The following is a 112452-nucleotide window of genomic DNA, read 5'->3' on the forward strand; positions in this document are numbered from 1 at the left end:
CGGCCGCTTCGGCCCCTATGTGAAGCACGGCTCTCGATACGCCAACCTGGCGGATGTGGACGAGGTCTTCACCATCGGCATGAACCGCGCCGTCGAGGTTCTGGCCGCCAAGCAGACCCGCGGCCGGGCCGCCGCCGCCGCCCCCTGCGTGAACTGGGCGACCACCCCGAGGGCGGCGCCATCCAGGTGCTGAACGGCCGTTACGGCCCCTATGTGAAATGGGGCAAGGTGAACGCGACCCTGCCGCGCGACGTGGCGCCCGAGGATCTGACGGTCGAGCAGGCGCTTGAGCTGATCGCCGCCAAGGCGGGCAAGTCGCCCGCGAAGAAGAAGGCGGCGCCCAAGGCCAAGGCCAAGACAGCCGCCAAGAAGCCCGCGGCCGGCAAGGCCGCCCCCGCAAGGCCGCGCCGAAGGCTGCCGGCAAGGGGTGATCGCGGGGCGCGCGGGGCGGATAGGGCGTTCCCCGACGGGGGTCAGGCCGCGCCCCCGCGCCCGCGTCCAGCAGCCGGCCCACCAGTTCGGAACTGTTGCGCACGCCCATCTTGCGGATCATGTTGGCGCGATGCACCTCGATCGTACGGGGCGAACAGTCCAGCGACTTGGCGATCTCCTTGCTGGTGAAGCCGTTGACCAGATAGCGGGCGATGCGCTTTTCGGTGGGCGTCAGCAGCCCGCCGCCCGCGACCCGGCCCTCCAGCGGGCGATAGGTCCAGACGGCAAGGCGGTGCGGATCGTCCTGGTCCAGGGTCCGGCCCCGGCCCTCCATCCAGACGATCTGTTCGTTCTTGCGCCGCATGAAGCGTTCGTCCTGGTAGAAGGGGCGCTCCTGCATGGCCTTGCGCGCCCGTTCGCCCACCAGCCGGAAGTCGGTCTGGCCCGGATAGAGGATGCGCATGGACTGGCCTTCCAGTTCCTGCGGCGTCCAGCCGAAGACGGTCTGGACCATCAGGCTGGCCCTGACGATCACCCGCTCGGCCAGGATCAGCGTGGCGTCGGGGGCGTTCTGGAAGGCCAGCGAGTCGTAGTCCCTGGCCGTGGCGGGGGTCCGGAGCTTCGGCATGATCGCACCGCTACTTAACTGCCTACGTATTTTTACGGATAGAGCATTCCGCCCTCATGCGACAGGATTTCGCCTGACGCGGCGGCACCGGGGATCGGGGCCGCCCGGCCATCACTTCCATCGGGGCGGATGAATGACAGGATCGAAAAAGGTTTACGCCGACGCGGACGCGGCGCTCGAGGGGCTGCTGCATGACGGGATGCTGATCGCGGCCGGAGGATTCGGCCTTTGCGGCATCCCGGAACTGCTGATCGACGCCCTGGTGCGAAGCGGGGTCAGGGACCTGACCATCGCCTCGAACAACTGCGGCGTGGACGGCTTCGGGCTGGGCAAGCTTCTGGACACGCGCCAGATCCGCAAGATGATCTCCTCGTATGTGGGCGAGAACGCCGAGTTCATGCGCCAGTACCTGTCCGGAGAACTGGAGCTGGAGTTCAATCCCCAGGGCACCCTGGCCGAGCGGATGCGCGCGGGCGGCAGCGGCATCCCCGGCTTCTACACCAAGACCGGCGTGGGCACCGTCATCGCCGAGGGCAAGGAGGTCAAGACCTTCGACGGCCAGGACTATATCCTGGAGCGCGCGATCGTGGCGGATCTGGCGATCGTGAAGGCCTGGAAGGCCGACGACACCGGCAACCTGGTGTTCCGCAAGACCGCGCGCAACTTCAACCCGCCCGCCGCGATGTGCGGCCGCGTCTGCGTGGCCGAGGTCGAGCAGATCGTGCCGCGCGGCAGCCTGGATCCGGACCACATCCACCTGCCCGGCATCTATGTGCATCGCATCGTGCAGGGCCAGCACGAGAAACGCATCGAACAGCGCACGGTTCGCAAGAGGGAGAACGCATGATGCCCTGGGATCGCAACCAGATGGCCGCGCGGGCGGCGCAGGAACTGGAAGACGGCATGTATGTCAACCTGGGCATCGGCATCCCGACGCTGGTTGCCAACTACGTGGGCGACAAGGACATCACCCTGCAGTCGGAGAACGGGATGCTGGGCATGGGCCCCTTCCCCTACGAGGGCGAGGAGGATCCCGACCTTATCAACGCCGGCAAGCAGACCATCACCGAACTGGACCGCACCGCCTATTTCGACAGCGCAACCAGCTTTGGCATGATCCGCGGCGGCAAGATCGCGGCCGCGATCCTGGGCGCCATGGAGGTGGCCGAGAACGGCGATCTCGCCAACTGGATGATCCCTGGCAAGCTGGTCAAGGGGATGGGCGGCGCCATGGATCTGGTGGCCGGCGTCGGCCGGGTGATCGTGGTCATGGACCACACCAACAAGGCGGGCGAATCGAAGGTGCTGCGCGAATGCACCCTGCCGCTGACCGGCAAGGGGGTGGTGGACCGCATCATCACCAACCTGGGCGTTCTGGACGTGGTGCCGGGCGGCCTGCGCATCGTCGAGACCGCCGATGGCGTCACCGAAGAAGAACTGCGTGCCGCGACCGAGGCCACCATCGTCGATTGATGCGCGGCCGCGGCCGGACAGTGTGGCGGGGGGCCTTGCCCCCGTCGCCGTTTCGGCGACTCCCCCAGGGTATTTGGACAAAGGTGAAGGGGCAGGCCATGACGCCAGATCAGATCGCGGCGCTGTTCACCCGCAGGGACGGGACCTTCCTGTGCGCCCGCTGGGGGCGGCCCGTGGCCCCGGTGATCTTCGGCCTGGCCGACGAAAGCCTGGACATCTTTCGCGGCGCGATCCGCGCGGGCTTTGCCCATGCGCGCCACCCTCTGGCCGAGACCGACCCCGAGATGGGCGCGAACCTGATGCTGTTCTTCGTGCGCGACTGGGCGGAGCTGGGCGATGTTCCCGACCTGGACCGGCTGACCGACGCGCCCGGGCTGCCCGGCCGGCTGGCGGATGCGGATGCGGACCAGTACCGGATGTTCCGCTTCGATGCCGATGGCAGCGTCCGCGCCTGCCTGGGCTTCCTGCGCATGTCGGGCGCCCTGGCCGACAGCCATCCCGCGCATCTGGCCGAGGCGGTGTTCATGCGCTGCGCGCTGACCTTCGCGCGCGACATCGCCCCCTCGCCCGCGATCGCGGCGCTGATCCGGGCGGCCTATGATCCGGTGCTGCCGGGCGCGGCCACCGATCCGGCCCATGCCCTGCGCCTGTCTGCGCGGACCGGGGCTGCATGATGCACACGATGCCCGTCCGGGTCTATTACGAGGATACCGATCTGGCCGGGATTGTGTACTATGCCAACTATCTGAAGTTCATCGAGCGTGGCCGGTCCGAGTGGCTGCGCGAACTGGGCATCGATCAGGGGGCGATGAAGGCCTCCGGCTTGGTCTTCGCCGTCCGCCGGCTCGAGGCCGATTACCTGCGCCCCGCCCGCTTCGACGACCTGCTGGCGGTCCAGACGCGCCTGGTCCGGCTGACCCCCGCGCGGATCCTGCTGGATCAGGCCGTCCGGCGCGCAGAGGAGACGCTGTTTGCCGCCCGGGTCACGCTGGCCTGCCTGGACCGGCGGGGCCGGCCCGCGCGGCTGCCCAACGCCCTGGGGACCGCGCTGGCGACACGGTGTGGCCCGGGGGACGCCACTGCCGGACAGTGACGCCATTGTGTTGCGGCAAGGGGCTGCAACCTGTGCCAGGAAGGCGCTAGAAGGCCCGCAAGCCGACCGGGATGCCGGTCGGGTCAGCGACGGATCACGACGAAAAGGCAGTGAAGATGGAACCGATCCAGGCCACGCAGGCCCTTGATTTCTCGCTGATGGCGCTGTTCGCGCGCGCTTCGCTGACGGTTCAGGTGGTGATGGTGCTGCTGATCGTCGCCTCGGTCTGGGCCTGGGCGATCATCATCCAGAAGTTCCTGGCCTTCGCCAAGGCCCGCAAGGAGGCCGCCCGCTTCGATCGCGCCTTCTGGTCGGGCGAGCCGCTGGACGATCTTTACGACCGGCTGGGGGACCGGCCCTCGGGCGCGTCGGAACGCATCTTCGCCGCCGGCATGACCGAATGGCGCCGCAGCCACCGCGACGACGGCAGGCTGATCCCCGGCGGCCCCGCGCGGATCGACCGCGCCATGAACGTGGCCATCCAGCGCGAGGAAGCGCGCCTGTTCCGTGGCCTGTCCTTCCTGGCCACGGTCGGATCGACCGCCCCCTTCATCGGCCTGTTCGGCACCGTCTGGGGCATCAAGACCGCCTTCGAGGGCATCGCCATGTCCCAGGACACCAGCCTGGCCGTCGTGGCCCCCGGCATCGCCGAGGCGCTGCTGGCCACCGCGCTTGGCCTGCTGGCGGCGATCCCGGCTGTCGTCTTCTACAACAAGCTGTCGGGCGATGCCGAGCGCGTCACCGGCACCTGGGAGGCCTTCGCCGACGAGTTCTCGACCCTGCTCTCGCGCCAGATGGACGAGGCCTGAGGGATGTCGGGCGCCGTCGTCAAGCGGGTCAGCCGCAAGGGCCGGGGCCGGCGCCGCAACGCGCCGATGTCGGAAATCAACGTCACGCCCTTCGTGGACGTGATGCTGGTGCTGCTGGTGATCTTCATGGTGGCCGCGCCGCTGATGACGGCGGGCGTGCCGCTGAACCTGCCGCAGACCGCCGCCACCGCCGTGCCGACGGAACCGGAAGAACCTTTGGTCATCTCGATCCCGGCCAGCGGCGACGTGATGGTGATGGATGCGCCGGTGGCGCAGGACCAGATCGTGACCCGGCTGCGCGACCTGCTGGCCAGCCGCGAAAGCCAGCGGGTGTTCCTGCGCGCCGACGGGTCCATCCCCTATGCCCGGGTGGTGCAGGTCATGGGCGCGCTGAACGCGGCAGGGCTTTCCGACATCGTGCTGGTGACCGATACCGGCGGGCCCCGGATGGACGGCTGACATCATGGAGGACCGCGAGGGTCGCATTGGCTGGTGGGTTTCGGGAACGGCGCATGGCGCGCTGATCCTGTGGGCCGTGCTGGGCGGGGTGTTCCTGCGCCCGCAGCCCTCGGCCCCCCTGCGCACCACCGAGGTGGCGACCATGAGCGGCGCCGAGTTCGAGGCCTTGGCCGCGGCCTCGCGCGGTGCGGGTCCGGTAGGCCCCGAGGCGACCGCCGTCGCCACCCTGCCCGCCCCCTCAGCCGAGGAGAATGCCGGGCAGATGCCCGCCGATGCCGGCGCCCCCGAGGCCGAGGCGGCGGTCCAGGAACTGGCCAGTCCCGACGCCCCCGAGGCGCGGCCCGATCTGTCCGATTTCCGGCGTCCCGGCCCGGTTGCCGTCGTGACCGACCTGGGTGCCCCGGCCGGAAACCAGACGGCCGAGGAGGCCGCGCCCGTCAGGCCCGCGGCCAGCGACGACGCCCCGGTGGCCGACGCCCGCCCGTCCCGCCCCGATGCACCCGGCGCCGACCAGGCCGCGCCTGCGCCGCCGCAGTCCGAACTGGCTCTGGCCCGGTCCGCCCTGCCGCGACCGCGCCCCGAGGGCCTGGTGGAACAGCGCAACGTCCGGCTGGCCCGGCAGGAGGCCGAACGTCGCGCCGCCGCCGAGGCCGCCCGCGCCGCTGAGGCCGAGGAGCGCCGCCTGACCGCCGAGCGCGAGGCCGCCGAACAGGCCCGCCGCGCCGAACAGGCCGCGGAAGCGGAACGTCAGGCGGAAGCGGAACGTCAGGCGGAAGCGGAACGGCAGGCCGAGGCCGAGGAAGCCGAACGCCAGCGCGCCGAAGCCGAGGCGCGCGCCGAAGCCGAACGTCAGGCGGAAGCAGAGCGTCAGGCGGAAGCGGAGCGTCAGGCGGAAGCGGAGCGGCAGGCCGAGGCCGAGGCCGAGGAAGCCGAACGCCAACGCGCCGAAGCCGAGGCGCGCGCCGAAGCCGAACGACAAGCCGAGGCAGAGCGGCAGGCGGAAGCAGAGCGGCAGGCGGAAGCGGAACGTCGTGCCGAGGCAGAGCGTCAGGCCGAAGCCGAGCGCCAGGCCGAGGCCGAGCGCCGGGCGGCGGCTGCCGAACGCGAGGCCGAAGCGCGCCGCGCCGCCGAGGCCGAGGCACGGGCCGAGGCGGAACGGCAGGCAGCCGCCGAGGCCGCCGAGCGCGAGGCCGCCGAACGCGCCGCAGCCGAGGCCGCCCGTCAGCAGGCGCTTCAGGACGCGCTGCGCGAAGCCCAGGAAGGGCGGGCCGGGGCCGAGGGAACCGACACGGCCTCGACCGGGGATGCGACCGGCGGCCGCAGCCAGACGATCGAAGGCGGCTCGGGCGCCTCGGCCGCGCAGGATCCGCTGGCGGCGGCCCTGGCCGGGGCGATGGCGGGCGGCGGCGGTGCCGGGGGCACGGCCGCCAGCCAGGGCGGGTTCGCCGAACCGCTGCAGCTTGCCCCCTCGGCCACCCGGCCGGCGCCGCTGGACGGCATCGACATCTCCGGCCTGTCGCGCGCCCAGCCGCTGTCGCTTGCCGAGGAGGACGCCTTCCGCGCCGCCATCCGGCAATGCTGGAACGAGGGGGCGCTGTCGCTCGAGGCGCAGCGGATGTCGGTCTCGGTGGCCTTCAGCATGACCGCCGACGGCAGGCCGATCGAAAGCAGCCTGCGGATCGCGGATTACCGGGGCGGCAGCGACGCCGCCGCCCGGCACGCCTTCCAGGTCGCCCGGCGGGCGATCATGATGTGCGGCGGCGCGGGCTTCCCGCTGCCCTTCGACAAATACAGCCGCTGGCGCGATGTGGTGGTCGAGTTCCGCCCCGGCGGCATCGGGATTGACTGACGCGGGGATGTTTCCCTCCCCGCCGCAAGGAAGATGAGGATATGATGCTTCGGACGCTGACCGTGACCCTGTCGATGGCGCTGGCCGCCGTCTCGGTGCCTGCCCTGCCCGCCCTGGCGCAGGACGGGCCGCTGAAGATCGAGATCACCGACGGTGTGACCGAACCCATGACCATCGCCATCCCCGCCTTCCACGGCGATGCCGAGGCCGCGCAGCGGATCCGCGATGTCGTGGCGGCGGATCTGACGGGCACCGGGCTGTTCCGCGAAATCCCCCGCGACGCCCAGGCCCCCCGGCCCGGCAGCTTCGGCGAGGCCGTCGCCTATGACGACTGGCGCGCGCTCAGCGCCCAGGCGCTTGTTTCGGCCGAGGTGACGCGGTCGGGCGACGCGATCAGCGTCAAGTTCCGGCTGTTCGATGTCTATGCCGGCCAGCCGCAGGGCGAGGGGATGCAGTTCGACGCCCGCGCCTCGGACTGGCGGCGCGCGGCGCACAAGATCGCCGACCAGATCTATGCGCGGCTGACGGGCGAACAGCCCTATTTCGACAGCCGCGTGGCCTTCGTGCAGGAAACCGGGCCGAAGGATGCGCGCATCAAGCGCATCGGCGTGATGGACTATGACGGGCAGAACATCCTGTGGATGACCGACAGCTCGTCCCTGGTGCTGGCGCCGCAGTTCTCGCGCGATGGGCGGCGGCTGGCCTATACCAGCTTCGACAGCGGATTTCCCCAGATCCGCGTCCTGGACATCGCCAGCGTGTCGTCGCGCCCGTTGACCCAAGACGCCAACAGCATGGCGTTCTCGCCGCGGTTCAGCCCGGACGGGCGCTGGATCGCCTATTCGCGCGAACAGGGCGGCAACACCGACATCTGGCTGATGGACGCGGCCTCGGGCGCGCAGCGGCCGCTGGTGCAGTCGCCCGCCATCGACACCGCGCCCAGCTTCAGCCCGGACGGGCAGCGGATCGTGTTCGAATCCGACCGCTCGGGCAGCCCGCAACTGTATGTGGCGGGCCTGGACGGGGGCGAGCCGACCCGCATCAGCTTCGGCGAGGGGCGCTATGGATCGCCGGCCTGGTCGCCCCGGGGCGACCTGATCGCCTTTGCCAAGCAGGTGGGCGACCGGTTCCACATCGCCACCATGCGCACCGACGGGTCGGCCGAGCGGACCCTGACCGAATCTTTCCTTGACGAGTCCCCCACCTGGGCCCCCAATGGCCGCGTGGTGATGTTCACGCGGGTGGCGCCCGGCGGGAATGGCCAGCCGCGCCTGCATTCGGTGGACATCACCGGGCGCAACATGCGACCGCTGAGCCTTGACTTTGCCGCCTCGGATCCCTCTTGGGGTCCGTTGATGCCCTGAGCCACCGCGCCGGAAGGATAGCCCGATGACCCGCTGGAAAAAGCCCGCTGCCGCCGCCCTGCTGCTGACCCTTGCCGCCTGCGCGCAGCCCGCGCCGCCGGGCATCCAGGCGCCGGTGGTCGATCCCTACGCCAATGCCGCAGGCGGGGCGCTGTATCAGGGCAGCCTTCCGGGCGGCACGCTGGGGGCCACCGCGACCGCCGAATACTTCAATAGCACCGTCGGCAACACCGTCCTGTTCCCGGCCAACCAGACGACGCTGACGGCCGAAGCCCGCGCGATCCTGGCGCGGCAGGCAGAATGGCTGAAGACGCACACGAACTTCAACGCCGTCATCCAGGGCCATGCGGAAGAAACCGGCACCCGCGAATACAATCTTGCCCTGGGCGCCCGCCGCGCCAGCGCGGTGCAGGAATACCTGATCGCGCAGGGCGTCGCGTCCGACCGGATCCGCACGCTGAGCTTCGGCAAGGAACGCCCGCGCGAGGTCTGTTCGGACGAGGCCTGCTATGCCAACAACCGCCGGGCCGTGACCGTGGTCAGCGCCACGGGGGCGGCGTCGTGATCCACCGCCTTGTCGCCGCGGCCGCCCTGGCCCTGACGGTGGCCCTGCCCCTTGCGGCCGAGGAACCCAGCCTGGCCGACCTGCGCGCCGAGCTGAGCGAGGTGCGCGCCCGGCTGCAGACGCTGCGATCCGAACTGGTGGCCTCGGGGGCGACGGGCTTCCAGGCCGCCGGGGGCGATGCCGCCATCGACCGGATGAACGCGATGGAGCAACGCCTGGCGCGGCTGACCGACCGCACCGAACAGTTGCAGAACCGCATCGAGCGGATCATCGACGACAGCAACCGCCGGATTGCCGACCTCGAATTCCGCCTCTGCGAGATGGACGAGACCTGCGATCTGTCCGCGCTGACCATGCCGCCGCCCTTGGCGGGCGGGCCCACGGCGCCCTCTCTGCCCGCAGCGTCGCAGCCCGCGGGCACGGCGGCCTCGGCCGGCGAACAGGCCGATTTCGACGCCGCCCGGCAGGCCCTGGCGGGCGGCGAGTTCCGCAGGGCGGCCGACATGTTCGGCGCCGTGGCGCGGACCCATGCCGGCGGCCCGCTGACCGCCGAGGCGCTGTTCCTGCGCGGCGCCGCGCTTGACAGCGCGGGCGATCCGCGCGGCGCGGCGGCCGCCTGGCTGGAGGGGTTCTCGGCCGATCCCGACGGCCCGCGCGCGGCCGAAAGCCTGCTGGGCATCGCCCGCGTGATCGAGGCCGAAGGCGATGCCACCGCGGCCTGCCTGTATCTGGCGGAAATCCCGGCGCGCTTTCCCGGATCGCCCTTCGCGTCCGAGGCCGAGACCCGGATGAGCCGCCTTGCCTGCGGCAGCAACGACCTGGGCACCCTGCCCCCCGAAGCCGAGGCCGACGTCGAGGCCGAAGCGGACATGGCCGAACACCAGTAGCCGCGCCATGACCCTTGCCGCCGCCGATCCAGCCTTTCCTGTCCATGCGGCCCTGGACCGGCTGGCGGGCGACATGCCGGCAATCGGCGTGGCGGTGTCGGGCGGTGGCGATTCGGTCGCCTTGATGCACCTGATGGCCGACTGGGGCCGCGGCCGCCGGATCATGGTCGCCACCGTCGATCACGGCCTGCGTCCCGAAAGCGCGGCCGAGGCGCGGCAGGTCGGCCGGGCCGCCCGCGCCCTGGGCCTGCCCCATGCGACGCTGCTGTGGCAGCGGGGGACCGAGGCCGGCAACCTGATGGCCAGTGCCCGCGACGCCCGGCTGCGGCTGCTGGCGGCCTGGGCGCAGCGCAACGGGCTGTCGGCGGTGGCGCTGGGCCATACCCTGGACGACCAGGCCGAGACGCTGATGATGCGGCTGGCGCGCGGTTCGGGCATCGACGGGCTGGCCTCGATGGCGGAATGGCGCGACGCCTTCGGCACCCGGTGGCTGCGCCCCATGCTGAACGCCGGCCGCCACGACCTGCGCGCCTGGCTGCGGGCGCGGGGGATCGGCTGGATCGACGATCCCAGCAACGACAACACCGACTTCGAGCGAATCCGCATCCGCCGCGCGATCGAGGCGACGGGTCTTGACGTCTCCGCCCTGGCCCGCGCCGCGACCCACATCAACGAAGCGCGGGACGCGCTGTCCCACTACGCCGCCTTCGCCGCGCAGGACGCCGTCGCCCGCAACGGTAGCCTCGGCCTGCCGCGCCGGGCCTATCAGGATGCCCCGGCCGAAATCCGCCGCCGGCTGATCGTGGCCGCCTGCCGCTGGATCACCGGCGCCGACTATCCGCCGCGCCGCAACACCGTGCTGCATGCGCTGAACGCGATTTCCTCGGGCCACCGGGTCACGCTGGACGGGGCGCTGATCGAGCCTTCGGGCGACCGCATCCGGCTGTTCCGCGAGCCCGCGGCGGCGCTGCGCGCGCCCGACATGCAGGCCGGCGCCTGGGACAACCGCTGGCAGATCAGCGGCCTGGGCCCGGGCCAGCACGTCGCCGCCCTGGGCCTGGCCGAGGTCGCCCGCGTGCGGTGGCGCCTGGCGGGCCTGACCCGGGACGAGGCGGCGGCCAGCCCCGCCATCTGGGAGGGCGGCCGGCTGGTGGCCGCGCCGCTGATCCGTCCGCAGGCCCCGTACCGGATTTTCCCGCTTCGGGGTGCATCAGATTTTCGCAGGCTGGTAATGGCGCATTGAACCCGCGCGGATAATCCCTATTTTCAAGCCAAACCGCTTTCCGCCGGAGGTCCGCTTTGGGCAATGCACGCAACCTGGCCTTCTGGGTCGTCCTCTTCCTGATGATCCTGGCCCTGTTCAACCTGTTCAGCGACGGCGCGACGACGATGAACAGCCGGCAGATCAGCTATTCCGAGTTCATCCAGCGGGTTGACAACGACCAGATCGCCGCCGTGACGATCGACGGCGAGGAACTGGCGATCACCGGCACCGATGGCAACCAGTATGTCGCCATCCGGCCCCAGGGCGAGGAAATCGCCGACCGCCTGATCGCCAGGAACGTGGATGTGAAGGTGGTCCCCCAGCAGCAGTCGGGCTTCATGTCGCTGCTGGGCGTCTGGCTGCCCTTCATCCTGCTGATCGGCGTCTGGATCTTCTTCATGAACCGGATGCAGGGCGGCGGCAAGGGCGGGGCGATGGGCTTCGGCAAGTCGCGCGCCAAGCTGCTGACCGAAAAGCACGGCCGCGTCACCTTCGACGACGTGGCCGGCATCGACGAGGCCAAGGAGGAACTGGAGGAGATCGTCGAGTTCCTGCGCAACCCGCAGAAGTTCAGCCGCCTGGGCGGCAAGATCCCGAAAGGCGCGCTGCTGGTCGGCCCTCCGGGCACCGGCAAGACGCTGCTGGCCCGCGCCATCGCCGGCGAGGCGGGCGTGCCCTTCTTCACCATCTCGGGTTCCGACTTCGTGGAAATGTTCGTGGGCGTTGGTGCGTCCCGTGTGCGCGACATGTTCGAACAGGCCAAGAAATCCGCCCCCTGCATCGTCTTCATCGACGAGATCGATGCCGTGGGCCGCGCCCGCGGCGTGGGCATCGGCGGCGGCAACGACGAACGCGAACAGACGCTGAACCAGCTTCTGGTCGAGATGGACGGCTTCGAGGCCAACGAGGGCATCATCATCGTCGCCGCCACCAACCGCCGCGACGTGCTGGACCCGGCCCTGCTGCGCCCCGGCCGCTTCGACCGCCAGATCCACGTCCCCAACCCCGACATCAAGGGCCGCGAGAAGATCCTGTCCGTCCATGCCCGCAAGGTGCCGGTCGGCCCCGACGTGGACCTGCGCATCATCGCCCGCGGCACGCCCGGCTTCTCGGGCGCGGACCTGATGAACCTGGTGAACGAGGCCGCGCTGATGGCCGCGCGCATCGGTCGCCGCTTCGTCAGCATGGAGGACTTCGAGAACGCCAAGGACAAGGTGATGCTGGGCGTCGAACGCCGCAGCATGGTCCTGACCCCCGAGCAGAAGGAAAAGACCGCCTATCACGAAGCCGGTCACGCCATCGTCGGCCTGTCGCTGCCCAAATGCGATCCGGTCTACAAGGCCACGATCATCCCGCGCGGTGGCGCCCTGGGCATGGTGGTGTCCCTGCCCGAAATGGACCGGTTGAACTTCCACAAGGACGAGGCCAAGCAGAAGCTGGCCATGACCATGGCCGGCAAGGCCGCCGAGATCATCAAGTATGGCGCGGAAGGCGTGTCGAACGGCCCCGCCGGCGACATCCAGCAGGCCAGCCAACTGGCCCGCGCGATGGTGATGCGCTGGGGCATGTCCGACAAGGTCGGCAACATCGACTATGCCGAGGCGCACGAGGGCTACAACGGCTCCACCGGGGGCTTCTCGATCTCGGCCGCGACCAAGGAGCTGATCGAACAAGAGGTCCGCGACCTGATCGAAGAAGGCTATCAGACGGCGCGCCGCATCCTGATCGAGAAGGAAGCCGAGTTCGAGCGCCTGGCCCAAGGCCTGCTGGAATACGAGACCCTGACCGGTGAGGAAATCGGCAAGGTCCTGCGCGGCGAGCCCCTGGGGGGCGACGACGACACCCCGGGCAGCCTGATCCCGACGGTCACGGCCATCCCCCGGGCGGGCAAGCCCGCCCCTGGCGGCGACCCCGCCCCGGCCTGAGACGACAGACTCCGGCCCCCGCGCCGGGGTTTTTCATGCGGCTCGCGTCCAACGGCGGCCGGCGAACCGCCTTTCCCGCAAGCAGCGGGTATGCCGCATATGGGGAAGCCGATCGCCCCCGCGCCCCTTGAACCGTGCGTCCATCCGGTGCATGTCGGGGCGGGAACAGCAAGGGGCCCGCGATGAGCGACATCGCCGACATCGAGGACATGGCCACGCTGCGCGCGCGGATCGACGCGCTGGACGAACGGCTGGTCGCGCTTCTGGCGCAGCGCCACGCGCTGATCGCGCAGGCGGCGCGGATCAAGCAGAAGGCCGGGCTTCCCGCCCGGATCGAGGCGCGGGTCGAGGAGGTGGTCGCGAACGCTGTCCGTCACGCCCAGGCGCGCGGCCTGGATCCCCGCCTGATCGAGGCGATCTGGCGGCAACTGGTCGAGGCCGCCATCGCCCAGGAAGACCGCCATCTGAACGGAGACGCCCCATGATCCCAACGCCTCGCTCCAGGGCGACGCTCATCGACGGCAAGGCCTTCGCGGCCCGGCTGCGCAGCCGAATCGCCGCGGAGGTGGCGTCCCTGGCGGCGCGGGGGATCACGCCCGGGCTGGCGGTGGTCCTGGTGGGCGAGGATCCGGCAAGCCAGGTCTATGTCCGCTCGAAGGGGCGGATGACCCGCGAGGTGGGCATGACCTCGCACGAGCACCGGCTGCCCGCCGATACCGCCGAGGCCGACCTGCTGGCCCTGATCGAGCGGCTGAACCGCGATCCCTCGGTCAACGGCATCCTGGTGCAGCTTCCCCTGCCCCGGCACCTGAACGAGGCGGCCGTCATCAACAGCATCGATCCGCTGAAGGACGTTGACGGCTTCCACATCCTGAATGTCGGGCGGCTGGCGACCGGGCAGAAGGCCATGGTGCCCTGCACGCCGCTGGGCTGCCTGATGCTGCTGCGCGACTGCCTGGGCGACCTTGCGGGCAAGAACGCCCTGGTGATCGGCCGCAGCAATATCGTCGGCAAGCCGATGGCGCAGCTTCTGCTGCAGGACAGCGCGACGGTCACGATCGCCCATTCCCGGACGGCGGACCTGCCGGACCTGTGCCGGCGGGCAGACATCGTCGTTGCAGCCGTGGGGCGGGCCAACTTCGTCCAGGGCGACTGGATCAGACCCGGCGCCGCGGTGATCGACGTGGGCATCAACCGCACCGAGGACGGCCTGGTCGGGGATGTCGATTTCGCCGCGGCAAGCCAGGTGGCGGGCGCCATCACCCCCGTTCCGGGAGGCGTGGGCCCCATGACGATCGCCTGCCTGCTGGCCAACACCCTGACGGCCGCCGCCCGCGCCCACGGCCTGCCCGACCCCGAGGGCCTGACACCCTGAGGCGCGGCCCGGGGGTTTCACACCCCCGGACCCCCGTGGGATATTTCCCGTCCAAAGCGGGCCGCTTCACGCTTTCTCAAGCTTTCCGGGAGATCATCAGATCACGGTACAGGCGGGGACGCCGATGACCGTGTCCGAAGCAGGCGCCTCATCCTCTGGCAGGATGGGGCGTTCTTCGGTCCTGTATTGGACCGGAAATATCCCGGGGAGTCGCGCCCTGCGCGACGGGGGCAGCGCCCCCTGCGGCATCAGCCGTCGAACAGCGTGCCCTGTGACGGCACGGCGGGCGCCGACAGGCCCAGATGTCTCCAGGCGCCGGCCGTCAGCTGCCGCCCGCGCGGGGTCCGGGCGATCAGGCCCTGTTGCAGCAGATAGGGCTCGATCACCTCCTCGATGGCGTCGCGGCTTTCCGACAGGGCGGCAGACAAGGTCTCCACCCCGACCGGACCGCCGCCATAATGTTCGGCCATCTGCATCAGGTATCGCCGGTCCGCCCCGTCCAGGCCCCTGTCGTCCACCCCCAGGCGGGTCAGCGCGGCATCGGCGATCTGGCGGGTCAGCCGTCCGTCACCTTCCACCAGCGCGAAGTCCACCACGCGGCGCAGCAGCCGGCCGGCGATCCGGGGGTGCCGCGGGCGCGGCGGGCGATCTCGCGCGTGCCTTCGGGATCAGCGTCGATGCCCATCAGCCGCGCGCCGCGCTGCACGATCAGGTCAAGTTCCGCGTCCGTGTAGAACTCCAGGCGCGTGGGAATGCCGAAACGGTCGCGCAGCGGCGTGGTCAGCAGGCCCAGGCGCGTGGTCGCGCCCACCAGCGTGAAGGGTTGCAATTCGATTCTGCACGGTGCGCGCCGCCGGGCCTTCGCCGATGACCAGATCCAGTTCGAAATCCTCCATCGCGGGATAGAGGATTTCCTCGACCGCGGGGTTCATGCGGTGGATCTCGTCGATGAACAGCACGTCGCGGGCTTCCAGATCCGTCAGGATCGCCGCCAGATCGCCCGCCCGCGCCAGCACCGGACCCGAGGTCATGCGGAAGTTCACGCCCAGTTCCCGGGCCATGATCTGGGCCAGGGTGGTCTTGCCAAGCCCAGGAGGGCCGAAGAACAGCGTGTGGTCCATCGCCTTGCCGCGCATCCGGGCGCTTTCGATGAAGACCCGCAGGTTCGCGCGCGCCTCGGCCTGCCCGACGAATTCGGACAGCATCTGCGGCCGCAGGGCGCGATCCTCGGAGTCGCTGTCCATCGGCTGGGGACGAAGGGTCGGGTCGGGCTGGATCATCCCCGACCCCAGGGGCCGGCCCCGCGGCCGCTGCGCGGGATGGGCGAGACCCGTTCGGGGGTGGCGGGGCGCTCCTCCAGGGTCATCAGCCGGGCGATCCGGTCCTCGGTCGCGGGATGGGTGGCGAACAGGCGGTCCATGCGAAGCCCGTTCAGCGGGTTGACGATGAACATCGCCGCCGCCGCCGGGTTCTTTTCCGCAGGGACGTTCAGCACCCGCCCCGCCATCCGGGAAATCTTCGCCAGCGCCGAGGCAAGCGCGCGGGGCTGGCCGCAGATCCGGGCGCCGGTGGAGTCGGCCTCGAACTCTCGGGTGCGGGAAATCGCCATCTGCACCATCATCGCGGCCAGGGGCGCGAAGATCATCGCCAGGATCGCCCCCAGGCCGCCGCCGCGGTCGTCGCGCCCGCCGGTGAACAGCATCATGTTGCCCATCATGGCGATGGCCCCGGCCATCGTCGCCGTGATCGTCATCACCAGCGCGTCGCGGTGCTTGATGTGGGCGAGTTCATGGGCGATCACGCCCGCGATCTCGTCGCGCGACAGGCTGCGGACCAGGCCCTGCGTCACCGCCACGGCCGCGTTTTCCGGGTTGCGCCCGGTGGCGAAGGCGTTGGGCTGGTCCGTGGGCAGCAGATACAGCCTGGGCATCGGCAGATCGGCGCGGCGCGCCAGTTCGGCGGTCAGGGCATGAAGATCGCCGCCCTGCTGGGGCGACAGTTCGACCGCGCCCTGCTGGCGCAGCACCATCTTGTCGCTGTTCCACCAGGCGAAGAAGTTCATGCCGCCCGCCAGCAGCAGCGCCATGACGGCCCCGCCCCGTCCCCCCAGCATCCAGCCAAGCGCCATGACCAGCGCCGTCATGGCGGCCATCAGGATGAACACCCTGGCGTTTGCGTGCATCAGAACCCCCTATTCCCTAGGCGCCAGAAGACGCAGCGCCGCGCGGATCAACGCCGGGGTTTGGGCCGTCGGTTCCCTCGCCTGCGCCTCGGCCACGGCCTGCGCGGCTTCGCTGGAAGCATAGCCCAGATTGGACAGCGCCGACAGGGCGTCGGACGTGGCCCGGGCGGCCAGCATGGCGTCCGAGGGCGCGGCAGGCGGGGCAGCGGGCGCGGCGGTATCCAGGACGGCATCGGCATCGACCATCGGAACGCCCATGTCCACCGTCAGCGTCGCGCCAAGCGCCATGACCGACGGCGCCTTGTCCTTTAGTTCCAGCACCACCCGCTGCGCCAGCTTCGGGCCCACGCCCTGCGCCTTGCGGACCGATGCCCAGTCGCCCAGCGCGATGGCGCGGCCCAGTCCTTCCGGCCCCAAGGTGCCCAGGATCGCCAGCGAGACCTTGGCGCCCACCCCCTGCACGCCGGTCAGCAGCCGATGCCATTCCTTTTCCAGCATCGAGGTGAAGCCGAACAGTTGCAGCAGATCCTCGCGCACCATCAGGTCGGTATAAAGCGCCGCGGCCTGGCCCACGGGCGGCAGGCCCGCGGCGGTGCGTTCGCTGACATGGACGATATAGCCCACGCCGCGCACGTCGATCAGCACATGGTCGCGGGCGCGGTGCAGGATGATCCCGGCGATGCGGCCGATCATGCCGATCGTTCCGCGATGCGCAGGCTGCGGCCCTGCAGGTGGCGGGCGTGGCAGATGGCGATGGCCAGGGCGTCGGCGGCGTCGGCGCTGTCGAAGGTGACGCCGGGAAGCTGGACCCTGACCATGTGCTGCACCTGCTCTTTGCCGGCATGGCCCACGCCCACCACCGTCTTCTTGACCGCGTTCGGGGCGTATTCGCCGACGCTGATGCCTGCCTCGGCCGGCGCCAGCAGGGCGATGCCGCGCGCCTGGCCCAGCTTCAGGGTGCCCACCGCATCCTTGTTGACAAAGGTCTGTTCGACCGCGGCCGCGTCGGGCGCATGGGCGGCGATCACCGCGCACAAACCGCGATAGAGTTGCGACAGCCGCGTGCCCAGGTCGCCCTCGGTCGTCTGGATCACGCCGTTGGCGATGTGGCGCAGGCGCGATCCCTCGACCAGGATCATGCCCCAGCCCATGTTCCGCAACCCCGGGTCGATGCCCAGAACCCTCATGCCCGCCTCGCTGCCGTTTTCCCAGGACTAGCACGAAAGGCGAACATTTGCCTAGGGGCCTATTCCTCGATCACGTCCAGGACGCCCGGCACCGCGCGCAGGGCCTGCCGGGCGGGGGTGGTCAGCGGGGCGTCGTGGGCGACCTCGATCTCGATCACCTCGTCGCCCTCGCGGAGGCGCAGCAGGACCGGTCCGCGGGACCGCGCGGGGACGGTCATCTCGGTGCGAAGGCGGGCCAGCGTCTCGGCCAGGCGGGGGATGGTGTCGCCGCCCTGCAGTTCCACCGCAAGGCAGCCCGCCCCCGCGTCGGCCACCATGCTGTCCAGGGCCTCGACGCTGTTGGCCAGCATCTTCACCCCATCGCCCGAGGGTTCGACCTTGACCTGCAACACCACGTTCTGCCCGGGTTCCAGCCTGTCGCGCGACGCGCTCAGCAGGTCGGAAAACACCGTCACCTCGTAGAGCCCGGTGGGGTCGGACAGGCTGACGAAGGCGTAGGGCGTGCCTTTGGCCGACTTGCGCTCCATCCGCGCGGCGACCGTGCCGGCGATGCTGGCGACCAGGGGGCCGCCCAGGGCTTCCTGGCTGATCTGGGCCAGGGTCATGACCTTCTTGCGTTTAAGCGCGGGCAGGTAGTCGTCCAGCGGATGGCCGGACAGATAGAAGCCCACGGCCTTATGTTCCTCGGCCAGCTTCTCGGTGGGCAGCCAGATGCCGGTGATGGGCGGGCGGGGCGGCGGCAGATCCTCGCCCCCGCCGAACAGCGAGGTCTGGCTGGATGCGGCCTGGTCCTGCACCGCCGCCGACCAGGCGCAGAGCGCGTCCAGCCCCTTGACCACCCGGGCGCGGTTGTCGTCCAGCACGTCGAAGGCGCCGGCGCGGGCCAGCATCTCCAGCGGGCGCTTGCCCACGCGCTTCATGTCCACGCGGCGGGCGAAGTCGTTCATGTCGCGGAAGGGCGTGTCGCCGCGGGCCTGGTGGATCAGACCCATCGCGTCCACGCCCACGCCCTTCAGCGCGCCCAGCGCGTAATGGATGCGGCCTTCGCGGACGCTGAAGGTGGGGGCCGAGCGGTTGACGCAGGGGGGCACCACGGCGATTCCCATGCGGTCGCATTCGCGCTTGTAGATCGCCAGTTTGTCGGTCAGGTGGATGTCGCAGTTCATCACCGCGGCCATGAATTCGACCGGGTGGTTCGCCTTCAGCCAGGCGGTCTGATAGCTGACCACGGCATAGGCCGCCGCGTGCGACTTGTTGAAGCCGTAATTGGCGAATTTCTCGAGCAGGTCGAAGACCTCGCCGGCCTTCTTGGCGTCCACGCCGTTGGCCACCGCGCCATCGACGAACTTCGGGCGCTCCTTGGCCATTTCCGAGGCGATCTTCTTGCCCATCGCCCGGCGCAGCAGGTCGGCGCCGCCCAGGCTGTAGCCTGCCATCACCTGCGCGATCTGCATCACCTGTTCCTGATAGACGATGATGCCCTGGGTTTCGGCCAGGATCGGGTCGATGGAGGGGTGCAGCGATTCCAGTTCCCGCAGCCCGTTCTTGACCTCGCAATAGGTCGGGATGTTCTCCATCGGGCCGGGCCGGTACAGCGCCACAAGCGCCACGATGTCCTCGATGCAGGTAGGGCGCATCCGGCGCAGCGCGTCCATCATGCCGGAACTTTCGACCTGGAACACCGCCACCGTCCTGGCGCTGGCGAACAGGTCGTAGGTGGCCTTGTCGTCCAGGGGGATCAGGTTGATCTGGTTTTCGGTGCCCGGCGCCGGGTCGTAGAGCCTCCGCCCGTCCGCCGCGACATGCAGCGGACGGCCGCCGCCGTTGATCAGGTCCACGGCGTTCTGGATCACCGTCAGCGTCTTGAGGCCGAGGAAGTCGAACTTCACCAGCCCGGCCTGTTCGACCCATTTCATGTTGAACTGCGTGGCCGGCATGTCTGATGCCGGATCGCGATACAGCGGCACCAGCCGGTCCAGCGGCCGGTCGCCGATCACCACGCCCGCCGCATGGGTCGAGGCGTTGCGGTAAAGCCCCTCGAGCTTCTCGGCATAGTCCAGCAGCCGCCTGACGACTTCCTCCTTGGCGGCCTCGCGCAGGCGAGGCTCCTCGGCGCGGGCCTTGGCGATGCTGACCGGCTTGACGCCTTCCAGCGGGATCATCTTGGACAGGCGGTCCACCTGGCCGAAGGGCATCTGCAGGACCCGGCCCACGTCGCGCACGGCGGCCTTGGACAGCAGCGCGCCGAAGGTGATGATCTGGCCCACCTTGTCCTTGCCGTAGCGGTCCTGGACATAGCGGATCACCTCCTCGCGCCGGTCCATGCAGAAGTCGATGTCGAAATCCGGCATGGAGACGCGTTCGGGGTTCAGGAAACGCTCGAACAGCAGGTTGTAGCGCAGCGGATCCAGGTCGGTGATGGTCAGCGCATAGGCCACCAGCGATCCCGCGCCCGACCCCCGCCCCGGCCCCACGGGAATGTCGCGGTCCTTGGCCCATTTGATGAAATCGGCCACGATCAGGAAGTAGCCGGGAAAGCCCATCTGCTCGATGATGCCCAGCTCGAACTCGAGCCGCTGGCGGTATTCCTCGACCGGGACGGCGTGAGGGATGACCCGCAGCCGCGATTCCAGCCCGGAGCGGGCCTGCCGGCGCAGTTCCTCGACCTCGTCATCGGCGAAGCGCGGCAGGATCGGCTTGTGCCGGCTGACGGCGAAGGCGCAGCGGCGGGCGATCTCGACGGTGTTTTCCAGCGCCTCGGGCAGGTCGGCGAACAGCACCGCCATTTCCTCGGCCGACTTGAAGTAATGCTGCGGCGTCAGGCGGCGGCGGGGCTGGGACTGGTCCACATAGGCCTTTTCGGCGATGCAGATCAGCGCGTCATGGGCCTCGAACATGTCGGCCTTGGGGAAATAGACGTCGTTGGTGGCGACCAGCGGCAGGCCCTTGGCATAGGCCAGGTCGATCAGCCCGGCCTCGGACGCGGCCTCGGCGGGCATCAGGGCGCCGTTCTCGCCGGGGTGGCGCTGCAGTTCGACGTAAAGCCGCGTCGGAAAGGCCGCCGCCAGCCGGTCGGCCAGGGCATCGGCCTTGTCGCGCTGGCCCTGCGCGATCAGGCAGCCCAGCGGGCCGGTTGCGCCGCCGGTGAGGCAGATCAGCCCCTCGGCATGGGCAACAAGCTCATCGACCGTCACATGCAGCGGCGCGCCGCCCTCGCGCAGATAGAGGCACGACGACAGCGCCATCAGGTTCAGCCAGCCCGCCTGGTTCTGCGCCAGCAGGACCACCGGCCCGGTGGCGCCGTCCTGCAGGGTGATCTGGCAGCCGATGATGGGCTGCACGCCCTTCTCCATCGCCTTCACGCTGAACTCCAGCGCGGCGAACAGCGCATTGGTGTCCGTCAGCGCCACGGCCGGCATCCCGGCATCCGCGGCAAGACCGGGCAGCTTGCCCACCGGAACGGCACCTTCCAGCAACGAGTGTTCGGAATGTGTGCGAAGGTGGATGAATCGGGGGATTTTCGCGGCCATGTCCAAATCTCTATCGCAACCTGCCGAAACAGCGCAATTGCCCCCGGCGTCGATTGCGCGCTAAGAGATCGGGGAACGACCAAGGGGACGACGTTGACCGACGCGGCAGTTTTCCGGGCCAGGGGGATCGGCAAGTCCTATCCCGGCGTCCGCGCCAATGACGACGTGTCCTTCGCCGTGGAACCGGGCGAGATTCACGCCCTGCTGGGCGAGAACGGCGCCGGCAAGTCCACCCTCGTGAAGATGATCTATGGCCTGGTGCGCCCGGATCAAGGGCAGATGATCCTGAACGGCCAGCCGCACCGGCCTGCCGACCCCCGTGCCGCGCGGGCGGCCGGCGTGGCGATGGTGTTCCAGCACTTCTCGCTGTTCGATGCCATGACGGTGGCCGAGAACATCGCCCTGGGGATGGAGAACCCGCCGCCGCGGCGCGACCTCTCGGCGCGCATCGCGCAGGTCAGCCGCGACTTCGGCCTGCCGCTGAACCCCGCGCGCCGCGTCGTCACGCTGTCGGCGGGCGAACGCCAGCGGGTCGAGATCATCCGCTGCCTGCTCCAGAACCCGCGCCTGCTCATCATGGACGAACCCACCAGCGTGCTGACCCCGCAAGAGGCGGAGCTGCTGTTTTCCACCCTGCGCAAGCTGGCGGATCAGGGCACCGCGATCCTCTATATCAGCCACAAGCTTCAGGAAATCCGCGCCCATTGCGACCGCGCCACGATCCTGCGCGGCGGCCGCGTCGTGGACAGTTGCGACCCGCGCGCCCATTCCGCCCGGCAGTTGGCCGCGATGATGGTCGGCGGCGAGATGCGCCCGATCGACCGCAGCGGCCGGCAGGCGGGCGAGGTGCTGTTGCAGGTCCGCGGCCTGACGCAGCCCGCGCCCACGGCCGAGGGGACGGCGCTGAAGGGTGCCAGCCTGACGCTGCGCGCGGGCGAGATCCTGGGGATCGGCGGCGTCGCGGGCAACGGCCAGGACGAATTGCTGGCCGCGCTGTCGGGCGAGATCCGCAGCGCCCCCGGGACGATCCTGCTGGACGGCACCGACCTGTCGCGGCTTGGCCCCGACGCCCGCCGCGCGGCCGGGCTGCTGGCCGCCCCCGAGGATCGGCTGGGCCATGCCGCGGTCCCCGATTTCAGCCTGGCCGACAACACGCTGCTGACGGCGGGGCCGCGCAAGGGGCTGGTCCGCAGGGGGCTGATCGACCAGGCCGCGGCCCGCGCCTTCGCCCAGGACGTGATCCGCGCGTTCGACGTGCGCACCCCCGGCCCCGGCACGGCCGCCAGGGCGCTGTCGGGGGGCAACCTGCAGAAGTTCGTCATCGGCCGCGAGGTCATGCAGGCCCCTCGGGTGCTGGTGGTGAACCAGCCCACCTGGGGCGTCGATGCCGGCGCGGCCGCCGCCGTGCGCCAGTCGCTGCTGGATCTGGCGCGGTCCGGGGCGGGGGTCGTGGTGATCTCTCAGGACCTGGACGAGCTTCTGGAACTGTCCGACCGGTTCTGCGCGCTGAACGAGGGCCGCCTGTCCGATCCCCGGCCCACCCGCGATCTGACGCTGGACCAGATCGGCCTGATGCTGGGCGGCGCGCACGGGATGGAGACGGCCCAGCCATGATCCGCCTGGTTCCACGCGCCGACGCCCCGGCCCTGCTGCAGGTTGCCACCCCCGTCCTGGCGGTGCTGGCCACCATGATCGCGGGCGGCATCCTGTTCGCGATCATGGGCTATGACCCGGTGGCGGCGATCCGCACGATCTTCTGGGATCCGCTGTTCGGCCCCGCGGCCGGCTATTCCCGCCCGCAACTGCTGGTCAAGGCCGCGCCGCTGATCCTGATCGCCTCGGGGCTGGCGGTGGGCTTCCGCGCCGGGATCTGGAACATCGGCGCCGAGGGGCAGTACATCATCGGCGCCATCACCGGCGCCGCGGTGGCGCTTGCCGCCTATCCCGCCGAGGGGGCGTGGATCTTTCCCGCGATGTTCGCGGCCGGCGCCCTGGGCGGCTGGGCCTGGGGGATGATCCCGGCGCTGCTGCGCAACTGGTTCGGCGCCTCGGAAATCCTGGTGTCGCTGATGCTGGTCTATGTCGCGCAGCGCGTCGCCGCCTGGATGGCCTTCGGCCCGATGCGGAACCCGGACGGCTTCGGGATGCCGGGATCGCGCAACCTGCAACAGTATCCGGCGGCTGCGAACCCGGAACTGATCCCGGGGACCGGGGCGCATTGGGGCGTGGTCGCCGCAGCCGCCGCGGTGCTGGCCACCTGGTTCCTGATGTCACGCCACATCCGCGGCTTTCACATCCGCACGGCCGGCATCGCCCCCCGCGCCGCCCGCTTCGCCGGCGTGAGGCCGCAGACGCTGGTGGCCTTCTGCCTGGGCCTGTCGGGCGCCCTGGCCGGCATGGCCGGGCTGTTCGAGGTGGCGGGCCCCGCGGGCCAGGTCACCGACAACCTGGGCGTGGGCTACGGCTTCACCGCGATCATTGTGGCCTTCCTGGGACGGCTGCACCCCTTGGGCATCCTGCTGGCGGGGCTGCTGCTGGCGCTGACCTATATCGGCGGCGAGTTGGCGCAGCTGACGCTGAACCTGCCCGCGGCGACGGTGCAGGTGTTCCAGGGGATGCTGCTGTTCTTCCTGCTGGGCTTCGACCTGCTGACCCGCTACCGCGTCACCCGGAGGATCACGGCATGAGCATCGATCCCGCAGCCCTGTTCCTGCTGCTGCTGTCGGCGTCCACCCCGATCCTGTTCGCCGCGCTGGGCGAACTGGTGGTGGAACGGGCGGGCGTGCTGAACCTGGGGGTCGAGGGGATGATGATCGTGGGCGCGCTGTCGGGCTTTGCCGCCGCCCATTACAGCGGCAGCGCCGCCCTGGGCTTTGCGGCCGCGGCCCTGGCGGGCGCGCTGATCGCCCTGCCCTTCGCCGTCCTGACGCAGTTCCTGATGACGAACCAGGTGGCCTCGGGGCTGGCGCTGACGCTGTTCGGGCTGGGGCTGGCCGCGCTGTTCGGAAAGCCGGTCGAGGGGGTCAAGGCCCCGGCGATGGCTCCCGGGCCGCTGGGGCTGAACTGGATCGTCTGGCTGGGCCTGGCGATGGTGCCCGCGATCTGGTGGTTCCTGAACCGGTCCCGCGCCGGCCTGATCCTGCGCGGCGTGGGCGAGAACCACGACGCGGCCCATGCGCTGGGCCACGACGTGCGGCGGGTGCGGCTGGCCGCCATCGCCTTCGGCGGGGCCATGGCGGGCATCGGCGGGGCCTTCATCTCGATCGCCACGGTGCTGCAATGGACCGAGGGCATGACGGCGGGCGCGGGCTGGATCGCGCTGGCCATCGTGGTCTTTTCCAACTGGACGGCGGTGGGAGTGCTGGCCGGGGCCTGGCTGTTCGGCGGCGTGACGGTGCTGCAACTGCGCCTTCAGGCCGCGGGCGTGCGGGTGCCGGTGCAGCTTCTGTCGATGGCGCCCTATCTGGCGACGATCGTCGTTCTGGTGGCGATCTCGGCCCGGCAGAGGTTCAGCCGCCGCGCGGGCACCGCCGCGCCCGGCTCTCTGGGACAGGATTTTCACGCCCTGCGCTGACCGCAAGGGGCTTATCAAGAGAGGGAAGAATGAACCGCAGACAGCTTATCGCCAGCGTCGCCGCCCTGACCACGGTCGGGCTTGCCGCGCCGATCCGGGCGCAGGACGCGGCACAGGAAGGGCCGCTGAAGGTCGGCTTCATCTATGTCGGCCCGGTGGGCGACGGCGGCTGGACCTACCAGCACGACCAGGGCCGCCTGGCGGTCGAGAAGGAATTCGGCGACCGCGTGGAGACCACCTTCATCGAAAGCGTTCCCGAAGGCGCCGATGCCGAACGCGCCATCACCCAGCTGGTCCTGGCCGGCAACAAGCTGATCTTCACCACCAGCTTCGGCTTCATGGACGCCACGATCAACGTCGCCGCCAAGTTCCCGGACGTGAAGTTCGAACACGCCACCGGCTACAAGCGGGCCGACAACGTCGCCACCTACGACGCGCGCTTCTATGAAGGCCGCGCGGTGATCGGCACCATTGCCGGCCGGATGACCAAGTCGAACAAGATCGGCTATATCGGCAGCTTCCCGATCCCCGAAGTGGTCCAGGGCATCAACAGCAGCTTCATCCACGCCCGCAAGGTGAACCCGGACGTCGAGATGCGGGTCGTCTGGGCCTATAGCTGGTTCGACCCCGCCAAGGAGGCCGACGCTGCCGCCGCCCTGCTGGCCGAAGGGGTGGACGTGATCCTGCAGCACACCGATTCGACCGCGCCGCTGGCCAAGGCGCAAGAGGCCGGCGCCATCGGCTTCGGACAGGCCAGCGACATGGCGGCCTTTGCCCCCACCCCCCGCGTGTCCTCGATCATCGACAACTGGGCGCCCTATTACATCAAGCGCGTGGGACAGGTTCTGGACGGCACCTGGACCTCGGAGGCCACCTGGGCCGGCATCGGCGATGGCGAGGTCGTGATCGGCGAGATCACCGAGGCCGTTCCCGCCGAGGTGAAGGACGAGGCCCTGGCCCTGCGCGACCGGATCGCCTCGGGGGAATACCACCCCTTCACGGGTCCGCTGAACAAGGCCGACGGCTCTGCCTGGCTGGCCGAAGGGCAGACCGCCACCGACGAGGAACTGGCCGGCATGAACTTCTTCGTCGAGGGCATCACGGCAGAACTGCCGCAATGACGCGCGGCGCCCCGGCCCCCGGCCGGGGCGTCCCTCCTGATCCTGCCTGAAAGGTTGCCCGTTGCAGATCCCGAACCCCTTCCCCGCCGCGCGCCCGATGCGCGCCGGCGCGGCTTCAACCCCGGCTGCGGGTATCCATGCCGCTGCCTGATGCCCGCCGCGTGGCAAGACGCCTCTATCGCCGCCTTCCCAGCCCCTGGACCAGCGGCGTCCAGGCCTATGAGGGCTGGCGCCACGGCGGCGCCCGGCCGCCGGCGCGGCTTGATGTGATGACCTCGATCGGCGGCAGGGATCTGGACGTGCTTCAGGTCCTGCTGCAGTCGCTGTCCGACGCCCACCCGAACGACCGGATCGAGTTCCGGGTGTTCTATCTGGCGCTGCCACAGCGCGCCCTGGAAAATCTGGTCCGGTTTGCCCGCAGCTTGCCCAACCTTGCCCTTCACCCCGTCCTGGTGCAGGAACGAAGCGATTTCGGCCTCCTGAGCAAGCTGGGCAAGAAGCCCTTCGGCGCGCGCTTCCTGTGGTTCGTGGCGCATCAATACCTGCCCGAAGACCTCGACCGGATCATCTATCTGGATCCGCTGGATACCATCGTCACCGACGACCTGATCCCCTTCCTCAGGCAGCCGTTGCTGGGAAAATACGTGGCGGCCTGCCGCGAGGCGCCGCTGGCCCCGCCGCTGATCTGCGGCCCGGCCCTGCGGGCGACAGGGCGGGCGGCATCGCCGGGGCGGATCCTCAGGATCTCGAAGGGCGTCCTGAACAGCGGGGCCATGGTCATCAACCTGGACAGGCTGCGGCGGGACGGCGTCGGGATCCAGGCCTATCTCGAGACGGCGCGATGGGCGCAGGACCGGGGCCTGACCTTCGGGGACCAGGGGCTGTTCTCGCTGACCCACGGCAGCAACTATGTGCGTGCCCATGACCGCTACAACTTCCGCTTCCACGACGGCCCGGCCCTGGGCGCGACGGTCAGGCCCGCCGTCGTCCACTTCGCCGGCCGGATCGCCAAGCCCTTCCATCTGCGGCTGACCCCCGAACAGGAAGCGCAGATCATCGCGCATCTGGACCGCCTGGGGACCAGGGCCCTGGCCCTCAACCCGGCGCAGACGATCGGGCGCCGCCATCTTGCCTATTACCGCCAGTGGTGGCAGATCTGCGCCCGCACGCCCGTCTATGACCGCATTGCCCCGATCGCGGGCGCCCTGGCCACGCGGTTCCTGTCGGAACAGCTTTCAGCCGCCCCCGAGGAAACTTCCTAGCCCATCCGCTCGCTGGCGTAGCTGCCGGGGGACGGCGGAAAGACCACGGTCTTTTCGCCGTTCAGGAACACCCGGCCGTGGATATGGGCGTGGACGGCGCGGGCCAGAACCTGCGCCTCGACGTCGCGGCCAAGCGACACATAGTCCCCGGGCGACTGGGCATGGGTCACGCGGACCGTGTCCTGTTCGATGATCGGGCCCTCGTCCAGATCGGCGGTGACGTAATGGCTGGTCGCGCCGATCAGCTTGACGCCGCGCTCGTAGGCCTGCTTGTAGGGGTTGGCGCCCTTGAAGGACGGCAGGAAGCTGTGATGGATGTTGATGATCCGGCCCGACATGGTCTGGCACATCTCGTCCGACAGCACCTGCATGTAGCGTGCCAGCACGATCAGTTCCGCGCCGGCCTCGCGCACGATCCGCATCTGTTCGGCCTCGGCCTGGGCCTTCGTCTCGGGCGTGACCTTGACGCAGTAATAGGGCAGGTCATGGTTCACCACGACCTTCTGGTAATCCATGTGGTTCGAGATCACCGCGACGATGTCGATGGGCAGCGCGCCGATCCGCCAGCGATAGAGCAGGTCGTTCAGGCAGTGGCCGAAGCGGCTGACCATGATGACGACCTTCTTCTTCACGGCGTCGTCGCTGAACTCGGCCTCCATGCCGAAGCGCTGGGCGATGGGGGCCACGCCCTGCTGCAACTGCTCCAGCGTCGCCCCGCCTTCGGACCGGAAGCTGACGCGCATGAAGAAGCGGCCGGTTTCGGCGTCGTCGAACTGCGCGCTGTCGGTGATGTTGCATTCATGCCCCGCCAGATAGCCCGAGATCGCGGCGACGATCCCCCGGGTCGAGGCACAGGTCACGCGCAGGGTATAGCTTTTCATCGGGCTCTGCTTTCTTGGCTGTCCGGCTGACAGCATTTCGGACGATCGCAGCCCCACGACTACCGCATTTGCGACGCCGCCGGGGGCTGGCGCGACATCCCCCGGCGGCCGGGGCGATCAGGCAGCAGGCATCCGCGCTTCCACCATCCCGGCATACCAGCTGGACCCCGCCGGGATGGCGTCGTCGTTGAAGTTGTAGGCCGGGTGATGGACCATCGCCGTGTCGCCGTTGCCGACCCAGATATAGGCGCCGGGTCGTTCGTTCAGCATATAGCTGAAATCCTCGCCGCCCATCATCGGCTGCATCGACAGGTCCACGTCGCCCGCGATGTCGCGCGCGACCTCGGCCGCCCAGAGGGTGGCCTGTTCGTCGTTGACCGTGACCGGATAGCCCCGCTGGTAATCGACCTGCGCGGTGGCGCCCATCGCGGCGGCGATGTTGGTGGCGACGCGGGTGATGCCGTCCTCCAACTGGTCGCGCACCTCGGCGTCGAGGCTGCGGGCGGTCCCCTTCAGCTTCACGACCTGCGGGATCACGTTATGCGCCGTCGAATCCGTGCTGACCACGCAGACCGAGACCACGGCGTTCTTCAGCGGGTCGATGTTGCGCGACACGACCGACTGCAGCGCGACGATGATCTGGGCCGCGGTCAGGGTGGTGTCGATGCATTCGTGCGGCTTGGCGGCGTGGCCGCCCTTGCCGGTCACGATGATCTCGAACTGGTCGGCGGCGGCCATCATCGCCCCGGGCTTGATGGCGAAGCTGCCCACCGGAAGGCCCGGCATGTTGTGCATCCCGTAGAATTCCTGGATGTTCCAGCGCTGCACCAGGCCATCCAGCACCATCGCCTCGCCCCCCGCGCCGCCTTCCTCGGCCGGCTGGAAGATCACCACGGCGGTGCCGTCGAAATTGCGCGTCTCGGCCAGATAGCGGGTCGCGCCCAGCAGCATCGCGGTATGGCCGTCATGGCCGCAGGCGTGCATCTTGCCCGGGGTCTTCGAGGCATAGTCCAGCCCGGTCTGCTCGACGATGGGCAGCGCGTCCATGTCGGCGCGCAGCCCGATCACGCGCCCCTTGCTGTCGGTGCGGCCCTTGATGACGCCGACCACCCCGGTCCTGCCGACGCCCTCGACCACCTCGTCGCAGCCGAAGTCCCGAAGAAGCTGGGCGACCCGCCCCGCCGTGCGGTGGACGTCGTAGAGCAGTTCGGGATGTTCGTGGAAATCGCGCCGCCAAGCGGCGATCTCGGGCAGAAGTTCGGCAAAGCGGTTCTTGACTGGCATCTTCGGTCTCCTTCCGGGGCAGATTAGGACCGCCCCGGCCCATCCGAAAGAGGAGTCTTGCGCAAGCCTCGGGTTTTCGGCCGCTGCCCGGCGCCCCGCGCGCAGGAAAAGGCCCTGCCGCCGGATGGCAGCAGGGCCTTCGCCGGTGCAAGCCCGGCAAATCAGTTCGGAAGCGCCACCGGCTGATCGTCCTCAAGCGCCGCGTTCTCGTCATACTCGAAGTCGCGCGCCCGCTCGATGTCCTGCTGGGTCAGGGTGCCCAGCATCAACCGATCGTCGGCCATCGAGACGGCGGTGAGGGGAACCGGAACGATCTTGTCGCCAAGGCCCAGGAACCCGCCCGAACCGACAAGCAGGTATTGCTGGCCGTCCATGTCGATCACCCCCTCGGGGCTTCCCAACTCCTCGCCGTCGGCGGTCACCACGACCAGGGCCTTCACGTCGCCCACGGTCATCTGGCCGCCGGCAGGGGCGGCATCCGCCTGCCCCGACAGGTTCGCGGGTGCATCGGCGGCCGCCTGCTGCTGGGCGGCGCGGCGCTGATCACGTTCTTCCGGGGTCTCGATCACCACCTGCGGCTCGCCGGCCATCTGGACATCGACCGTCGGCTGTTCGGTCATGGTGACCGTCACCTGCGGCTCGGTCGCGCCCGAGAACGAGATCTCGGGCTCGGCCCGGGTCACCTCGACCTGCGGTTCCTCGGCCGCGGGCACGAAGCTGATGATCGGCTCTTGCTGGGCCAGATCGACATTGCCGGAAACCTGCTGCACCCCGTCGTCCTGCGCTTCGCCTTCCACGGGCGCCTGCTCGCCTTCTACCGGCGGCTGCTGGCCTTCTTCCAGCCCCAGACCGATATCCAGCTGAGGATCGGCCTGAGTCACGATGACCTCAGGCTCTCCCTGCACAACCTCGACCTGAGGATCGGCTTCGGTCACGGAAACCTGCGGGTCGCCCTGCAGCACGTAGATGCTGGGCGCGGGCATGGTCACGCGGACGTTGATCGTGGGGATTTCGACGGCGATCTCGGGCTGGGCCTGCTCGACCTCGATCTGGGGCGCGCTGTCCTGGACGCGGACCTGCGGCGCCACGTTCCGCACCGTCACCTCGGGGCGCGGCACGCGGACATCGACATTGGGCTCGGGAACCCGAACGACGGCTTCGCCGACGATGGTGGCCTCTTGTGCGGTCTGGACAGTTTCGGTCGTGACGTCCGTTTCCGCCGCGTCGGCCTCGATCTGCCCCTCTGCATCCACAATTCCTCTCTCGGCAGCCAGCAAGGCCTGGACCTCGACGCACTCAGCCGGATCGTCGTTGTTGACCGCATCAGCCACGCGAACCGGATCGACGCCCGCAATCGAACCATCCTGGTCGGCGATGAACATGCCCAGCGCGCGGCACTCTTCGCTTTTCCCGGCCAACTCCTCGACATTGACATTCAGGGTCTGTCCCCACATCGGGGCAGCGAAGGCAACGACCAGCGTACTGCTTGTCAAAATGGTCTTCAACTTCACCGGATTGTTCATGTCGTTTTTCTCCTTGCTGTTTCGTCAACCGCGTGGGTCAGCGACGTGCCAAATCACGCCCGGAAAAGGCGTCCCGAAGAAGAATGTTCCCTTAACAAATGTTAATCATCTTGTTATCAAAGCATTTTCCTGCGGCGGCCCTGCGCGCGGTCGGCAAAAACGCTTCTGATGTGCCATCTGCCGAAGGTGACGTCAGTGATGTGTTCGGGGATCGACCAGAACCTTGTGACCCGGCGCGACGTCGCGATAGACCGAGGGCGGCGTTTGGTGGTCCACCGGATGGATCGGCGAGGGGATCGGCTTGAAGTTCAGATCCTCCCTGATCTTCTTCTGGCTCGGGTCGGCCACGGGCACGGCGGCCATCAGTTGCCGGGTATAGCTGTGCTGCGGGTTCTCGAACACCTGCTGGCGGCTGCCGATCTCGACGATGCGGCCCAGATACATCACGCCGACATGGTGGCTGACGCGTTCCACCACCGCCATGTCGTGGCTGATGAACAGCATCGAGATCCCCAGATCCTGCTGCAGTTCCATCAACAGGTTCAGCACCTGCGCCTGCACCGACACATCCAGCGCCGACACCGCCTCGTCCGCGACGATCAGCTTGGGGTTCAGCGCCAGCGCGCGGGCGATGGCGATGCGCTGGCGCTGGCCGCCCGACATCTCGTGCGGATATCGGCGCATGAAGCTGCGGGGCAGTTCCACCCGGTCGAACAGCGCGGCGACGCGGTCGCGGCGTTCGGACCGGCTGCCGATGCCGTAATTCTCCATCGGCTCGGCCACCTGGTCGTAAAGCTTCATGTGCGGGTCGAGGCTGGCAAAGGGATCCTGGAAGATCATCTGCATGTCGCGCCGCGCGCGGCGCAGGTCGCCCGACGACAGCGCCAGGATGTCCGTGCCGCCTAGATCGACCTGGCCCGATTCGGGCTCGACCAGCCGCAGCAGCGACCGCCCGCAGGTCGATTTGCCGCAGCCGGATTCGCCCACCAGCGACAGCGTCTCGCCCGCGTTGATGGTGAAGCTCACATCCTCGACAGCGTGGACGCGGGCGACGGTGCGGCGCAGCAGCCCGCCCTTGACGGCGAAGCGGGTGGTGAGGTTCCGCACCGTCAGCAGCGGCCTGGGGTCCTTGACGATGATCGGCTCTGGCGCGGACAGGGTGCCGTCGCGCATCAGGCGCATCCGTTCCGGGGCGGGCTTGCCGGTCATCTCGCCCAGGCGGGGAACGGCGGCCAGCAGCATCCTGGTGTAGCCCTCGCGCGGGTTCTCGAAGATTTCCTCGACGGGGCCTTCCTCGACCTTCTCGCCGCGATACATCACCACCACGCGATCGGCCATCTGCGCCACCACTGCCATGTCGTGGGTGATGAACAGCACTGCGATCCGCTTTTCGCGCTTCAGACGGTCGATCAGCGCCAGGATTTCCGCCTGGATGGTCACGTCCAGCGCGGTGGTGGGTTCGTCGCAGATCAGCAGGCGCGGCTCGCACGCCATGGCGATGGCGATCACGACGCGCTGGCGCATCCCGCCCGACAGCTCGTGGGGATACTGGTCCAGGCGGCGTTCGGGTTCGGGGATGCGGACCTGGCGCAGGATCTCCAGGGCGCGGGCGCGGGCCTGGGCCTTGGTCAGGCCGCGATGGACCATCAGCCCCTCGGTGAGCTGGTCGCCGACGGTAAAGACCGGGTTCAGCGCCGTCATGGGCTCCTGGAAGATCATGCCGATCTGGTTGCCGCGGATGTCGCGCATCGCTGGCGTGGACTGCCGGGCCAGGTCGATCACCCGCCCGTCGCCCTGATCGAACAGCAGCCGGCCCTGCGCGATGGTGCCGCCGCCGAATTCCACCAGCCGCATCAGCGACAGCGAGCTGACGGACTTTCCCGACCCGGATTCGCCCACCACGCAGACGCATTCGCCCGGCCTGATGGAAAAGCTGATGTCCTTGACGCCCACCACGACGCCATCGCCGGTTTCAAATTCGACGCGAAGGTTCTCAATGGAAACAAGCGGTTGTTCATCCAGCATCGGATCGCCCCCGGTTCGCTGCCCCGCCAAGGCTAGCCGCCGCCCGGGAAATGTCAAAGCACAAAGAAGGCCCGGAGGTTGCGCGATAAGGCTTGCTTTCCAAGGGGGCTTCGATTGAAACTGGCCTCATTCCGCAGGTCCGCCGGACCAGGACAACAACCCGGATGAACCGGGACCGTGGGCCGAAGGCCTGAACGGGGATCCTCCGTTCCGACCGCAAGCCCGCGGACAGCAACTTCCGACAGGAGAGATCGATGAAGCTCAAGACCCTGCTGATGAGCGCAGCCGCCACCCTGGCACTGGCCCCCGCGGCCATGGCCGAACAGGGCAGCGACGGCGCGCTGAACATCATCATGTGGCAGGCGCCCTCGACGATGAACCCCTATCTTTCGGGGGGCACCAAGGAAATCATCGCCGCCAGCATGACGCTGGAGCCGCTGGCCGGCATGACGCCCGCCGGCGAGCATTACACCCGCCTTGCCGCCGAGATTCCGACGCTGGAGAACGGCGGCATCGCCGAGGATCTGAAATCCGTCACCTGGAAGCTGCAGGAAGGGCTGAAATGGTCCGACGGCAGCCCCGTGACGGCCGAGGACGTGGTCTTCACCGGCCAGTACTGCATGGATCCCGAAGGGGGCTGTTCGCAGCTGGCCAAGTTCGAGGGCATCGAGTCGATCGAGGCGGTGGACGATCTGACCGTCAGGATCAACTTCACCAACCCGATGCCCGACCCCTATTCGGCCTTCGTCGGGTCGCAGTCGCCGATCCTGCAGAAGGCGCAGTTCCAGGACTGCCTGGGCGCGAACGCCCCGACCTGCACCGACCAGAACTTCAACCCGATCGGCACCGGCCCCTTCCGCGTCACCCGCTTCCTGACCAACGACGTCATCACCTTCGAGGCCAATCCCGAATACCGCGACCCGATGAAGCCCGCCTTCGCGACCGCGACCATCAAGGGCGGCGGCGACGCGGCGGCGGCGGCGCGTTCGGTGCTGGAGACGGGCGAATACGACTATGCCTGGAACACCCAGCTTGCCCCCGATGTCATCGCCGGGATGGAGCAGATGGGCCGCGGCACGGTCAGCGCCGCCTTCGGCAGCCTTGTGGAACGCATCCACGTCAACCTGACCGACCCCTCGCCCAACCTGCCCGAGGGCGAGCGTTCGACCGAAGCCCGTCCCCATCCCTTCCTGAACGATCCGGCCGTGCGGCAGGCGCTGTCGATGGCGATCGACCGCCAGCTTCTGTCCGAGATCGGCTATGGCAGCGCCGGCCAGCCCACCTGCAACTATGTCCCCGCGCCCGAGGCCTGGGCATCGGACAACACCGAATGCCTGACCCAGGACATCGAAGGCGCCAAGGCCCTGCTGGAGGAAGCGGGCTGGACGATGGGCGGCAGCGGCGTGCGCGAGAAGGACGGCGTGCCGCTGAGGATGGTCTTCCAGACCTCGGTCAACGCGGTGCGCCAGGACTTCCAGGCGCTCATCAAGCAGTGGTGGTCGGAAATCGGCATCGACACCGAACTCAAGACCGTCGATGCCTCGGTGTTCTTCGGCTCGGATCCCGGCTCGCCGGACACGCTGCAGAAGTTCTATGCCGACGTCCAGATGTATGCCGACAACTTCGAGGGCGGCAACCCCGCGCCCTATCTGGCGAAATGGACCTGCGACAAGGCGCCCGGACCCAAGAACCAGTGGCAGGGCGAGAACATCAGCCGCTATTGCGACCCCGCCTATGACGCGCTGATGGTCGAACTGTCGCAGACCGTCGATCCGGCCGAGCGCGCCGAGATCGGCAAGCGCCTGAACGACATGCTGACCCGCGAAAGCAACGCCATCATCCCGCTGATCTATCGCGGCACCGCATCGGCCCATTCCAACACCTTGGGCGGGGTCGAGATGAACGCCTGGGATTCGGAACTGTGGAACGTCGCCGACTGGACCCGCGTCCAGTAAGTCCGCCGGCCCGGCCCCGCGTCGCCTGCGGGGCCGGGCGTCCCGGACAGGGGTCGCCCGTGACGAAAGCCCTGCCCTTGGCCCCGGCGCGCATGACGGCGTGCGCCGCCGTCCCGGAAGATGCCCCTTCCGGCATGGCCGGCGGCCCTGCCGGTCCGCCAAGGGGTCCGCGGGGCCGTCGCCGATCGGGCCGCGCCCCATGACCTGCCCTGCTGGAGGCTTTCCATGCTGACCTTCACCATCCGCCGCCTGCTGCTGGCGATCCCGACGCTGCTGTTCATATCGCTGGTGATCTTCCTGCTGCTGGAGGCCTCGCCCGGCGATCCGCTGGGCGACGTGCCCCTGACCGTCCCGCCCGAGGTCAAGGAACGGATGCGCGAGGCGCTGGGGCTGGGCTCGCCCTGGTATGTGCGCTATGTCCTGTGGCTGAAGCAGTTCTTCTGGGTCGAGCCGCTGTTCTGGTTCGACAGCGCGTTCGGCACGCAGTTCAGCGCCGGAATGCAGCGCATCATCAGCTTCCAGTCGCGCAGCCCGGTCTTCGACGTGATCGCGCAGCGCGTGCCGCAGACGCTGACGGTGGTGGGCTTCAGCTATCTGGTGGGCATCCTGATCGCGCTGCCCATCGGCATCCTGTCGGCCTACAAGCAGTATTCCTGGTTCGACCAGCTGGGCACCTTCGTGTCGATGATCGGCTTTTCGATGCCGACCTTCTTCACCGGGGTGGTTCTCATCATCATCTTCGGGGTCAAGCTGCAGTGGTTCCCCTCGGTCTATGACACCACGCTGGAGGTGCGCGACTGGGACAGCTTCTGGGCCCAGGTCCGGCAGATGGTCATGCCGGTGACGGTGCTGGCGCTGTACAACGCCGCCCAGATCAGCCGCTTCATGCGGGCATCCATGCTGGACAACCTGGGCCAGGATTACGTCCGCACCGCCCGCGCCAAGGGCCTGTCGGAACGGACGGTGGTGCTGAAGCACGTGCTGCGCAACAGCCTGATCCCGGTCATCACGGTGATCGCGCTTGGCCTGCCCACGGTGTTCGGCGGCGCCATCATCACCGAACAGGTGTTCAAGGTGAACGGGCTTGGCCAGTTGCTGATCACCGCCATCCACGGCAACGACATCCCGATGGTGCTGACCCTGACCTTCATCTTCGCGATCCTGATCGTGCTGTTCACCCTGATTGCCGACATCCTCTACGGCATTCTCGACCCGAGGATCCGCTATGACTGACACGCAGCGCCAGCACGATCTGGACAGGGCCGAGGCGGTGGATGCCACGGCGGCGCAGGCCGGGGTGGTGGCGGGGCTGCCGCCCGACGATCCCCACCACGCCGGAGAGACGCGCAGCCAGTGGCGCGACATCTGGCGCCAGTTCCGCAGCCATCGCGGCGCCATGGTGGCCCTGGTGCTGTTCGTGGGGACCATCCTGTTCGTCACCGCCGGTCCCTATCTGTGGACCATCGACCCGACCTATGTGGACATCCGCGCCCGCAATTCGGGCTTCTCGGCCGCCCATCCCCTGGGCACCGACCAGTTGGGCCGCGACATGCTGGCCCGGCTGATGGCGGGCGGGCGCGTGTCGATCGCCGTGGGGCTGACGGCGATGGTGATCGCCATCCTGCTGGGCAGCCTGATCGGCCTTCTGTCGGGCTATTTCCGCGGCCTCGACGCGCCCCTGATGCGGCTGACCGAACTGTTCCTGGCGCTGCCGCTGCTGCCCTTGCTGCTGCTGATGGTGACGCTGTTCCGCGAACCCCTGTCGCAGTCCTTCGGTCCGGCGATGGGCACCTTCATCCTGATCGTCTCGGCCATCGGCGCGACAAGCTGGATGCAGGCCGCGCGCATCGTGCGCGGCGACGTCCTGGGCCTGAAGGAACGCGAGTTCATCCTGGCCGCCAAGTCCATCGGCACGCCCGCCCACCGGATGATCCTGCGCCATGTGCTGCCCAACGTGCTGTCGCCGATCATGGTCGCGGCGACGCTGGGCATCGCCACGGCGATCATCACGGAAAGCGCGCTGTCCTTCCTGGGGCTTGGCTTTCCGCCGGATTTCCCGACCTGGGGCCGGCTGCTTTACGACGCGGTGGACCAGATGGTGATGTATCCGTGGCGGGTGATCCTGCCGGGGCTGTTCATCTCGCTGACGGTGCTGTGCGTGAACTACATCGGCGACGGGCTGCGCGACGCCATGGACCCGCGCATCCGGGGACGGTAATTCGCCGCGGATGCGAACGAAGGCGGAACACGGGCTTTCCATGATCCGCCTTCGGCCCTATGTTGGCGGGATGGAGCTTCTGGACGATTCCGACGACACGGGCCGCGTGCCGCTGTCACAACGCGCAATGGGTGCGCGCCCCTCGCCCTATCTCGAGGGGCTGAACCCGGCGCAGCGCGCGGCGGTGGAAACCCTGGACGGCCCGGTGCTGATGCTGGCGGGGGCGGGCACCGGCAAGACCCGGGCGCTGACCACGCGGATCGCGCATCTGCTGATGCTGGGCCGCGCGCGCCCCGGGCAGATCCTGGCCGTGACCTTCACCAACAAGGCCGCGCGGGAAATGAAGAACCGCATCGCCCGCCTGCTGGGCGATGCGGTCGAGGGGATGCCCTGGCTGGGCACCTTCCATTCCATCAGCGTCAAGATCCTGCGCCGCCACGCCGAACTGATCGGCAATGGCGAGGTGCACCTGAAGCCCAGCTTCACCATCCTGGACAGCGACGACCAGATCCGGCTGCTCAAGCAGCTGATCCAGGCCGAGAACCTGGACGAGAAACGCTGGCCCGCCCGCCAGCTTGCCCATCTGATCGACGGCTGGAAGAACCGCTGCCTGACCCCCGCCAACCTGCCCAAGGGCGAGGGCTCCAGCTTCGACGGCTGGGGCGGACGGCTGTATCAGGCCTATCAGGACCGGCTGCTGGCGCTGAACGCGGTCGATTTCGGCGACCTGCTGATGCATTGCGTCACGCTGTTCCAGGCGCACCCGGACGTGCTGCGGTCCTGGCAGGACCGTTTCCGCTATATCCTGGTGGACGAATACCAGGACACCAACGTGGCGCAATACCTGTGGCTGCGGCTGCTGGCCCAGGCGCATCGCAACATCTGCTGCGTGGGCGACGACGACCAGTCGATCTATGGCTGGCGCGGCGCCGAGGTGGGCAACATCCTGCGCTTCGAACAGGATTTCCCCGGCGCCCAGGTGATCCGGCTGGAACAGAACTACCGCTCGACCCCGCAGATCCTGGCCGCCGCATCCGGGCTGATCGCGGCCAACCGGGGCCGCCTGGGCAAGACCCTGTGGACCGATGCCGAGGCGGGCGAGAAGGTCCGCCTGATCGGCCATTGGGACAGCGAGGCCGAGGCCCGCTGGATCGGCGAGGAGATCGAGGCCTTCCACGGCGGCCACCGCCACGCCGTCGGCAGGGTCAGCCTCAACGACATCGCCATCCTGGTGCGCGCGTCCCACCAGATGCGCGCCTTCGAGGACCGCTTCATGTCGATCGGCCTGCCCTATCGGGTGATCGGCGGCCCGCGCTTCTACGAACGCGCCGAAATCCGCGACGCGATGGCCTATTTCCGGCTGGTGGTCAGCCCTGCCGACGACCTGGCCTTCGAACGCATCGCCAACACCCCCAAGCGGGGCCTGGGCGAAAAGGGCCTGCAGGCCATTCAGCACATGGCCCGGGCGCGCGGCCTGTCGCTGCTGGACGGTACGGTTGCCGCCCTGACGGCGGGCGACCTGTCGGGCAAGGCCGCAGCCCAGATGCGCCAGTTTACCGAAGCCGTGGGCCGCTGGCACGCCGACGCCCTGGACGACCGCGTGAACCATGTCGAACTGGCCGAGCGGATCCTGGACGAATCCGGCTATACCGCGATGTGGCAGAACGACAAGTCGCCGGACGCGCCGGGGCGTCTGGACAACCTCAAGGAACTGGTCAAGGCGCTGGAGGAGTTCGAGAACCTGCAGGGCTTCCTGGAACACGTGGCCCTGGTCATGGACCGCGACGACGGCGAGGCCGCCGAACAGGTCAGCATCATGACGCTGCACGCCGCCAAGGGGCTCGAGTTCCCGATCGTCTTCCTGCCGGGATGGGAGGACGGCCTGTTCCCCAGCCAGCGCGCCATGGACGAGAACGGCACCAAGGGGCTCGAGGAGGAGCGCCGCCTGGCCTATGTCGGCATCACCCGCGCCGAACGGCTGGCCACGATCAGCTTCGCGGGCAACCGGCGGCTTTACGGGCAATGGCAAAGCTCCATGCCCTCGCGCTTCGTCGATGAGCTGCCGCCCGAACATGTCGAGGTGCTGACGCCACCGGGCCTTTACGGCGGCGGCTACGGCGCGGCGATGGCCTTCGCGGCGGGCGGTCCGGTCAACGCGCTGCACGAACGCGCCGCCAAGGCGGATGTCTACAACTCGCCCGGCTGGAAGCGGATGCAGGCGCGGGCCGGTGAACGCAAGGCGCCGGTCCACCGCACGCCCGTCATCATCGACGCCGAGCCGGCCGAACGCTTCGCCGTGGGCGACCGCGTGAGCCACGCCAAGTTCGGCGAAGGCACGGTCATGGGCATCGCCGAGGATACGCTGACCGTGCAGTTCCCGGCCGGCTTCAAGAACATCAAGGCAGCCTATGTCCAGCCGGTGGATGGGGACGACGTGCCGTTCTGACGGTGACGTTCCTGGCCTTTCCGAACCGGCGGCCCTGGCGGCTGGTCCCCGGCCCGGCGCGGTGCTAGCATGGCGCGAAACCATCAGGACCCTCCTTGGCCGCCTTCTTCCGCCTGATCCTGTTCCTTCTGATCGCCGAAGGGGTGTTCTTTCTGCTGCTGCGGATCTATCTGCGATCGCTGCGGACCGAACGGCTGGAAAGGATCTGGGACGAACGCCATCCGGCCATGTCCGGGGACACGCCCGCCCGGCGGGCCTTCGTGCGCAGGTCGATGGCCGGCTTCGACAGGACGCTGAAACCGCGCCTGTTGCTTCTGGTCTTCATTCTGCCCAATCTGGCGGTCATCGGCATCATCTACTGGATCAACTGGCAGTAAGGCGCGGCAGTCATGTATTACCTCAAGGTCACGGCCGGCGTGCTGTTCGGCGTGGCGGTGTTCCTGTTTCTGGACTACACGCTGCCGTCCAAGAACACGGTGCGCATCACCAACACCTATAACCGCCTGACCTCGGTCACGCCGTCCAACGCGATGTTCTACGCGTCCGAGGACACCGGCACGGTGGAAAACGCCGCCGGACAGCGCGACGTGCGCTTCATCGAAACGGTGCGGCCCAACGGCACGGTCTTCGTCTATCGCAACGAAGACACCGGCTGGATCTGGCCGCCCTATTTCAAATACGACAGCGCCAACCTGCAGGCCGAGGCGACGAACCTGCAATCGACCCGCGACAACCCGCAATGGGTCAGCATCACCGCCTATGGCTGGCGCCTGGCCTTCCTGTCCACCTACCCCAACGCCGTCAGCATCGACACCCTGGCGGGGCCTGACGAAAGCCCGCGCAACTGGGCGGCCTCGATCGTCTGCATCGTGCTGCTGGCCCTGCTGGCGCTGATCTGGCGGATGTGGGCGCAATTCCAGGAACGCGGCCTGCGCGGCTGGCGGAGCAAGCCATGACCCGCAACCCCGGCACCGACCTGCGTACCGACGGCTTTGCGGACATCCGCATCAACACCCCCGCCGTGGAACGCCGCGCCGCCAGCCTGCCCGCCCGGCGCAGCCTGAAGAAGGATCATCAGGCGGCCTGGCTTCTGAACGCCGTGCGCTGCATCGACCTGACGACGCTGGCAGGGGACGACACGCCCGACCGCGTGGCGCGGCTCTGCGCCAAGGCCCGCCAGCCCATCGCGCCGGATCTGCTGCAGGCCCTGGGCGTGACCGGGCTGACCACCGGCGCCGTCTGCGTCTATCCGACAATGGTGGCGCCGGCCAAGCGCGCGCTGGGCGATTCCGGCATTCCGGTCGCCAGCGTGGCCACCGGCTTTCCGGCCGGCCTGATGCCGCTGAACCTGCGGCTGGCCGAAATCCTATACGCCGTCGAACACGGCGCCGACGAGATCGACATCGTCATCACCCGCGCCCATGTCCTGCGCGGCGACTGGACCGCGCTCTATGACGAGATCCGCGCCATGCGGGAGGCCTGCGGGGACGCGAGGATGAAGGCGATCCTGGCCACGGGCGATCTGAAGTCGCTGGAAAACGTCGCCCGCGCCAGCCACGTCGCCATGCAGGCGGGGGTGGACTGGATCAAGACCTCGACCGGGAAGGAAGCGGTCAACGCCACCCTGCCCGTCAGCCTGGTGATGTGTCGGGCGATCCGCGACTATCGCGACCAGACGGGCCATGTCGTGGGCTTCAAGCCCGCCGGGGGCCTGCGCACCGCCAGGGACGCGCTGAACTGGCAGGTGCTGATGGCCGAGGAACTGGGCCGCGACTGGCTGCGCCCCGATCTGTTCCGCATCGGCGCCTCTGGCCTGCTGGGCGACATCGAGCGTCAGATCACCCACCACGTGACGGGCCGCTACGCGGCTGCCCATCGCCAAGCCCTTGCCTGAGGACCGCATGACCAGCGTGAGCGAACTGATGGAAAGCATGGAATACGGCCCCTCGGTCGAGGACGGCGCGGCGGTGCGCGACTGGCTGGCCCGGCACGAGGCCTTCGGCCATTTCATCGCCGGCCGCTTCACCCAGCCGGGGGCGCTGTTCGACAGCCGCGATCCCGCGACGGGCGAGGTTCTGGCGCAGGTCAGCCAGGGGACGGCGGACGACGTGGCGGCGGCGGTCGCGGCGGCGCGGCAGGCGCAGCCAGGCTGGGCGGGGCTATCGGGGACGCAGCGGGCCCGGTATCTCTATGCCCTGGCGCGGCATGTGCAGAAGCGCGAACGCTTCCTGTCGGTCCTGGAAACGCTGGACAACGGCAAGCCGATCCGGGAATCGCGCGACATCGACGTGCCGCTGGTCGCGCGGCATTTCTATCACCACGCCGGTTGGGCGGAACTGCGCGACAGCGCCTTTCCCGGCCATGCGCCGCTCGGCGTCTGCGGCCAGATCATCCCCTGGAACTTTCCGCTGCTGATGCTGGCCTGGAAGATCGCCCCTGCCCTGGCGGCAGGCAACACGGTGGTGCTGAAGCCCGCTGAATACACGCCGCTGACCGCGCTGGCCTTCGCCCAGATCTGTCAGGAAATCGGCCTGCCCGAAGGCGTCGTCAACATCGTCACCGGCGACGGAGAGACCGGCGCGGCGCTTGTCACGGCGGACGTCGACAAGATCGCCTTCACCGGCTCGACCGAGGTGGGGCGGGCCATCGCCGGCCGGCTTGCCGGGACGGGCCGGAGGCTGACGCTGGAACTGGGCGGCAAGTCGCCCTTCGTGGTCATGCCCGACGCCGATCTGGATGCGGCGGTCGATGGCGTCGTCGATTCGATCTGGTTCAACCAGGGCCAAGTCTGCTGCGCGGGCTCGCGCATCCTGGTGGCCGAGGCGGTGGCCGACCGCTTCGAATCGCTGCTGGCGGCCCGCATGGCGCGGCTGCGGGTCGGGGCGCCGATGGACAAGTCCAGCGATGTGGGGGCGATCGTCGATCCGGTCCAGAAGGACCGCATCCTGTCGATCTGCAAGGCTGCGACCGATGCCGGGGCGGAACTGGTGGGCGGGGCGGCGCAGGACGGCTGCTTCATCGCCCCGGGCTATCTGAAGAACATCGGCCCCGCCAATCCGGGCTTCGAGCAGGAAATCTTCGGCCCGATCGCCACGCTGTCCACCTTCCGCACGGCCGACGAGGCGGTGGAACTGGCCAACAACACCCGCTACGGTCTTGCCGCCTCGATTTGGTCGGAAAGCGCCGCGGTCGCGACCGACATCGCCTCAAGGATCAAGGCCGGGGTCGTCTGGATCAACTGCGCCAACCTGTTCGACGGCGCCGCCCCCTTCGGCGGCTATCGCGAAAGCGGCTTCGGCCGCGAGGGCGGGCGCATCGGGATGCTGGACTACCTGGCGGAAGCGCCGGTCGATGCGGTCCAGGAACCCGCCCCTGCCGTCCCGATGGCCGCGACGACCGGCGCGGCGCAACCCGCGGCTCTGGACCGGACGGCCAAGCTCTATATCGGCGGCGCGCAGAAGCGGCCCGACGGCGGCGCGAGCTATGTCGTGCCCGGGGGCCTGGCGCCCTTGGGCAGCCGCAAGGACATCCGCAACGCGGTCGAGGCTGCCGCCAAGGCCGGGAAATGGTCCGCGATGGGCGGCCACGCCCGCGCGCAGATCCTGTATTACATCGCCGAGAACCTGTCGGCCCGGACCGAGGAGCTTGCCGCCCGCAGCAGCCGCGCCGAGGTCGAGGCCGCCATCGCCCGCGCCTTCCACTACGCCGCCTGGGCCGACAAGTTCGACGGCGCGAACGTCCAGGCCAAGCCCGGCCATCTGCTGAACGTGGTCAACGAACCCTTCGGCGTCATGGCCATCGCCTGCCCCAACGCGCAACCGCTGGCGGCCTTCATGTCGCTGGTCATGCCCGCCATCGCCGCCGGCAACCGCGTCGTCGCCGTTCCTGCGCAGGACGACCCGCTGCCTGCCCTGGATCTGGTGCAGATCTTCGACACCTCGGACCTGCCCGGCGGCGTGGTCAACATCGTCACCGGGCCGCGCGACGATCTGGCAGGGGTTCTGGCCGCCCATGACGAGGTGGCGGCGATGTGGATGGTCGGCGGCGATCTGGCAGCGGTGGAAAGGGCCGCGGACGGCAACCTGAAGCCCGTCTGGGCACCCGTCCATCGCGACTGGACCGGCCCCCAGTCGCAGGGCGAGGCGTTCCTGCGCCACGCCACCCAGACAAAGACGATCTGGCTGCCCTACGGAGCCCTGCCTGAAGGCACCGGAAGCGCCTCTTACTGACCGGGCTTAATGGGTATTTGGACAAAGAAGAAATGCGCCGCCCCTTCTTCTTTGCTTCAATACCCTCGGGGGGTCCGGGGGGCGAAGCGCCCCCGGCGGCGCGACGGTTCAGGCGCGCAATCCCGCGAAGGTCATCGGGTCCAGCGAGACCTGGGCGAATGTCGGGCCGCTGACCAGCAGGCTGACCGCGTCGTGCGAATGCAGCGATTCCTGGTGGCTGGCTACCACCCGGAAGTCTCCGAAGCGCGGATCGGCCAGCAGTTCCCGGGCGAAGGCCCGAACCGCATCCTCGACAAAGATCGGGTTCGCGGCGTTCAGTTCGGCGAAGGCCTGTTCGTCCTCGCGCTTGACCATCACCTGGGTTTCCGTGGGCACAGCGCGGCGGCACAGCTCGACCACGTCCTCGAACCAGATCTTGTCGGGCCCCAGCATCACGGCGGAAATCCGCGCGATCGACCGCTGCGAATGGGGCGTGGCCAGCCGCGACCGGGTCTCGCGCGCATGTTCCGACAGTTCCAGCGAACAGGGACAGGTCGAGGAATAGACATAGTCGAAATGCATGATCCGCAGCCGCTGGCCGTGCAGATCCAGAACCTCCATGGCGATGTCGTAATACTGCCAGCCCGACAGCCCCGAGCGCAGCGAGATCGACCCGGATCGGATAGGAGAACCGCATCTGGATGCGCGCGTCATAGGCGTCGAGATCCGCCTGATAGTCGTCCAGCGCGGCCTCCAGCACCCCGAGGCTGAAGGCATGTTCGGAATGGGCATAGAAGGACCGCATGATGCGGGACATGTTGATGCCCTTGCGGTCGGCCTCCAGGCTGACGGTGCCGGTCACGCTGGTTTCCAGCGTCAGGTCGCCGCCGTCGCGGGTCTGATAGCGGATCGGCAGGCGGAAGTTGGAAATCCCGACATGCTGGATCGGCGCCCGCGCGCCCACGATCAGGCTGGCCGGGCCGTTCTGAAGATCGGGCAGGCCCGCCCGGTAGGCCTCGTCCGCCCGGAAATCGGCGTCATAGCTGCGGGCCAGGGCGGGATAGGCCGGGATCATCGGACGGGCTTCGGTCATGCGGGCATCCTATGGCGGATCGCCGCCAATATGGGGGCCGAGGGGCGGAAGCGAAAGAAGAAACTGGCGAAAGGGCCGTGCGGACGACCCGGGCGGTTCAGCCCTCCAGGGCCTGCATCAGATCCTCGATCAGATCGGCGGGGTGTTCCAGCCCGACGGACAGGCGCAGCAGGCCCGGCGTGATGCCCAGCCGGGCGCGCGCCTCGTCGGACAGGCGCTGGTGCGTGGTCGTTGCCGGATGGGTGACGATGGTCTTCGCATCGCCCAGGTTGTTCGAGATCCTGACGATCTCCAGCCGGTTCAGCGCGGCGAAGGCGGCCTCCTTGCCGGCAGCCACCTCGAAGGCGATCATCGTGCCGCCCGATCCCATCTGACGCATTGCCAGATCGTGCTGGGGGTGATCGGCCAGGCCGGGATAGATCACCCGCGACAGCGCGGGATGGGCTTGCAGCGCCTGGGCGATCGCCAGGGCCCCGTCGGCCTGGGCGCGGACGCGCAGATCCATGGTGGTCAGGCCGTTCAGCATGATCCAGCTGTGAAAGGGGCTGATCGCGCCCCCGGTATGCTTGAGATAGGGTTCGGCCACCTCGCGCACGAACTGCCGGGTGCCGCAGATCACCCCGGCCAGCGCGCGCCCGCCGCCGTCGATATGCTTGGTCGCAGAATAGACGATGACATCGGCGCCCAGCTCCGCCGCCCGGGAAAAGACCGGGGTGGCAAAGACGTTGTCGGCGACGACCAGGGCGCCCGCCCCGTGGGCCAGCCGGGCCACGGCTTCGATGTCCACCACCTCAAGCGCGGGGTTCGACATGGTCTCGAAGAAGACGGCGCGGGTGCCGGGGCGCAGCGCCGCGCGCCACTGGTCCAGATCGGTGCCGTCCACATAGGTGACCTCGACCCCGAACTTCGCCAGCAGGTCCAGGACATACAGGCAGGATCCGAACAGCGCCCGGGCGGCCACGACGTGATCGCCCGGCTTGCACAGGGAAAACAGCGCGCCGTTCACGGCCGCCATGCCGCTGGCCGTGGCAAAGGCGTCCTCGGTGCCTTCCAGGGCGGCGATCCGGTCCTCGAACATGCGGCTGGTGGGGTTGCCGTAGCGGGCATAGATGAACTCGTCCGGCCCGTTGCCCTGGAAGCGGGCCTCGGCCTGTTCGGCGCTGTCATAGACAAAGCCCTGCGTCAGGAAGATCGCCTCGGCCATCTCGCCATACTGGCTGCGGCGGATGCCGTGATGGACGGCTTGCGTGCGCGGGTGACGTGCCTTGGCGGACCTGTCGTTCATGAACTGCCCCTGTGCTGACGCCAGCGGGTTAGCGCCCCGCGGCAGGCGGCGCAAGGCCCCAGCCGGAAACCCCGACCATGCCCGATGCGGCAGCAGATCCGGCGTCCGACGGCAGATTCTTGCCGAAAGGGACAGGTTGAGCGCCCCGCGGCCCCCCGCTAGGGTGATCCGGCCGCCAACCAGCGGATCCTGCCAGAAAGGCCGGTTCCTGGTCGGGCGGCCTGACGAAACGGAACGGCAAGACGATGGTATGTGCGGCGGCGTGATCGGGCCGGAACGGAAAGATCGCGACCTTGGGTAAAGATGGACGTTTGCCGGCCAGACAGATCCCGTGCTGGATCGGTCGTCATCGGGCCGCGTGTATGTGGTAGTTCGTGTTGTGGAAGGCCCGGCAGCAGGCAGAGGGGGCGGAGAAATCCGCCCCCCTTCGCATTCACAGGTAATCGCCGCGCTGCAGGCCGTACTTGGCCATCTTCTCGTTCAGGGTCCGGCGCGGCAGGCACAGTTCCTCCATCACGCTGGCGATGCTGCCCTTGTGGCGGCGCATGGTGTTGTCGATCAGCATCTTCTCGAAGCTTTCGACATATTCCTTGAGCGGCTTGCCTTCCGTGGTGGTGGCCTGCTGGTTGTCCTCGCCATCGGCCATCAGCAGGGAGGCGATGGACCCCGACCCGCGCCGGTTCTGAAGCACCGCGCGTTCCGCCACGTTGATGAGCTGGCGGATATTGCCCGGCCAGGGCGCCTGGAGCAGCTGCGCCGCTTCCTGCGCGCTAACCTGAGGCGGCTCGCAGCCGTATTCCTCGGAGAACTGTTCGGTCATGCGGGTGAACAGCGACAGGATGTCCTCGCCCCGCGCCCGCAGGGGCGGCAGGGTGATCTTCAGCGCCGACAGCCGGTAGAACAGGTCGGGGCGCAGCGAGATCCTCGGCCTTGCGGCCTTCGCCCCGGGCATTGGAGATGGCGATGATGCGGGTTTCGGCCGGCGTGCCCTGGTCGCTGATGAAGGCCAGCAGACGCGCTTGCAGGGGCTCGGACAGCGCCTCGATGTCTTCGAGGCACAGCGTGCCGCCGCGCGCCTCCTCGACGGCGGGAAGGCCGTCGTCCAGCGGGCCGAACAGGCGGGCCGTCAGCGCGTCGTCGTTGTAGGCGGCGCAGGACACCGGGACGAACTTGCGCGCGGCGCGAGGCCCGACGGCGTGCAGCGCATGGGCCACCAGGGTCTTGCCGGTGCCGGTCTCGCCGTCGATCAGCACATGGCCGTCGGCCTGGCCCAGGTCCAGGATGTCCTCGCGCAGCCGCTCCATCACGGGGCTGCCTCCGATCAGCTTGGACATGACCTGCTGGCCTTCGGACAGGTCGCGCCGCAGGGCGCGGTTGTCCAGGGTCATGCGCCGCATCTGCGTGGCCTTCTTGGCCAGGCTGGTCATCTTGTCGGGGTTGAAGGGCTTTTCCATGAAGTCCATGGCGCCGATCCGCATCGCCTCGACCGCCATCGGCACGTCGCCGTGGCCGGTGATCAGGATCACCGGCAGCCCGGAATCCAGCCCCATCAGGCGCTTCAGGAAGGCGATGCCGTCCATGCCGGGCATCCGGATGTCGCTGACCACGATCCCGGGCCAGTCGGACCCGATGACCTTCAGCGCATCCTCGGCGCTGGCATAGGTTTCGGTGTCGAAACCCGACAGCACCAGCCACTGGCTGATGGATTCCCGCATGTCGGGCTCGTCATCGACAATCGCAACTTTCAGCTTGCGAGACATGGAGCTTTCCTCTCTCGATCATTCATTCGGCGGCCAGTGGCTGCGCGTCCTGCTTCTGCCTGAGCAGCGGCAGTTCGACGGCGAACACGGCGCCTTCCTCTTCATTGCGGGCAGTCAGGCGACCGCCGAAATCGGCCACGATGCTGGACGAGATGGCAAGGCCCAGTCCCGTCCCCTCGCCCGGCTTCTTGGTGGTCCAGAACGGCTCGAACAGCTTTTCCAGATCGGAAATGCCCGGGCCGTTGTCGCGCACCAGCACATGGGCATGGGTGCCGGTCTCGACGGTGATCTCGATCCGCGGGTCGCGGCGGTCACGCACCGCGTCCACGGCGTTGCGCAGCAGGTTGATGATGACCTGCTCCAGCCGGATGCGGTCGGCCATCACCCGGACCGGGCGGCGCGGCAGGTTGCGGGTGACGCGGATGGTGCGGCCGCGCAACTGCGGCTCCATCATCGACAGGGCGCTGCTGACGGCGGCGCGCAGATCCACCGGCTCGACCGCCTCGCCGCCCTTGCGGGCATAGGATTTCAGCTGCCGGGTGATCGCGCCCATGCGTTCGATCAGGTCGTCGATCCGCTGGAAGCTGGACAGCGCCTCCTCGGACCGGCCGCGCTGCAGCAGCAGCCGCGCCCCGGCCAGATAGGTCTTCATCGCAGCCAGGGGCTGGTTCAGTTCGTGGCTGACGCCGGCCGACATCTCGCCTAGGGCGGCCAGCTTCGAGGACTGCTGCACGGTCTGTTCGGCCACGCGCAGTTCCTTCTGCATCCGCTCGCGCTCGGCGATCTCGCGGGTCAGGCGCATGTTCAGGGCGCGCAGATCCGCCGATTCGCGCATATAGGCGACCGACTGGCTGCGCGCCCGGCGCGACAGCACGTAGAAGGTCCCCGCCAGCAGGATCGCAAAGCCCATGATCTCGAGCGCGAGGACCGCGTTCACCTGTTCACGGACCGAGGCATAGGTGGTGAAGCTGATCATCCGCCAGCCGCGAAAGGGGATGCGCGCCTCGGCCTGCATGACGGCGCGGCCCTGGACATAGGCATCGATCGGCAAGGCGGTCCAGTCGGCGGTGACCTGGAACGCCCGCTGGATGGCCGAGGGCGCATCGCGCACCGCAAGCGCCTCGGGCATGGTCAGGCCGCGCCAGCGGGGCTCGGTCGCCAGGATGATCCTGCCCTCGCTGTCGGTGACGGCCACCGCGTCCGAGATGCCGGCCCAGGACCGTTCCAGCCGCGACAGGTCGGCGCCGACGACGATCACGCCCAGCGTCTCGCCATCGGCCACGACGGCGCGAGAATAAGTGAACTCGTAGCCCCCGCTGCCCTGGTTGGCGACAGTAAAGACCGTCTCGCGCGACCGCAGCGCCTCGACATAGAAGGGCGACAGGACATTGTTCGTGCCCAGCCGATAGCGGTCGGTCGCCCCGACCGTGCGCCCCGAGGCGTCCAGAAGCCGGATCGAGGCTGCGCCGATTTCCTTCTGCGCGGCGATGAGGCGGGCCGAGGTGGTCGAGAAATCGTTGCTGTTCAGCGACCCGATCAGCGCCGGATCGCGCGCCAGCAGCAGCGGCACCACCGCCGTCCGTTGCAGTTCGGACAGCAGGTTGCCGGTATAAAGCGCCAGGCGAAGTTCGGACCGGACGCGGGTGTTTTCGGAAAAGCGCGTGGTCAGCCAGGCATTGGTCGTCCAGATCGACACGATCGCCAGCATGAAGATCAGCGCCACGGCGATCCGCAGCCACCAGGGGTTGCCGGGTTGGGACAGCCGCGGCCGCACACGCTCTGACGCGCTGACGCTGTCCTTGTCCTCGATCACCGTTAACGCCTGGTCCTGTTGCACAACTGCCGCACTCTAGGCCCAGATGCCGCCGGGCTCAAGTCAGGCGTTGACGCCCTGGCCAACAAGAAAGCGGAACAGCGCCGCCCCGTCGGTGCCGCCCAGGGCCGGATCGGCCGCCCGTTCGGGATGGGGCATCATGCCCAGGACGCGGCGGTTCTCGGACAGGATCCCGGCGATGTCGCCCACCGAGCCGTTGATCCCGGGGCCGTAGGTGAAGGCGATGCGGTCGGCGTCCTGCAGCCGCGCCAGCCCGTCGGGGCTGATCTGGTAGTTGCCGTCGTGATGGGCCACGGGAATGGTGATCCGCTGGCCCTTCCGGTAGCCGCCGGTAAAGGCGCTGTCGGCGGTCGCGACGTTCAGGACCGCGGGCCTGCACAGGAAGGTCAGGCCAGTGTTGCGCATCAGCGCGCCGGGCAGCAGGCCCAGTTCGGTCAGGACTTGGAAGCCGTTGCAGATCCCCAGCACATAGCCGCCGCGTTCCGCATGGCGGCGCAGCGCGCCGGCGATCGGCGACTGCGCGGCGATGGCGCCGCAGCGCAGATAGTCGCCGAACGAGAAGCCGCCCGGCACGGCCACCAGATCCGTCCCCTCGGGCAGATCCCGGTCCTTGTGCCAGACGCGCGCCACGCGCGCCCCGGCGTTTTCCAGAGCCACCGCCAGGTCGCGGTCGCAGTTCGATCCGGGAAAGGTGATGACGGCGGCTTTCATGGGGCTGCTCCTGCTGGGATGGCCTGTCCGATAGCGCAACTTGGCCGCCGAAGAAAGGGGGCGTGGCCCCCGTCCCTGCGGGACTCCCCCAGGATATTGTCGCACAGAAGATGCGGCCTGCCCCTCTTCTGTGCTTCAAATATCCCCCCGGAGGCAAGAAAAGGGCCGGGCAGATGCCCGGCCCGCTTCCCCTGGATCAGCTCAGCGCCCTGTTCAGGTATTCATCCACCTTCTCGAGATAGCCCATCGTGGTCAGCCATTTCTGGTCGGGTCCGACCAGCAGCGCCAGATCCTTGGTCATGTGCCCGTCCTCGACCGCCTGGACCGTGACCCTTTCCAGCGTTTCCGCGAAGTTCAGCAGCGCCGCGTTGTCGTCCAGCTTGGCGCGATGCTTCAGCCCGCCAGTCCAGGCAAAGATCGACGCGATCGAGTTGGTCGAGGTCTGGTTGCCCTTCTGGTGTTCGCGGTAGTGGCGCGTCACGGTTCCGTGGGCCGCCTCGGCCTCGACCGTCTTTCCGTCGGGCGTCATCAGCACGCTGGTCATCAGCCCCAGCGACCCGAAGCCCTGCGCGACGGTATCGGACTGCACGTCGCCGTCATAGTTCTTGCAGGCCCAGACATAGCCGCCAGACCATTTCAGGTTCGACGCCACCATGTCGTCGATCAGGCGGTGCTCATAGGTGATCCCGGCCTTCTTGAACTGGTCGGCGAACTCGGTGTCGAAGACCTCCTGGAACAGATCCTTGAAGCGGCCGTCATAGGCCTTCAGGATGGTGTTCTTGGTGGACAGATAGACCGGATAGCCGCGCTGCAGGCCGTAGTTCATCGAGGCGCGGGCGAAATCGCGGATCGAGTCGTCCAGGTTGTACATGGCCATCGCCACCCCCGACGACGGGGCCTGGAAGACCTCGTGCTCGATCGTCTCGCCGTCGTCGCCCACGAACCTGATCGTCAGCTTGCCCTTGCCCGGAAAACGGAAATCCGTGGCCTTGTACTGGTCGCCGAAGGCGTGGCGGCCGACGATCACCGGTTTGGTCCAGTGCGGAACCAGCCGGGGCACGTTCCGGCAGATGATCGGCTCGCGGAAGATCACGCCGCCCAGGATGTTGCGGATGGTGCCGTTGGGCGATTTCCACATCTTCTTCAGGCCGAACTCCTCGACCCGCTGTTCGTCGGGGGTGATGGTGGCGCATTTGACGCCCACCCCATACTGCTTGATGGCGTTGGCGGCGTCGATGGTGACCTGATCCTCGGTCCGGTCGCGCTCTTCGATGCCCAGGTCGTAGTATTTCAGATCGACGTCCAGATAGGGCAGGATCAGCTTCTGCTTGATGAAGTCCCAGATGATCCGGGTCATCTCGTCGCCGTCGAGTTCGACGACGGGGTTGGCTACCTTGATCTTCGACATGGGCATTCCCTCTGGCGTTGGATTCGGCTGCCGCTATAGCCGGGAAAGCCTGCGATGAAAAGAATGTATGCAGCGGTATGCCGTAGGGCCGCGCCGCCGCGCGAGTGTGGCAGAAAGACGACAGCCGCCGCATTCCGGGGGTTTTATGAAAATCCGCCGCGAAAGCCGGATGAAATTTCAACCTCAGGATGATAAAGCCTCCTGCAGAAGTTCCGAGTATCGGGTGTTTCCATGGCGAAAGTCACGTGGATGTGGCTGGGCAATCAGGCGCAGATCAATGCCACCAGCGGCACGCCTTCGACCGACGGGGAAGCCGACCGGATGGTGGGATACGGCGCCGTCGGGACCGCGCAGATCAAGGCGGTGACGCTGGTCGGGGACACCCGCACCATCACCGTCGACGGCAAGCGGGTCGAGGCTTTCGCGACGACCTACAACGAGGACAGCTGGGGCCGCGACGTCCCTGATTCCCGGATGACCTATCTGGGCCCGCAATCGGGCCAGCCGGTCAGCACCCCGATCACCGGCTTTCTGTCGGTCCGCTATCAGCTGACCTTCCCGGACGGCAGCGGCTCGCAACAGGACGGCGTGCTGATCCAGATGAAGAACGGCGACATGTTCTTCCGGCCGTCCAAGGATGCCCTGCCCGAATGGGAAAACATCGACTCCCTGCGCGCGGTCAGGATCCTGTCGGCCGATCCGCTTGACCGCAATACCTATGTCGCGACGATCTCGTTCCGCCCGACGATCTTCGACCTGCCGATCAGCTGCTTCACCAGCGGGACGATGATCCGCACCGCCCAGGGGGACCGGCCGGTGGAACAGATCCGGGTGGGCGATCTGGTCGTTACCCGGGACAACGGCCTGCAGCCGGTCCGCTGGGCCGGCACCCGGCATGTCACCGCCGCCGAGATCGCGGCCAATCCCGGCCTTGCCCCGGTCCGCATCGCCCGGGACGCCCTTGGGCCGAACCAGCCGGAACGGGATCTTCTGGTATCGCAGCAGCACCGCGTCCTGGTCCGGTCGGCCATCGCCACCCGGATGTTCGGGGCGCAGGAACTGCTGATCGCCGCCAAGCATCTGACCGGGATCGAGGGCATCGACATCCTGCCTGAAGCCCCGGGCGTGACCTATGTCCACCTGATGTTTGCCGCGCACGAAATCCTGGCCTCGAACGGGGCCGAGACCGAGTCGCTCTATCCCGGACCCCAGGCGCTTCTGTCGCTGGGCGAGGCTGCGGACGAAATCTTCGCCCTGTTTCCCGAACTGCGAGAGGGGGTGGCAGGATTTCCTGCCGCGCGGCCCTTCATCGCGGGCAGGAAGGCCCGGCAACTGGCCTCTCGCCACGCGGTCCGGCAGATGCCGCTGACCGACTGAGCGTCCGCGCCGGCTGCCCGGGGGCAGCGGCCGGTCCCTCAGGGGCGCGCCCTAGCGGGTGGTTTCGGTCAGGCGGCGGCGGACATAGGCCTGCACAAGGTCGATCATCGGCTTCATGTGCTGTTCGTCGTCGCGGAAGAAGTGGTCGGCGCCCTCGATCTCTTCGTGGGTGATGGTGATGCCCTTCTGCTCGCGCAGCTTGCCGACAAGGGCGTGGGTGTCCTTGGGCATGGCCACGCGGTCGGCGGTGCCGTTGATGATCAGGCCAGAGGACGGACAGGGCGCCAGGAAGCTGAAGTCGTACATGTTGGCGGGCGGGGCCACGCTGATGAAGCCGGTGATCTCGGGGCGGCGCATCAGCAGCTGCATCCCGATCCAGGCGCCGAAGCTGAAGCCCGCGACCCAGCAATGCTTGCTGTTGGGGTTCATCGCCTGCAGATAGTCCAGCGCCGCCGCCGCGTCAGACAGCTCGCCGATGCCCTGGTCGAATTCGCCCTGGCTGCGCCCCACCCCGCGGAAGTTGAACCGCATGACGGTGAAGCCCAGCTTGTGGAAGGCGTAGTGCAGGTTATAGACGACGCGGTTGTTCATCGTCCCGCCATACTGGGGATGGGGGTGCAGGACGATGGCAAGGGGGGCGTCGGGCTTGCCCGGCTGGGGATGATAGCGGCCTTCAAGCCGTCCTTCTGGACCGGGGAAAATCAGCTCTGGCATCGGCTTCCTTCGAGGTGACGGGTGGTTTCTTGACGCATCTGCGTGGCGCTTCTAGACCGCTATCTGGGATGCCGGCCGGGATTGCGCAAGAAACGCGCCCGGGCGGCATAGCGCGGCAGTGCGCGCGTCGTCAATCCGACCCGTCCGCAACAGGGGAGCCAGCCGATGAAACTGTCCACCAAGGGGCGCTACGCGATCATCGCGCTGGTCGATCTGGCCACCGCCAGGGGGGACCAGTTGACCTCGCTGGCCGAGATTTCGGCCCGCCAGGACATCTCTCTGCCCTATCTGGAGCAGCTTTTCGTCCGCCTGCGCCGCGCCGGGCTGGTCGCCTCGGTCCGGGGGCCGGGCGGCGGCTATCGCCTGGCCCGAGCGGCCGAGACCATCCGCATCTCCGAGATCCTCGAGGCCGTGGACGAGACGGTGAGCGCCATGCATATCGGCGCGGGCGCGTCGGGCGGCATATCGGGGTCGCGGGCGCAGACGCTGTCGAACCGGCTGTGGGAAAGCCTGTCGGCGCATGTCTATGTCTTCCTGCACAACCATTCGCTGGCCGACGTGGCGCGCAACCAGCTGCTGCCCTGCCCCGCCCTGCCGCGCATCCTCAGCGTGGTGGACGACTGAACCGAAGATCGGTGACCGATCGGCACCGGCCTGTCTGCTGCCAACGTCTGCCAAGCCCCTGCTGACGATTTCCCCTAGGCAGGCGGCGGGTTCCTGCGCTGCCACGGGGGCAGGATGGGGCTTCTGGCAGCGTCGGTTCCACGCGCGGCACAGCCGCAGTGACGAGGATTGGGCGACGCATGAATGATAAGTCTGGTTTGATCCCACAAAGTACAGACTGGGAGATGGACGCTATCGGTGATCACGTAGCGTATGCATCTTTAACAAGAACCAGCGCGTACATGAACAAAGCCTGTGCTTGCTGATCGGCATTGCTTAGGTACGAACTTGAAAACCAATGGAGATTATTGTGTCTGCCGCTATTTCGTTATTAGAGAACTTACCATCTAATCTCCGCGCTTCGCAACAAGTCTCGCTTACCACAGCAATCTTTGCACATTATGCGGCAGGAATTGCGCACAAAGATGCAAACGACCTTATGCTCCAAGAGCATGAAAAATCCAATAGCACTGGTGAACTCAACATTAGCCATGATTCAAGATTCAGAATATTCTCCTATGTTTGGTCAATTGTTGATAATTTAGATCTTCTTTATCAGACGATTAAGGCAGATAAGCTAATTCTAAAGCCATCTCTTGGCGATAAAGAACTTGAAGATACTTTCAAAATTGCGCGAAGATTACGCAACTACAAATCTCACCTAGATGCAAATCTTAGAAATATATCCTCCTATTCGCAGTATGCGCCTGTTCTCGGTGTGATTAGATGTTTTATAGTTGATCCACGCGAAGACCATTCCCACGGTGGCAACATATATATACTATACGCGGAACCACCAAGGTTTCAAGACGACTTAGGCAAACCTCTAAAAGCCACTACATTTTACAACATGACGGGAGCGAAAGGCATTACTGGCTTACGCCAATTTTCATTTTCCCTTCAAACGCACAAGGAGGTAATAAATGTTACGCACGCATTGCTCTTGAGCGAAAAATTCTTCAAAGTGATATCGGAAACATGGGAAAATACCATGGAGGAAACCAAGAAGAATCGCGCTCATCTCTTGTCAGACCCACAAAATCCGTATGCCTTTAAGATCAAAGCACTTAATGATGATGACATAAAAAGATCATCAATCACTCCATCTTCAACGCCTGAATGAACGCCGTCTGAGGGATTTCCACCTTGCCGAACTGGCGCATCTTCTTCTTCCCGGCCTTCTGCTTCTCCAGCAGCTTCTTCTTGCGCGTGGCGTCGCCGCCATAGCACTTGGCCGTCACGTCCTTGCGCATGGCCGACAGCGTCTCGCGCGCGATGACGCGGGCGCCGATGGCGGCCTGGATCGGGATCTTGAACATGTGCCGGGGGATCAGCTCCTTCAGCTTTTCGACCATCACCCGGCCTCTCGCCTCGGCGCGGTCGCGGTGGACCATGATGGACAGGGCGTCCACGGGCTCGTCGTTGACCAGGATCGACATCTTGACCAGGAAATCCTCGCGGTATTCCGACAGCTGGTAATCGAAGCTGGCATAGCCCTTGGTCACGGATTTCAGCCGGTCGTAGAAATCGAACACCACCTCGGCCAGGGGCAGGTCATAGACGACCATCGCGCGGTTGCCCGCATAGGTCAGGTCCAGCTGGATTCCGCGGCGGTCCTGGCACAGCTTCAGCACGTCGCCCAGGTATTCGTCGGGGACCATGATCGTGGCCTTGATGCGCGGCTCCTCGATGTGGTCCACGTGGGTCAGGTCGGGCATGTCGGCGGGGTTGTGCAGGTCGCGCACCTCGCCGTCGCGCATGTGCAGCTTGAAGACCACGCTGGGCGCAGTGGTGATCAGGTCCAGGTCGTATTCGCGTTCCAGCCGGTCGCGGATCACCTCGAGGTGCAGCAGGCCCAGGAAGCCGCAGCGGAAGCCGAAGCCCAGCGCGGCCGAGGTCTCCATCTCGTAGCTGAACGAGGCGTCGTTCAGGGCCAGCTTCTCGATGGCGTCGCGCAGCGCCTCGAAGTCGTTGGCGTCCACGGGGAACAGCCCGCAGAACACCACAGGCTGGGCGGGCTTGAAGCCCGGCAAGGCCTCGGTCGCGCCCTTTTTCTCATGCGTGATGGTGTCGCCCACGCGGGTGTCGCGGACCTGCTTGATCGAGGCAGTGAAGACTCCGATCTCGCCCGGGCCCAGTTCGGGAATGTCCACCATCTGCGGGGTCAGCACGGCCAACTTGTCGATGCCGTAGACCGCGCCGGTCTGCATCATCCTGACCCGGTCGCCCTTGCGGATCACCCCGTCCATGACGCGGATCATCACCACGACGCCCAGGTAGGAATCGTACCAGCTGTCCACCAGCATCGCCTTCAGCGGCGCGTCGCGGTCGCCCTTGGGCGCGGGCAGGCGGGTGACGATGGCCTCGAGCACGTCGGGGATGCCGAGGCCGGTCTTGGCGCTGATGGGGATGGCGTCCGAGGCGTCGATGCCGATCACCTCCTCGATGTTTTCCTTGACGCGCTCGGGTTCGGCGGCGGGAAGGTCGATCTTGTTCAGGACCGGCACGATCTCGTGGCCCGCGTCGATGGCCTGATAGACGTTGGCCAGCGTCTGCGCCTCGACCCCCTGGGAGGCGTCCACGACCAGCAGGCTGCCTTCGACCGCGCGCATGGACCGGCTCACCTCGTAGGCGAAGTCCACATGGCCCGGCGTGTCGATCAGGTTCAGCACATAGGTCCTGCCGTCCTTCGCCGGATAGCTGATGCGGACGGTGTTGGCCTTGATGGTGATGCCGCGTTCCCGTTCGATGTCCATGCTGTCCAGAAGCTGGGCCTTCATGTCGCGTTCGGCGACGGTGCCCGTCATCTGGATCAGCCGGTCGGCCAGGGTGGATTTGCCGTGGTCGATATGGGCCACGATCGAGAAGTTGCGGATCAGGGAAAGCTCGGTCATGGCCGGGCTATACAAGGGCTTTGGCCTTGCGGGAAGGGGGATCTGCAGCCCTAGCCCGGGGCCAGCCGCGCCCGCCGCAGCCGCGCCTCGCGCCACATCGCATAGATGCCGGCGCCCGCGATCAGCGCGGCCCCGGCCAGCGTCAGCGCGTCGGGCCGTTCGCGGAAGACCGTCACGGCCAGGATCAGCGCGAACAGCAGCCGGGTGTATCGGAACGGCGCGATGACGGCGATTTCCGCGATGCGGGTCGCGACGACCATGGTGATGTAGCCCAGAAGCCCGAAGCACAGGGTCGCGGCGATCAGCGCCCCTTGGCCCCAGCTCGGCACGATCGGCTGCTGGCCGCCCAGGACCATCAGGACCAGCCCCGCCAGTCCCATCGCGCCAAAGGCCCCCGCCGACAGCAGGCCCGAGCCCACCTCGGGCGGCAGGCGGCGGGTCACCAGGTCGCGCACGGCCAGCGTCATCACCGCGACGATCGCCAGAAGCGAACTGGTCTCGAAGGCGGCGGTGCCGGGCTTCACGATCAGCAGCACGCCCGCAAAGCCCAGCGCGATCGACAGCCAGCGGCGCCAGCCCACCTGTTCGCCCAGAAACAGCGCCGCGCCCAGCGTCATCAGCAGGGGCTGGGCCTGCAGGATGGCCGAGGCGACGGACAGATCGCCCCTGGCCAGCGCGGTGACGAAGGTGATGGCGCACAGCCCCTCGCACAGGTTGCGCAGGGCGACGGCGGGCCGCAGCAGGTTCCGCAGGCGCAGCCCCTCGGGGCCGAGGGCGATCCACAGCCCGAAGACGGCCATTCCGGCAAAGCCGATCAGCGCCAGCAGCTGCCCGGTGGGAATGGTGCCCGACAGGCCCTTCAGCAGCGCGTCCTCGCAGGCGAAGGCGGCCATCGCCAGGACCATCAGCAGGGCCGCGCGCAGGTTATGCATCGCCGGCCTCCAGCCGCGCGATCAGGGCGGGAAGTGCCGTGATGCTGTCCAGGCGATGGGCGCGGGGGTGATCCGGGGCCTGCGCGTGTTCGACGGCCCAGGTCAGGGCGTGGGGAATGAATACGCCGTGGCCGCCCAGCGCCACGACCGGCAGCACGTCGCTTTTCATGGAATTGCCCGCCATGACGAAGCCCTGCGGCGCAACCCTGGCGCGCCACAGCACCCGGGCATAGGCTTCGGGCGACTTGTCGGCCAGGATCTCGATGGCGTCGAAGCGGTCCGCCAGGCCGGATGCGGCGATCTTGCGTTCCTGGTCGATCAGGTCGCCCTTGGTGACAAGGATCAGCCTGCGGCCCGCCAGCGCGTCCAGGGCCTGGGGCACGCCGGGCAGCAGATCGACCGGGTGGGACAGCATGTCCTGGCCCAGTTCCAGGATCCGGCCGATGGCGCGGCCGTCGATGCGCCCGTCGGTCAGTTCGATCGCGGTCTGCACCATCGACAGCATGAAGCCCTTGATGCCGAAGCCATAGCGGGCCAGGTTCGCGCGCTCCACGTCCAGAAGGCGGCCGGCGATGTCGGCGCCCTGCGCGTGCTCGCCCAGAAGCGCGGCGAACTCGGCCTCGGTCACGCGGAAGAAGGTCTCGTTCTCCCACAGGGTGTCGTCGGCATCCAGCCCGATCGCCTCGATCATCGCAGTCCCCAAGCCTTGCCCTTGCCGCGATGCAGGATCATGCTGAAGCCTGCTTGTCAAACCCCAGGAGACCGCGATGACCTTCACCGTTCCCGACATGACCTGCGGCCATTGCAAGGCCGCCGTCGAGGCCGCCGTGGCCGAGGCCGGTGGCCGCGCCACCGTCGATCTGGACCGAAAGACCGTTTCGGTCGAGGGCCTGGACGAGGCTCGCGCCGCCGAGGCGATTCGCGCCGCCGGATACGAGGTGTCCCCCGCCTGAGGGCCAAACCCTTGAGCGGCCGCGCGAAGCCGCCGCACCACGCCTGATTGAGCAACCGGCCCCGGTCTGCTAGGATCGGGGCAGGACGGGACCGCAGACCGGGGACAACCGGCGCCCGCCGCCCAAAGGCAACCGAGGAGACAGTTCCATGCTCAACCGCATCGTCATTGCGGCCGCCGCCATCATGATGACCGCGCCGCTGGCCGTCGCAGGCCCCATCGACAGCGCCTGCGTCCGGTCGGACCGCGCCCGCGGCAACGCGCCGCTCTGCGGCTGCATCCAGCAGGTCGCCAACCAGACCCTGTCGCGCTCCGACCAGCGCCGCGCGGCCTCGTTCTTCCGCGATCCCCACCAGGCACAAGAGGTCCGGATGTCGAAAAGCGGCAGCGACAACGCTTTCTGGGCGCGCTACAAGCGCTTCGCCAGCACGGCCGAGGCCTATTGCCGCTAGGGTCTTGCGCATCACGGTCCTGACCGGCGCGGGGATCTCGGCCGAAAGCGGCCTGGCGACCTTTCGCGCGACCGGCGGCCTGTGGGAAAGCCACCGGGTCGAGGACGTGGCAACGCCCGAAGGCTTTGCCGCCGATCCGGCGCTTGTCCACCGCTTCTACAACCTGCGCCGCCGGGACGCGGCCGCGGCGCAGCCCAATGCCGCGCATCTGGCCCTGGCCGATCTGGCGGGGCGGCACGACCTGACGCTGGTCACGCAGAACGTGGACGACCTGCACGAACGCGCCGGCAGCCCCGCGGTGATCCACATGCACGGCACCCTGTCGGGCGCCCTGTGCGCGGCCTGCGGCCATCGCTGGCCCGCGCCTTTGGTCATGGCGCCCCGGGATCCCTGCCCCGCCTGCACCCGGCCCGCCACCCGTCCCGATGTCGTCTGGTTCGGAGAGATGCCCTATCACATGGACCGCATCTGGGAGGCGCTGGAACGCGCCGACCTGTTCGCGGCCATCGGCACCTCGGGCAACGTCTATCCGGCCGCGGGCTTTGCCCAGCACGCGCGGCGGCATGGCGCCGAATGCGTGGAGCTGAACCTTGAAGACAGCGCCAATGCCCGCGACTTCCACCGCCGCATCACCGGACCTGCCAGCCGGACGGTGCCGGACTGGGTGGCCTCGCTGGGCTGATTGCCCTTGCCTGATGACGGCATTGTGAGCTATTGCGGCGCTGCCTCGGTTCCGGGTCCGACCCGGTTAAAAGGGAACGCGGTGCGATTCCGCGACTGCCCCCGCAACTGTCAGCGGAGAGCGAGGCCGGATTGACGCCACTGATCCCGCGCGCGGGATTGGGAAGGCCCGGCCAAGCCTTGACCCGCAAGTCAGGAGACCTGCCGAACGCGATCACCCTGACGGCGTGCGAGGGGCGCGCCGGAAACGGAAACTTCCGTCGTGGTGGTATCGCTGTCCGGCGGGGTTCTTTCCCCCGGGCGAACCGCATCGCGCCCGGGCCGCACGCGCACCGGGTTTCTGGAAGGATGTCATTCGTGACGCTGAACCGCCATGTCCTGTCCCTGTCCGCAGCCTTGGTCCTGACGGCCGCCCTGCCCGCCGCCGCCCAAGACGCGGCAACACCCTTCGTCCTCGAGGATCTGACCCTGACGGCCAACCGCGAACCCACCGACCTCAGCCGCTCGGGCAGTTCGGTTTCGGTGCTGACCCCCGAGGATTTCGAGGGCCGGGCGGGCCAGCCGCTGACCCGCAGCCTGACCAGACTGCCGGGCGTGACGCTGCGCCAATCGGGGCCGCTGGGGACCATCGGCTTTCTTGAAGTGCGCGGCGCCCCCGCCCGCTATGTTCCGGTCATCATCGACGGGATCGAGGTGTCCGACATGACCGCCCCCTCGCCCGCCTATGACCTGGGCGGCCAGATCACTGCAAGCTTCGGCCGGGCCGAACTGCTGCGCGGCTCGCAGTCCGCGCTCTATGGCTCGCGGGCGATCGCGGGGGTGCTGACGCTGGAATCGCTGCGCCCGACCGAAGACGGGCTGCGCCACCACATCGGCATCGAGGCCGGCAGCTACGATACCCTGACGGCCAGCTATGGCGCGACGCTGCGCCGGGACGACACGGATCTGGCCTTCCAGCTTGGCCATGTCCGAACCGACGGGTTTTCCGCCTTGGACGAGGATGACGGCAACTTCGAGGAGGACGGCTACAAGGCAACCCGGCTTTCCTTCTATGGCGCCCATCGCCTGCAGAACGGCGCCACCTTCGGTCTCAACGGCTTCTGGCAGGACAGCACCGCCGATTACGACGACTTCAGCGACGTGGCAGGCACGCCGGGCGACGACTTCACCGAAGACGAATCCTACGGCCTGCGCGGCTTCGTGCAGTTCAGGGCGGGCCCCGTGGATCACGACATTGCGCTGACCCGCTATCGCGTCAGCCGCGACAGCTACTATGACGGCTTCCCGGCCTCCTACGAGGGCAGACGCACCAGGCTGTCCTGGCAGGGTGCCACCGATCTGGGCGCGGGCGTCCGGGCGGTCTTCGGCGCCGATACCGAAAGGGAAGAAGCCCTGGGCAGCGGCGACGCGCGCATCAGCGGCGTCTTCGTGGAAACGACCGCCGCCCTGGGTCCCCGCATCGACGTCACCACCTCGCTTCGCCGCGACGATCATTCGCGCTTCGGCGGCTTCACCTCGGGCCGGGTCGCGGCGGTCTATCGCGCCGAAGGGGACCTCCTGTTCCGGGCGGCCATCGGCAACGGCTTCCGCGCGCCGTCGCTTTACCAGCTGTTCGATCCGCTCTATGGCAACGCCGATCTCGAACGCGAGGAAAGCCGCACCCACGAGATCGGGGTCGAGAAGCAATGGGGGGACAGCCACCTGCGGGTGACCGCCTTCTGGCTGAAGACGACCGACCTGATCGGGTTCGACGACAACGGCACGCCGCTGGATTTCTCCGACGACTTCTACAACCAGGTGCCCGGCACCGCGCGCCGCCGCGGGATCGAAATCGACGGCCGCTATGCCTTCGGCGCGGGACACGCGCTGACCGCCGCCTATACCTTCATCGACAACCAGACCGATGCCCCGGACTGGGCCAGGGTTCCCGAACGCGTCCTGAACCTGGGGGCCGAGACGACCTTCGCCACCGGCACCGTTGCGGGGATCGGTCTGCAGCACGTCGCAGGGCGGTCGGACAGCGCCGGGCCGCTGGACGACTTCACCACCGTGGACCTGAGCATCAGCCATCCCGTCCGCGACAACGCCCGCGCCTATCTGCGCATCGAGAACCTCTTTGACGAGGATTACCAGTGGGTGCGGGGCTATGGCACGCCGGGGCGGTCGATCTATGCGGGGCTGAATGCGTCGTTCTAGGATGCGTTCCCTGGCGGCGGTGATCCTGATCGCCGCCGTCCTGCCGGCCGGCGCGGCGCCGCGGCGGGTGGTGTCGATGAACCTGTGCAGCGACCAGCTGGCGATGATGCTGGCCGCGCCGGGGCAACTGGTCTCGGTCAGCAGCCTGACGCAGGATCCCCGCCTGTCGCCCGTCGCCCGAGAGGCTGCGGCCTATGTGCCGAACAGCGGGCGGGCCGAGGAAATCTATCTCATGCGCCCCGACCTGGTGATCGCGGGCACCTATACGCCCACCGCCACCATCGCCATGCTGCGCCGCCTGGGCATCCGCGTCGAGACCCCGCCCCCGGCCGAGGATTTTCCCTCCATCCGCGCCGAAATCATCCGCATGGGCGACCTGCTGGGCCGGCCAGAGGCCGCGCGCGACCTGCTGGGCCGCTTCGACGCCGAGTTGCAGGCGGCGCGGCAGCCTGCCGGACGCGGGCGGGCGGCGCTGTATGATGCGAACGGCTTCACCTCGGGGGCCGGGACGCTGGCCGACGCGATCCTTGGGGCGGCGGGTTTCGACAACATCGCAGCCGATCATGGGATTGCCGGCACCACCCGTCTGCCGATGGAACTGCTGGTCATGGCCCGGCCCGACCGGCTGCTGACAGGATCGAGGTGGCCCGGCCAGTCGCAGGCCGAGGCGATCCTGGACCACCCGGCGCTTGCCGCCGCGGCCCCCGCGCCGGCGCAGGTGACGGACCTCTACTGGACCTGCGGCACCCCCTTGGTGACGCGGGCCATCCGGTCGCTGGAATGAGGGCGCTGTTCGTCGCCCTGACCGTGCTGGTGGCGGCCCTGTTCGCGGCGTCGCTGCTGACGGGTCCGGCCGGCCTGCCGCCCGCGGAATCCCTGCAGGGCCTGGTGTTCGGCGGCGATGGCCCGGTGCCGATCGTGATGCGCGAGATCCGTCTGCCGCGCGCGATCCTGGGGCTGGCGGTGGGCGCGGGACTGGGGCTGACCGGCGCGGCGCTGCAGGGCTATCTGCGCAATCCGCTGGCCGAACCCGGCCTGCTGGGCATTTCCGGGATGGCGGCCCTGGGTGCGGTCCTGGCGCTGCAAACCGGGCTGTCGCTGGCGGCGGTCCTGGCCCTGCCGGCGGTTGCCCTGGCCGGGGCGGCCCTGGGCGCCGGCCTGCTGGTCGTGATGGCGGGACCGCGCGGCGGGTCGGTGACGCTGATCCTGGCGGGGGTGGCCATCTCGGCCCTGGCGGGGGCGGGCACCTCGCTGGTGCTGAACCTCTCGGCCAATCCCTATGCCGCGAACGAGATCGTCTTCTGGCTGATGGGATCGCTGGCCGACCGGTCGATGCTGCATGTCTGGCTGGCCCTGCCGCCGATGGCGGCCGGTGCGGCGCTGATCCTGACGACGGGCCGCGCGCTTGACGCGCTGACGCTGGGCGAGGCGGCGGCCCAGTCGCTGGGCCTTGCAGGACCGGCGCTGCGGTGGCGGCTGGTGGCGGGCACGGCCCTGGTCGTCGGCCCGGCGACCGCCGTCGCAGGCGCCATCGGCTTCGTGGGCCTGGTGGTGCCGCATGTGCTGCGGCCGCTGATCGGCGCGCGACCCTCGGTCCTGCTGCCCGCCTCGGCCCTTGGCGGGGCGGCGCTGCTGCTGGCCGCCGACATCGCGGTGCGGCTGATCGTGCCCGACCGCGACCTGAAGCTGGGCGTTCTGACCGCCATCCTGGGTGCGCCGCTGTTTCTGCACCTGATCTGGAAAACCCGCAGCGGGGGGCGCGTCTGATGGTCCTGACCCTGTCCGGCCTGTCCGTCACCCGCCGCAACCGGCCGGTCCTGCACGGCGTCAGCCTGTCCATCGGCCCCAGAGAGTTCGTGGGCCTGATCGGTCCCAACGGCGCCGGAAAATCCTCGCTGATGGAGGCCGCGCTTGGGCTGATCCCGTTCGCGGGACAGTCCTCGGTGGCCGCGATGCCGCCCGGGGCGCGCGCCCGCCATGCGGCCTACCTTCCCCAGGCCCGTGAGATCGCCTGGCCTGTCAGCGTCGAGGATCTGGTGGCCCTGGGCCGCATCCCCTGGCCCGGCGGCGGCCGCAGCGGCATCGACCGCATCGCCACCAACGCAGCCATCGCCCGCATGGGGCTGGAGCCGTTCCGCAAGCGCACCGCCCAGCGCCTGTCGGGGGGCGAACAGAACCGCGTCCTGATCGCCCGCGCGCTGGCACAGGACACGCCGCTGCTGATCGCCGACGAACCCATCGCCGGTCTGGATCCCGCCCAGCAGCTGGCTTGCCTGCGCCTGTTCCGCGACCTGGCGGCCGAAGGGCGGGCGGTGCTGGCCTCGATCCACGACCTGGGGCTGGCCGCGCGGTTCTGTTCGCGGCTGGTGCTGCTGTCGCACGGCCGTGTCCTGGCCGACGGTCCCGCCCCCCAGGTCCTGCGCAACGACCTGCTGCAGCGGGCCTTCGGCATCACCGTGCGGCGCGTGGAAACCCCGGACGGACCCGCCATCCTGCCGGTCTAGCCGATGGCGGCCAGCACCTCGTCGGTGAGGGCGGACATCTCGTCGCGCGCGGGGCCGGCACCGGCCCGTTCAAGCGCCCCCAGCCCCTGGCCCAGCGTTTCGGCATAGACCACGCGGTTGGCGACCTGCGTTCCCGCCACCTCGGCGCCCAGTTCAGCCGCCCTCTGTGCCACCTCGGCCGACAGGCGGGTGTTGGGGCGCACCCGGTTCATCACCATCAGCACCGGCGCCTTTTCGCGCCGCGCCAGATCCAGCACGCCTTCGGTCGCCCACAGATCCACATGGCTGGTGGCGACCGGCACCAGAACCAGATCGGCCACCCGCAGGGCCGGGCGCAGGTCGCTGTCGATCTTGGGCGGGGTATCGATGATGACGAAATCGAAGCGCTTCTTCAGCTTGCCGGATTCGTAGCTGGCCCCCCAGGCCGACGAGGTGGAAAAGTCCATCGCCTCGTCCTCGCCCCGCGCCTGCATCCGTTCCAGGAACCAGCGGCCCAGGCTGCCTTGCGGATCGGTGTCGATCAGCGCGACGGAATGGCCGCGAGCGTGCAGGCTGACGGCCAGGTTGACGGCCAGCGTGGTCTTTCCCGATCCGCCCTTCTGCTGGGCCACCGTGATGATCCTGCCCGACATCGCCTGCTCCTGCCTTGCCTGACGCTTCGGAAGGGTAACGGCCGCCCCGCGCGATTGCACGGTCTTTTTGCACCTGCAGCATCAGTCGTCGAAGACCGCCTGCACCTCGTACATGACCGGCTCGAAGCTCTTGCACATGGCGTGGATCTCGCGGTTGCGGCGGCGCATCTCCTCGTGGCGCAGCATCGCCTGATAATCCTTGCGGTCGCGCCATTGCGAATAGGTGGCAATGCGGGTCTGCGCATCGTTGAGATGGATGGCGCCCGACACGAAACCGGGCTGCCGGCGGATCACCTGGTCCCAGGCCTCGGTCAGCAGGTCCAGCACGTCATGGGCGCTGCCCGGCGTCACCTCGAAGGTGGTGATGACGGTCTGGCCGTCGAAATCGCGGCGGATGTCGGGCATGGCTGGCGCTCCTCTGGCTTGCCCGATCAGCCTAAGGCCGAATCGCGCGCCCCGCCAAGCGCGCCCATTGCCGCGCGCGGCGGGATGTGCATGGTCAGGACAAACCAAGGAGAGGCGGATGATCCCGGTATTCGACGGCCATAACGACTTCCTGCAACGCGTGGTGGCGAAGGGGCCGCAGGTCTGGCTGGAGGGCGACGGCACCGGCCATCTGGATCTGCCGCGCGCCCGGGCCGGGGGGCTGGTCGGCGGCTTCTTCGCGATCTGGATTCCGGCGCCGCAGGGTCCGAACGACGCGGCCGCCGCGGCGCTGATGGAAAACCCGCCCTTCGCCATGCCCCTGCCCGAGGCGATCCCCTTTGGCCGGGCCCTGCCCCATGCCTTCGCGCAAGCCGCGGCCCTGAAGGCCCTGGAACGCACCGGGACGCTGGACATCGTCACCTCGGCCAGCGGGATCAGGGCCAGCATCGCGGCGGGACGGATCGCGGCGATCATGCACATGGAAGGGGCCGAGGCGATCGCGGACATGGACGCGCTGCACCTGTGGCACGCGGCGGGCCTGCGGTCGCTGGGCCCGGTCTGGTCGCGGCCCACCGCCTACGGGAACGGCGTGCCCTTCGCCTTCCCGTCCTCGCCCGACACCGGCGCCGGGCTGACGGAAGCCGGCAAGACCCTGGTGCGCGAATGCAACGGCCTGCGCATCATGCTGGATCTGTCGCACCTGAACGAGGCCGGCTTCGACGACGTGGCCGCCCTGTCCGACGCGCCGCTGGTCGCCAGCCACAGCTGCGTCCACGCCATCAGCGCAAGCAGCCGCAACCTGACCGACAGGCAACTGCGCGCGATCGCCGACAGCCGCGGCCTTGTCGGCCTGAACTTCGCGTCAAGCTTCCTGCGCGAGGATGGGCGCCGCCTGCCGCTTGAGGGCTTCGACACGATGCTGCGCCACCTGGATCACCTGCTGGGCATCCTGGGCGAGGACGGGGTGGCGATGGGTTCGGACTTCGACGGCGCGCTGATGCCGCGCGACCTGCCCGACGCGGCGGCCCTGCCGGCCCTGCTGGACGCGATGCAGGCCCACGGCTATGGCCCGGAGCTGGTCCGCAAGATCGCCTGCGACAACTGGATCGGCCTTCTGGAACGGACCTGGGGCCACTAGCCCCTTCGGTGCGCCCCGCCATCGCGCCGGATCAGGATGCAGGCGGCCTATTCGGTCGTCGTCGCCTGCCCGTCGGCGACCGGCGTCGCCTGCGCCACGGCGACCATCTGCGCCAGTTCGGGATCGGCGTTCAGATCGGCCAGGGCGAAGTTGCCCGTCACCTCCTCGGGCGACAGCTTGATGTTCTTGACGACCTGGGGTCCGGGCGCGGCGGGGCCGTAGGTCTGGCCGCCCAGCGCGAAATAGACCGCCCCCGAATTGCCGGTGCGCAGCAGCGGCGGCTCCTCGAGCGACGGCAAGGCGAAGCGTTCCCCCGCATCCATGATCTTTTCCAGAAGCACCGTCCCGTCGGCCGAGGTGACCCGCACCCAGGCCGGGCGGGCCGCCAGCAGTTCCAGCCCCGGCGCGTCCGGCGCCACCGTGATCGAGGCTGCCTGCGCGGGCATCGGCGGGCCGAAGGACGCCGCCCCCGCTTCGGCCAGGGCGCGCTGGATCGCGGTCGCGGCATCGGGGGCCGCTTGCGCGACATCCGTCGCCGGCGCCGGGATCTGCGTCAGCCCCGGGTCGATCGCGGCAATGGGGCCATCGCGCGAGGTGAGAACCGGCGCCTCCAGGATCTGCGGCCGATACAGGCGGTCCAGCCCTTCGGGCTGCGGCAGCGCCTGCGCCAGTTCGGTGCCGTCGGCCATGTCCAGGGCAGGCTCGGACACCAGCGCCCCTTCGACCGGGTCGAGGGCGGTGACCACCCCAGGCGCCGTCTCGCCCGGCGTCAGGGTCACGCGCTGAACCTCTTGCAAGAGGGCCCAGCCGCCGTAGCCCAGACCGCAGATCAGCGCGACCAGCACCAGAAGCGAACCGATGGCGCGCGGCTCGATGTCGGACCAGAAGCTCTGCTTCTGCGGGATGAACAGGGCCTTGGGATTGGCCAGCGCCTCGGCCGGATCAGAGGGCCTGCGCGCGGGCTTCGGCCCGGCCGCCGCCTGCGCCATCCCATGCGTGGGATGGAAGCCCGATTCCAGGCAGAAGCGGCGGAAGGTCCAGTCGGGATCCATGCCCAGATACCGGGCATAGGACCGCACATAGCCCGCCACGAAACTGGGCGTGTCGAAGGCGGTCATGTCGCAATTCTCGATCGCGGCCACATAGGACGCCCGGATCCGCAACTCGCGCTGCACGTCCAGCAGCGACTTGCCCAGCGTCGCCCGCTCGCCGCGCAGGATATCGCCAAGGCGTGTGTCATCGTCGAGGAAATGATGCACTTCCTCCACCCGAGAAATCTCCTCTGCCGGGTTCTCAGCCCGCAGCCTGCTCATTTTTTGTTGCCTGCCTCATCGCTCGCTTCAGGAACACCGCTTCGAATCGAACGGTTCCTCATTTTTCCTTATCCCGAGCGTATCACGCAGGCGAGAGCAGTTCACCAAGTGATTTTATTACGCGCTCATTTCCTGTCGGTTGAGTGCGCAATGTGACCACAACCTGTCCATCGCCTTCACCAGATGGTCGATCTGCTGGGGCGCGTGGACCGGCGAGGGGGTGAAGCGCAGCCGTTCGGTGCCGCGCGGCACCGTGGGGAAGTTGATCGGCTGGACATAGATGCCATAGTCGCGCAGCAGCATGTCCGACAGCATCTTGCAGTGGACCGGGTGGCCCACATGGACCGGGACGATGTGGCTGCCGTGGTCGATGATCGGCATCCCCAGCGACTTCAGCCGCATCTTCAGGATCCGCGCGTGCAACTGCTGGGCGTCGCGCAGATGCTGGCCCTCGGCGCCCTTCAGGAAGGCGATCGAGGCCGCGGCCCCCGCCGCCACCGCGGGCGGAAGCGAGGTGGTGAAGATGAAGCCGGGCGCATAGGACCGGATCGCGTCGCACATCTTGGCGGTGCCGGCGATATAGCCGCCGAAGACGCCGAAGGCCTTGCCCAGCGTGCCGTTGAAGATGTCGATGCGGTCCATCAGCCCGTCGCGTTCGGCCACGCCGCCGCCGCGCGGGCCGTACATGCCGACCGCATGAACCTCGTCCAGGTAGGTCAGCGCGTTGAACTCGTCGGCCAGGTCGCAGATCGCCTTGATCGGGCCGAAGTCGCCATCCATCGAATAGATCGATTCGAAGGCGATCAGCTTGGGCGCCGTGGGATCGTCGGCGGCCAGCAACTGGCGCAGATGGGCCAGGTCGTTGTGCCGGAAGATCCGCTTGGCGCCGTCGAACCGCTTGATCCCCTCGATCATCGAGGCATGGTTCAACTCGTCGGAATAGATGATGAGGCCGGGAAACAGCTTGCGCAGCGTGGACAGGGTGGCGTCGTTGGCGATGTAGGCGCTGGAAAAGACCAGCGCCGCCTCCTTGCCATGCAGATCCGCCAGTTCGGCCTCGAGCCGCTTGTGATAGACGGTGGTCCCGCTGATGTTGCGCGTCCCGCCCGAACCCGCCCCCACGGCGTCCAGGGCCTCGTGCATCGCCTCCAGCACCACCGGATGCTGGCCCATGCCCAGATAGTCGTTGCCGCACCAGACGGTGATATCCTGCTTGCCGCCGTCGGGCCGCGTCCAGACGGCCTGCGGGAACCGGCCCCTCACCCGCTCGATGTCGATGAAGGTGCGGTAGCGGCCTTCCTCATGCAGCCGACCGATAGCCTGATCCAGGGCGGCATCGTAATTCATTGCGGGCGTTCCCTTGCATAGCTGGCTGGGGGCAATCATTGTCAGATCGCGCGCGGTCCAACGTTGATACATGTCAAACGGCACCGAGGACAGGCCAAAATTGTCGCAGATCGACAAAAGGACCAGTCTGATACTTAGAAAACCACTCGGGAAAACAAGGGCAACATGTCGAACAACACCACACTGGACGCGGTCCTGCACAGGCTGGACCAGGACCTGGAGCCGGCCCTGGAGCGGCTGTCGGCCCTGCTGCGGATCCCCTCGATCTCGACCGATCCGGCCCATGCGGGCGATGTGCGCGCTGCGGCCGAATGGCTGCGCGACGAACTGGCGGGGCTGGGCTTTCAGGCCTCGGTCCGCGAGACGGCGGGCCATCCGATGGTCGTGGCGCGGTCGCAGCCCGGCAGCGCCCGGCCGCTGCTGTTCTATGGCCACTATGACGTCCAGCCGGTCGATCCGCTGGCGCTGTGGGACCACCCCCTTCGAGCCGCTGATCGAGGACGGCCCCGAAGGGCGGGTGATCCGCGCGCGCGGCGCATCCGACGACAAGGGCCAGCTGATGACCTTCATCGAGGCCTTCCGCGCCTGGCGCGAAGTCCATGGCCAACTGCCCAGCGACCTGGTCCTGCTGCTCGAGGGCGAGGAGGAATCCGGTTCGCCCTCGCTTCGGCCCTTCCTGCAGGAGAACGCGGACGAACTGCGCGCCTCGCTGGCGATGATCTGCGACACCGAACTGTTCGGCGGCACCCGCCCGGCCATCGTCACCCAGCTGCGCGGCTTGGTGGGCGAGGAAATCGTGATCCGCGGCGCCGACCGCGACCTGCATTCCGGCCTGTTCGGCGGGCTTGCCGCCAACCCGATCATGGTCCTGGCCCAGGCGCTGGCGGCGCTGAAGGACGCCGATGGGCGCGTCACCCTGCCCGGCTTCTACGACGGGGTGGACGATCTTACGCCGGACCTGCGCCGCGACTGGGAATCGCTTGGCTTCGACGCCGCCGGGATGCTGGCGCGCGTCGGCCTGTCCGATCCCGTCGGCGAAAGGGGCCGGATGCCGGTTGAAATGGCCTGGAGCCGGCCCACCGCCGAAATCAACGGCATTACCGGCGGCTATACGGGCAAGGGCTTCAAGACGGTCCTGCCGGCCGAAGCCCGGGCCAAGGTCAGCTTCCGGCTGACCGGCCGGCAGGATCCGGCCCGGATTCGCACGGCCTTCCGCGACCATGTGCGGGGCTTCCTGCCCGCAGATTGCATGGTCGAGTTCCACGAACACGGCGGCAGCCCGGCCAGCGTGATGGATACCTCGGATCCCGCCTTCGCCGCGGCCCGGGGCGCCCTGGGCGCGGAATGGGGCCAGGATGCGGCCTTCATCGGCAGCGGCGGCTCGATCCCCATCGCCGGCGACTTCAAGACGATCCTGGGCATGGATTCGATGCTGGTGGGCTTTGCCCGCGACGACGACCGCATCCATTCCCCGAACGAGAAATACGACGTCCGCAGCTTCGCCAAGGGCGCGCGGTCATGGGCGCGCATCCTGGCGGCCCTGCGCTAGGCACGAAGGCGGGCCGTGCGCCCGCCTCATCTTCTGTGGTGAAATATCCCGGGGTGAGGTCCGCAGGACCGAGGGGCAGCGCCCCTCATGCCTTCAGAACCACGGGGCAGCGCCCCTTACACCTTCGGCTGGCAATAGCTCTGGCTGCTGGTCCAGGCGGCGATGTCCGCCCGCTTCGAGGCATTGCGCAGCGGCGCCCAGTCCCGCGCGATGCCGCGCCAGCCGTTGCCGTCATGGGCCACGGCGTTGTCGCGCGCCACCTGGCGGGACATGATCTTGACGGCGCAGGACATGTTGTCGCCGCCGTTCCTGATGTCGCCGTCGCAGCCATAGTTGCGCCAGGTCGCCGGCGCGATCTGCATCAGCCCCAGCCACTTGCCGCCGCCGCCGCTGGCCTGCGGGTTATAGGTGCTTTCGTGCTTGGCGACGGCCGACAGCAGGCCGGCCCAGAACGCCTTGCGGCCGGTCGCGTTCAGCTGCTCGTAGTTCGGGCAGAATGAATCGATGTCGCCGGGCACGCGCGACAGGATCGTGACCCCCTCGCGGTCCAGCGCGGACAGCGTGGCATGGGTCCACTGCTCGGACCCCGCTGCCTGTCCCCACCGCATCGGCGGCTGGTTGGCCAACTGCATCTGCTGTGCATCCACGGCGGCCCTGCTGTCGGTCTGGGACGTGGTGGTGGACTGGCAGGCTGCCAGGAAAGCCAGGGCTGCAAGGGGAACAAGCGCAGGGCGCATCCGGGTCCTCGTGGAATGTTTCGTCCACAACCCCATATCCCGCTTGGAAAATCCCGCAAGGCGGCAGGAAAATCGTCGGCGGCATGACGCCAAAGGCAGGCTTCGCCGTGATCGGAAATCCGCCGATGACGGCATTTCCGAATACGTCGTTAACGATCGTGGCGGATTTCCGCCAGCCTCTTGATTCGCAGCAGTCCCCGCCCGCCCGGGCTTTGCCACGGCCCCCCTCGTGACATCGCCGGCGCGCTGACCTAAAAGGCCTGCAGCACCACTACTTGTCACCCCCGCCCGAGGTTCCCGATGCTCGACCATCTTTCCTTCACCGCACCCTCGCCCAAGACCATCGCCGGGGCCAAGGGCGACTGGGAACTGGTCATCGGGCTCGAAGTCCATGCCCAGGTGGCCTCGAACGCCAAGCTGTTCTCGGGCGCCTCGACGGCGTTCGGGGCCGAACCCAATAGCCATGTGGCCTTCGTCGATGCGGCGATGCCGGGGATGCTGCCGGTCATCAACGAATTCTGCGTGGCCCAGGCGGTGCGTACGGGGCTTGGCCTGAAGGCCGCAATCAACCTGCGCAGCGCCTTCGACCGCAAGAACTATTTCTACCCCGACCTGCCGCAGGGCTACCAGATCAGCCAGCTTTACCACCCCATCGTCGGCGAGGGAGAGGTGATCGTGGACATGGCGCCCGGCGTCGCCCGCCGCGTGCGCATCGAACGCATCCACCTGGAACAGGACGCGGGCAAGTCGATCCACGACATGGACCCGGCGATGTCCTTCGTGGACCTGAACCGCACCGGCGTCGCCCTGATGGAGATCGTCAGCCGCCCCGACATCCGCAGTCCGGAAGAAGCCGCCGCCTATGTCGCCAAGCTGCGCCAGATCATGCGCTATCTGGGCACTTGCGACGGCAACATGCAGAACGGCAACCTGCGCGCCGATGTGAACGTCAGCGTCTGCAAGCCTGGCGCCTATGAACGCTACCAGGAAACCCAGGACTTCGGCCACCTGGGCACCCGCTGCGAGATCAAGAACATGAACTCGCTGCGCTTCATCCAGGCCGCCATCGAATACGAGGCCCGCCGCCAGATCGCCATCATCGAGGACGGCGGCGCGGTGGTGCAGGAAACCCGGCTCTACGATCCCGACCGGGGCGAAACCCGGTCGATGCGCTCCAAGGAGGAAGCGCATGACTACCGCTATTTCCCCGATCCCGACCTGCTGCCCCTGGACATCGAACAGGCTTGGGTGGACGACATTGCGGCCGCCATGCCGGAACTGCCCGACGAAAAGAAGGCGCGCTTCGTGCGGGACCTGGGCCTGTCGGAATACGACGCCGGCGTGCTGACCGCCGAGGTCGAGAACGCGAACTATTTCGAGGCCGTGGCCCGCGGCCGCGACGGCAAGCAGGCGGCGAACTGGGTCATCAACGAACTGTTTGGGCGCCTGAACAAGGAAGGCCTGGGCATCGAGACCTCGCCGGTATCCGCCGACCAGCTGGGCGGGGTGATCGACCTGATCGCCCGGGGCGACATCTCGGGCAAGATCGCCAAGGACCTGTTCGAGATCCTCTGGACCGAGGGCGGCGACCCCGCCGCCATCGTCGAGGCGCGCGGGATGCGCCAGGTGACCGACCTCGGCGCCATCGAGAAGGCCGTGGACGAGATCATCGCCGCCAGCCCCGCGCAGGTGGAAAAGGCGCGCGCCAACCCCAAGCTGGCGGGCTGGTTCGTGGGACAGGTGCTGAAGGCCACAGGCGGCAAGGCCAACCCGGCCGCCGTCAACGATCTGGTCGCCAGAAAGCTGGGACTGTAAGCGGACTGCCCGGAACCCCCCTTGCCCGCGCAGGTTACCTCACCGCCCGCATCCAACGGAGACACGCCTTGAGCCAGTTCGAGTACAGCGTCATTCCCGCACCGTCCCGCGGCGAGAAGGCCAAGGATGCCAGGACGCCCGGCGACCGTTACGCCGTGGCCCTTGCGGCGCAGTTGAACCGCATGGCGAAGGATGGCTGGGAATACCTGCGCGCCGACGTGCTGCCGTCCGAGGAGCGCAGCGGCCTGACCGGGCGCAGCACCGTCTATCACAACCTGCTGATCTTCCGCCGCAGCCTGGCGGGGGCTCCGGCAGGCACCACGGCGGCCGGGGAACGGCCGCAAGACGGGCCGGCATTGCCGACGCAGGCCGCGCCTGATGAACCCGCCGCCGCGCTTTCCCCGCCCGCGGCCGCGGTTGCGGGCGCGGATCCCCAGCCCGTTCCAACGGGAACCACCCCGGGATCCGGGACGCCGGCGCAGGCGGATCAGGCCGCGCGGGCCTGAAGCCGCGGGACGAAGGGCTGGACCGACACGCTGTCGCGGTCGAAGACGCAGAAGCTGCCGGGCGGGACTTCGGTCCAGTCGCTTTCCTCGGTCTCCAGCGGTTCTGACACGACGGCGCGGCCGTTGCGGGTCTGCGACCAGCGGTGGAACAGGCTGGGCGCCTGGTCGTCGCTTGCATAGCGCACCGCATACAGCCGTTCGCCGTCGGAAAAGGCACAGGCTGCCCTGACATGGGGTGCAGAGCCGCGCCGCACCGCCAGATCGGCCAGCCGCGCCATCGCCCGCTCCATCGCGCCCTTGGGATCGCGGCCCAGCCCCTCGCCCAGGGCGATCAGGAACAGCGCCTCGCTGTCGGTGGCGCCCCTGCGGTGGGGATACAGGTCGTCCGGGATCATCACGTCGGCATCCCGGCGGAAGGCCTCGTAGCCGCCGAACTGGCCGTTGTGCATGAAGCTCCAGCGGCCGGACACGAAGGGATGGCAGTTGTTGCGGCTGGTGGCCGTCCCGGTCGAGGCGCGGACATGGGCCATGAACAGCCCCGACCGCACCTGCGCCACCAGGCTGTGAAGGTTGGGGTCCGACCATGCGGGCATCACGTCGCGGTAAAGCCCCGGCTCGGGCCGTTCGCCGTACCAGGCCAGCCCGAAGCCGTCGGCGTTGACCGGCGTCACGCAGCGCCGGGCGCCCTGGCTTTGCCGGATCAGCGAATGATCGGGGCGGCTGACGATGTCCTCAAGAAAGATCGGTTGGCCCACATAGGCGGCCCAACGGCACATGATCCTGCCCCTTCGCGTTTTTCGGTTCTTGTCCCGGAAAATACCACGAAAGGATGATATGCCTAGCCTATTTCGCGGACGGAGGCGTTTCCTCGACGATCACAAGGTCGCGTTCCGACGCCCCTTTCGCATGGGCCAGGGCCGCCTGGTATTCGCTGCTGTTATAGCAGGCAACGGCGGCATCGAAGCTGGGAAAGCGGGCGACCACGTTGCGGGCGCGGTCCCTGCCCTCCATCTGCTGGTAACGCCCGCCCCGCGCCAGGAAAACCCCGCCATGCGCGGCGATCGCCGGACCCGCCGCCTGGGCGTATCTGCCATAGGCCTCGGGGTCGGTGACGGTCACATGGGCGATCCACAGGGCAGTCATGCCGTTTCCTCCAGCAGTTTCTCGACCCGGGCGATGGCGTCATCCGCCGCAGCCAGGCTGGGCGCGCCGCCCTGGGCGCGGTCCGGCCGCCCGCCGCCGCCCTTGCCGCCCAGGGCGGCCGTCGCCGTCTGCACCAGCGTCACCGCGCTGATCCGGTCCACCAGATCAGGCGTCACGCCCGCGGCCACGGTCGCCTTGCCGTCGGCCTCGGCCAAGACCAGGACCGCGCCGCTGCCCAGTTGGGACTTCATCTCGTCCACCAGGGCCCCCAGTTCCTTGCCGCCCACGCCTTCGACCCGGCGGCCGATGAACCTGACCCCGCCGATATGCTTGGCCGCCTGGCCCGCGCCGCCGCCCGACATGGCAAGCTGGCGCTTGAGTTGCGCGACCTCGTTGGCAAGCGCCTTGCGTTCATCGGCCAGGGCCTTGACGCGGTTGACCACGTCGCCCGCCTGCGCCTTGAGGATCCCGGCGATTTCCGACAACTGCCTGTCGGCATCGCGCAGATGCGACAGCGCCGCCTGGCCGGTCAGCGCCTCGATCCGCCGCACGCCGGCGCTGCTGGCGCTGTCGCCCAGGATCGCGAAGGCGCCGATGTCGCCCGTGCGCAGGACATGCGTGCCGCCGCAAAGCTCCAGCGAATAGGTCTGGCCGTCGGCGCCCTTGCCGCTGCCGGCAAGTCGGCCCATCGACACGACGCGCACCTCGTCGCCGTATTTCTCGCCAAACAGCGCCTGCGCACCCAGGGACCGCGCGTCGTCCGGGGTCATGATGCGGGTCTCGACCGGGGCGTTCTGGCGGATGAACTCGTTCACCTCGGCCTCGATGCGCGACAGTTCGTCCGCCGACACCGCGCCGTTGTGGCTGAAGTCGAAGCGCAGCCGGTCCGGCGCGTTCAGGCTGCCGCGCTGCGCGACATGATCGCCAAGCGCGCGCCGCAGCGCCTCGTGCAGCAGGTGCGTGGCCGAGTGGTTGGCGCGGATCGCGCCCCGGCGGTCGTGATCGACCGACAGCGCCGCGCCCTGGCCGCGGCTGATGGTGCCCAGCGTCACCTCGGCCAGATGCAGGAACACGCCCGCGACCTTCTTCGTGTCGGTGACGCGGGCGGCGCCGGTTTCGGTCTTGATCAGCCCGGTGTCGCCCACCTGGCCGCCGCTTTCGGCGTAGAAGGGCGACTGGTTCACGACGATGGTCACGGACTGGCCCTGGGCCGCCTGGCCGATCTCGGCGCCATCGGCCAGGATGGCCAGGATCTGGCCCTCGGCTTCCTCGGTGTCATAGCCGAGGAACTCGGTCGCGCCGTGGCGTTCGGCCAGTTCGTACCAGATCGCGGCGTCCTTGGCCTCGCCCGAACCGGCCCAGGCCGCCCGCGCCTTGGCCTTCTGTTCGGCCATCGCGGCGTCGAATCCTGCCGTATCGACGGACCGCCCTCGTTCCCGCAGCGCGTCCTGGGTCAGGTCCAGCGGGAAGCCGTAGGTGTCGTAGAGCTTGAAGGCGGTTTCTCCGGGCAGGCTCGCGCCTTCGGGCAGGCGCGCCAGTTCCTCGTCCAGCAGCCGCAGGCCGCGGTCGAGCGTCTGGCGGAAGCGCGTCTCCTCGCTGCGCAGGGTTTCCTCGATCAGGGACTGCGCGCGGGTCAACTCGGGATAGGCCGCGCCCATCTGGCGCACCAGGGCTGGCACCAGCCTGTGCATCACCGGATCCTGCGCCCCCAGCATATGCGCGTGCCGCATCGCCCGGCGCATGATCCGGCGCAGCACATAGCCGCGCCCTTCGTTGCTGGGCATCACCCCGTCGGCGATCAGGAAGCTGGTCGAGCGCAGGTGGTCGGCGATGACCCGGTGATGGACCTTGCCCGGCCCGTCGGGATCGTTGCTGGTGGCGTTGGCCGACGCCTCGATCAGCGACCGCATCAGGTCGGTGTCATAGTTGTCGTGCTTGCCCTGCAGCAGCGCGCCGATCCGTTCCAGGCCCATGCCGGTGTCGATCGACTGCATGTCGAGCGCGCGCATGGTGCCGTCCTCGAACTGCTCGTTCTGCATGAAGACCAGGTTCCAGATCTCGATGAAGCGGTCGCCGTCCTCGTCGGGCGAACCCGGAGGGCCGCCCCAGATGTGGTCGCCGTGGTCATAGAAGATCTCGGTGCAGGGGCCGCAGGGGCCGGTCGGACCCATCCGCCAGAAGTTGTCGTCGGTGGGAATGCGGATGATCCGGTCGTCCGGCAGGCCCGCGACCTTCTTCCAGATGTTCGCGGCTTCGTCGTCGGTGTGATAGACGGTGACCAGCAGCTTGTCCGCAGGGATGCCGAAATCCCTGGTCAGCAGTTCCCAGGCGAAGGGAATGGCCTGTTCCTTGAAGTAATCCCCGAAGCTGAAGTTGCCCAGCATCTCGAAGAAGGTGTGATGGCGCGCGGTATAGCCCACATTGTCCAGGTCGTTGTGCTTGCCGCCCGCGCGGACGCATTTCTGGGCCGTGGTGGCGCGCTTGTAGTCGCGGGTCTCGACCCCGGTGAACAGGTTCTTGAACTGCACCATGCCCGAATTGGTGAACATCAGCGTCGGATCGTTGCGCGGCACCAGGGACGAGCTTTCGACGACCTTGTGGCCGTTGCGTTCGAAGAAGCCGAGGAATGTGGATCGGATGTCGTTCAGACTGGGCATGGCGGGCCTTCATCGCTGGATCGCTTGCCGGCGGTGACCGGGCTGGCATGGTCTATCCGGCGCCGGGGTTCCTGTCCAGCGACGGCGCCGACCGCCAGCAAGGAGGCCGGCGCCGGGATGAAGGCCGGAACAGTCCGGCGCCGTGCCCGTTGTCTTCCCCTGCAACAGGAGAATCACATGCTCAAGTTCATCGGCGGCACCATCGGCGTCATCTTCATCATCGGCCTGCTGGTCGTGATCGGGATCCTGGCGCTGATCTTCTAGGTTCCCGATCCCATGCAGAAAGGCGCGGCAATGCCGCGCCTTCGCATTCGTGACCGGGCTGCGCCTTGACGCCTATTCCTCGGTCAGGCTCTCGTCCTCGCCGCCCGCGACGGCGAATTCCAGGCCGTGGCTTGCGCGGATCTTGTCCTCGATGGCCATGGCCTTGTCGGGGTTGTCGCGCAGGAACTGCTTGGCGTTCTCGCGCCCCTGGCCGATGCGTTCGTCGCCATAGGAATACCAGGCGCCCGACTTCTCGACCACGCCGGCCTTCACCCCCAGGTCGATCAACTCGCCGACCTTGCTGATGCCCTCGCCGTACATGATGTCGAACTCGACCTGGCGGAACGGCGGCGCGACCTTGTTCTTGACGACCTTCACGCGGGTGGTGTTGCCGATCACCTCGTCGCGGTCCTTGACGGCGCCGGTGCGGCGGATGTCCAGGCGGACCGAGGCATAGAACTTCAGCGCGTTGCCGCCCGTGGTTGTTTCGGGGTTGCCGAACATCACGCCGATCTTCATGCGGATCTGGTTGATGAAGATCACCATGCAGTTCGACCGGCCGATGCTGGCGGTCAGCTTGCGCATCGCCTGGCTCATCAGCCGGGCCTGGCTGCCCATCTGCATGTCGCCCATGTCGCCTTCGATCTCGGATTTCGGGGTCAGGGCCGCGACCGAATCGACCACCACCAGGCTGACCGCCCCGGACCGCACCAGCGTGTCCACGATCTCGAGCGCCTGTTCACCAGTGTCGGGCTGCGAGATCAGCAGCTCGTCGAGGTTCACCCCCAGCTTCCTGGCGTATTGCGGGTCAAGCGCGTGTTCCGCATCGACAAAGGCGCAGACGCCGCCCTTCTTCTGTTCCTCGGCCACGACATGCAGCGTCAGCGTGGTCTTGCCCGAGCTCTCCGGCCCGAAGATCTCGATGATCCGCCCCTTGGGCAGGCCGCCGATGCCCAGCGCGATGTCCAGGCCCAGCGACCCGGTCGAGGTCGCCTCGATCTCGGCCACGGGGCTGTCCTTGCCCAGCTTCATGATCGAACCCTTGCCGAATTGGCGTTCGATCTGGGCAAGGGCGCTGTCGAGCGCCTTCTGCTTGTCCGCGCTGCGCTTGTCGTTCATGTCGAAGATGCTCGCCTGTGCCATATGGTCCTTACCGTTATTTCACAGCCCGGTTGGCGCGGCAATCCGTGCGCCTTGAGGGGGTTCATGTTCACTTCTTGTTCCTGACCCTAGATGCGTATCCCTCCGTTCCTTTTCAAGCGGATTCGCCCTGCGGACAGCCTTTATTAACCAGCTTTCGGCCGCGCTTCCCGCGCCTCGGCCGCTAGGCGTCTAGCCGGCGCGGCGGGTCCTGCATCTGGCGCCCGACGATCTCGACCAGCTCGTTCAGCGTGAAGGGTTTCGCCAGGAAGGCCGCGTTCGGGATGGGGTCGTGGCCTTCGCCGAAGATGTCCTCGGTATAGCCGGACATGAAGACGACGCGGGTGCCCGGACGATCCTTCAGCGCGGCGCGCACCCAGCTTGGCCCGTCCATGCCCGGCATCACCACGTCGGTCACGAAGATGTCCACGGCCAGGCTGCCGCCAAGCCGCGCCAGGGCCTCCTCGGCGCTGGCGGCCTCGTGGACCTCGTAGCCCTTCAGGCGCAGCGCGCGCGCGGCGAAGGCGCGCACCGGGGCCTCATCCTCGACCAGCAGCACGGTGGCGCGCTGCACCGGCTGGGTCATGGCGGCGGGCGCGGGCATGGCTGCGGGGCGCAGCGGCTGGATGCCGGTCTGGGCCGGGAAATACAGCGAGAAGCAGGTGCCCTTGCCCACCTCGCTGTCGCAGAAGATATAGCCGCCGGTCTGCTTGACGATGCCGTAGGCGGTGGACAGGCCCAGCCCGGTGCCTTCGCCCACGCGCTTGGTGGTGAAGAAGGGCTCGAAGATCTTGTCGCGCAGCGCCGGGTCGATGCCGCAGCCCTCGTCGGTGACGCGGATGCGCAGGTAGTCGCCCTTGGGAAGCGAGACCTTGTCGCGCGCCAGATCGCCGTCGATGGCCATCATGTCGGTGCGGATCTCGATGTTGCCGCCCGTCGGCATAGCGTCGCGGGCATTCACCACAAGGTTCATGATGACCTGTTCCAGCTGTCTCTTGTCGGCGCGGATCGCGCGCAGGGCGGAATCGTGGCTGATGGTCAGGGTGATGGTCTCGCCCACCAGCCGGTTGAGAAGATGCGTCAGATCCGCCAGCACGTCGCGCGGATCGAGCGTTTCCAGCTTGAGCTGCTGGCGGCGCGAGAAGGCCAGAAGCTGGCCCACCAGTGCGGCCGCGCGGTTGGCGTTCTGCCCGATCTGGTCCAGATCCGCGTAGTCGGGGTCGCCCTTGTCATGGCGCAGCATCAGCAGGTCGCAATGGCCCCGGATCGCCGTCAGCAGGTTGTTGAAGTCGTGCGCCACCCCGCCCGCCAGCTGGCCGATCGCCTGCATCTTCTGGCTCTGGACGAACTGCGCCTCCAGCGTCTTGAGCGCGCTCGCGTCGTTCAGGACCGCGATCACCCCGGGTTCGACCGGATCGGCGGCCAGCGTGACCTGAAAATGCTGCTCGGCTGCGGCATCCTCGGCCGCGCGCAGGCGCAGCACCTCGGTCCGCCCGTCGCCCCGCCGCGCGGCGTGGGTTTCGGCGACCCATTCGCCCGCCGGCCGCCCCGGACCGTCCAGAAGGCAGCCGATGTGGACGGGTTCCGCGCCCTGCGGCAGGTTGGCCCCCAGAAGCCGCCGCGCGGCCGCGTTCGCCCGGCGGATATGGCCGCTGGGCGCGATGCGCAGCAGGGCCACGGGGATCGCCTCGAAGTCGTCGCAGTGGGCCGCTTCATCGGGAAGGACCGCGGCCGCGGCCTGCGACCCGCGCCGGTGATAGGACCAGATCTGCAGCGGCGCGTCCTCGGCCCGGCTGAGCGTCAGCGTGTCGCCCGAGCCCAGCGCCAGATCCGCGCAGCCCGCATGGCCCGCGCGCCGCACCAGCCCGGCCAGGTCGTCGGCGGCATCGGCACGCAGCTGAGCCAGCAGCCGCAGGATGTTCTGCCCGGCGATGTCCCCGAACCCCGCCCGCGACCGGTCGTTCTGCATCACCACCAGCCCGTCCGAATCGCTGATCCAGACGGGTTCCGGCGCCTCGGCCACCTCATGGCGGATCGCGGCCAGGGCGCGGCGCGCCGCCAGCCGGTCCAGCACATAGCCCAGCGAGATCACGCCTCCCAGGATGTACCAGGCGACGGCGATCGTCCCGATCACCAGCGCCAGGACCCCGTATCCGCTTTGCGGCAGGACCAGGGCCGCGATGGCCGCGATCACCATCGGCAGCATCAGGATCGGCAGGGCGATGGCCGCGTTGCGCGAGATTGCGGTTTGGGTTTCCCCGAAAGTCATCCGTCCAGCCCCTTTCCACGCCTTCAGGATGCTGGATAGCGCCAAACCGCTTAACAGAGCGTTAAGGGCGGCACGGGGCTTCATCGGCGCGCCATCAGCGACAGGAAAAAGCCGTCGCTGGCGTCCAGCGGCGTCCAGAGCCGCCGCGAGACCTCCCGGAACTCGGGATGATCGGCCAGGAAACGGTCGGCCTGCGCGCCGTTCTCGACCCCCAGAACCGAACAGGTCATGTAGGCCAGATGGCCGCCCCGATCCACCAGCGGCGCCACCTCGCGCAGGATCCGCGCCTGAATCGTCACGAGCCCCTCCAGGGCGGCTTGCGTCAGACGCCATTTCGAATCGGGCGTGCGCCGCCAGGTGCCCGTCCCCGAACAGGGCACATCGGCGATCACCAGGTCGTGGCGCCCGCCGGGCCGGTCCGCCAGCCGGACCCGGACGCCGGCCCGTTCGGCCCGCCGCGGCAGATCACCCATCCGGGCGGGATCGACGTCGTAGGCCGTCAGCGCCAGCCCCGGCGCGCGGCCCGCCACCGCCAGCGTCTTGCCCCCGCCGCCCGCGCAATAGTCCAGCACCCGCGCGCCCGCTTCGACCGGCAGCGCCGCGCAGGCCAGCTGGGGCGACAGGTCCTGAAGCTCGACCAGGCCCTCGCCGTAGGCGCGGCTTTGCGTCAGGCGCCGCTCGTTCGCGGTCAGGCGCAGGGCGGTGGGCAGGCGGGGATCGGGCTGGGCCGCGATGCCGTCATCGGCCAGACGGCCGATGGCGCGGGCCGGATCGGCCCTGATCGGGTTGACCCGCAGCCAGACCGGCGCGCGCTGCCGCATCAGCTTCGCGATCGCATCGGCGTCCCCACCCAGCGAGGCGTCCCACAGCGGGCGGATCCAGTCGGGGATGTCCGGCAGGATCCGGGCATCGCCGGGGCCGTGGCAGGGGCGTTCATCGGGGCTCAGCGCGGCGGGGGCATGGGCGTCGCCGGTGAAGAAGGCTGCCGGATCCTGGCCGGCCGCCCGCAGCCCGCCGATCATCAGCCCCCGGCCCGTCAGCGCCCCGCCCAGCGCCGCGTGGCTGTCGCGGCAGCGCAGGGCATCGAACACCAGATCGCGCACCGCCGCCCGGTCGCCCGACCCCGCATAGCGGCTGGACCGGGACCATCGAAGCAGGGCCTGTTCGGCCGGCTGGCCGGCAAGGACCTGGTCGAGGATCGCGATGGCGGCGGCGATGCGGGCGGCGGGGGTCATATGTCCCGTTGCAGAAGGTCTCGGGTGAACAGCTTGTCCGCGACATCGGCCAGATCGTCGTGGCGGCGGTTGGCGATGATGAGGTCGGACTTGGCCTTGAAGGCCTCCAGATCCCGTTCGACCGGCGAGTTGAAGAACAGATCCTCCTGCAGGACCGGCTCGTAGACGATGCAGGCGATGCCCTTGGCCTTGATCCGCTTCATGATCCCCTGGATGGCGCTGTCGCGGAAATTGTCCGAGCCCTCCTTCATCACCAGGCGATAGACGCCCACCGTCCGCGGGTTTCGGGCGATGATCTGGTCGGCGATGAAGTCCTTGCGGGTGCGGTTGGATCTCGACGATCGCCGCGATCAGGTTCTGCGGCACGGCCGAATAGTTGGCCAGCAGTTGCTTGGTGTCCTTGGGCAGGCAATAGCCACCATAGCCGAAGGACGGGTTGTTGTAGAAGTCGCCCACCCGCGGATCCAGGGCCACGCCGCGGATGATCGCCCGGGGATCCAGGCCGTGGCTCAGCGCATAGCTGTCCAGTTCGTTGAAATAGGCCACCCGCATGGCCAGGAAGGTGTTGGCGAACAGCTTGATGGCCTCGGCCTCGGTCGAGTTGGTGAACAGCACCGGGACGTCGGGATCCAGCGCGCCCTGGGCCAGAAGCGCGGCGAAGCGCCGGGCGGCCTCGCCGGTGTCGCCCACGACGATCCGGCTGGGATGGAGGTTGTCGTGCAGGGCCAGCCCCTCGCGCAGGAACTCGGGCGAGAAGATGATGCCGTCGAAGCCGGTCTTGGCCCTCATCCGGCTGGTGAAGCCCACGGGCACGGTGGACTTGACGATGATCGCCGCGTCGGGGGCGTGCCTGCGGGCAAGGTCGATCACCGCCTCGACCGACCGCGTGTCGAAGCCGTTGGTGGCGGCGTCGTAGTTGGTGGGGGTGGCGACGATCACGAAGTCCGCCCCGGCCAGCGCCGTCTGCGGGTCGGTGGTGGCGGTCAGATCAAGATCGCGCTCGGCCAGGAAGCGGGCGATGTCGGCATCCTCGATCGGGCTCTTTCGGTCGTTGACGCTGGCCACCCGGGCCTCGTTGATGTCGAGCGCCACGACCCGAGAGTGCTGCGCCAGAAGAACGGCGTTCGACAATCCCACATAACCCAGACCGACCACGGCAATCTTCATCGTCATCCCTTATCCGCATCGGGCCGGCGGCCCGGTTGTCCTGGATGGGAGGAAGGGAATGATGGTGCGGTCGAGAAGACTCGAACTTCCACTCCGGTTAAGGAACAGCGACCTCAACGCTGCGCGTCTACCAATTCCGCCACGACCGCATCCGGGCAGTGCGGCGGGTGATAGCCGAGCCGCCGGAGATTGAAAAGGGGATTCTGAGCCCGCTTGACGGCGGCCGCGCCGCAGGTCAGACCCGGCCGATGATGGACTGGATCACTTCGGGCGGACTGACCGGCTATGACGATGCCGTGGCCTTCATGGAGGCGCGGGTCGCCGCGATTCACGGCGGGACGGCCGATGAACTGGTCTGGCTGGTCGAGCATCCGCCGCTTTACACTGCCGGCACCAGCGCCCGTCCCCAGGACCTGCTGGAGGCGCGCTTTCCGGTTCATGCGGCGGGCCGCGGCGGGCAGTACACCTATCACGGCCCGGGACAGCGCGTGGTCTATGTCATGCTGGACCTGAACCGGCGCGGCCGGGACGTGCGGGCCTTCGTGGCCCGGCTGGAAGCCTGGGTGATCGCCGCGCTTGCCGAGTTCGGCGTCACCGGCGTGGTCCGCCCGGGCCGCGTGGGGGTCTGGGTGGCGCGCCCCGACAAGCCGCCCCTGCCCGACGGCGGCATCCGCGACGACAAGATCGCGGCCATCGGCGTCAAGCTGCGCCGCTGGGTCAGCTTCCACGGCATCGCCATCAATGTCGAGCCGGACCTGTCGCATTACGGCGGCATCGTGCCCTGCGGGATCAGCGGGCATGGCGTGACCAGCCTGGTGGACCTGGGCCTGCCGGTCGGCATGGCCGATCTGGATCTGGCGCTGCGCCGGACCTTCGGCACGGCCTTCGGCCAGGGCGCGTCGGTAGAATGCGACCTTCTGCCCGGTGGCAAATGAACTTGCGGGCCTTAAGAAGGTTGTCTGGAACCTCCAATGGATCTGGAACAGCGAGGATGGAATGAGATTTGCGATGATCGGCGCCCTGATGGGTGTCACCTTGGCCCTGCCCGCCCTGGCACAGGACGCCGGCGACCCCGCAGTGGGCGAACAGGAATTCCGCAAGTGCAAGGCCTGCCACATGATCCAGTCGCCCGAGGGCGAGGACATCGTGAAGGGCGGCGCGACCGGGCCGAACCTCTATGGTGTCGTGGGACGCCCCGCCGCGGCGCAGGAAGGCTATAACTATTCCGACGCGCTGATCGCCCTGCGCGATGCGGGCGAAGTCTGGACGGTCGAGGATCTGGCGGCCTACATCACCGATCCCAACAAGTTCGTGCAGGAAAAGACCGGCGATTCTTCCGCCCGCACCAAGATGACCTTCAAGCTGAACAAGAACCAGGCGGATGTCGCCGCCTATCTCGCCAGCGTCTCGCCTGCCGCGGCCCAATAACGTCCCTTGGCCGACAGGCTGCCGGGCCGATCCTTCGGGGTCGGCCCGCTTGATTCAGATCATGTTCCGCCCCGCCGCGGCGTGTCAGCCTCTGCCGTGCAACCGGGCCTGCGCGCAGGGCACGCGGCCGCCACCACAGGAGGAACATCGGTGTTCAAGCATATCCTGATCCCGACCGACGGATCCGATCTGGCCACCCTGGCCGTCGACAAGGGCGTGGCCCTGGCCGCCAGCCTGGGCGCGGCGGTGTCGATCGTCACCGTCAGCCTACCCTTCCACGTCTTCAGCCCGGCCGCGGCACAGATCGAAAGCACGCGCGCCAGCTACGACGCAGAGGCGCGCGCCGATGCAGAGAAGGTTCTTGCCACAGCACGCGACAAGGCCGTGGCGGCAGGGGTTCCCGTCGAGATCCATCACAAGTGGCACGGCAACCCCTGGCAGGCGATCATCGACACGGCCCTTGCGGAAGGCTGCGACCTGATCGCCATGTCCTCGCATGGGCGGCGGGGCGTGGCGGCGGTGGTGCTGGGCAGCCAAGCCACGCGGATCCTGACGCATTCGCGGATCCCGGTGCTGGTCTTCCGCTGACCCTGGGGCCGTTCGCGTTCTCGAAAGCCGCATTTCCGGCAACCTTAGGGCATTGCCGGGTCGGCGCGGCTGGTCTAGAACGACCCCAGGGAAATGCCGGTCTGCCGGACCGGATCACTATATCTGAGGAGTTCGGGTATGGCAGACGCAGCCGTTCATGGCCACGACGACCATCACGACCAACGCGGGTTCTTCACCCGCTGGTTCATGTCCACCAATCACAAGGACATCGGTATCCTTTACCTGTTCACCGCAGGGGTCGTGGGGCTGATCGCAGTCTCGTTCACGGTCTACATGCGGATGGAACTGCAAAACCCCGGCGTGCAGTACATGTGCCTGGAAGGCGCGCGCTTCATCGCCGATTCGACCGCGGAATGCACGCCGAACGGCCATCTGTGGAACGTGATGATCACCTATCACGGCGTCCTGATGATGTTCTTCGTCGTCATCCCGGCGCTGTTCGGCGGCTTCGGCAACTACTTCATGCCGCTGCAGATCGGCGCCCCGGACATGAGCTTCCCGCGCCTGAACAACCTGTCCTACTGGATGTATGTGGCGGGCGTCTGCCTGGGCGTCGCCTCGCTGCTGTCGCCGGGCGGATCGGACCAGCTGGGCTCGGGGGTAGGCTGGGTGCTGTATCCGCCGCTGTCGACGACCGAGGCCGGGTATTCGATGGATCTGGCGATCTTCGCGGTCCACGTCTCGGGCGCCTCGTCGATCCTGGGGTCGATCAACATCATCACCACCTTCCTGAACATGCGCGCGCCGGGCATGACGCTGTTCAAGGTGCCGCTGTTCGCCTGGTCGGTCTTCATCACCGCCTGGCTGATCCTGCTGGCCCTGCCGGTGCTGGCCGGCGCCATCACCATGCTGCTGATGGACCGCAACTTCGGGACCAACTTCTTCAACCCGGCCGGCGGCGGCGACCCGGTGCTGTACCAGCACATCCTGTGGTTCTTCGGCCACCCCGAGGTCTACATCATCATCCTGCCCGGCTTCGGCATCATCAGCCACGTCATCGCCACCTTCTCGAAGAAGCCGATCTTCGGCTACCTGCCGATGGTCCTGGCCATGGCTGCGATCGGGGTGCTGGGCTTCGTGGTCTGGGCGCACCACATGTACACGGTCGGCATGTCGCTGACCCAGCAATCCTACTTCATGCTGGCCACCATGACGATCGCCGTGCCGACGGGCATCAAGGTCTTCTCGTGGATCGCGACGATGTGGGGCGGCTCGATCGAGTTCAAGACGCCGATGCTCTGGGCCTTCGGCTTCCTGTTCCTGTTCACCGTCGGCGGCGTGACCGGCATCGTGCTGAGCCAGGCGCCCCTGGACCGCGTCTATCACGACACCTACTATGTCGTGGCGCATTTCCATTATGTGATGTCGCTGGGCGCGGTCTTCGCGCTGTTCGCGGGCATCTATTACTGGATCGGCAAGATGTCGGGCCGGCAATATCCCGAATGGGCGGGCAAGGTCCACTTCTGGATGATGTTCATCGGCGCCAACCTGACCTTCTTCCCGCAGCACTTCCTGGGCCGCCAGGGGATGCCGCGCCGCTATATCGACTATCCGGTGGAATACGCCTACTGGAACTACATCAGTTCGCTGGGCGCCTATCTGTCGTTCATCTCGTTCCTGTTCTTCATCGGCGTCGTGTTCTACACGCTGTTCGCCGGCAAGCGCGTGACCCAGAACAACTACTGGAACGAATACGCCGACACCTTGGAATGGACCCTGCCCTCGCCCCCGCCCGAACACACGTTCGAGCAGCTTCCCCGTCGCGAGGACTGGGACCGCAGCCACGCCCACTGATGCCATACGAATGGAACGACACGGCCCCGGATGATACCGGGGCCGCTTCCTATAGACTGCGGCTCTGGCCCTATCAGTCGCTGCCGCCCCACGGCTTCGTCTGGTTCATCGGGCTGACGGCGGGCTTCATGGCGCTGCCGGTGCTGGCCATGCTGGGCACGGCCGTCCTGTGGGGGCTTCTGCCCTTCCTTCTGCTGGTGATCGGCGGCGTCTGGTTCGCGATCCAGCACAGCTATCGCCGGGGCCAGATGGCCGAGGAACTGCTGCTGGACCGCCGCACCGCCCAAGTGATCCGGCGCGATCCGGGTGGCAGGCTGCGGGAATGGACCACCAACAGCTACTGGCTGCGCCCGATCCTGCGGCGCGGACCCGTCGAATCCTACCTGACGCTGACCGATGGCCAGCGGGAAATTGAGCTTGGCGCCTTCCTGACGCCGCAGGAACGCCGCCATCTGCACGACGACCTGCTGCGCAGGCTGGCGAGCCTGCGCTGACCGCCGCCGACGGCCGGCCGCGCCGCTTCAGTCGCCCTTGTGTTGGGGCTTGCCCTTGCGCTTCGTCTCGGCAAGCTCCTTCAACTGGCGCTCGCTCATGCTGTCATACATGCCCTTGGACGCCCCCTGCAGGTCCTTGACGTTGGCGTCTCCGCGCTTGGCGGACAGGGCGGCCCCCGCGGCCTTCTGCTGGGCTTTGGATTTCGCTGGCATCTCGGTCACCTCCTGCCAGCCTGAACGCGCCAGAGGGCCGGTCAGTTCAGCAGGCGCGCCTTGACCATCGGCCCGACCACGCCGAAGTCCATCTGCCCCGCATGACGTTCGCGCAGCAGGGCCATGACGCGGCCCATGTCGCGCAGGCTGGAGGCGCCAAGCGCCGCAATGGCCGCGTCGATGGCGGCGGCGGTTTCGGCCTCGTCCATCTGGCGGGGCAGGAACTCCTGGATCACCGCGATTTCGGCCTCTTCCTTCTGGGCCAGTTCCAGACGGCCGCCTTCCTCGTAGGCCCTGGCCGATTCCTGGCGCTGCTTGACCATCTTCGACAGGATGGCGATCAGGTCGCCGTCGCCCAGCGTGCCGTCGCCGTCGCCGGTGCGGGCGGCGATTTCCCGGTCCTTGATCGCCGCCCCGATCAGGCGCAGCGTGGACAGGCGCGCGCTGTCGCGGGCCTTCATGGCCTCCTTGGTGGCGGCTTGCAGCGTGGTGCGCAGGTCCATGATCCTCTCCCAAGGGTGCGAAAGACCTGCGATGTAGGGCAGGCGGACGGCCAGATCAAGCCGGGCGCGCGTTCTTGACGTCGCGGGCCGCGGCCCTTATGGACCGACAGGTTTCAGACAAAGGGTGCCCGCCATGGCCAACAAGCCGACCGCCTGCCTTGCGCTTGCCGACGGGACCGTGTTCTACGGCCAGGGCTTCGGCGCCCCCGGGGAAGTCGTGGCCGAACTGGTCTTCAACACCGCCATGACCGGCTATCAAGAGATCATGACCGATCCCAGCTACGCCAGCCAGGTCGTCACCTTCACCTTTCCCCATATCGGCAACACCGGCATCACCCCGGAAGACGACGAGGCCGCCGATCCCGTCGCCAGCGGCATCGTCGTCCGCTGGGATCCCACCGATCCCTCGAACTGGCGCGCGGCGGGCGATCTGCCGGGCTGGATGGCCCGGCGCGGCCGCATCGGCATCGGCGGCGTCGATACCCGGCGTCTGACCCGGGCGATCCGCCAGCAGGGCGCGCCGCATGTGGTGCTGGCCCACGACCCCGAAGGTCGCTTCGACATCGCCGCCATGGTGGCGCGGGCCCGCGGCTGGACCGGCCTCGTCGGCCTGGATCTGGCCCGAGAGGTCACCTGCCGGCAAAGCTATCGCTGGGACCAGGGATCCTGGGAATGGGGCAAGGGCTTCGGCGCCTCGGCCGAGGGAAAGCCCTTCAAGGTCGTGGCGCTGGATTACGGGGCCAAGCGCAACATCCTGCGGTCGCTGGTGGCCTTCGGCGCCGAGGTGACGGTCCTGCCCGCCACCGCCACCGCCGAGGAGGTTCTGGCCCACCAGCCCGAAGGGGTGTTCCTGTCCAACGGCCCCGGCGATCCCGCCGCGACCGGCGCCTATGCCGTGCCGATGATCCAGACGCTTCTGGATCGCGACATGCCGATCTTCGGCATCTGCCTGGGCCATCAGATGCTGGCCCTGGCGCTGGGTGCCAGGACGGTGAAGATGGGCCACGGCCACCACGGCGCCAACCATCCCGTGCGCGACACCGAAACCGGCAAGGTCGAGATCACCTCGATGAACCACGGCTTCGCGGTGGACAGCCAGACGCTGCCGGCGGGCGTGGTGGAAACCCATGTCAGCCTGTTCGACGGCAGCAACTGCGGGATCCGGGTGCAGGACAGGCCGGTGTTCTCGGTCCAGTACCACCCCGAGGCCGCGCCGGGCCCGCAGGACAGCCTCTATCTGTTCAAGCGGTTCACCGACGCGATGCGGGGCCGTCGGGCGGGGGCTTAACGGCTTCTTAACCGCTTTCGTGGCACCCATGGGCGATCCTCAGGGGAATCGCCCATGGCCAGTCCGCAACCCGTTGCCTTTCCGCAGGCCGATGCCGCCGCGCCGACACTGGCGCCCCGGCACAAGGCTCCGCTGGGGCAGCTGCTTCTGGAAGACGGGGCGGTCGATCCCGGCAACCTGCTCAAGGCCAGCGTCATGCGCAGCCGGCAGGACAGCCGCCTGGGCCAGATCCTCCTGTCCCACGGCTGGGTCACGCCCGAGGCGCTGCTGCGCGCGCTCTGCCGCCAGTGGCGCACCACGGCGCTCGATCCCGCGCGGACCCCCGGCGATCCCCGGCTGATCGACGCCCTGGGGGCCGAGTTCTGCCTTGCCAATGCCGTCCTGCCCTGGCGGCGCATCGGCGGGGTCACCTGGGTCGCCACCGCCCGCCCCGAGGGATTTGCCGCCCTGGTCGCGTCCTTCCCGGCCAGCTTCGGGCAGGTGCGGATGCTTCTGTGCAGCGAAGACCAGGTGCAGGCCGCGGTCCTTGCGGTGCGCCGCATCGCCATGATCCGCCAGGCCGAGATGCGCGTGCCCGCCAGCCAGTCGTGCCGATCCCGCAACGAGGCGCGGACCGGGCGCATCGCGCTGGGCGCCATGGCCGCGCTGGCGCTGGGGCTGTGGCTGGTGCCGGTGGCGGTGCTTTCGGCGCTGACCCTGTGGGCCGCCGTCTCGCTGCTGGCGCAAAGCGGGCTGAAGCTGCTGTCCCTGCTGGCGACCCGCCGCGCCCATGCCGAAAGCCGCGCCCGGGCCGAGGATCTGGCCCAGGGCAGGACCGCCCGCGCCGAGATGACCGGGCCGCTGCCGGTCATCTCGGTCATGGTGCCGCTGTTTCGCGAAAGCGATGTCGCCGGCAAGCTGGTCGGCCGCCTGTCGCGGCTGGATTATCCGCGCGAACTGACCGATATCCTGCTGGTGATCGAGGCAAGCGACCAGGTCACCCGCAGCGCGCTGCAGGGCGCCCGCCTGCCCGGCTGGATCCGCGTGGTCGAGGTGCCCTCGGGCCCCGTCCAGACCAAGCCGCGCGCGCTGAACTATGCGCTGAACTTCTGCCGGGGGCGATCATCGGCGTCTGGGACGCCGAGGACCGGCCCGATCCCGACCAGCTGCACAAGGTCGCGCGCGGCTTCCATTTCGCGGCCGGCGACGTGGCCTGCCTGCAGGGCGCGCTCGATTACTACAACCCGCGCACCAACTGGCTGGCCCGCTGCTTCACCATCGAATACGCCGCCTGGTTCCGGGTGATCCTGCCCGGCGTCGCCCGCCTTGGGCTGGTGGTGCCGCTTGGCGGCACCACGCTGTTCTTCCGCCGCGAGGTGCTGGAACAGGTCGGCGCCTGGGACGCCTGGAACGTGACCGAGGACGCGGACCTTGGCGTGCGCCTGGCGCGGCACGGCTGGCGGACCGAGATCATCGACACCACCACCGACGAGGAGGCCAACTGCCGCGCCCTGCCGTGGATCAAGCAGCGGTCCCGCTGGCTCAAGGGCTATGCGATGACCTGGGGCGTCCACATGCGCGACCCCCGGGCCCTGTGGCGCGACCTGGGGCCGTGGCGCTTCCTGGGCTTCCAGGTCCAGTTCCTGGGCAGCCTGTCGCAATACCTTCTGGCCCCGATCCTGTGGAGCTTCTGGCTGCTGAGCCTGGGCCTGCCCCACCCGCTGCGCGAGCCTCTTGCGGGCGTCTGGGGCGGCCACGCCATCCCGGCGCTGTTCGGCACCTTCATCGCCTCGGAACTGCTGTCCATCGGGGTCGGCGTCTGGGCCGTGCGCGGCGACAAGCACCGCCATCTGACGGCCTGGGTGCCCAGCCTGCACCTCTATTTCCCGCTGGGCTGCCTGGCCGGATGGAAGGCCCTCTACGAGGTCGTCGTCAGGCCCTTCTACTGGGACAAGACCGCCCACGGCATCTATGACGCCGCCGATGCCGCGCCCGCCTTGCCGGAGGGCACCGTGTCGATCCCCCTGCTGGGCCAGATCGGCGAACAGGCCGGCCGTCCCCTGCCGCAGCCCATGCCGCAGTCCCTGCCCCCGCAGGTGGCGGCAGAGGAACTGGCGCGGGCCTTGCGACCGGAACGCCGGTCCGCTTGACGCCTGGCGCTCGGATCAGGCCGAACCAGCGGGAACCGGGCCTGTCGCGGCGGGTCCGCTGTCGGCAGGATCGGCTTTCGCGGGTCGGGTTTCCACAGACAGCGCCGCGCCGATGATCGCCGCGGCCTCGGCGCAGTGATCGCGCAGCCGCTGCGCCAGTTCCTCGGCGTCGGCGGCGGCGCATTCGCGCAACAGGAATTCCTGGCCGCCGGCACCGATGTCCTCCATGTCCAGCGGCTTGGTCGTCAGCAGCCGCCCCGAGGCGTGGAGCCGCCACAGGAATCGCCAGATCGAGCCGAGCCGGTCGGCCGCGGACGCCGCGATCAGCCCGGCGCGCCGCCCGGCCCGCAGCTGCGCCAGCGTCCCCCGCGCCGGATCGCCCGCCCGCAGCGCCAGCGACTGCGCCAGCAGGTCGATGTCCTGCAGGCGGCCGGGGCCCAGCTTCGCCTCCCACGCGCCGTCCACCGGCTTGGCCGCGAAGATCCGCTCGCGCATCTCGGCCAGGTCGGACATCACGCGCGGCTGGCGACCCCGTTCGCGCAGGACGGCCAGGCGCAGGGCCTCGACATCGCGGGCAAGGGTCTCGGCCCCCTGACCCGCGCCCGCCACCACGCGGGCGCGGGTCAGGGCCAGGTGTTCCCAGGTCCAGGCCTCGGCCATCTGGTAGCTTTCGAAGCTCTGGATGGCGGTGGCCACCGGCCCCTGCCGTCCCGAGGGGCGCAACCGCATGTCCACCTCGTACAGCCGGCCCTCGGCGGTGGGGGCCGAGGCCGCGGTGATCATCGCCTGGGTCAGCCGCGCGTAGTAGGGCCGGGCCGCCAGCGGGCGCGGACCCTCCGAGGCATCGGCGCCTGCGGCATCGTAGATCACGATCAGATCGAGGTCCGATCCCGCATTCAGCGTCCGCGCGCCCAGCGAACCCATGCCCAGCACCACCGCCCCGCGCCCCGGCGGAGCGCCGTGCTTGCGGGCGAAATCCGCCGCCGTGACGGGAAACAGCGCTGCCATGCAGGCGTCGGCGATGTCGGCATACTGGCCCGCGGCCTCGTCCGCGTCGATCAGCCCGCGCAGGTGATGGACGCCGACGCGGAAATGCCATTCATGCGCCCAGCGGCGCGCGCCGTCCAAGGCCGTCTCGTAGCCGCCGCCCGGTCCGTTCAGGGCGCCTTGCAAGATCCGCTCCAGATCGGCCCGCAGCCCGGCGGCGCCGGGCCAGGGCGAAAAGAAGCTGCCGCCCAGCACTGCGTCCAGCACCGCCGGATGGCGCGTCAGATAGGCCGCAAGCCCCGGCGCGCTGCCGCAGAGGTCGGCCAGGAGGTCGATCAGCTGGGGATTGGCCTCGAACAGCGAGAAGATCTGCACGCCTGCGGGCAGGCCCGACAGGAACCCGTCAAAGCGCGACAGGGCTTCGTCGGGATGGCCGGATCGGGCCATGCGCGACAGCAGTTCCGGCTCGACCCGCTTGAAGATCTGCCGGGCCCGGGCCGACCGCAAGGCGGGATAGGTCTGCCAGCGGTCGATGATCGCCTGCGCCTGGGCCGAGATCGCCGGGCGCGGCGCCGTCTCACCGGGCGCGAAGAAGCTTTCGGTCAGGTCGTGGACGCGTTCCAGCCGGGCGCGCAGGGCGGCGCACCAGGCGTCGCCGTCGCTTTCGCCCATCATGGCGGCGATCAGCGACAGCCCCTCGGCGTCCTTCGGCAAAGAATGGGTCTGGGCGTCGTTGACCATCTGCACGCGGTGTTCGATGTCGCGGTGCCGGCGGTAATGATCGGCCAGTTCCCGGGCCACGTCCGCCGGGATCCAGCCCCGGTCGGCCAGCGCGGCCAGCCCGCCCACGGTGTCGCGCTGCCGCAAGCCGGGGTCGCGCCCGCCGGCGATCAGCTGGCGGGTCTGGGTGAAGAACTCGATCTCGCGGATGCCGCCCCGGCCCAGCTTCATGTTGTGGCCGGCGATCTCGAGCCGGCCGCCCAGGCCCTTGTGGTCGCGGATCCGCAGGCGCATGTCGTGGGCGTCCTGGATCGCGGCGAAATCCAGATGCTTGCGCCAGACGAAGGGCCGCAGGTCGTGCAGGAACCGTTCGCCCGCCGCGATGTCGCCTGCCGCCGCGCGGGCCTTGATGAAGGCCGCCCTTTCCCAGGTGCGGCCCTCGGCCTCGTAATAGGCCAGCGCGGCGGCGGTCGAGATGCAGACGGGCGTGACCGCCGCATCGGGCCGCAGCCGCAGGTCGGTGCGGAACACGTAGCCGTGTTCCGTCACCTCGGACAGCATGACGGCCATCTTGCGGGTGGCGCGAATCAGCGCGGCGCGCGCCTCCTGGTGGTCGGCATCGGCATAGGCGGTTTCGTCGAACAGCACGATCAGGTCGATGTCCGAGCTGTAGTTCAGTTCCCGTGCGCCGCCCTTGCCCATGGCCAGGGCAAAGATCCCCCCCGCCTCGGCGTCAGAGGGCGGCAGCTTGCCGCGGCGGCGTTCCTGCGCCACCTGCGCGCGCAATGCCAGATCGACCGCACGGTCGGCCAGGTCGGACAGCGCCCCCGTCACCTGTTCCAGCGGCCAGACGCCGCCCAGATCCGCCAGCGCGGTCTGCAGCGCGACGCGCCGCTTGGCCCGGCGCAGGGCGACGGCAAGGGCGTCGGGCGCCAGATCCTCGAATCCCGCGGTCTCGCGCGCGACCACGTCATCATGATGCAGCGCCTCGGGCAGCCAGTCAGCCTCTGCCTGCAGAAGCCCCGCCAGATAGGGACTGCACCCCGCGGCCCCGCCGATCAGCGCCGACAGCGCGGGATCAAGCGGCGGAAACCGCGCCAGCACATGCTGCGCGCGGCCAGTGTCGACGGCAAGCGGATGGCGGGTGATGCGGGCGGCAAAGTCCATGCGCGGCAGACTAGCCCAAGCCCCCGGCGCGTCAACGCCCACAGCCGGGCGCCGCTTTAAGGTTTAACCCTTTCCCCGCTTGGCGCGTGAAACAATCGTTGTTAGGCTTTCGCGAAATCACCGATCGGCACACGGATCCTTTTTGGCGCATGAGCAGTTCCGCAACACCAATCCGCCATAAGGGCCAGTGCTGATGCGTCACACCCTGCCCCATGCGCCGCAGTTCTACGTCACGGCCCCGCAGCCGTGTCCCTATCTTCATGGCCGCGCCGAACGCAAGCTGTTCACGGCGCTGCATGGCGACAACGCGGCTGACCTGAACAATGCCCTGTCCCGCCAGGGCTTCAGGCGGTCGCAGAACGTGCTTTACCGCCCCAGTTGCGAAAGCTGCGTGGCCTGCATGTCCGCGCGCATCCGCGTGGCCGACTTCCAGCCCTCGCGCACGCAGCGCCGGCTGCTGCGGCGCAACGCGGGGCTGCGCCGGCTGGCGACAAGCGCCTGGGCAACCGAGGAGCAGTTCGAGCTGTTCCGCCGCTATCTGGACAGCCGCCACGCCGATGGCGGCATGGCTGACATGGACATCTTCGAATTCGCCGCGATGATCGAGGAGACTCCGGTCAAGACCCGCGTGATCGAGTATCGCTGCAGCGGCGAGCAGCCGGAACGGCTGGCGCCCGGGGACGACTTCCTGGCCGCCGTCTGCCTGACCGACGTCCTGGATGACGGGCTGAGCCTGGTCTACAGCTTCTACCACCCGCTTCTGCAACCGGCGAGCCTGGGGACCTACCTGATCCTGGACCATATCGAGATCGCGCGGGCCGCGAAGCTGCCCTATATCTATCTGGGATACTGGGTGCCGGGCAGCCGCAAGATGGATTACAAGGCCCGCTTTTCCGCGCTGGAGATCTACAAGGGCGGGGTCTGGCAGAACATCGGCAACCCCGAAGATCACTCGAACGAGGCCCATCCCCTGTCGGTGGACCCGATCGTGGAACAGGTGGCCCGGATCGCGCTGCCGCAGTTCCGCCGCTAGGCCGCGAAAGAAAATTTCAAATATCGCGAAGCGTGCGATATTTTATCCGCTGCCCCATTGACCCCGCCAAGCCGCCTCCATAGGTTGCGCCGACGCGCCGTGACGGACGGCATGGCGCCTGCCTTGTTCTGATGGAGAAGAATGATGTCCCGAACCATGACGGGTGCAAGAATGGTGGTCGAAGCCCTGCGCGATCAGGGCGTCGATACGGTATTCGGCTATCCGGGCGGGGCGGTGCTGCCCATCTATGACGAACTGTTCCAGCAGAACGACATCACCCATGTCCTGGTGCGCCACGAACAGGGCGCGGTCCACATGGCCGAAGGCTATGCCCGTTCGACCGGCAAGCCGGGGGTGGTGCTTGTGACTTCGGGGCCCGGGGCGACCAACGCGGTGACGGGCCTGACTGACGCGCTGATGGATTCGATCCCGCTGGTGGTGCTGTCGGGGCAGGTCCCGACCTTCATGATCGGCACCGACGGCTTCCAGGAAGCCGATACCGTCGGCATCACGCGCCCCTGCACCAAGCACAACTGGCTGGTCAAGGACACCGACAAGCTGGCCGAGACGATCCACAAGGCCTTCCAGGTCGCCACCTCGGGGCGTCCGGGGCCGGTGCTGATCGACATCCCGAAGGACGTGCAGTTCGCCAGCGGCAGATACCTTGCCCCCAGGCAGGTCGAGCCGGGCCGCTATCAGCCGGTCCGCAAGGGCGACATACAGGCCATCACCCGTCTGGTCGAACTGATGGAGAGCGCGGAGCGCCCGATCCTCTATACCGGCGGCGGGGTCATCAATTCGGGTCCCGGGGCCAGCCAGCTTCTGCGCGAACTGGCCGACGCCACCGGCTTTCCCGTCACCTCGACGCTGATGGGGCTTGGCGCCTATCCGGCCTCGGGGCGCAACTGGCTGGGGATGCTGGGGATGCACGGCCTTTACGAGGCCAACCTGGCGATGCACGGCTGCGACCTGATGATCAACATCGGCGCCCGGTTCGACGACCGCATAACCGGGCGCGTGGCCGATTTCAGCCCGCATTCGATCAAGGCGCATATCGACATCGACCCCTCCAGCATCAACAAGGTGATCTGGGTGGACATCCCCATCGTCGGCGACGTGGGCCATGTCCTCGAGGATCTTCTGAAGGTGTGGAAGTCGCGTGGCCGCAAGGTCAACAGCGCCGCCCTGCGCGGCTGGTGGCAGCAGATCGAGTCCTGGAAGGCCAAGGACTGCTTGGGCTATCGCAACAGCGACACGCTGATCAAGCCGCAATACGCGCTTCAGCGGCTCGAGGCGCTGACGAAGGGCCGCGACCGCTACATCACCACCGAGGTCGGCCAGCACCAGATGTGGGCCGCCCAGTACCTGGGCTTCGACCAGCCGAATCGCTGGATGACCTCGGGGGGTTGGGCACGATGGGCTATGGCCTGCCGGCCAGCATCGGGGTGCAGATGGCCCATCCCGAGGCGCTGGTCATCAACGTGGCGGGCGACGCCAGCTGGCTGATGAACATGCAGGAAATGGGCACGGCCGTGCAGTTCCGCCTGCCGGTCAAGCAGTTCATCATGAACAACGAACGGCTGGGCATGGTGCGCCAATGGCAGCAGCTTCTGCACGGCGAACGCTACAGCCAGAGTTGGTCTGACAGCCTGCCCGATTTCGTCAAGCTGGCCGAAGCCTTCGGCTGCAAGGGTGCGCTGGTCAAGGATCCCAAGGATCTGGACGCGGCGATCCAGCAGATGCTGGATTATGACGGACCGTTCATCCTGGACGTGCTGGTCGAGAAGCACGAGAACTGCTTCCCGATGATCCCGTCCGGCAAGCCGCATAACGAGATGCTGCTGGGCGAGGCCGCGACATTGGGCGTGATCGAATCCGAAGGCGCCGTGCTGGTCTGAGATGCCGTGCCGATTGAGACAAGGGGCAAGACGATGAATGCTTTGAATATCCAGAAGGGCGCCTCCAGCCATTCGGCCTACGACCTGCGCGACCCGAACGCCCAGGTCGAGGAGACCCACACCCTTGCCGTCCTGGTGGAAAACGAGCCGGGCGTTCTGGCCCGGGTGATCGGCCTGTTTTCCGGGCGCGGCTACAACATCGACAGCCTGACCGTGGCCGAGGTGGATCATACCGGCCATCGCTCGCGCATCACGCTGGTGACGCGCGGCACGCCGGCGGTGATCGCGCAGGTGAAGGCGCAGCTGGGCCGGATCGTGCCGGTGCACGAGGTTCACGACCTGACGGTGGAAGGACCGGCGGTCGAACGCGAGCTGGGCCTGTTCAAGGTGCGCGGCCAAGGCGAAAAGCGGGTCGAGGCGCTGCGGATCGCGGAAATCTTCCGGGCCAATGTGGTTGATTCTGACGCTGGAAAGCTTTGTCTTCGAACTGGTGGGCACGCCCAGCAAGCTGGACGCCTTCGCCGATCTCATGCGGCCGCTGGGTCTTTCGGACCTCGCCCGCACCGGGGTCGCGGCGCTGTCGCGCGGGGTCTGAACCCCGCGATCAGCGCCAGGCGGCGGCCTGGCCCCGCGCCATGATGGGCTGCTGCTCTTTCGGCTCGGACGGCACGACGCGAAGATGCGGCTCTGCATGGGCCGGGGCCGTGCTGGTGCCGGTCCGGAGCAGCGACGGCAGATCGGGGAATTCCTGCTCGGACAGCATCGTGACGCGGCGGGCGTTGCGCAGCAGGCCGACGACCTCGCTTTCCAATTCGACGAGATCGCCGGGCTGGGGCCAGTTCGCGGTCCGCACCAGATTTTCGCGTCCTTGCAGATACGCCAGGGCCGCATGATCTTCGCACCAGATCACGGCTTTCTCGCGTTCCGCACTACTCCAAACAACAACGCCTATCATTGCGACACTCCGAACGAATGCTGTCGGCATCACGTCAATCCGAGCAAACTCACTTGCACTTTATGTGCATGGTAATAACCACGGAAGCATAAATTTGCGTCCTTGATAGGATTTTTTTAAAGATTTGCCCCACAAATGAGACAGTCACCCGGAAGCGACAGGACGTTCCTCCTAAAATACTGAAATCTCATCACCTTAATTTAAGATTTTAGAAACGATAATCTTGAACACACTGCAAGGTTATTGATGCTGCCTTTCTGGCTGTGGCAATTTTACCGCAGGCCGTGGCGTCCTTGCCGGCCTCAGCGGATCTCGCCCGCTGCGCACATCCTCGACAGCCTGCCGGACCTGCGCCAGACGGGCGGCGCGCGAGGGATGCGTGCCCATGATGTGATCGCCGGGATCGGGGATGCGCTCGAAGAACCGCGAGCCGTTGATGGGGTCGAAGCCCGCATTCAGCGTCATGATGGCGCCCAGGTAATCCGCCTGAAGTTCCCAGTCGCGCGAGTAATAGCGCGACCCGACCGAGGCGCCGATTCGCTGCGCGGCCTCGATGGCTTCCTGGTTGTTGCCATAGACCGATGCGATCGAGCCCAGAATCACCGCCCCCGCCGCGGCCGCCCCGGCCTTCTGGTCCAGGTGGTTCAGGACGTGGTGGCTGGCCTCGTGTCCGACGACGAAGGCGATCTCGTCGCCGTTGCGGGTCTGGGCAATCAGCGACAGGGTAAAGCCGATGATGGGCCGCCCGGTCGGGTCGATGGTCTGGAAGGCATTGGCCTCTTGCCCGGGGCGGTCGTCCACGACGAACTGGAAATCGCAGTTGATGGGGCGGGTGCGCCGCTGCAGGCATTCGCGCTCCACCGCGGGTTCCATCCGCCGCATCACCGACACGAACAGCCGGGCCGCCGATTGCGGGCTGCCGTCGTTGGTCAGGACCGGCGCGGGCGCGACCGAGCCATAGGGGCCCGTTGGCGGCGGGATCTGGCCGGGGGGCAGCGGCGCGCAGGCCGACAGGGCCAGAAGTGCCGCAACCAAGCTTGCCGTAAGCTGCCTCATCACCCGCCTCATGCCCTTGCCGCACCTTCCTGCGGCGCGGGTTTCCTGCTTTGCGCCGATCTTAGCGGCTTGCAGAATCCTGCGCAAACCCTGCCACTTGTCCCCTGTGCCACATCACGCGAATGTCGTGCAAAGACAAGGAGGGCCGCGATGTTCACCATCGAGCATGATTTCGACGCCACCGTCATCACCCTGATCGACGAGGCCGACCCCGACACCGGCCCCCTGAACGAGGACGTGGTGATCCTGTCGTTCGACGATCGGGTGGTGCTGGAACAGGTGGGCCCCGACGACGAGGTGGTGCGCATCACGCTGTCGATGCACCAGCTGGCCGAACTGCGGCTGGCGCTGAACCTGCCCGAGGGCAACTACCGGATCGACCGGGGCTAGCTTGTGGCGCCCGCCGTTTTCGTGAAGAACCGCGGAAAGGAGACAGCCATGCCCCACCGCAACGAAGCCGCCCTGGACTTCCTGGCAACGCGCCGGTCCCATCCGCCCAAGCTGCTGCGCGAGCCCGCCCCCGACCGGGCCGAGATCCTGCGGCTGCTGACGCTGGCCGCCCGCGTTCCCGACCACGGCAAGCTGGAGCCCTGGCGCTTCGTGGTGCTGGAACGCGCGGCGCTCGACCGGCTGGGGCCGCTGCTGCGCGATCATGTCCTGGCGTCCGGCCAGCCCGAGGCGGCGGCCGACAAGGCCGCTTCGGCCTTCGCCTCTCCGGCGATCGTGGCGGTGGTCTCGGCCCCGGTGGCCAGCGACAAGGTTCCCCAGTGGGAACAGCTTCTGTCGGCGGGCGCGGTCTGCCTGGGGCTGGTCAACGCGGCGCTCGCCTCGGGCTGGGGGGCGGCCTGGCTGACCGGCCCGGCGGTGCTGGACGAAGGCTTCGGCCGCGCCCATCTGGGACTGTCGGGCAGCGAACGGATCGTCGGTTTCGTCCACTTGGGCAGCCGGGGCGACACGCCCTCGAACGGCCGCGACCCGATGTCGCGGCCAAGACGACGTGGCTGGCATGACGGTCCTCAGGGCCCTGGCGCTGGGCTGGCTGGACCTGCTTCGCCCGCGGATCTTCGGACTGGCGCTGATGGGGATCGGGCTGACGATCCTGCTGTTCGTGGCGCTGCAGACCGGCCTGTTCTGGGCCGTCCGCCGCTTCGTGCCGGGCGATCTGGCCCTGCCCTGGATCGGCACGCTGGACGTGGGGGCGGCGCTGTCCTGGGGATCGCTGGCGCTGTTTCCGGTGATGGGCTTCTTCCTGATGGCCCCGGTCGCGGCGGGTTTTGCGGGGCTGTTTGCCGAACAGGTCGCCGAGGCGGTCGAGGAGATGCATTATCCCGGCCGCCACGGAACGTCGGTGGATTTCTGGGACGGCCTGCTGGAATCCGTGGCGGTGGTGCTGGCGGTGCTGGCGGTGACGGTCCTGTCGTTGCTGACGACGCCCTTCCTGGGGCCGCTTGCGCCGATTCTGCTGCTGGGCGCCAACGGTTGGCTGCTGGGGCGCGAGTTCTTCCAGATGGCCGCGCGCCGTCACCTGGACGAACCGCAGGCGACGGCGCTGCGCCGCGCTCATTCGGCCCGCGTCACCCTGGCGGGCGTCCTTGTGGCAGTCGCCCTGGTGATCCCGGTGGTCAACATCGCCGTGCCGCTGCTGGCGGCCGCGGCGTTCACCCACCTGTTTCACGACCTCAGCGGAAGATCCGGTCCAGGTTGGCGATATCCGCGCGGGTGACGACCCCGCCCAGGATCACATAGGCGATCGCCGCCCAGATGATCGCCGCGATGGCCGAGGTCCAGATCAGCTTCGGCTTCAGCCGCAGGTCGGCGGGCGCGCCGGCATGGGTCCCCGGCACGATCTCTCCGGCGTCCTGCTGGCTGCGCTGGCCGATCAGCACGACGATGAACAGCGTCAGGAACCACAGAACGGCGTAAAGGACGATTCCTCCGGTCAGGTTCATCAGACTTGCTCCAGTTCGATCAGGCAGCCGTTGAAGTCCTTGGGATGCAGGAACAGCACGGGCTTGCCGTGGGCGCCGATCTTCGGCTCACCGCTGCCCAGGACGCGCGCGCCCTCGGCCTTCAGCCGGTCGCGGGCCGCCAGGATGTCCTCGACCTCAAAGCACATGTGGTGGATGCCGCCCGAGGGGTTCTTGTCCAGAAACCCCCGGATCGGGCTGTCGTCGCCCAGGGGATGAAGCAGTTCGACCTTGGTGTTGGGCAGTTCGATGAAGACCACCGTCACCCCGTGGTCGGGTTCGTCCTGCGGGGCGCCGACCTTGGCGCCCAGGGTGCCGGCATACTGCGCCGAGGCGGCCGCAAGGTCGGGAACCGCGATGGCAACGTGATTGAGGCGTCCGATCATCTTGTCCTCCGGTTTTGGGGGGTTCTAGGCCTTTCGCGCGGCCGGCGAAAGGAAAACCCCGGCCGCATTAACGGCTTCTTAGCGATTCGGCCACTAACTGGAGCGCGACATCGGTAGAGGAACAGACCATGCAGAAAGACATCGTCTCCGACATGATCGACGCTTTGCCCATGTGGCGGGTCTCGATCCCGAACCGGCCCCTCACCGGCCTGACGGTGCTGGTGGTCGAGGATCTCGCGCTTCGCCAGCGAGGCGGTGCGGCTTTTGTGCCTGCGGTCGGGCGCGCGCATCCGGCGGGCCGACTGCCTGCGATCCGCCGCCCGGCACCTGCAGACCTACCGGCCGGCGGTGGTGATCGTGGATCTGGGCCTGCCCGACGGCGACGGTGCCGACCTGATCCGCCAGATCGCCGCGTCCGAGCCGCGGGTTCCGGTCCTGCTGGGCATCTCGGGCGATCCGGATCTTGCCGATGTGGCGCTTGCCGCGGGCGCGGACGGCTTCCTGCCCAAGCCGGTCGAGAGCCTGGCGGTGTTCCAGCAGACCATCCTCTCGGCGCTTCCGGTCGAGGCACGGGGCCACGGGCTGCGCGTCCTGCCCGACGAGGTGATCCAGCCCGACCCCTCGGGCCTGCGCGACGACCTGGCCCACGTGGCCGAGATCCTGGCCGCCGCCCAGGACACCGCGGCCGTGGATTACATCGCGCATTTCCTGGCCGGCATCGCCCGGTCGGCGCATGATCCCGTGCTGGAAGCCGCGGCGACGGCGCTTGCGCGCGATCACGACGCCGGCCGTTCGCTGGCCGGCGATCTGGCGCGGATCAGCGGGCTGGTGCAGGAACGCCTGGCGCGCGTCGCCAGCATGTAGCGGGTTCAGCCCAGGATGCGCGGGCTGTCGCCCATGTCGAGGCCGGGAAAGACGCTCTGTTCCAGCACCGCGCGCGGGAGGTCGAACAGATCGCGCATGACCCAGGCCGCATGGGCGCGGATGTCGCGCAGCGGCATCAGGTCGCGGCCGGCGTAAAGGTCGCTGTCGGCCAGCCCCGGCCAGCCGCCGATCGCGCGCCCTCCGCGGATGTTGCCGCCCGCCACCAGCATCGCCCCGCCGGTGCCGTGATCCGTCCCGCCGGTGCCGTTTTCCCGCACCGTCCGCCCGAATTCGGTCATCGCCAGAACCGTCGTGCGCCGCCAGTTCGCGCCCAGGTCCGCGCGCAGCGTCAGGATCGCCGCCCCCAGCCGCTGCAGCGCGCGTTCGATCACCGGCCCCTGCCGCGCATGGCTGTCCCAGCCCGAGATCGAGAAGCTGGCGATCCGGGTCTCGCCGTTCAGGCGGTCGGCGGTGAAGCGGGCCAGGCCGGTGGCGTCGCGGGTCGGGCCTTCCTCGGTCTCGATGCGGGCCAGGTCGCCGCCGATGATGTCAAGCGCCTGGTCCCCCGCCGCGCGGAACAGCGGATCGTCGTGCCAGACCTCGGCCAGCAGCCGCTGGCCCTGCGCCGACAGCCGGAACCGGGTCTGCGGCGCCCAGCTCTTGGCCGGCGCCGCGCCGTCCAGGATGCGCATGTCGTCCAGCCCGACCGAATAGGCGGTTTCCGAGCGCAGCCCCGGCATCGCCTGCAGCAGCCGGTTCAGCCAGCCGTCGCGCAGGCGCATCGCCTCGACATCGGTGCCGGTCCCGGCCTCCAGCAGATCCTGCCCGTCGAAATGGCTGCGCTTGTCGCGGTAAGGGGTCGAGACCGCGGGCGCGAAGGCCAGTTCCCCCGCCCGCCACAGCGGCAGCAGCGGCGCAAGCGCGGGGTGCAGCGCGAAGAAGCCGTCCAGATCGGCCGCCCCGCCACCGGGGCCGGGCGACAGCGTCTGGCGCAGGCGGCGCAGGTTTTCGTCGCCATAGGGCTGAAAGACGTCCATCCCGTCCATGGCGCCCCGCAGGATGATGACGACCAGCCGGTTCTCGCCCGGCAGGGCGGCGAAGGCGATGGGTAACAGCAGCGGATGGGCCGCCGCCGAACAGCCGATCAGCGCCGAGGACTTGAGGAACAGGCGGCGGGACAGCATTGCGTCATCTCCGGTTGAAATCGGGCGAGGCAAGGATCAGCGCCAGCCCCTCGGCCGGACTTTCGGCGCGCGGCACCGCCCGGCGCAGCGCGTCCGAGGCGCTGCCGCCAAGCGCGGTTTCCAGCACGGCCCGCGGGTCCGGCGGATTGGGCAGCAGCCTGGGCAGCAGGCGCGTGGCCCAGTCGATGCGCCCGGCCAGCCCCTGCGCCGTGGCCCAGGCCGAGGCATCCTCGGGCCAGCCGTTCTGGCCCGCGCGGCCGGCCCCACCGCTGCCCCATCAGCGCAAGGCCCGTCAGCACCAGGTTGGTGAAGCGGCGCTGATCGAGCGCCAGGACATCGGCGCCCGTCAGCCCGCAGGCCCGCAGCGCCGCAACCATGTAGTCGAGCGGCTGGCGGACCTTGCGGCGAAAGCAGGCCTGCAATTCAGGCGCCTCGGCCAGCACCCGGTAAAGGGCCGGCAGATCGCCGCCGCTGTCGCGGAAGGCCGCCGCCAGGCGGTCCACCAGGCTTGCGGGCGGGTCGTCGGCAACGAAATGCACGGCCAGCTTGCGGGCGATGTGCCGCGCAGTGGCGTCGTGCTCCGCCAGATCGACGATCGCCTGCCGGATCGCGCCGTCGTCGCCGCCCCGCCGATAGGTCCTGCCCAGGACCCGGAAAGACCCCGGCTCTGCCCAGGCGGGGTTGAAGAAGCTGCCGGTGTCGCGCAGCGGGCGCAAGGTCAGCCCCGTCAGCAGCAGGGCCAGCTGGCGCACGTCGCCCTGCCCGTAGCCCGATCCGCTGCCCAGGCTGTGCAGTTCGATCATCTCGCGGGCCAGGTTCTCGTTCACGCCGCGGCCGCGCCGGCCGGCGGGCGAGGCCGGCCCCACCGACTGCGCCTGATCCAGATAGGCGATCATGCGCGGATGCGTCTCGGCGGCCAGCATCAGGTCGGCGAAGCGGCCGGTCAGGTGGGGGCGGATCGCCTCGTCCACGAAGGCGGCCGAGGCCACGGCCTCGAACAGGTTGCCGGTGGCGACGGTGAAGTGATCGGCCCAGAACTGCACCAGGCGTTCGCCGAAGCCGCCCCGGTCATCGACGGCCCGGGCGATCCTGACCTGCGGCGCGCGCATCCCCAGGTCGCGCACCGTCTGGCGCAGGCGCTTCAGCGCGGGCCGGTCCGGCCCCCCGTCCCCCTGGTTCAGGCGATGGTTGCGGATCCGGTGCGGCAGATAGTCCCGCGCCATCGAGAAGCTGCCCGCGTCCGGTCCGGCCGCGCCGACCGCATCGACAAGGGCGCGGGCATCGGCAGGCGGATCGGCCCGGGGCGACAGGCCGTAGCCCAGGCGGATCGCGGCCAGGTGGGAATAGGGCAACATGCGCAACCCCTTGCGGCGGGGGGCCTTCCCCCGCCCGAAGGCTATGCGGCCGTGGACAGGATGTCAGATCACTCTTTCGGCAGGACGCGCAGGCGCAATTCGCGCAACTGTTCGTTGCTGGGTTCGCTGGGCGCGCCCATCATAAGATCCTCGGCCCGCTGGTTCATCGGGAACATGATGACCTGACGGATGTTCTGCTCGTCCGCCAGCAGCATCACGATCCGGTCGATGCCGGCCGCACAACCCCCGTGCGGCGGCGCGCCAAAGCGGAAGGCCTTGACCATGCCGCCGAAGCGCTTTTCGACCTCGGATGCCGGATAGCCCGCCAGTTCGAAGGCCTTGAACATGATCTCGGGCTTGTGGTTGCGGATCGCACCGGAAATCAGTTCGTAGCCGTTGCAGGCCAGGTCGTACTGATAGCCCTTGACCTGCAAGGGATCGCCGTTCAGCGCGTCCAGCCCGCCCTGCGGCATGGAAAACGGGTTGTGGCTGAAGTCGATCTTGCCGTCGTCGGTCCGCTCGTACATCGGGAAATCGACGATCCAAGCGAACTTGAACTGGTTTTCCTGCGTCAGGCCAAGCTCGCGGCCGATCTCGGTGCGGGCACGGCCTGCGACGGCCTCGAACTGCTCGGGGCGGCCGGCCAGGAAGAAGACCGCATCGCCTTCGCCCAGGCCAAGCTGCTCGCGGATGGCCTCTGTGGGTTCATGGCCAAGCGCCTTGGCGATGGGACCGGCCGCTTCGGTGGACCCATCCTCGGCCCTGCGCCAGAAGATATACCCCATCCCCGGCAGGCCTTCCTTCTGCGCAAAGGCGTTCATGCGGTCGGCGAACTTGCGCGAGCCGCCCCCCGGCGCGGGGATGGCGCGGACCTCGGTTCCTTCCTGCTCCAGCAGCTTGGCGAAGATGCCGAAGCCGGAACCCCGGAAGTGATCGCTGACCACCTGCATCTCGATGGGGTTGCGCAGGTCGGGCTTGTCGCTGCCGTATTTCAGCATCGCCTCGGCATAGGGGATGCGCGGCCAGTGGGGATCGACCGGGCGGCCGCCTCCGAACTCCTCGAACAGGCCCTGGATCACCGGCTGGACGGTGTTGAACACGTCCTCCTGCTCTACGAAGGACATTTCCATGTCCAGCTGGTAGAAGTCGGTGGGGCTGCGGTCGGCGCGCGGATCCTCGTCGCGGAAGCAGGGGGCGATCTGAAAATACTTGTCGAAGCCCGCCACCATGATCAGCTGCTTGAACTGCTGGGGGGCCTGCGGCAGGGCGTAGAACTTGCCCGGATGCAGGCGCGAGGGCACCAGGAAGTCGCGCGCGCCTTCGGGGGACGAGGCGGTGATGATCGGGGTCTGGAATTCCGTGAAGCCCTGGTCCCACATGCGGTTGCGGATCGACCGGATCACCCGGGACCGCAGCATGATGTTGTCGTGCAGCGACTCGCGGCGCAGGTCGAGGAAGCGATAGGCCAGCCGCGTTTCCTCGGGGTATTCCTGGTCGCCGAAGACCGGCAGCGGCAGATCCTCTGCCGGTCCCAGCACCTCGAGGTCGGTGGCATAGACCTCGATCTCGCCGGTGGGCAGCTTGGGATTGACCAGCGAGGCGTCGCGCAGCTTCACCCGGCCGTCGATGCGGACGACGGTCTCGGCCCGTAGCCTGTCCATCGCGGCGAAGGCGGGGCTGTCGCTGTCGGCCAGAACCTGCGTCATGCCGTAATGGTCGCGCAGATCGACGAACAGCACGCCGCCGTGGTCGCGGACCCGGTGGACCCAGCCCGACAGGCGGACGGTCTCGCCGGCATGGGCGGCGGTCAGGTCGCCGCAGGTATGGCTGCGATAGGCGTGCATGGTCGTTCCCCGAATAATCCGCCGTGCATCAAGCGCGGCAGGGGCGGGAAGTCAACCGCTCAGAACGGCCGCTCCACGTTGCCGCTGTAGAAATAGACGCCCATGCCGACCGCGAACAGGACGTTGCCCGCCACCGCGTGCAGAAGCCAGGCCGAGGGGAATCCGTGGCGCAGATAGGCGCGGGCGAAGACCCACCCGCCCGCGAAGGTCAGCACCGCCACGATCCAGGACCAGTACATCAGATGCGCGAAGGAAAAGATGGCGGCGTTCAGGGCGATCGCGCCCCGCCCCTGCGGCAGGATCGCGCCGTAGCGGTGGAAGAACAGCGGGCGGAAGATCAGTTCCTGAGGCAGCGCGGACAGCAGCGGGTAGAGCAGCCAGATCGCGGCCAGGAACTCGGGCCGCGCGCGGGCGGTGGCGAACAGCGCGCCGGGCCGGGTCTGCCACAGGATCAGCGCGCCGAAGGCCAGCGTGACCAGCGCGATGCCCGCGACCTCGGACCAGGGGAGGCGGCGCCAGCCGCGCACCAGCGACCGCCAGGGAAAGCCCCCGGTGCGCCACAGCAGGACCAGTCCCACCAGGCTGAACAGCGCCAGTGCCCGGAACAGCAGGTGCGGCGGCATGAACAGCGCCATCGCCAGCGGCGCCCCCAGATAGAGCGCCGCGAACTCGACCCGCAGCCAGGGGCCGGGCCTTACCGTGTCAGGCGCGCCTGCAACCATCGCACCCAGTCCTCGCGGCTTCCCGCGAACGCGTTGAGATCGGTGTTGCCGCGGATGCCCGGCACGATCCCGGTGCCGGTGTATTGCCAGAAGGCCCACCGCTGGCCGGGATAGGGGACGCTGGGGTGGTTCGCGACCGACCGCAGCCAGAACTCGGCCCGCATGTCGCCCAGCCGGTTGTCGCGGTAGAAATCGACCGTGGTGTAGATGATCGGCTGCTGCCCGTAGTGGCGGCCGACGATGTCCATGAAGATCGAGGCCTGCTGCTTGATCTCCTGCGGCGAGGGGCGATAGGGGCAGGTCCGCGAATTGGTCCATTCAAGGTCGATCACCGGCGGCAGAGAGCCGATTTCCCGCGGCACCTGACGGATGAACCACAGGGCCTGTTCGGCGCCGCTGCGGCAGAAGTAGTAATAGTGATAGGCGCCCCGCGGGATGCGGGCATCGGCGGCCTCGCGCCAATAGCGGTGGAAGCTGGGGTCGTAATGATCGCCCCCTTCGGTCGCCTTGATGAAGGCGAAGCTGATGCCGGCGCCGCGGAGCCGGTTCCAGTCGATGTCGCCTTGCCAGCGGGACACGTCGATGCCGTGGACCGCATGGCCGTAGGGGCCGCGCCCGCCCCAGTCGTGGGGCGCTGAATCGCCCAGTTGCGCATTGGCGCCCGGACCCGGCGCTGCGCGGTAGCCGCCGCGTTCCGGCGTCCGCGCGCAGGCCACCGCCAGCACCACCACAAGCCCAAGCAAAAGCTTCGTGAAAATCCTCATCCTGCCCCCGTGACGTCCTGATCCGGATCTTGTTCTGTGCGGCTTATCGCAAGGCCGTGAGAAAAAGTCACCGGGCCGTGACGGTCACGAGTGCGTCAGAGAGGATCCTATTCGTCGGCGGGCTCGCCCACGGCGACAGGCGCCGCCTCGGTGGCGCGAACCTCGCCTTCCTCCATCTGCGGCGTCCCCTCGGGAGACACCAGGGGCGGGGCCGTGCCATCGATGCCCTCGGCGTTGGTGACGGGCGTCTCTGCAGGCGGTGGCGTGGTGGCGATGCCGTCGTTCTCCTCTTCGATCCCGGGCCTGAACACCATGAAGGCCACGAAGGCCGCGATCAGGACGATGGCCAGGGCGGCCAGGGCGGGCACGTGGCGCCGGGCGGACCTCTGCGGATTGTTGTCGTTGTATGACATGGGATCTTCTCCGATTGCTTGGCAAGGCAACGGTCGGCGGCAGGCCTAGTTCCTGTCGGGCACCAGCTTTCCCGGGTTGAGGATGTTGCGCGGATCCAGTGCCGTCTTGATCTGTCCCATCAGGGCCCAGCCCTCGCCATGCTGGGCTGCCATCAGCCCGCGCTTGCCCAGCCCGATGCCGTGTTCGCCGCTGATCGTGCCGCCGACGGCAAGCGCGCGTTCCGCCATGCGCCGGGCCACCCGCTTGGCCGCGGCCAGTTCGTCGGGATCTGCCGGATCCAGCAGCAGCACCGAATGGAAGTTCCCGTCGCCCACATGGCCCACGATCGGCCCGATCAGCCCCTCGGCCGCGATGTCCTCGGCCGCGGCATGGACGGCGGCGGGCAACTGCGACATGGGCACGCAGACATCGGTGGTCAGCCCCGAGGCCCCCGGCCGCAGCGCCAGGCAGGCGTGATAGGCGCCGTGCCGCATCCGCCACAGCCGGGCGCGCTCCTCGGGGGTGGTGGCCCAGTCGAAGCCCTGGGCGCCGAACTCGGCCGCGATGTCGCCGAAGCGGGCCGCATCCTCGCGCACGGCAGAGGGGCTGCCGTGGAACTCGATCATCAGATGCGGCTGCTCGCGCAGGGCGCTGCCGGACTGGAGGTTGAACGCCCGCGCCGTGGCGGCATCGACGAATTCGATCCGCGCCATGGGGATGCCCGACTGGATGGTGGCGCTGACGCATTCCACGGCGTGATCGAGGCTGTCGAAGGCGCAGACCGCGGCCGCCACATCCTCGGGCTGGCCGTGCAGGCGCAGGGTCAGTTCGGTGATGACGCCCAGCGTGCCTTCCGATCCCACGAAAAGCGCCGTCAGATCGAAGCCGGCACTGGACTTGGCGGCCCGCGTCCCGGTGCGGATGATGCGCCCGTCGGCCAGCACGACCTGCAGGGCCAGCACGTTGTCGCGCATGGTGCCGTAACGCACCGCCGTCGTCCCGCTGGCGCGGGTGGCGGCCATCCCCCCAAGCGAGGCATTGGCCCCCGGATCGACCGGGAAGAACAGCCCCGTCGCGCGCAGTTCGGTGTTCAGCGCCTCGCGGGTGACGCCGGGCTGCACGCTGGCCTGCATGTCCTCGGCCCGCACCTCCAGCACCCGGTCCATCCGCGACAGATCCAGGCTGACCCCGCCCTGCACCGGCAGCGCATGGCCTTCCAGCGAGGTCCCGGTGCCCCAGGGCACCACCGGCACCCCGGCCTCGTTGCAGACCGCTAGGATCGCGGCCACCTCCTCGGCGCTTTCGGGCCAGGCCACGGCGTCGGGCGGGGGCGAGCGGTGGAACGCCTCGGACTGGGCATGATGGTCGCGATCCGCCGCCGTCTGCGACAGGCGCGGGCCCAGGACGGACCGCAGGCGGTCAAGGATCTCGGCAGGCAGGCTCATGGGGGTTCCTCCGGCTGTCCCGGCAGGTTAGCGCCAAGATGAAACTTGGCAAACCCCACCGCGTTCTGCCATCAACGGTGCAGAAAACGGGCCGCATCGCCGCGGCCAAGGCCGTTGCCAGACCCTTTGGACTTCCAGGACCCCAGATGGACACCTACCGGATTTCGCCGCTGTACCGCTCCCCGCCCGGCAAAGGCGATCCCGCCCTGCCCGACGGCCTGCGCGCGGAAACGGCGGCCCGATCCGACCGCGCCTATGTCACGCTGGTGACGAACCCCGACTATCTTCCGGGCGCCGAGGCGCTGCTGCGGTCGCTGAAGCTGACGGGAACCCGCGCCGATCTGGTGGTCATGCATCGCGGCCTGGGTCCCGCCCACCTGATGCGGCTGCGCGCGCACGGGGCGCGGCTGATCCACGCCGATCTGCTGCCCACCTCGGAAAGCTTCGACCGCGCCCATGCCCGCGACGCGCTGCACGCCCGCGCGGCCTTCACCCAGGGCGGCAAGCCCGACTTCCACACACCCCTGGACAACTTCGTCAAGCTGCGGCTGTGGCAACTGGACTACGAGCGCTGCGTGTTCATCGACGCCGACGCGGTGGTGCTGCGCTGCGTGGAAAAACTGTTCGACCTGCCGGAATTCTGCGCCGCGCCCAATGTCTATGACGGCCTGGACGGCTTCCACCGCATGAACTCGGGCGTGTTCACGGCCCGGCCGGACATCCGCACCTTCAACGCGATGATGGCCCATCTGGACCGCCCCGGCGTGTTCTGGCGGCGGACCGACCAGACCTTCCTGCAGGACTATTTCCCCGACTGGCACGGCCTGTCGATCCACCACAACATGCTGCAATACGTGTGGATGAACATGCCCGAGCTGTGGAGCTGGGAGGACATCCGCATCCTGCATTTCCAGTACGAGAAGCCCTGGCAGGACCACGAC

Annotated in this window: 95 protein-coding genes, 1 tRNA gene, 10 pseudogenes and 1 riboswitch (2 of these 107 cut by a window edge); of the genes and pseudogenes, 59 read left to right on the plus strand and 47 right to left on the minus strand. The window is 68.3% G+C overall.

The genetic code is table 11. The features are described from left to right. Both topA and ACZ1HC_RS01460 read left to right on the plus strand, forming a co-directional pair. Nucleotides 1-193, plus strand: the 3' end of a protein-coding gene (gene topA, locus ACZ1HC_RS01455; protein ID WP_472698434.1) for a type I DNA topoisomerase. 2255 nt of this gene lie to the left of the window's left edge; the window shows 193 of its 2448 coding nt (coding positions 2256-2448); its start codon lies off the left edge, out of view; its stop codon occupies nt 191-193. A 20-nt stretch (nt 194-213) separates the two neighbouring features. Then, nucleotides 214-621, plus strand: a complete 408-nt coding sequence (locus tag ACZ1HC_RS01460; protein WP_472700750.1) for a topoisomerase C-terminal repeat-containing protein — start codon at nt 214-216, stop codon at nt 619-621. Here the strand turns inward: ACZ1HC_RS01460 and ACZ1HC_RS01465 are convergent. Then, nucleotides 524-1060: pseudogene (locus tag ACZ1HC_RS01465) on the minus strand (helix-turn-helix transcriptional regulator); the annotation flags it as partial. The gene ACZ1HC_RS01460 and the pseudogene ACZ1HC_RS01465 overlap by 98 nt on opposite strands. Nucleotides 1061-1193: 133 nt before the next feature. On the opposite strand from ACZ1HC_RS01465, the gene ACZ1HC_RS01470 reads away from it, so the two are divergent. The 14 genes from ACZ1HC_RS01470 to folD all read left to right on the plus strand — a co-directional run bounded on the left by ACZ1HC_RS01470 (nt 1194) and on the right by folD (nt 14123). Beyond that, complete coding sequence (locus tag ACZ1HC_RS01470; RefSeq protein WP_472698435.1) at nt 1194-1907, plus strand: CoA transferase subunit A; 714 nt, start codon at nt 1194-1196, stop codon at nt 1905-1907. Next, complete coding sequence (locus tag ACZ1HC_RS01475; RefSeq protein ID WP_472700751.1) at nt 1907-2533, plus strand: CoA transferase subunit B; 627 nt, start codon at nt 1907-1909, stop codon at nt 2531-2533. The genes ACZ1HC_RS01470 and ACZ1HC_RS01475 overlap by 1 nt, the downstream gene beginning before the upstream one ends. 98 nt (nt 2534-2631) lie before the next feature. Continuing rightward, nucleotides 2632-3207 carry a hypothetical protein gene (locus ACZ1HC_RS01480; protein WP_472698436.1) on the plus strand — a complete coding sequence of 192 codons (576 nt, stop codon included), beginning with the start codon at nt 2632-2634 and terminating at the stop codon, nt 3205-3207. Continuing rightward, nucleotides 3204-3626: a tol-pal system-associated acyl-CoA thioesterase gene (gene ybgC, locus ACZ1HC_RS01485; protein WP_472698437.1), complete on the plus strand. Its 423-nt coding sequence runs from the start codon at nt 3204-3206 to the stop codon at nt 3624-3626. The genes ACZ1HC_RS01480 and ybgC overlap by 4 nt, the downstream gene beginning before the upstream one ends. A gap of 116 nt (nt 3627-3742) precedes the next feature. Beyond that, nucleotides 3743-4435, plus strand: coding sequence for a protein TolQ (gene tolQ / locus ACZ1HC_RS01490; protein ID WP_472698438.1), 693 nt, complete (start codon nt 3743-3745; stop codon nt 4433-4435). A 3-nt stretch (nt 4436-4438) separates the two neighbouring features. Beyond that, a complete protein-coding gene (locus ACZ1HC_RS01495; RefSeq protein ID WP_472698439.1) occupies nt 4439-4894 on the plus strand; it encodes an ExbD/TolR family protein in 456 nt (151 codons plus the stop codon). 4 nt (nt 4895-4898) lie between these two features. Then, a complete protein-coding gene (locus ACZ1HC_RS01500; RefSeq protein ID WP_472698440.1) occupies nt 4899-6743 on the plus strand; it encodes a protein TolA in 1845 nt (614 codons plus the stop codon). A 44-nt stretch (nt 6744-6787) separates the two neighbouring features. Then, nucleotides 6788-8107 carry a Tol-Pal system beta propeller repeat protein TolB gene (gene tolB / locus ACZ1HC_RS01505; protein WP_472698441.1) on the plus strand — a complete coding sequence of 440 codons (1320 nt, stop codon included), beginning with the start codon at nt 6788-6790 and terminating at the stop codon, nt 8105-8107. Between the two features lie 25 nt (nt 8108-8132). Beyond that, nucleotides 8133-8672, plus strand: coding sequence for a peptidoglycan-associated lipoprotein Pal (pal, locus tag ACZ1HC_RS01510; RefSeq protein ID WP_472698442.1), 540 nt, complete (start codon nt 8133-8135; stop codon nt 8670-8672). Next, the gene (locus ACZ1HC_RS01515) at nt 8669-9559 is read left to right on the plus strand and encodes a tol-pal system YbgF family protein (RefSeq protein WP_472698443.1); all 891 of its coding nucleotides are present in this window, start codon (nt 8669-8671) and stop codon (nt 9557-9559) included. The genes pal and ACZ1HC_RS01515 overlap by 4 nt, the downstream gene beginning before the upstream one ends. 7 nt (nt 9560-9566) lie before the next feature. Continuing rightward, nucleotides 9567-10802 (plus strand): tRNA lysidine(34) synthetase TilS, encoded by a 1236-nt coding sequence (gene tilS / locus ACZ1HC_RS01520; protein ID WP_472698444.1) that lies wholly within the window; start codon nt 9567-9569, stop codon nt 10800-10802. Nucleotides 10803-10858: 56 nt separating this feature from the next. Next, nucleotides 10859-12748 carry an ATP-dependent zinc metalloprotease FtsH gene (gene ftsH / locus ACZ1HC_RS01525; protein ID WP_472698445.1) on the plus strand — a complete coding sequence of 630 codons (1890 nt, stop codon included), beginning with the start codon at nt 10859-10861 and terminating at the stop codon, nt 12746-12748. A gap of 182 nt (nt 12749-12930) precedes the next feature. Next, complete coding sequence (locus tag ACZ1HC_RS01530) at nt 12931-13233, plus strand: chorismate mutase (protein ID WP_472698446.1); 303 nt, start codon at nt 12931-12933, stop codon at nt 13231-13233. After that, on the plus strand, nt 13230-14123 hold the full coding sequence (gene folD / locus ACZ1HC_RS01535) for a bifunctional methylenetetrahydrofolate dehydrogenase/methenyltetrahydrofolate cyclohydrolase FolD (RefSeq protein ID WP_472698447.1): 894 nt from the start codon (nt 13230-13232) through the stop codon (nt 14121-14123). Before ACZ1HC_RS01530 ends, folD begins: the two co-directional genes overlap by 4 nt. A gap of 248 nt (nt 14124-14371) precedes the next feature. Here folD and ruvB read toward each other — a convergent pair. The 5 genes and pseudogenes from ruvB to dnaE form a co-directional block, all read right to left on the minus strand. Next, a pseudogene (gene ruvB / locus ACZ1HC_RS01540) lies at nt 14372-15403 on the minus strand (Holliday junction branch migration DNA helicase RuvB). Continuing rightward, nucleotides 15400-16305, minus strand: a complete 906-nt coding sequence (gene htpX, locus ACZ1HC_RS01545) for a zinc metalloprotease HtpX (protein ID WP_472698448.1) — start codon at nt 16303-16305, stop codon at nt 15400-15402. Before htpX ends, ruvB begins: the two are co-directional and overlap by 4 nt. Nucleotides 16306-16314: 9 nt before the next feature. Next, a complete protein-coding gene (gene ruvA, locus ACZ1HC_RS01550; protein ID WP_472698449.1) occupies nt 16315-16998 on the minus strand; it encodes a Holliday junction branch migration protein RuvA in 684 nt (227 codons plus the stop codon). After that, on the minus strand, nt 16995-17492 hold the full coding sequence (gene ruvC, locus ACZ1HC_RS01555; protein WP_472698450.1) for a crossover junction endodeoxyribonuclease RuvC: 498 nt from the start codon (nt 17490-17492) through the stop codon (nt 16995-16997). Before ruvC ends, ruvA begins: the two co-directional genes overlap by 4 nt. Before the next feature lie 59 nt (nt 17493-17551). After that, entirely contained in the window at nt 17552-21022 is a 3471-nt protein-coding gene (gene dnaE, locus ACZ1HC_RS01560) for a DNA polymerase III subunit alpha (RefSeq protein ID WP_472698451.1), read from the minus strand. A gap of 93 nt (nt 21023-21115) precedes the next feature. Between dnaE and ACZ1HC_RS01565 the strand changes: the two genes are divergently transcribed. The 5 genes from ACZ1HC_RS01565 (at nt 21116) to ACZ1HC_RS01585 (ending at nt 26979) form a co-directional block, all read left to right on the plus strand. After that, nucleotides 21116-22636, plus strand: coding sequence for an ABC transporter ATP-binding protein (locus ACZ1HC_RS01565; RefSeq protein WP_472698452.1), 1521 nt, complete (start codon nt 21116-21118; stop codon nt 22634-22636). Continuing rightward, nucleotides 22633-23709, plus strand: coding sequence for an ABC transporter permease (locus ACZ1HC_RS01570; RefSeq protein ID WP_472698453.1), 1077 nt, complete (start codon nt 22633-22635; stop codon nt 23707-23709). The genes ACZ1HC_RS01565 and ACZ1HC_RS01570 overlap by 4 nt, the downstream gene beginning before the upstream one ends. Further along, complete coding sequence (locus ACZ1HC_RS01575) at nt 23706-24596, plus strand: ABC transporter permease (protein WP_472698454.1); 891 nt, start codon at nt 23706-23708, stop codon at nt 24594-24596. Before ACZ1HC_RS01570 ends, ACZ1HC_RS01575 begins: the two co-directional genes overlap by 4 nt. Nucleotides 24597-24625: 29 nt before the next feature. Then, entirely contained in the window at nt 24626-25717 is a 1092-nt protein-coding gene (locus ACZ1HC_RS01580; RefSeq protein WP_472698455.1) for a BMP family ABC transporter substrate-binding protein, read from the plus strand. A 137-nt stretch (nt 25718-25854) separates the two neighbouring features. Then, nucleotides 25855-26979, plus strand: a complete 1125-nt coding sequence (locus ACZ1HC_RS01585; RefSeq protein ID WP_472698456.1) for a glycosyltransferase family 8 protein — start codon at nt 25855-25857, stop codon at nt 26977-26979. Here the strand turns inward: ACZ1HC_RS01585 and purU are convergent. From purU to ACZ1HC_RS01605, 4 genes are all read right to left on the minus strand, one after another. Then, nucleotides 26976-27860, minus strand: a complete 885-nt coding sequence (gene purU, locus ACZ1HC_RS01590) for a formyltetrahydrofolate deformylase (RefSeq protein ID WP_472698457.1) — start codon at nt 27858-27860, stop codon at nt 26976-26978. The genes ACZ1HC_RS01585 and purU overlap by 4 nt on opposite strands. A gap of 117 nt (nt 27861-27977) precedes the next feature. Beyond that, a complete protein-coding gene (locus ACZ1HC_RS01595) occupies nt 27978-29144 on the minus strand; it encodes a M20 aminoacylase family protein (RefSeq protein ID WP_472698458.1) in 1167 nt (388 codons plus the stop codon). A gap of 161 nt (nt 29145-29305) precedes the next feature. After that, nucleotides 29306-30667, minus strand: a complete 1362-nt coding sequence (locus tag ACZ1HC_RS01600; protein ID WP_472698459.1) for a PRC-barrel domain-containing protein — start codon at nt 30665-30667, stop codon at nt 29306-29308. Nucleotides 30668-30859: 192 nt separating this feature from the next. Then, nucleotides 30860-32692: an ABC transporter ATP-binding protein gene (locus ACZ1HC_RS01605; RefSeq protein ID WP_472698460.1), complete on the minus strand. Its 1833-nt coding sequence runs from the start codon at nt 32690-32692 to the stop codon at nt 30860-30862. 254 nt (nt 32693-32946) lie between these two features. Between ACZ1HC_RS01605 and ACZ1HC_RS01610 the strand changes: the two genes are divergently transcribed. From ACZ1HC_RS01610 to ACZ1HC_RS01645, 8 genes are all read left to right on the plus strand, one after another. Then, the gene (locus ACZ1HC_RS01610; protein ID WP_472698461.1) at nt 32947-34647 is read left to right on the plus strand and encodes a peptide ABC transporter substrate-binding protein; all 1701 of its coding nucleotides are present in this window, start codon (nt 32947-32949) and stop codon (nt 34645-34647) included. 225 nt (nt 34648-34872) lie between these two features. Beyond that, complete coding sequence (locus ACZ1HC_RS01615) at nt 34873-35880, plus strand: ABC transporter permease (RefSeq protein ID WP_472698462.1); 1008 nt, start codon at nt 34873-34875, stop codon at nt 35878-35880. Then, nucleotides 35873-36865: an ABC transporter permease gene (locus ACZ1HC_RS01620; RefSeq protein ID WP_472698463.1), complete on the plus strand. Its 993-nt coding sequence runs from the start codon at nt 35873-35875 to the stop codon at nt 36863-36865. Before ACZ1HC_RS01615 ends, ACZ1HC_RS01620 begins: the two co-directional genes overlap by 8 nt. 70 nt (nt 36866-36935) lie before the next feature. Then, nucleotides 36936-39311, plus strand: a complete 2376-nt coding sequence (locus ACZ1HC_RS01625; RefSeq protein ID WP_472700752.1) for an ATP-dependent helicase — start codon at nt 36936-36938, stop codon at nt 39309-39311. Nucleotides 39312-39406: 95 nt separating this feature from the next. Next, a complete protein-coding gene (locus tag ACZ1HC_RS01630) occupies nt 39407-39688 on the plus strand; it encodes a hypothetical protein (RefSeq protein WP_472698464.1) in 282 nt (93 codons plus the stop codon). Between the two features lie 12 nt (nt 39689-39700). Beyond that, nucleotides 39701-40267 (plus strand): DUF1523 family protein, encoded by a 567-nt coding sequence (locus ACZ1HC_RS01635; RefSeq protein ID WP_472698465.1) that lies wholly within the window; start codon nt 39701-39703, stop codon nt 40265-40267. Continuing rightward, the gene (gene deoC, locus ACZ1HC_RS01640; protein ID WP_472698466.1) at nt 40264-41205 is read left to right on the plus strand and encodes a deoxyribose-phosphate aldolase; all 942 of its coding nucleotides are present in this window, start codon (nt 40264-40266) and stop codon (nt 41203-41205) included. The genes ACZ1HC_RS01635 and deoC overlap by 4 nt, the downstream gene beginning before the upstream one ends. Nucleotides 41206-41212: 7 nt before the next feature. Further along, nucleotides 41213-43540 (plus strand): aldehyde dehydrogenase family protein, encoded by a 2328-nt coding sequence (locus ACZ1HC_RS01645; RefSeq protein ID WP_472698467.1) that lies wholly within the window; start codon nt 41213-41215, stop codon nt 43538-43540. A 108-nt stretch (nt 43541-43648) separates the two neighbouring features. Here the strand turns inward: ACZ1HC_RS01645 and folE2 are convergent. From folE2 to ACZ1HC_RS01675, 6 genes and pseudogenes are all read right to left on the minus strand, one after another. Beyond that, a pseudogene (gene folE2 / locus ACZ1HC_RS01650) lies at nt 43649-44612 on the minus strand (GTP cyclohydrolase FolE2). 97 nt (nt 44613-44709) lie between these two features. Next, on the minus strand, nt 44710-45897 hold the full coding sequence (gene metZ, locus ACZ1HC_RS01655; RefSeq protein ID WP_472698468.1) for an O-succinylhomoserine sulfhydrylase: 1188 nt from the start codon (nt 45895-45897) through the stop codon (nt 44710-44712). Nucleotides 45898-46330: 433 nt separating this feature from the next. After that, a pseudogene (locus tag ACZ1HC_RS01660) lies at nt 46331-47657 on the minus strand (sigma-54-dependent transcriptional regulator). Between the two features lie 22 nt (nt 47658-47679). Further along, nucleotides 47680-49365 (minus strand): sensor histidine kinase, encoded by a 1686-nt coding sequence (locus ACZ1HC_RS01665; protein ID WP_472700753.1) that lies wholly within the window; start codon nt 49363-49365, stop codon nt 47680-47682. Nucleotides 49366-49533: 168 nt separating this feature from the next. Beyond that, a complete protein-coding gene (gene purQ, locus ACZ1HC_RS01670; protein WP_472698469.1) occupies nt 49534-50202 on the minus strand; it encodes a phosphoribosylformylglycinamidine synthase subunit PurQ in 669 nt (222 codons plus the stop codon). Nucleotides 50203-50398: 196 nt separating this feature from the next. Then, a complete protein-coding gene (locus ACZ1HC_RS01675; protein ID WP_472698470.1) occupies nt 50399-51610 on the minus strand; it encodes an NADP-dependent isocitrate dehydrogenase in 1212 nt (403 codons plus the stop codon). Nucleotides 51611-51841: 231 nt separating this feature from the next. Here ACZ1HC_RS01675 and ACZ1HC_RS01680 point away from each other — a divergent pair, with 231 nt between their 5' ends. Continuing rightward, entirely contained in the window at nt 51842-52987 is a 1146-nt protein-coding gene (locus ACZ1HC_RS01680; RefSeq protein WP_472698471.1) for a Hint domain-containing protein, read from the plus strand. A 51-nt stretch (nt 52988-53038) separates the two neighbouring features. On the opposite strand, the gene ACZ1HC_RS01685 is transcribed toward ACZ1HC_RS01680, so the two are convergent. After that, on the minus strand, nt 53039-53701 hold the full coding sequence (locus ACZ1HC_RS01685; RefSeq protein ID WP_472698472.1) for an alpha/beta hydrolase: 663 nt from the start codon (nt 53699-53701) through the stop codon (nt 53039-53041). 165 nt (nt 53702-53866) lie between these two features. Between ACZ1HC_RS01685 and iscR the strand changes: the two genes are divergently transcribed. Next, nucleotides 53867-54325: a Fe-S cluster assembly transcriptional regulator IscR gene (gene iscR, locus ACZ1HC_RS01690; RefSeq protein ID WP_472698473.1), complete on the plus strand. Its 459-nt coding sequence runs from the start codon at nt 53867-53869 to the stop codon at nt 54323-54325. Nucleotides 54326-54662: 337 nt separating this feature from the next. Beyond that, nucleotides 54663-55487 (plus strand): hypothetical protein, encoded by an 825-nt coding sequence (locus ACZ1HC_RS01695; protein WP_472698474.1) that lies wholly within the window; start codon nt 54663-54665, stop codon nt 55485-55487. On the opposite strand, the gene lepA is transcribed toward ACZ1HC_RS01695, so the two are convergent. Genes lepA through ACZ1HC_RS01710 form a run of 3 tightly spaced genes read right to left on the minus strand, consistent with a single transcriptional unit; the run spans nt 55462 to nt 58881 of the window. After that, nucleotides 55462-57258, minus strand: a complete 1797-nt coding sequence (gene lepA, locus ACZ1HC_RS01700) for a translation elongation factor 4 (protein WP_472698475.1) — start codon at nt 57256-57258, stop codon at nt 55462-55464. The two genes, ACZ1HC_RS01695 and lepA, sit on opposite strands and share 26 nt — an antisense overlap. A 50-nt stretch (nt 57259-57308) precedes the next feature. Further along, nucleotides 57309-58190 (minus strand): DMT family transporter, encoded by an 882-nt coding sequence (locus tag ACZ1HC_RS01705; protein WP_472698476.1) that lies wholly within the window; start codon nt 58188-58190, stop codon nt 57309-57311. Next, a complete protein-coding gene (locus ACZ1HC_RS01710) occupies nt 58183-58881 on the minus strand; it encodes an HAD family hydrolase (RefSeq protein WP_472698477.1) in 699 nt (232 codons plus the stop codon). The genes ACZ1HC_RS01705 and ACZ1HC_RS01710 overlap by 8 nt, the downstream gene beginning before the upstream one ends. A gap of 76 nt (nt 58882-58957) precedes the next feature. Between ACZ1HC_RS01710 and ACZ1HC_RS01715 the strand changes: the two genes are divergently transcribed. The 7 genes from ACZ1HC_RS01715 to ACZ1HC_RS01745 all read left to right on the plus strand — a co-directional run bounded on the left by ACZ1HC_RS01715 (nt 58958) and on the right by ACZ1HC_RS01745 (nt 64975). Then, the gene (locus ACZ1HC_RS01715) at nt 58958-59143 is read left to right on the plus strand and encodes a cation transporter (protein WP_472698478.1); all 186 of its coding nucleotides are present in this window, start codon (nt 58958-58960) and stop codon (nt 59141-59143) included. Nucleotides 59144-59291: 148 nt separating this feature from the next. Then, on the plus strand, nt 59292-59594 hold the full coding sequence (locus ACZ1HC_RS01720) for a hypothetical protein (protein WP_472698479.1): 303 nt from the start codon (nt 59292-59294) through the stop codon (nt 59592-59594). A 4-nt stretch (nt 59595-59598) separates the two neighbouring features. Beyond that, nucleotides 59599-60276, plus strand: a complete 678-nt coding sequence (locus tag ACZ1HC_RS01725) for an NAD-dependent deacylase (protein WP_472698480.1) — start codon at nt 59599-59601, stop codon at nt 60274-60276. A gap of 29 nt (nt 60277-60305) precedes the next feature. Beyond that, nucleotides 60306-60498, plus strand: a riboswitch (cobalamin riboswitch). Between the two features lie 134 nt (nt 60499-60632). Beyond that, on the plus strand, nt 60633-62471 hold the full coding sequence (locus ACZ1HC_RS01730; RefSeq protein WP_472698481.1) for a TonB-dependent receptor plug domain-containing protein: 1839 nt from the start codon (nt 60633-60635) through the stop codon (nt 62469-62471). Nucleotide 62472: 1 nt separating this feature from the next. Continuing rightward, nucleotides 62473-63255 carry an ABC transporter substrate-binding protein gene (locus ACZ1HC_RS01735; protein WP_472698482.1) on the plus strand — a complete coding sequence of 261 codons (783 nt, stop codon included), beginning with the start codon at nt 62473-62475 and terminating at the stop codon, nt 63253-63255. Beyond that, nucleotides 63252-64238 carry a FecCD family ABC transporter permease gene (locus tag ACZ1HC_RS01740; RefSeq protein WP_472698483.1) on the plus strand — a complete coding sequence of 329 codons (987 nt, stop codon included), beginning with the start codon at nt 63252-63254 and terminating at the stop codon, nt 64236-64238. Before ACZ1HC_RS01735 ends, ACZ1HC_RS01740 begins: the two co-directional genes overlap by 4 nt. After that, the gene (locus ACZ1HC_RS01745) at nt 64235-64975 is read left to right on the plus strand and encodes an ABC transporter ATP-binding protein (protein ID WP_472700754.1); all 741 of its coding nucleotides are present in this window, start codon (nt 64235-64237) and stop codon (nt 64973-64975) included. The genes ACZ1HC_RS01740 and ACZ1HC_RS01745 overlap by 4 nt, the downstream gene beginning before the upstream one ends. Here ACZ1HC_RS01745 and parA read toward each other — a convergent pair. Together parA and ACZ1HC_RS01755 are read right to left on the minus strand one after the other, a co-directional pair. Continuing rightward, nucleotides 64972-65607, minus strand: a complete 636-nt coding sequence (gene parA / locus ACZ1HC_RS01750) for a ParA family partition ATPase (protein WP_472698484.1) — start codon at nt 65605-65607, stop codon at nt 64972-64974. The two genes, ACZ1HC_RS01745 and parA, sit on opposite strands and share 4 nt — an antisense overlap. Before the next feature lie 81 nt (nt 65608-65688). After that, entirely contained in the window at nt 65689-66012 is a 324-nt protein-coding gene (locus ACZ1HC_RS01755; protein WP_472698485.1) for an antibiotic biosynthesis monooxygenase family protein, read from the minus strand. Between the two features lie 118 nt (nt 66013-66130). Here ACZ1HC_RS01755 and ACZ1HC_RS01760 point away from each other — a divergent pair, with 118 nt between their 5' ends. After that, entirely contained in the window at nt 66131-67171 is a 1041-nt protein-coding gene (locus tag ACZ1HC_RS01760; RefSeq protein WP_472698486.1) for a dipeptidase, read from the plus strand. Nucleotides 67172-67218: 47 nt separating this feature from the next. Here the strand turns inward: ACZ1HC_RS01760 and ACZ1HC_RS01765 are convergent, their stop codons facing one another. Continuing rightward, nucleotides 67219-68484 carry a helix-turn-helix domain-containing protein gene (locus tag ACZ1HC_RS01765; RefSeq protein WP_472698487.1) on the minus strand — a complete coding sequence of 422 codons (1266 nt, stop codon included), beginning with the start codon at nt 68482-68484 and terminating at the stop codon, nt 67219-67221. Between the two features lie 117 nt (nt 68485-68601). Then, nucleotides 68602-69831, minus strand: a complete 1230-nt coding sequence (hemA, locus tag ACZ1HC_RS01770) for a 5-aminolevulinate synthase (RefSeq protein ID WP_472698488.1) — start codon at nt 69829-69831, stop codon at nt 68602-68604. A 165-nt stretch (nt 69832-69996) separates the two neighbouring features. On the opposite strand from hemA, the pseudogene ACZ1HC_RS01775 reads away from it, so the two are divergent. Beyond that, nucleotides 69997-71380 (plus strand): annotated as a pseudogene (locus ACZ1HC_RS01775) (M20/M25/M40 family metallo-hydrolase). Between the two features lie 116 nt (nt 71381-71496). Here the strand turns inward: ACZ1HC_RS01775 and ACZ1HC_RS01780 are convergent. After that, the gene (locus ACZ1HC_RS01780; protein WP_472698489.1) at nt 71497-72117 is read right to left on the minus strand and encodes a lytic transglycosylase domain-containing protein; all 621 of its coding nucleotides are present in this window, start codon (nt 72115-72117) and stop codon (nt 71497-71499) included. 300 nt (nt 72118-72417) lie between these two features. Here ACZ1HC_RS01780 and gatB point away from each other — a divergent pair, with 300 nt between their 5' ends. Both gatB and ACZ1HC_RS01790 read left to right on the plus strand, forming a co-directional pair. Beyond that, a complete protein-coding gene (gatB, locus tag ACZ1HC_RS01785) occupies nt 72418-73932 on the plus strand; it encodes an Asp-tRNA(Asn)/Glu-tRNA(Gln) amidotransferase subunit GatB (RefSeq protein WP_472698490.1) in 1515 nt (504 codons plus the stop codon). Nucleotides 73933-74000: 68 nt separating this feature from the next. Beyond that, nucleotides 74001-74438, plus strand: a complete 438-nt coding sequence (locus ACZ1HC_RS01790) for a DUF4177 domain-containing protein (protein ID WP_472698491.1) — start codon at nt 74001-74003, stop codon at nt 74436-74438. Here ACZ1HC_RS01790 and ACZ1HC_RS01795 read toward each other — a convergent pair. The 3 genes from ACZ1HC_RS01795 to alaS form a co-directional block, all read right to left on the minus strand. Further along, a complete protein-coding gene (locus ACZ1HC_RS01795; RefSeq protein ID WP_472698492.1) occupies nt 74420-75214 on the minus strand; it encodes a class II glutamine amidotransferase in 795 nt (264 codons plus the stop codon). The two genes, ACZ1HC_RS01790 and ACZ1HC_RS01795, sit on opposite strands and share 19 nt — an antisense overlap. 67 nt (nt 75215-75281) lie before the next feature. Beyond that, the gene (locus ACZ1HC_RS01800; protein WP_472698493.1) at nt 75282-75581 is read right to left on the minus strand and encodes a DUF1330 domain-containing protein; all 300 of its coding nucleotides are present in this window, start codon (nt 75579-75581) and stop codon (nt 75282-75284) included. Continuing rightward, nucleotides 75578-78238, minus strand: a complete 2661-nt coding sequence (gene alaS, locus ACZ1HC_RS01805; RefSeq protein WP_472698494.1) for an alanine--tRNA ligase — start codon at nt 78236-78238, stop codon at nt 75578-75580. Before alaS ends, ACZ1HC_RS01800 begins: the two co-directional genes overlap by 4 nt. A 117-nt stretch (nt 78239-78355) precedes the next feature. Here alaS and ACZ1HC_RS01810 point away from each other — a divergent pair, with 117 nt between their 5' ends. Further along, on the plus strand, nt 78356-78502 hold the full coding sequence (locus ACZ1HC_RS01810; RefSeq protein WP_472698495.1) for a small membrane protein YohP: 147 nt from the start codon (nt 78356-78358) through the stop codon (nt 78500-78502). Nucleotides 78503-78574: 72 nt separating this feature from the next. Here ACZ1HC_RS01810 and recA read toward each other — a convergent pair whose 3' ends face one another. The 5 genes and pseudogenes from recA to ACZ1HC_RS01835 form a co-directional block, all read right to left on the minus strand. Next, nucleotides 78575-79645: a recombinase RecA gene (gene recA, locus ACZ1HC_RS01815; RefSeq protein WP_472698496.1), complete on the minus strand. Its 1071-nt coding sequence runs from the start codon at nt 79643-79645 to the stop codon at nt 78575-78577. Nucleotides 79646-79826: 181 nt separating this feature from the next. Further along, on the minus strand, nt 79827-81911 hold the full coding sequence (locus ACZ1HC_RS01820; RefSeq protein ID WP_472698497.1) for an ATP-binding protein: 2085 nt from the start codon (nt 81909-81911) through the stop codon (nt 79827-79829). An 80-nt stretch (nt 81912-81991) separates the two neighbouring features. Beyond that, nucleotides 81992-83146, minus strand: a complete 1155-nt coding sequence (locus ACZ1HC_RS01825) for an RsmB/NOP family class I SAM-dependent RNA methyltransferase (RefSeq protein ID WP_472698498.1) — start codon at nt 83144-83146, stop codon at nt 81992-81994. After that, nucleotides 83143-84313, minus strand: a pseudogene (locus ACZ1HC_RS01830) (nucleotide sugar dehydrogenase). The gene ACZ1HC_RS01825 and the pseudogene ACZ1HC_RS01830 overlap by 4 nt, the downstream one beginning before the upstream one ends. Nucleotides 84314-84375: 62 nt before the next feature. Further along, nucleotides 84376-84462 (minus strand) — tRNA-Leu (locus ACZ1HC_RS01835). Between the two features lie 99 nt (nt 84463-84561). Here ACZ1HC_RS01835 and lipB point away from each other — a divergent pair. From lipB to ACZ1HC_RS01860, 5 genes are all read left to right on the plus strand, one after another. Beyond that, complete coding sequence (gene lipB / locus ACZ1HC_RS01840; protein ID WP_472698499.1) at nt 84562-85248, plus strand: lipoyl(octanoyl) transferase LipB; 687 nt, start codon at nt 84562-84564, stop codon at nt 85246-85248. A 61-nt stretch (nt 85249-85309) separates the two neighbouring features. Next, complete coding sequence (locus ACZ1HC_RS01845) at nt 85310-85741, plus strand: c-type cytochrome (RefSeq protein ID WP_472698500.1); 432 nt, start codon at nt 85310-85312, stop codon at nt 85739-85741. Between the two features lie 150 nt (nt 85742-85891). Next, nucleotides 85892-86329: a universal stress protein gene (locus ACZ1HC_RS01850; protein WP_472698501.1), complete on the plus strand. Its 438-nt coding sequence runs from the start codon at nt 85892-85894 to the stop codon at nt 86327-86329. 138 nt (nt 86330-86467) lie between these two features. Next, nucleotides 86468-88144 (plus strand): cytochrome c oxidase subunit I, encoded by a 1677-nt coding sequence (ctaD, locus tag ACZ1HC_RS01855; RefSeq protein WP_472698502.1) that lies wholly within the window; start codon nt 86468-86470, stop codon nt 88142-88144. Then, on the plus strand, nt 88144-88638 hold the full coding sequence (locus ACZ1HC_RS01860; RefSeq protein WP_472698503.1) for a DUF2244 domain-containing protein: 495 nt from the start codon (nt 88144-88146) through the stop codon (nt 88636-88638). Before ctaD ends, ACZ1HC_RS01860 begins: the two co-directional genes overlap by 1 nt. A 27-nt stretch (nt 88639-88665) precedes the next feature. On the opposite strand, the gene ACZ1HC_RS01865 is transcribed toward ACZ1HC_RS01860, so the two are convergent. Further along, nucleotides 88666-88851, minus strand: a complete 186-nt coding sequence (locus ACZ1HC_RS01865) for a DUF3008 family protein (protein ID WP_472700755.1) — start codon at nt 88849-88851, stop codon at nt 88666-88668. 41 nt (nt 88852-88892) lie between these two features. Then, on the minus strand, nt 88893-89354 hold the full coding sequence (locus tag ACZ1HC_RS01870; RefSeq protein WP_472698504.1) for a GatB/YqeY domain-containing protein: 462 nt from the start codon (nt 89352-89354) through the stop codon (nt 88893-88895). Between the two features lie 133 nt (nt 89355-89487). On the opposite strand from ACZ1HC_RS01870, the gene carA reads away from it, so the two are divergent. After that, nucleotides 89488-90642 carry a glutamine-hydrolyzing carbamoyl-phosphate synthase small subunit gene (carA, locus tag ACZ1HC_RS01875; RefSeq protein WP_472698505.1) on the plus strand — a complete coding sequence of 385 codons (1155 nt, stop codon included), beginning with the start codon at nt 89488-89490 and terminating at the stop codon, nt 90640-90642. A gap of 54 nt (nt 90643-90696) precedes the next feature. Beyond that, a pseudogene (locus tag ACZ1HC_RS01880) lies at nt 90697-92771 on the plus strand (glycosyltransferase). Between the two features lie 15 nt (nt 92772-92786). Here the strand turns inward: ACZ1HC_RS01880 and ACZ1HC_RS01885 are convergent. Further along, nucleotides 92787-95645, minus strand: a complete 2859-nt coding sequence (locus tag ACZ1HC_RS01885; RefSeq protein ID WP_472698506.1) for a [protein-PII] uridylyltransferase family protein — start codon at nt 95643-95645, stop codon at nt 92787-92789. Nucleotides 95646-95838: 193 nt separating this feature from the next. Here ACZ1HC_RS01885 and ACZ1HC_RS01890 point away from each other — a divergent pair, with 193 nt between their 5' ends. The 3 genes and pseudogenes from ACZ1HC_RS01890 (at nt 95839) to ilvN (ending at nt 99171) form a co-directional block, all read left to right on the plus strand. After that, on the plus strand, nt 95839-96678 hold the full coding sequence (locus tag ACZ1HC_RS01890) for an arginyltransferase (protein WP_472698507.1): 840 nt from the start codon (nt 95839-95841) through the stop codon (nt 96676-96678). A gap of 144 nt (nt 96679-96822) precedes the next feature. Beyond that, a pseudogene (locus tag ACZ1HC_RS01895) lies at nt 96823-98576 on the plus strand (acetolactate synthase 3 large subunit). A 33-nt stretch (nt 98577-98609) separates the two neighbouring features. Further along, a pseudogene (gene ilvN, locus ACZ1HC_RS01900) lies at nt 98610-99171 on the plus strand (acetolactate synthase small subunit). A gap of 9 nt (nt 99172-99180) precedes the next feature. Here the strand turns inward: ilvN and ACZ1HC_RS01905 are convergent. Together ACZ1HC_RS01905 and ACZ1HC_RS01910 are read right to left on the minus strand one after the other, a co-directional pair. Next, nucleotides 99181-99561: a hypothetical protein gene (locus tag ACZ1HC_RS01905; protein WP_472698508.1), complete on the minus strand. Its 381-nt coding sequence runs from the start codon at nt 99559-99561 to the stop codon at nt 99181-99183. Nucleotides 99562-99771: 210 nt separating this feature from the next. Then, a complete protein-coding gene (locus ACZ1HC_RS01910; RefSeq protein ID WP_472698509.1) occupies nt 99772-100587 on the minus strand; it encodes a M48 family metallopeptidase in 816 nt (271 codons plus the stop codon). 150 nt (nt 100588-100737) lie between these two features. Between ACZ1HC_RS01910 and ACZ1HC_RS01915 the strand changes: the two genes are divergently transcribed. The 3 genes and pseudogenes from ACZ1HC_RS01915 to ACZ1HC_RS01925 all read left to right on the plus strand — a co-directional run bounded on the left by ACZ1HC_RS01915 (nt 100738) and on the right by ACZ1HC_RS01925 (nt 102310). Further along, a complete protein-coding gene (locus ACZ1HC_RS01915) occupies nt 100738-100977 on the plus strand; it encodes a hypothetical protein (protein WP_126152779.1) in 240 nt (79 codons plus the stop codon). A gap of 48 nt (nt 100978-101025) precedes the next feature. Beyond that, nucleotides 101026-101469, plus strand: a pseudogene (locus tag ACZ1HC_RS01920) (nitroreductase family protein); the annotation flags it as partial. Nucleotides 101470-101593: 124 nt separating this feature from the next. Then, nucleotides 101594-102310: an EI24 domain-containing protein gene (locus ACZ1HC_RS01925; protein ID WP_472698510.1), complete on the plus strand. Its 717-nt coding sequence runs from the start codon at nt 101594-101596 to the stop codon at nt 102308-102310. On the opposite strand, the gene ACZ1HC_RS01930 is transcribed toward ACZ1HC_RS01925, so the two are convergent. Both ACZ1HC_RS01930 and mce read right to left on the minus strand, forming a co-directional pair. After that, nucleotides 102267-102536 (minus strand): DUF1467 family protein, encoded by a 270-nt coding sequence (locus ACZ1HC_RS01930; protein WP_472698511.1) that lies wholly within the window; start codon nt 102534-102536, stop codon nt 102267-102269. The two genes, ACZ1HC_RS01925 and ACZ1HC_RS01930, sit on opposite strands and share 44 nt — an antisense overlap. Next, nucleotides 102536-102940, minus strand: coding sequence for a methylmalonyl-CoA epimerase (mce, locus tag ACZ1HC_RS01935; protein WP_472698512.1), 405 nt, complete (start codon nt 102938-102940; stop codon nt 102536-102538). Before mce ends, ACZ1HC_RS01930 begins: the two co-directional genes overlap by 1 nt. A 255-nt stretch (nt 102941-103195) precedes the next feature. Here mce and ACZ1HC_RS01940 point away from each other — a divergent pair, with 255 nt between their 5' ends. Continuing rightward, entirely contained in the window at nt 103196-103804 is a 609-nt protein-coding gene (locus ACZ1HC_RS01940; protein ID WP_472698513.1) for a response regulator, read from the plus strand. A 5-nt stretch (nt 103805-103809) separates the two neighbouring features. Here ACZ1HC_RS01940 and ACZ1HC_RS01945 read toward each other — a convergent pair whose 3' ends face one another. The 7 genes from ACZ1HC_RS01945 to ACZ1HC_RS01975 all read right to left on the minus strand — a co-directional run bounded on the left by ACZ1HC_RS01945 (nt 103810) and on the right by ACZ1HC_RS01975 (nt 111511). Continuing rightward, nucleotides 103810-104988, minus strand: coding sequence for a DUF1501 domain-containing protein (locus ACZ1HC_RS01945; protein ID WP_472698514.1), 1179 nt, complete (start codon nt 104986-104988; stop codon nt 103810-103812). After that, nucleotides 104949-106343, minus strand: a complete 1395-nt coding sequence (locus tag ACZ1HC_RS01950; protein WP_472698515.1) for a DUF1800 family protein — start codon at nt 106341-106343, stop codon at nt 104949-104951. The genes ACZ1HC_RS01945 and ACZ1HC_RS01950 overlap by 40 nt, the downstream gene beginning before the upstream one ends. Nucleotides 106344-106411: 68 nt before the next feature. Beyond that, nucleotides 106412-108187 (minus strand): aspartate--tRNA ligase, encoded by a 1776-nt coding sequence (gene aspS, locus ACZ1HC_RS01955; RefSeq protein WP_472698516.1) that lies wholly within the window; start codon nt 108185-108187, stop codon nt 106412-106414. A 59-nt stretch (nt 108188-108246) separates the two neighbouring features. Next, nucleotides 108247-108909 carry a CPBP family glutamic-type intramembrane protease gene (locus ACZ1HC_RS01960; protein ID WP_472698517.1) on the minus strand — a complete coding sequence of 221 codons (663 nt, stop codon included), beginning with the start codon at nt 108907-108909 and terminating at the stop codon, nt 108247-108249. Next, nucleotides 108882-109673 carry a glycoside hydrolase family 25 protein gene (locus ACZ1HC_RS01965; protein WP_472698518.1) on the minus strand — a complete coding sequence of 264 codons (792 nt, stop codon included), beginning with the start codon at nt 109671-109673 and terminating at the stop codon, nt 108882-108884. Before ACZ1HC_RS01965 ends, ACZ1HC_RS01960 begins: the two co-directional genes overlap by 28 nt. A 107-nt stretch (nt 109674-109780) precedes the next feature. Beyond that, nucleotides 109781-110086, minus strand: coding sequence for a hypothetical protein (locus ACZ1HC_RS01970; protein WP_472698519.1), 306 nt, complete (start codon nt 110084-110086; stop codon nt 109781-109783). Between the two features lie 45 nt (nt 110087-110131). Continuing rightward, on the minus strand, nt 110132-111511 hold the full coding sequence (locus tag ACZ1HC_RS01975; protein ID WP_472698520.1) for an FAD-binding oxidoreductase: 1380 nt from the start codon (nt 111509-111511) through the stop codon (nt 110132-110134). Between the two features lie 146 nt (nt 111512-111657). Here ACZ1HC_RS01975 and ACZ1HC_RS01980 point away from each other — a divergent pair, with 146 nt between their 5' ends. Beyond that, nucleotides 111658-112452, plus strand: the 5' portion of a protein-coding gene (locus tag ACZ1HC_RS01980) for a glycosyltransferase (protein WP_472698521.1). 99 nt of this gene lie beyond the right edge of the window; the window shows 795 of its 894 coding nt (coding positions 1-795); its start codon is at nt 111658-111660; its stop codon lies off the right edge, out of view.

The organism is Paracoccus sp. BR5-17, from assembly GCF_055693925.1.

Excerpts from the sequence above, each read along its gene's own strand:
- ACZ1HC_RS01960 (WP_472698517.1), bottom strand. The coding sequence starts at position 108,909 with ATGGTTGCAGGCGCGCCTGACACGGTAAGGCCCGGCCCCTGGCTGCGG.
- ACZ1HC_RS01765 (WP_472698487.1), bottom strand. The coding sequence starts at position 68,484 with ATGAGCAGGCTGCGGGCTGAGAACCCGGCAGAGGAGATTTCTCGGGTG.
- ACZ1HC_RS01870 (WP_472698504.1), bottom strand. The coding sequence starts at position 89,354 with ATGGACCTGCGCACCACGCTGCAAGCCGCCACCAAGGAGGCCATGAAG.
- recA (WP_472698496.1), bottom strand. The coding sequence starts at position 79,645 with ATGGCACAGGCGAGCATCTTCGACATGAACGACAAGCGCAGCGCGGAC.
- ACZ1HC_RS01665 (WP_472700753.1), bottom strand. The coding sequence starts at position 49,365 with ATGCTGGCGATCGTGTCGATCTGGACGACCAATGCCTGGCTGACCACG.
- ACZ1HC_RS01740 (WP_472698483.1), top strand. The coding sequence starts at position 63,252 with ATGAGGGCGCTGTTCGTCGCCCTGACCGTGCTGGTGGCGGCCCTGTTC.
- purU (WP_472698457.1), bottom strand. The coding sequence starts at position 27,860 with ATGAAAAGCTATACCCTGCGCGTGACCTGTGCCTCGACCCGGGGGATC.
- ACZ1HC_RS01945 (WP_472698514.1), bottom strand. The coding sequence starts at position 104,988 with ATGCTGTCCCGCCGCCTGTTCCTCAAGTCCTCGGCGCTGATCGGCTGT.
- tolQ (WP_472698438.1), top strand. The coding sequence starts at position 3,743 with ATGGAACCGATCCAGGCCACGCAGGCCCTTGATTTCTCGCTGATGGCG.
- mce (WP_472698512.1), bottom strand. The coding sequence starts at position 102,940 with ATGATCGGACGCCTCAATCACGTTGCCATCGCGGTTCCCGACCTTGCG.
- ACZ1HC_RS01580 (WP_472698455.1), top strand. The coding sequence starts at position 24,626 with ATGAACCGCAGACAGCTTATCGCCAGCGTCGCCGCCCTGACCACGGTC.
- ACZ1HC_RS01905 (WP_472698508.1), bottom strand. The coding sequence starts at position 99,561 with ATGCCGACAGCATTCGTTCGGAGTGTCGCAATGATAGGCGTTGTTGTT.
- folD (WP_472698447.1), top strand. The coding sequence starts at position 13,230 with ATGATCCCAACGCCTCGCTCCAGGGCGACGCTCATCGACGGCAAGGCC.
- ruvA (WP_472698449.1), bottom strand. The coding sequence starts at position 16,998 with ATGATCGGCCGCATCGCCGGGATCATCCTGCACCGCGCCCGCGACCAT.
- ACZ1HC_RS01965 (WP_472698518.1), bottom strand. The coding sequence starts at position 109,673 with ATGAGGATTTTCACGAAGCTTTTGCTTGGGCTTGTGGTGGTGCTGGCG.
- ACZ1HC_RS01615 (WP_472698462.1), top strand. The coding sequence starts at position 34,873 with ATGCTGACCTTCACCATCCGCCGCCTGCTGCTGGCGATCCCGACGCTG.
- ACZ1HC_RS01975 (WP_472698520.1), bottom strand. The coding sequence starts at position 111,511 with ATGAGCCTGCCTGCCGAGATCCTTGACCGCCTGCGGTCCGTCCTGGGC.
- ACZ1HC_RS01675 (WP_472698470.1), bottom strand. The coding sequence starts at position 51,610 with ATGTCGAAGATCAAGGTAGCCAACCCCGTCGTCGAACTCGACGGCGAC.
- ACZ1HC_RS01575 (WP_472698454.1), top strand. The coding sequence starts at position 23,706 with ATGAGCATCGATCCCGCAGCCCTGTTCCTGCTGCTGCTGTCGGCGTCC.
- ACZ1HC_RS01695 (WP_472698474.1), top strand. The coding sequence starts at position 54,663 with ATGGAGATTATTGTGTCTGCCGCTATTTCGTTATTAGAGAACTTACCA.
- ACZ1HC_RS01625 (WP_472700752.1), top strand. The coding sequence starts at position 36,936 with ATGGAGCTTCTGGACGATTCCGACGACACGGGCCGCGTGCCGCTGTCA.
- ACZ1HC_RS01705 (WP_472698476.1), bottom strand. The coding sequence starts at position 58,190 with ATGCATAACCTGCGCGCGGCCCTGCTGATGGTCCTGGCGATGGCCGCC.
- ACZ1HC_RS01600 (WP_472698459.1), bottom strand. The coding sequence starts at position 30,667 with ATGAACAATCCGGTGAAGTTGAAGACCATTTTGACAAGCAGTACGCTG.
- ACZ1HC_RS01865 (WP_472700755.1), bottom strand. The coding sequence starts at position 88,851 with ATGCCAGCGAAATCCAAAGCCCAGCAGAAGGCCGCGGGGGCCGCCCTG.
- ACZ1HC_RS01930 (WP_472698511.1), bottom strand. The coding sequence starts at position 102,536 with ATGAACCTGACCGGAGGAATCGTCCTTTACGCCGTTCTGTGGTTCCTG.
- ACZ1HC_RS01915 (WP_126152779.1), top strand. The coding sequence starts at position 100,738 with ATGTTCACCATCGAGCATGATTTCGACGCCACCGTCATCACCCTGATC.
- dnaE (WP_472698451.1), bottom strand. The coding sequence starts at position 21,022 with ATGGCCGCGAAAATCCCCCGATTCATCCACCTTCGCACACATTCCGAA.
- ACZ1HC_RS01715 (WP_472698478.1), top strand. The coding sequence starts at position 58,958 with ATGACCTTCACCGTTCCCGACATGACCTGCGGCCATTGCAAGGCCGCC.
- ACZ1HC_RS01585 (WP_472698456.1), top strand. The coding sequence starts at position 25,855 with ATGCCGCTGCCTGATGCCCGCCGCGTGGCAAGACGCCTCTATCGCCGC.
- ACZ1HC_RS01500 (WP_472698440.1), top strand. The coding sequence starts at position 4,899 with ATGGAGGACCGCGAGGGTCGCATTGGCTGGTGGGTTTCGGGAACGGCG.
- ACZ1HC_RS01605 (WP_472698460.1), bottom strand. The coding sequence starts at position 32,692 with ATGCTGGATGAACAACCGCTTGTTTCCATTGAGAACCTTCGCGTCGAA.
- tolB (WP_472698441.1), top strand. The coding sequence starts at position 6,788 with ATGCTTCGGACGCTGACCGTGACCCTGTCGATGGCGCTGGCCGCCGTC.
- ACZ1HC_RS01480 (WP_472698436.1), top strand. The coding sequence starts at position 2,632 with ATGACGCCAGATCAGATCGCGGCGCTGTTCACCCGCAGGGACGGGACC.
- ACZ1HC_RS01755 (WP_472698485.1), bottom strand. The coding sequence starts at position 66,012 with ATGCCCGACATCCGCCGCGATTTCGACGGCCAGACCGTCATCACCACC.
- ACZ1HC_RS01530 (WP_472698446.1), top strand. The coding sequence starts at position 12,931 with ATGAGCGACATCGCCGACATCGAGGACATGGCCACGCTGCGCGCGCGG.
- ACZ1HC_RS01735 (WP_472698482.1), top strand. The coding sequence starts at position 62,473 with ATGCGTTCCCTGGCGGCGGTGATCCTGATCGCCGCCGTCCTGCCGGCC.
- ACZ1HC_RS01885 (WP_472698506.1), bottom strand. The coding sequence starts at position 95,645 with ATGGACTTTGCCGCCCGCATCACCCGCCATCCGCTTGCCGTCGACACT.
- deoC (WP_472698466.1), top strand. The coding sequence starts at position 40,264 with ATGACCCGCAACCCCGGCACCGACCTGCGTACCGACGGCTTTGCGGAC.
- ACZ1HC_RS01710 (WP_472698477.1), bottom strand. The coding sequence starts at position 58,881 with ATGATCGAGGCGATCGGGCTGGATGCCGACGACACCCTGTGGGAGAAC.
- ACZ1HC_RS01760 (WP_472698486.1), top strand. The coding sequence starts at position 66,131 with ATGATCCCGGTATTCGACGGCCATAACGACTTCCTGCAACGCGTGGTG.
- gatB (WP_472698490.1), top strand. The coding sequence starts at position 72,418 with ATGCTCGACCATCTTTCCTTCACCGCACCCTCGCCCAAGACCATCGCC.
- hemA (WP_472698488.1), bottom strand. The coding sequence starts at position 69,831 with ATGAATTACGATGCCGCCCTGGATCAGGCTATCGGTCGGCTGCATGAG.
- lepA (WP_472698475.1), bottom strand. The coding sequence starts at position 57,258 with ATGACCGAGCTTTCCCTGATCCGCAACTTCTCGATCGTGGCCCATATC.
- ACZ1HC_RS01910 (WP_472698509.1), bottom strand. The coding sequence starts at position 100,587 with ATGAGGCAGCTTACGGCAAGCTTGGTTGCGGCACTTCTGGCCCTGTCG.
- ACZ1HC_RS01495 (WP_472698439.1), top strand. The coding sequence starts at position 4,439 with ATGTCGGGCGCCGTCGTCAAGCGGGTCAGCCGCAAGGGCCGGGGCCGG.
- ACZ1HC_RS01470 (WP_472698435.1), top strand. The coding sequence starts at position 1,194 with ATGACAGGATCGAAAAAGGTTTACGCCGACGCGGACGCGGCGCTCGAG.
- ACZ1HC_RS01860 (WP_472698503.1), top strand. The coding sequence starts at position 88,144 with ATGCCATACGAATGGAACGACACGGCCCCGGATGATACCGGGGCCGCT.
- ACZ1HC_RS01645 (WP_472698467.1), top strand. The coding sequence starts at position 41,213 with ATGACCAGCGTGAGCGAACTGATGGAAAGCATGGAATACGGCCCCTCG.
- ruvC (WP_472698450.1), bottom strand. The coding sequence starts at position 17,492 with ATGAGGGTTCTGGGCATCGACCCGGGGTTGCGGAACATGGGCTGGGGC.
- ACZ1HC_RS01950 (WP_472698515.1), bottom strand. The coding sequence starts at position 106,343 with ATGTTGCCCTATTCCCACCTGGCCGCGATCCGCCTGGGCTACGGCCTG.
- ACZ1HC_RS01845 (WP_472698500.1), top strand. The coding sequence starts at position 85,310 with ATGAGATTTGCGATGATCGGCGCCCTGATGGGTGTCACCTTGGCCCTG.
- ACZ1HC_RS01680 (WP_472698471.1), top strand. The coding sequence starts at position 51,842 with ATGGCGAAAGTCACGTGGATGTGGCTGGGCAATCAGGCGCAGATCAAT.
- ACZ1HC_RS01635 (WP_472698465.1), top strand. The coding sequence starts at position 39,701 with ATGTATTACCTCAAGGTCACGGCCGGCGTGCTGTTCGGCGTGGCGGTG.
- ACZ1HC_RS01780 (WP_472698489.1), bottom strand. The coding sequence starts at position 72,117 with ATGCGCCCTGCGCTTGTTCCCCTTGCAGCCCTGGCTTTCCTGGCAGCC.
- htpX (WP_472698448.1), bottom strand. The coding sequence starts at position 16,305 with ATGCACGCAAACGCCAGGGTGTTCATCCTGATGGCCGCCATGACGGCG.
- ACZ1HC_RS01475 (WP_472700751.1), top strand. The coding sequence starts at position 1,907 with ATGCCCTGGGATCGCAACCAGATGGCCGCGCGGGCGGCGCAGGAACTG.
- ACZ1HC_RS01685 (WP_472698472.1), bottom strand. The coding sequence starts at position 53,701 with ATGCCAGAGCTGATTTTCCCCGGTCCAGAAGGACGGCTTGAAGGCCGC.
- ACZ1HC_RS01820 (WP_472698497.1), bottom strand. The coding sequence starts at position 81,911 with ATGACTTTCGGGGAAACCCAAACCGCAATCTCGCGCAACGCGGCCATC.
- aspS (WP_472698516.1), bottom strand. The coding sequence starts at position 108,187 with ATGCACGCCTATCGCAGCCATACCTGCGGCGACCTGACCGCCGCCCAT.
- alaS (WP_472698494.1), bottom strand. The coding sequence starts at position 78,238 with ATGCCCAGTCTGAACGACATCCGATCCACATTCCTCGGCTTCTTCGAA.
- ACZ1HC_RS01610 (WP_472698461.1), top strand. The coding sequence starts at position 32,947 with ATGAAGCTCAAGACCCTGCTGATGAGCGCAGCCGCCACCCTGGCACTG.
- parA (WP_472698484.1), bottom strand. The coding sequence starts at position 65,607 with ATGTCGGGCAGGATCATCACGGTGGCCCAGCAGAAGGGCGGATCGGGA.
- ACZ1HC_RS01800 (WP_472698493.1), bottom strand. The coding sequence starts at position 75,581 with ATGACTGCCCTGTGGATCGCCCATGTGACCGTCACCGACCCCGAGGCC.
- ACZ1HC_RS01570 (WP_472698453.1), top strand. The coding sequence starts at position 22,633 with ATGATCCGCCTGGTTCCACGCGCCGACGCCCCGGCCCTGCTGCAGGTT.
- metZ (WP_472698468.1), bottom strand. The coding sequence starts at position 45,897 with ATGAACGACAGGTCCGCCAAGGCACGTCACCCGCGCACGCAAGCCGTC.
- ACZ1HC_RS01925 (WP_472698510.1), top strand. The coding sequence starts at position 101,594 with ATGACGGTCCTCAGGGCCCTGGCGCTGGGCTGGCTGGACCTGCTTCGC.
- ACZ1HC_RS01825 (WP_472698498.1), bottom strand. The coding sequence starts at position 83,146 with ATGACCCCCGCCGCCCGCATCGCCGCCGCCATCGCGATCCTCGACCAG.
- ACZ1HC_RS01620 (WP_472698463.1), top strand. The coding sequence starts at position 35,873 with ATGACTGACACGCAGCGCCAGCACGATCTGGACAGGGCCGAGGCGGTG.
- ACZ1HC_RS01810 (WP_472698495.1), top strand. The coding sequence starts at position 78,356 with ATGAAGGCCGGAACAGTCCGGCGCCGTGCCCGTTGTCTTCCCCTGCAA.
- ctaD (WP_472698502.1), top strand. The coding sequence starts at position 86,468 with ATGGCAGACGCAGCCGTTCATGGCCACGACGACCATCACGACCAACGC.
- purQ (WP_472698469.1), bottom strand. The coding sequence starts at position 50,202 with ATGAAAGCCGCCGTCATCACCTTTCCCGGATCGAACTGCGACCGCGAC.
- ACZ1HC_RS01595 (WP_472698458.1), bottom strand. The coding sequence starts at position 29,144 with ATGCCAGTCAAGAACCGCTTTGCCGAACTTCTGCCCGAGATCGCCGCT.
- ybgC (WP_472698437.1), top strand. The coding sequence starts at position 3,204 with ATGATGCACACGATGCCCGTCCGGGTCTATTACGAGGATACCGATCTG.
- pal (WP_472698442.1), top strand. The coding sequence starts at position 8,133 with ATGACCCGCTGGAAAAAGCCCGCTGCCGCCGCCCTGCTGCTGACCCTT.
- ACZ1HC_RS01970 (WP_472698519.1), bottom strand. The coding sequence starts at position 110,086 with ATGTCATACAACGACAACAATCCGCAGAGGTCCGCCCGGCGCCACGTG.
- iscR (WP_472698473.1), top strand. The coding sequence starts at position 53,867 with ATGAAACTGTCCACCAAGGGGCGCTACGCGATCATCGCGCTGGTCGAT.
- ACZ1HC_RS01720 (WP_472698479.1), top strand. The coding sequence starts at position 59,292 with ATGCTCAACCGCATCGTCATTGCGGCCGCCGCCATCATGATGACCGCG.
- tilS (WP_472698444.1), top strand. The coding sequence starts at position 9,567 with ATGACCCTTGCCGCCGCCGATCCAGCCTTTCCTGTCCATGCGGCCCTG.
- lipB (WP_472698499.1), top strand. The coding sequence starts at position 84,562 with ATGATGGACTGGATCACTTCGGGCGGACTGACCGGCTATGACGATGCC.
- ACZ1HC_RS01890 (WP_472698507.1), top strand. The coding sequence starts at position 95,839 with ATGCGTCACACCCTGCCCCATGCGCCGCAGTTCTACGTCACGGCCCCG.
- ACZ1HC_RS01795 (WP_472698492.1), bottom strand. The coding sequence starts at position 75,214 with ATGTGCCGTTGGGCCGCCTATGTGGGCCAACCGATCTTTCTTGAGGAC.
- carA (WP_472698505.1), top strand. The coding sequence starts at position 89,488 with ATGGCCAACAAGCCGACCGCCTGCCTTGCGCTTGCCGACGGGACCGTG.